Here is a 106,357-nt window from a genome sequence, read left to right as displayed (position 1 = left end):
GGCGGGCAGTTCGATTGGTTTCATCACTCCTCCTTTCGGTCTGAACTTGTACGTCGCATCCGGCATCACCGGCATCCCCTATCTGCAGATCGCCAAAGCGGTCTTGCCCTATCTATGGTCCCTCTTGTTGATCTGGGTGGTGATCGCTTTGCTCCCAGCCTTATCAGTGTACTTGACCCAATTCGCAGGTCGTTGAGGCCGGTATCCACAAGGGGCGAATCCCCCGTGAGCATCGAAGGAGTTCTGCAGTGCCCATTTCTGCTTCCGAAATCGAACAGATAATCCACAAGTTCGAAACCTCGGAGTTCGACGAGATGGTACTTCGGGTAGGGGATACGCACCTGCGGGTCGTGCGTCGGGGCGCGGGCGCGACGAGCGATTCCAGAATCCCCCCACAAGACGCAGAGTCCGGTCATGTGCCTGTGCCGGATTCCCGATCGGACAGCAAGCAGGGCCGTCCTGCGGGAACCGCGATCTCGTCTGAGCCGCAGGCAGGTCCGGGACCGTCACAACAAGGCGAGCGCGGCGACACCTCTACGGGTCACGTCGTGGTGGCCCCGATCGGGGGCATTTTTTACAAATCCCCATCGCCCACCTCCGACCCGTTCGTGGCGCGGGGAGCGCGGGTCGAACCCGGCGACACGGTCGGCCTGATCGAGGTGATGAAACTGTTCACCTCGGTGTCGGCCGGGGTGCGAGGCGAAGTTGAGGAATTCCTTGTTGAAAATGGCGAGACCGTGATCAAGGGGACACCTCTGCTTCGGATCCGTGAGGAGTGTTGAGCGATGGCCCCGCTGCATTTGATAGATACCACGTTCCGGGATGGCCAGCAGTGCAACTGGGCTACGCGGATGTCCACAGCAGCGATGTTGCCAGCCGCCGAGGATCTGGATCGCGCCGGGTTCGGGGCTATCGAAGTGATCGGTGCCGTCCAGTTCGATGCGGCCGTCCGTTATCTATCCGAGAACCCGTGGGACCGATTGCGCCAGTTGCGCACCAGGATAACACGGACCCCGATGCAGGCCGTTATCCGGTCAAGTTGCATTCTGGGGTTCGAGCCTCAGCACGAAGACATCAACCGCCTGTGGGTTGAACGTTTGATCGCGAATGGCTGCACCCGCTTCGTCGCCTTTGATGGGCTCCACGATCTGGACAATGTCGTACCGGCGTTGCTGCACGCGAAATCACTCGGAGCCATGACCACGGGCTGGCTAACCTTTTCCGATAGCCCGATTCACACGGATGAGCTTTACGCACAAAAGGCCAGAGAGTTTATCGACAGAGCTGATGTGGATGCCCTGTTGATAGAGGATGCAAGCGGCGTCCTTACGCCTGAGCGCCTGCGGACGCTCGTGCCTGCGATCCGTGCCGAGATCGGTGAGATGTCACTGGGCCTGCACAGCCACGGCGTTGTCGGCTTGCCTCAGCGAAGCTATCTTGCCGCCGCGGAATTGGGTGTGGACAATCTTTATACATGCGTGCCGCCCGTTGCCGACAGCAACGCGCCGCCATCGGTTCTGACCACTCTGCGCAACTTGAGGGCGACCGGCCATGCTGTCGATATGGACATAGCGTCGCTGGAGCGCGTGAGCCACCATCTGGATCAGGTCTCGATAGCCGAAGGACGCCCGCGGGGCAGGGTGATGGATTTCGATGCTGCTGCGGTCGGACATCAGGTGCCCGGTGGGGTGATGAGCAACCTGGAGGCACAGCTTGATCAGGTCGGCCTGCACCACAAGCTGCCCGAGGTTCTGGAAGAGTGCGCCAGGGTCCGGGCCGATCTGGGCTGGCCCATCCAGGTCACGCCCTTCGCCCAATTCATCGGTGTCCAGGCGACGCTGAACGTTATCAACGGTGACCGCTATGCCGTAGTTCCCGACGAGGTCAAGAAATACGCCATGGGACATTACGGAAAGCCTCTGGCTCCAGTTGTTCCGAATGTATTGGACCGAATTCTTGAAAACGGCTCGGCTTATATCCAGGAGCCGTCAAAAAATCTGGAGCCGGTTTTGCCCGGCCTTCGCACGAAATACCTCGATCTGAATGACGAGACGCGTATGCTGCGTTATTTTTTCGACGGTGCGATGGTTGATAGGATGGAGCGGGGTGTGGAAAGGTCGACCATACTTAGGACGCCAATCGTGGCTGCCATGGAACTGGCCTGTAGCGGCCGGAATGTATCGAGGGTCGTTCTCGATAAAGGCGATTTCCACCTTGAACTCCGGAAGCGGCCCGGCACCTGAACTTGCTCCGAACACCAGGAAAGAACCACAATGTACAACTCTGCCCATAATGACTTTACCGCCAGCGTCGACAGGGAGAAATTAATTTCTCCGCGCGGTATTGCGGTGATCGGCGCCTCTCGCGATTCGTCGCGGATCGGAGGGCAACCTATAAAGGCCTTGCAGGCGGCAGGCTATACCGGCGGGATCTACCCCGTAAATCCCAAGTATGAAGAGGTTGCCGGCCTGAGATGCTACCCCGACGCAGCTCATATCGACGAACCCTGCGATCTAGCGATAATCGCGGTCTCAAGTGCGCATGTGCTCAAGTCGATCCGTGATTGCAGCTCGGCGGGTATTGGATTCGCGGTAATCCTGAGCGGTGGCTTTCGTGAATCGGGCGAGTCCGGGGCCACTCTCGAGCACGAACTGATCGAAGCGGCCCGGGCCGGCGGTGTGCGCCTGATCGGGCCAAATTGCCAGGGTCTTGTGAGTTTTCCGAACCGTGTGTTTGCTGCCTTCGGAAGCATCACCGGTGAGTTGGACCTGCCCCAGGGCCCGGTTTCGATGGCCTTCCAGAGCGGGGGGTTCGGATTTGCCATTGCCACTCAGGCGGCGGCAGAGGGGGTTGGTTTCCGTACCTGCATCTCGACTGGGAACGAAGCTGACCTCACGACACCCGATCTGTTGGATGTGTTCATCGACGACCCCGGCACGAGCATTTGCGCGGCCTATATCGAGGGGCTTTCCAACGGGCGCCGCCTTATCGATGTGGGACGCAAGGCGTTGGAAGCCAGCAAGCCGTTGCTGGTATGGAAGGGAGGCAACACCGAAAGCGGTGCCCGTGCCGCCGCTTCGCACACGGCCAACATGACCGGAAGCTACGAGGTTTTTCAGTCGGCTTTCCGTCAAGCCGGGATAATCGAAGTCTTCGACGTTCAGGAAATGGTCGACCTTTTCAAGGTTTTCAGCACCAGACGGCAGGCTCAGGGCGAACGGATCGGAGCACTCAGCATCTCGGGCGGCTCCGGGATCGTCTTTGCCGACCGGGCCATTCGTGATGGGCTGTCTCTGCCCGAGTTTGGTGCCGAAACGGCCCGCAAGCTGGCCGAGATTGTGCCGACATTCGGATCCGCAGCAAACCCGATTGATATCACGGCCGGTGTTTTCAACGATATGGGACTTTTCGAGCGGGCGCTCGAGGCGACGATCGAGGATGACGGAATCGACCAGCTGGCCATTTTGCTCGCGTCGTTGCCGGGGGCTGCTGCCGTTTCTGCCGCTCGGGTCATTGTCGCGGTCGCCGAGCGGACTGAAAAGCCTGTCCTTGTCGGCTGGTCGGTCCGTCGTGATCGTGCAGAAGAAGCCTACGAACTGCTGGAGGCGGCGGGCATCCCGATCATCCCGACCCCGGTCAGGCTTGCCCACGCTGCGGCGGTGTCCGCCCGCTGGGCCACGCAGCGACGTACGATCCTGGCGCGCCCGCAGTGGGCAGACACCGAAGACGCGTTTCCAGTCCTGCCCGAAACGACCAGGCCTCTGGATGAGTTCAGCTCCAAGCAGGTCTTGGCTGACGCCGGGATCGGCAGATCTGTGGATGTGCTGATGCCCTGTGATGGCGACCCCGCTGTCGCCGCAGAATGCCTGACCTATCCATTGGTCGCCAAGATCGTCTCGAAGGACATTGCGCACAAGACAGAGGTCGGAGGGGTCAAGCTGGGGATCGCGACGCCTCAGGAGCTTGACCGCGCTGTCCAGGATATCCTGGAGTCGGTGGCGCGGCATGCCCCCGGGGTGCGCCTTGAAGGCATCCTGCTCGCCGAGATGGTTACCGATGCCACCGAGGCCCTCATGGGGGTGGTTCAGGACCCGTGCTTCGGCCCCGTGGTCGCGGTCGGTCTAGGCGGTATCTATGCTGAAATCTTTGGGGATGTGTCATTCCGCGTGGCACCGTTTGACGAGGATGTCGCACGCGAAATGATTTTCGAGCTGAAATCCCTGCCGATCTTTCAAGGCGCCAGGGGCCGTGAGCCGGCGGATATCGACGCCTTCTCCGAAACACTGGCCCAGCTATCGCAATTTGCGTGGTACCATCGCCACAGGTTGAGAGAACTGGACATAAACCCCGCGCTTGTACGCCCCGCGACCCTTTCCGCGACCGGAATGCCCGGAGGCATCGTTATCGCCGACGCGTTGATGATTCTTGCGGACGTCGCGACCGGAGGGCATGTCCGGGACTCGGATCATGCCTAAGGTCGCATTCATCGGCCTTGGAGTGATGGGCGGACCAATGGCTGCCCGGCTTGCACGTGCGGGCATGGCCGTCACTGGGTATGACCATGACAAGGTTCGGTGCGCGCAAGCCCGCAGCGACGGCGTGAAGGTGGCGGCATCTGCCAGAAGTGCCGCCGCTTCCGCCGAAATCGTGATCACCATGCTCCCGGAACCCGGGACCTTGATCGACGTTCTTACCGGGGCGTCAGGGGTGCTGGCGGCAATGTCTTCACAAAGCTTGCTCATCGACATGGGGACAAGCGGTCCCGATACTGTCGCGATTATCGCTCAGGAAGCCGGTGATCGAAATATCCGTATGATTGACGCTCCGGTCGGACGGCCTCCGTCGGCCGCGCGAGATGGACGTCTGATTATCATCGCCGGAGGGGATGAGGCCGACCTGAAGCAAGCTGCCCCCCTTTTCGAAATCATGGGCGAGGTCACCTACCACGCCGGTCCACTGGGCAGCGGCGCGCGCCTGAAACTTATTAACAACTACATGTCGATGGTCGGCATGGTGATGACTGCAGAGGCCCTTGCCGCCGGCCGGAAGGCGGGCTTGGACCGGGAGGTTCTGGTCGAGGTGCTGAGCCACACGGCGGCCGGGCGTGGACAGATCATCGTGAATTTTCCCGGTAAGGTCCTTGCGGGCGATATCGCACCTGATTTTCCAATCCGCCTCGGTCTCAAGGACCTCGGACTGGCGCTCGATATGGGTCAGGAATTGGAGGCGGAATTGGTTCTGGGCAAGGCAGCGCAGCGAACATTCGTGGAGGCGATTGCATCTGGCCGTGGTGAACAGGATTGTACCGCGCTGTTGCTCTTTCTGGAAGAAGCGGCGGGATTGGACCCGTCTGTCGCCTCGGCAACTCTCGCTGCATATCGCACGGGTGCCGGTGACAGCCGCAGCAACGAGCACAAGGGTGGGAAATGAGAAAAGTCCTGATTGCCAATCGCGGGGAAATTGCGCTTAAGGCAGTACGCGCAGCCAGACGCTGCGGTTTGCAGGTGGTCGCGGTGTATTCTTCCGCCGATGCCTCCAGTGCCCATATCTTTGCTGCGGACGAGGCGATTTGCATTGGGGGGGCGTCCCCCAGGGAAAGCTATTTGCGCGGCGACGTGCTGATAGAGACAGCCTTGGCAACGGGGTGCGACGCGGTCTATCCGGGGTATGGCTTTCTGGCGGAGAACGCAGAGTTCGCCGAAGCTTGTGCAAGCAAAGGTTTGACATTCGTAGGCCCCGATCCTGAAAGCATTCGCACGATGGGTGACAAGGCAATGGCGCGTGCCACAGCGGCGCGCCTGGATGTTCCGGTAGTTCCGGGTTCGCCGTGCGCGTTCACCGAGGTTTCAGAGGCGGCAGAGCATGTCGACTCGGTCGGCTTTCCCATGCTGGTCAAGGCCAGTGCCGGCGGTGGCGGGCGGGGTATGCGAGTGATACCCCAAAAAGAGAGTTTCCACAGGCTATTCGAACAGGCCAGCGGAGAAGCCGAAGCCGCATTCGGCGACGGCGCACTGTATCTGGAACGGTTCTTCGAGCGCGTGCGCCACATCGAAGTCCAGGTCTTCGGTGACCATCATGGAAATGTCCGGCATCTCTGGGATAGGGACTGTTCCGTTCAACGCCGCCATCAAAAGCTGATCGAGGAAGCCCCCGCAACACTCTTGCCCGCCAACACCCGAAAGGATATGGCGGATGCAGCGCTGCGTCTGGTGCGGGGAACGAAGTATCACAACGCTGGCACCATTGAATTCATCTACGACATGGACAGTGGCGAATTCTTCTTCATCGAGATGAACACTCGGATCCAGGTTGAACACCCGGTGACCGAACGGCTGACTGGCACCGATCTGATAGCTGAGCAGTTCTGGATCGCTGCAGGCAACAAGATGCGGTTGCCGGAGCTTGAAACAGTGCCCGACGGATGTTTCATCGAATGGCGTATATGTGCCGAGGACCCGTCACAGAATTTCACACCCGTCCCGGGGCGGATTACCCGATTGGAGCTGCCGACAGGCCCGAACGTCGCGTTCGAAAGTCATGTCTTTCCCGGTTACGAAATCTCGCCCTTTTACGATTCGATGATTGGGAAACTGATTGTTGGGGGCAGGAATCGCGACGAGGCTCTCGAAAATTCCCGGCACGCTTTGCAGGCCCTCCGGATAGAGGGTGTCGCCACCACTATCCCTTTTCATCTTGCGATGTTGGATGAGCCTGAATTCATAGAGAATGACATTCACACCCGTTGGATTGAAGCCAAGCAGTCGGAGGCCACAAGTGGATCAGCCCATGCATGACAACCTAACGGCCAAGGATTTGGAACGGTTGACCGACTCCATGTCGCGCGAGGGGCTTTCCCGATTGGAATGGTCGCTTGACGGTCTCGATCTGGAAATAGACTGGGAGGGCCCGGCGGGCGATGAAGCAAATGTCGTCAAGACAAGAGAGGAATCGTCGTTTCCGCAGGAAGATCTGATAACAGATCAGCCTGAAGTGATCACATACCATACGGTCAGGGCAAAGGCGGCGGGTGTGCTCAACTGGCAAGTGAGCCGCGCGCTCGAGCCCGGTGATTGCGTCAAAGCCGGTGAGATTGTTGCCTCCACAAGAGTCGGCACCGAAAATGCCGAAATCATCTCGCCGATAACCGGGCGGGTTTTGCACGTTCAGTCTTTCGAAAACGGTGCCTTCGTCGCATGCGGACAATGGCTATTCTCCGTCGGATCGTAAGAAGAGACGAGGAGGCTGTGCGCCGTCCAAGGCATCATCGAGCAGTCACGTGGGCGCATCAGGCGGCCGGGCTCGACACCCTTCTCGATGCGCGGCAAAATGCCGGTGACACGGACGCCCGGCTTTACAAGAAGGCGCTGGGTGCTGCGGCGGCGCTGTGCTTCATGGGGCATACGCTGATGGAGACCGCAACGGGCGGGTCGTGCAGGCGGACCTCACGCACGCCGATGGCCATGGTGAGCGCAAGGCGAGGTCTTGTCAGAGGAAATCAGCTTGAGACGGACAGGGCGGTTGCATAGCCTCGCCGGATGACAAAACACAGCCCATTTCGCTATTTCAAAACTAGTCGTGAGATCATCCGGCTGGCGCTCATGCTTTACATCCGGTTTCCGCTTCCGTTGCGGAACGTAGAGAAACTCCTGCACGAGGTTGGGTTGGACCTCAGTCCCTTTTATATGATCTGGGATTCGAATAAGAAGATGTCGTGAATAAAATCAATGCTTTGGGCCCGGGAAATCGGGTGGATGCCGCTCTCCTCTGACGGTATCGCAATGTGCCAAGCTTGGGGTGTCATCACACAAGCTGCAGGAGACGGCGTCCGTGGGAAAGGTTACGATCATCGGCGTCGATCTCGCAAATAACGTGTTCCAAGTGCATGGCGCCGCGGCGGGCCCGTGCTGTTCCGAAAGAAGCTGACCCGACCGAAGTTCATTCGTTTCGCTGCCAGTCGCGATTGAACCGCATAACCGGTAGAACCATCAGTCAACTGAATTAGAACAATGACTTAGGCGCCAGAGAACGTTCGCTGCCAGTCCCGTCCGCTCCGCCACTTGCCCCTGCGAAAGCGTTCTCCCGCTCCGGCTACGGCCGGATTTTTTCGTTGTTTTCGAGGGTTATGCGGGAGGGGCTGAGCACCGTCCCTGCCGGCGGGAGGCCCGAAAGCGGTTTCTCAGGGCCGGTATTCTCCGGACCTCATGACTGAGGCGATTTGATGAATTTTTTGCAAGCCTCTGGAATTCTGCTCTTTTTTGGAAGCTTCGGCTGAACACTTCGATCCCGGTGCCGTTCCTGAGAAGAGACAGAAATCGAACTTTTCCATGATCATGTCAGAAGCCCCCGGGCAGTGGGGAATCTCCGCCTGGCGGTAGAACGGCAGGTGGTTGCCGAACTTTGACACGATGATCCACGCAATCAGCCGCTCGGTCGGGAGCCCGCCAGGCACGACATGCTCGGGCGTATGCGCCTGCACCATGGCCTGCGACCAGCGGGCGCCGCGCCGGCTCCGGTCTTACCAGGCGCCAGTCCAACCCATCGAACAGTGCCGCCAGCTGCACCGAGGACATCTGCATCACCCCATCCAGCTCCTGCGGCCATACGAACTTTCCGCCTTCCAGCCGCTTGTGAAACAGCACCATCCCGGTCTGATCCCAGACCAGGAGCTTGATCCTGTCTGCCCGTTTCGAGCGGAACACGAAGACCGCCCCACAGAACGGATCGAGCCCGAACATCTCCTACACCGCCAGCGCAAGGCCGTCGATGCCCTTGCGGAAATCCACCGGGCGCGTCGCCACGTGGATATTCACCGGCGCTCCCTGGCCGCGCATCATGATGCCGCCGCCCGCGCCGCCCGGATCGACCGTGTCAGCAGGACCTTGTCGGCATCAACACCAACGCGGATCACGACATCGCCGACAACGATCTCCACGCCGTTCGCAGCCACCGCCTCCGCCGGCACCTCTGCCCCGGCCGCCGCTTCCTCGACGATTAGCTCGGCAAACATCGGCAGGGCCACCACGCTCTCGAGCATGACAAGCTGCCCCGTCGGCAGCTTCTTCCGCCAGTCGTAGACCTGCCGGCATATTGCTCGACACGGAGTTGCGACCAATTTGCATGAGCTGCGCAACAAAATGACTTCCGGCAACATTGAGCCGAAGTGAATTGCACAAGGCATCTATTCCGCCATCCTGCCCATAGCGGCACCGGGCGCGCGCCGATGGGCCGGAGCGCTAACTGAGCAATACTGTCACCCCGCCCAAGACGAATGCTGCTATGAAGACTGTCTCGATCACGATCAGGGCAATGGCCTGCCCGCCGACATCCAATATGCGCTGCAACGATGTTTTCATCCCCACCGCGGCAATAGACACGAGCAGCGCCCACCGCGACAGGCGCGACATGGCCTGGGCCATCGCCTCGGGTACGACTCCGGCCGAATTAAGTATTGCAAGGATCAGAAACCCGATGACAAAGAACGGAAGGAGTGGCGGGCGTTTCTCTTGTTGCGTCTGCGCGGTCGCGTGACGCCGCAAAATTAACGCGATCACCAGCACCACCGGGGCGAGCATGGCCACTCGGATCAGCTTGACCAGCGTTGCCACTTCACCGGCATTCTCTGACAGGGAGAAGCCCGCGCCTACAACCTGCGCCACGTCGTGTATTGTCGCCCCCAGAAAAAGCCCCGCGACGTGATCGCTCAAGCCAAGGCGCTGGACCAGTATGGGATAGGAGATCATGGCAAAGGTGGACAGGACAGTGACGGAAAGAACCGTAAAGATCAGGTTCCGCTCGGAATGTTCGTTGCGTGGCAGAACTGCAGAGATCGCCATGGCTGCCGATGCCCCGCATATGGCCACGGAGCCACCGGTAAGCAGGCCCAGACGCCACCCCCGCCCCAGAAGCCGCGCTGCCAGCACCCCGATTCCGATGGTCAGCGCAACCGCGGCTATGACAAGCCCAATCTGACCCGCGCTCAGCCCTGCCAGAAGCTCGGTACTGATCCTTACCCCGAGCAGTGCGACGCCGAGGCGCAAGACATTGCGGGCGGTAAATTCTATGCCGGGTTTGCACGGCCCTTGCTCCGAAAGGAAATTCAGGGCGATCCCCAAAAGAAGCGCCATCAACATGGCGGGCGCGCCATAGTGATCGGACAGGAATTGGGCCGCCACGGCCACGACAACCGCCAAGAAAATACCTTGTGTGTTCAACCGCACCCAGTCACGCAGCGCGCGGGCCGCCGTCTCGATACCCATCATTTCAGATCAGATTGCTCCATGGCTAGCGGCCCACGCGATGTTGCAGCGTTTTCTCGAAACGCGGGATCGCAAGAGGAAACGCATTTTCGTTGATGCCTCCCCAGTCCAACGAGAGGCATAGCGCAAGCGATCCGGTCATTACCCGGTCGCGCTCGTCATGGGCCGCGAAGTTGCCTCAAAATGGTTTGATAAGGGTGATTCCGACGACCACACCGCCGTTCACCCTTGCCCTCGCTCAACCGTCCCGCCCTGCCTTTTCCGCCTCCTCCAAAAGGATCGGCACCCCCATTGTCATAGAATGGATGCCCATGATCGAGGTCAGCTGGATCACCTCAAGGATTTCTTCCTTGGTGGCTCCGGCCTCGAGCGCGTTGGCCATATGCCGCCGCGCGCCCGATGGCCAAAGATGCGTGGTGGCCACGTTGATCGCGATAAAGATCAGTTCCTTGGTCTTTTGATCCAACGGTCCGTTCTGTGGGACGCTTCGGAATTGCAGGAAAGCTTCAAGGTAATCCGGGTCCAGCTCTTCCAGCATGGTCCAGAACGGGTTCCAGTCGCCGGTGGCACGCTGCGCCTCGGTCGCGGGATAGGTGTTGTCGGCCATCTCAACCCCCTCTGTGCTTGAAACTGTCACGGCGGAACGAATAGAGCGCCGCCGGGTCCACCATGACGTCGATCACTGCGGGTTTGCCGCATGTCAAAGCCGCCTCGATCGCCTCGGCGGTTTGGGCCAGCGTATCGGCGCGGTAGCCCTTGGCGCCATAAAGCTCGGCGAGTTTGTCAAACGGCGGGCTGGAGATATCCGCGCCGATATAACGGCCATTGAAGAAATCCCTCTGATAGGCTTTTTCGGCCCCCCAGCAGCCGTTGTTCATCACCACGGTGACGGTGTTGATGCCATAATCCACCGCTGTGGACAGCTCGGACGTGGTCATGCCAAAACCGCCATCGCCCATCAGGCTGATCACCGGGCGGTCCGGCATGGCCAGTTTGACCCCAAGCCCGGCGGCAAAGGAAAAGCCCACAAGCCCGAAATCGAGCGGCGTAAACAGGCTTTGGGGCTGCCAGTAATTCAGCTTGTCGGTGGCCTGAAGGCAGAGCGTACCGGCGTCCATGGTAAAGGCGCTGTCCTGGGGGCAGACATCGCGCAGGGTTTTGAACAGGCCCGAGGGCTGGATGATGGAATTGGCCACATCCGCCTCGGCATCTCGGGTGGCAAGGAACGCCTGCCGCTCGGCCTTGTAGCTTGCGGTCCAGGCCTCCGCCTCGGCCCGGCGGCTGAGTTTCCCGGCCTCTGCCGTCAACTGTTCGGCGACTGTGGGCGCATCGCCCCAGATGCCCAAAGCCACAGGGAAATAGCGGCCTATGGCCGTCGGTTCTTGTTCCACATGGATGATCGCGGCGTCACGGTTGATATTGTCATAGCTGTAAAAGGTGGCGTTGAAGCCGATCCGCGTGCCAAGGGCAAGGATCACGTCAGCCTCTTTCATCAGCCGCGAGGCCACCTCGTTGCCGCGCGGCCCCATCTGGCCCGCGTTCAGCGGATGGCCAAAAGGGATCGCGTCGCCATGGCCGGGGGAAGAGACCAGCGGGCTGTCGAAAGCTTCGGCCAGGGCGATGGCGCGGTCGGCGGCGCCGGTGTTCTTGATGCCGCCGCCCACCATGATCACCGGGCGCGCGGCCCCGGCTAGCATCTTGGCGGCCTGTGCAATGGAGGCCTCGGGCGCGGCGGTTGCACCGACGGGGCGGTAGGCCTCGGGCTTTGGCATATCGCCAAACTCCGCCTGACCCGACAGCACATCGCGCGGCAGGTTCAGTTGCACCGGCCCCTTGCGCGGGGCGTTGGCGACGCGAAATGCCTCCTGCACCAGTTCCGGCACCCGGTCGGTCGAAGGCGCGGTCCAAGTTTTCTTGGTGATGGGGGCGAAAAGCGCCTGTTGATCCACCTCCTGAAAGGCATCGCGGTAAACATGCCCCGAGGCCAGTGCACCACCGATGGATACGATGGGCGTATAGGCGGCCTTGGCCTGTGCCAGCCCTGTCACGAGGTTGGTGGTGCCGGGGCCGTTTTGCCCGGCCAGCACGACGCCGGTTTCGCCTGAAGCGCGGGCATAGCCATCGGCCATATGGGTGCCTGTACGCTCGTCATGGACACCGATAAAATTGATCTCTTTCGCGTCGTAAAGCGCGTCGAACATCTCCATCGTGGCCGATCCGATCAGGCCAAAGACAAACTTGGTGTCCTCGGCCTTGAGGGCTTCGACGGCGGCCTGTCCACCGGAAAGCTGTGTCATGTGGTACGTCCTTTTATCTGACGAGCACGCGGTTCAGAAAATCCAGAACCGGCTGTGAAAAGAGGGCGGGCTGTTCGATCAGCCCAAGGTGTTGAAGTTGCGGCACGATAAGGGTTTCCGCGCCGGGGGTCTCAGTGGCGATGGCATGGCTCATCGCCGGGGTCGATCCGCTGTCATTCTCGCAGGTCATCACCAGCATCGGATGCGTCAGGGCCGGGTCTGGCGCGATCAGCTCGCGCACCCCTTCGGCCAGCACCTGCCGGTGTGCCGCGTAATTGGCCGGATCATTGGCCAGCACGATATCGCGCACGGCGGCGACCTGATCGGGGTGGTCGTGGCGAAAGCCATCGGTAAACCAGCGCGCCAAGGTGACGTCGATGCCCGCGGCCGGGCCACCCGCCGCCGTGGCGCGGGCGCGCTCCTCGACGATCTTTTGCTGCTCCTCGCCCCGGTCATGTGGGGAGTTGAGAATGGCCAGCGCAGATACGCGGCCCGGATGATCCATGGCGCAACGCCGGTTGATCATCCCGCCCAGCGAGAAGCCTACCAAGGCAGCCCGGTCTATGGCCAATTCATCCATCAACGCGATCAGTTGGTCACTGAGCGCCTTGAGTGTGACGGGGCAATCAGGCAACGAGGTTTCGCCATGGCCCAAAAGGTCATAGGTCAGCACCCGGTAGCGCCGCGCCAGCACCGGGGCGATGTCGCCCCAAGTACTGACCCGCGTTAGGCCAAGCCCATGGATCAGCACCACAACTGGAGTCTCCTCCGGGCCGGTCAGGTCATATGCGGTTCCCTGTTTCGAGACCGCCATTCAGACCCCCGCCGGATTATCGACGTCACGCCCCATATCGCGCAGGTCTTCGTAACGGTCGCCGATACGGTGGTTGGGATGCCCACCCACCGAGGCCCCCAGCGCCACGATGATCTCGTCCTCGGCGGGGGCATCGGCGATGGAGGTCTGGATCGTCTGGTAGTGCGAACGCCTTCCGCCGTCGTCCTTGTCCATCAGGGGAATGGTGATCGGGCAATTGGCCGCGCCCCGGGTGTTAGAGAATACCAGATAACTCTTGGCATTGATCGCCTCGCGAAACTGGTTGCCGAAATGCAGCGTGTGGGTCAGGGCCTGGGCATGTTCCAACTCGCCGCCCATGCCCACGACTGATGCCTTGCCGCAGCCTTCCAAACGGTCCCCCGTGACATCAAGCAACATGCCGGTCAGCAGCTTGCCGATTTCCGGGCCGTGCTCCTGAATTTCGGGGCGCATGTTTTCCACATGGCCGCGTCCGAACCACGGATTCTTTATGATCACCAGAGCGGCAACCAGAAGCGTTGGATCATCCACCTTCTTCCAGCCTTCGAGATGGGTGGTTTGCTGCCAAAGCAGCCTGCGACGGATCTCAACCGGCATGGGCCATTTCCTTCTCTGCGAATGCGGGCAAGACTTTGTCGATGAAGAGTTTCAGTGAGCGTTTCTGCTGATCCATGTCCAACCCCATGGAGGCGTAGTAGATGAAGCCATCCAGCCCCAGCGCCTCGTAGGCTTTCAGCTTTTCGATCACCAGTTCAGGCGAGCCGAACAACAGGTTTTCTTCCAGCGTGGCGGGGTCGTAGCGGAAGTTGCCTTCAAGGTCTTCGGGGGCCACCTCCTCGGGGAAGCCGTTGATGACATCGCCTGTCTTGGTCATCAGGTTGCCAAATTGACCCAGCTGAACGCGCACAGATTGCAGGGCGTTCTTCCGGTCAGCCTCGGTTTCATATACGGCCGCATGACGCATCATTGCCCAGCGGCCATCGTATTGGCCGCCATTTTTGATAATCGCCTCGTCCAGACGCGCGCGATAGGTTTCCGCCTCGGACATGGGCATGGTCAGCGGCCAGCTCAGGATGTTGCAGTTGTTCTGCACCGCATAATCGAAAGTGATCGGCGCGCGGGCCGCCACCCAGACCGGCACCTCGCCCTGCACCGGCTTGGGGCAGGAGGTGGCGCGCGGAAACTGCCAGAACTCGCCGTCGTGTTCGTAATCGCCCTTCCACAACTCGCGTACCACGGGCAGCATCTCCTGCATGTAGCGCCAGCTGTCTTTCTGATCGAGGCCGGGTTTCATCCGGTCGAACTCACGCTGATAGGCGCCCGAGCCGATGCCGAATTCCAAACGCCCATCGCTGAGCAGATCCAGGAACGCGGCCTCACCGGCAAGGTTGATGGGATGCCAATAGGCGGCGTTGACCACTCCCACCCCCAGCCGGATGTTCTTGGCATGCTCGCCCCACCACGTCAGTATCTGGAAAGGGTTGGGCGCGATGGTCATTTCCATGGCATGGTGTTCGGCGGCCCAAGCAATCTCGAACCCCGCCGCATCGGCCATTTTCACCATTTCAAGCGTATGGTCCCGCACGTCTTTCATATCCGTATCGGGGCTCATCCGCTCAAGATTGATCGCAAGTTGAAATTTCATGGTGTCCTCCCTTGGTTCATCGAGACACGAACTGGCTTGCCAGCGGTTCCGATGATGTGTTCATCCAGACGGTTTTCGGGCGGGTGTAGTCATAGACCGCTTGAAAACCGCTCTCACGGCCGTAGCCCGAGGTTTTCATTCCGCCAAATTCGGCAATCGGCGACACCGCCCGATAGGTGTTTACCCAGACGATCCCAGCCCGAACGGCGCGGGACATCCGCAAGGCGCGCGCGCTATCACGGGTGAAGATACCCGCGGCCAGCCCATGCACCGTGTCATTGGCCAGGGCCAGCGCCTCTTCCTCGGTCCGAAAACGCAGCACGCACAGGACCGGCCCAAAGAGTTCGGTATCGACGATGTGCAGATCGGAACTGGGGCAGTCGATAATCGTCGGCTCATAGAACAGATCCGACCCGGCATCGGCGCGCTTGCCGCCACAGATGATCTTGCCACCCTCTTGGACCGCGCGGGCCACCTCGCGTTCGATATTGTCCATCTGTCCTTGGGTACACAGTGGCCCCATGTCGGTTTCTTCGGCCATGGGATCCCCGATGGTCACGCCCCGCGCCACCTCGGACATGCGCTCAAGAAACTCATCGGCTACATCCTCATGCACGATTAGGCGCGACCCGGCGACACAGCTTTGCCCCGAGGCCGCGAATATCCCTCCGACCGAACCGTTCACGGCGCTGCCGATATCGGCATCGTCAAACACGATGAAGGGGGATTTGCCGCCAAGTTCCAGACTAATCTCGGCAAAGTTCTCGCGCGTGTTTCCAATGACATGGCGTGCTGATTCCGGCCCCCCGGTAAACGATACCCGCGCCACCAAGGGATGCGAGGTAAGTACTTTTCCGCACGGGTCGCCATGGCCGGTGACGATGTTGACCACCCCATCCGGGATACCCGCCTTGGCAATCATTTCACCGAATTCCAACATGGCCGCCGAAGCATGCTCCGATGCCTTCAGGACAACGGTATTGCCCGCCGCAAGCGCCGGGCCGATCTTGACCGCCGCCAGGAAAAGCTGACTGTTCCAAGGCACCACGGCCGCAACCACGCCAAGCGGTTCGCGGTCTGTGAAAACGAACATGTCGGGCTTGTCGATGGGAAGGGTTTCGCCATGGATCTTGTCGGCGGCCCCTGCGTAGAAGTGATAGAACTCGCTGATGTATTTCGCCTGCCAGCGGGTTTCCTTGAACATCTTGCCGGTGTCGCGGGTCTCGATCTCGCCCAGATGCTCGGACCGCTCGGCCAAAAGATCGGCCAACCGGCGCAGGCAATGGCCCCGTTGCGTGGCGCTCATCCTCGACCATGGCCCCTCGTAACAGGCTCTGTGCGCCCCGCGCACCGCGCGGTCCACGTCCTCGGCACTGGCTTCGGGAATCTCGGCCCAAGCCTCGCCCGTGGCGGGGTTCACTGTGGGGAAACTGCCCCCGTCCGAAGACGGCACCCATTCCCCGTCAATCAGCATCTTGTATGTCTTCATCTTGCGCTTTCAGTTCGCGGCCGCGAGGGCCATTTGAGTTTGCGGAAGCACCCTGTGGTAGCAGCCGTCGCTGTAAGCCAGGGGGCGGGATGCACCGGCCAACACGTCGCGCACATGACCGAGCACGATCAGGTGGCTGCCCGAGCGCACCGTTTGCTGCAAAACACAGCGAAAGGCCGTGGCCCCATCTATCTGCGGGGCCTCGCCGGGCGCACCGTAGCAGTTGATCCCCGAGAACCTGTCCTCGACCCAAGCATCATGGCGCCCGGCAAAGCGGTCGGCAATTTCGGCATCGGTCTCGGAAAGGACATTCACGCAGAACACGCCGTTTTGCGACACGGCCTTGGCGATCCGGCTTTCGGCGAAAAGGCACACCAGGACCGTGGGCGGGTCGGCGGAGACCGAGGAAAACGCGCTCACGGTGGCGCCGTGCCGGCCGGCGCCGCCATCGGTGGTAACGACCGTCACCGACGAGGCGACCTGGCGCATGGCGGCGATGAAGTCATCTCTCGCCACGAGTTTTGCGGTCTCTCGAAACATCTTGGCACTCCTGCGATCGCGGGCAGTTCTTAAACTGCCGGCACGTTGCCACAGAAAATAAATTCTTGAAAACGAAATTATTTGCTCTTTTAATTCGCGTAATTCGAATTTAGGGGTCGACATATGAACATCGTCTCACTCCAGACATTTATCGCCATTGTCGAAACCGGCAGCCTCGTGCGGGCCTCGCAGCGGTTGCATGTGACCCAGTCCACCGTCACCGCACGGCTCAAGACGCTGGAGGACGAGCTGGGTCAGAGGCTGCTCAACCGGCACAAATCCGGCACGACGCTCACCCCTGCGGGCACTAAGCTGTTACGCTATGCAAGGGTGATGACCGGCCTTTGGCGGCAGGCGAAATACGAAACTGCCCTGCCCGAAGGGCTCAGTTCTGTCTGCACCTTCGGTTGCGACCGCGAGCTCTGGCACGGACCAGGCCGGGCCTTTTTCAACGGTGTGGTCTCGGGGCATCCTGAGATGGCTGTTTCGGTAATGCAGGGCGGCGCAAGGGATCTGGAGACATGGCTTGCCGAGGGTATGGTCGACGTGATCCTCACCTACGACGCCACGCTGCGCGGCCACCAGACTGTTTATCCTCTGCCGCCAGAGGATCTGGCGCTCTTTTCCGACCGGCCCGACGCGCCTATCGATGGCGACCCGCTTTACATATTCGTCGATCACGGATCCGACTACCGCCGGAAACATGACGAGGTGTATCACGACGCGGGGGTGGCCCGACTCAGCTTCGACAGCTCCTGGTGGGCGCTGCAGACCATTCTCGACCGGGGCGGCTCAGCATATCTGCCCCGTGCGCTTGCGCAGCCATATGTTGAAGGAGGTCGGTTGCACGAACTTGTTTCCGCGCCGATATTCACCCGCAAGAAGCACGTTATCGTCAACGACGTGGCCTCCCGCAACTGGCCATGGTTTGAACCACTCGTCGGCAACCTGCGGGCACAGTCGGCCGATTGGCTCCACCGTCCAGACCAGACATTCACGATTCCCCGATAGTCTGCGGGGCGGGCTCGAGCGCAGACTTTCAGGACGCGCTGAAAGCAACGATGCCAAATATCGAAAAATCCGAACCAAATATATAAAAAGTTTCGCTTTTCAAATTATTCTGCTTCTGAAACTCTTGGGAACACATGCCACGTTGCTCGGGCCTTTGCCGCACTACCGGCATCAAACAGCCCGTCTTGGTGGCACAACCGGCACTGTCAGCGCGGGACATGGGGTGAATTCGGGCGCAAACGAGACATTCATTTCCAGTCCGGACATGCGCGCCAACTAAAGTCACGATCGCTGCCAACAGCATGCGACAGACCAACATGGAGGAATTCCCAAATGAACAAACTCACAGCCCTTCTGGGCGGAACCACTGCAATTTTGGCTGGCCCCGCGATGGCCGCCGATATTGTCATCGGCGTACCGAACTGGCCATCGGTCACGGTAACAGCCAAGATCCTGGAAACGGTGATCGAGCAGAACCTCGGCTACGATGTCGAACTGCAGAATGGCACCAATTCAATCGTGTTCGAGGCGATGGATTCGGGCTCGATGCAGATCCATCCCGAGGTTTGGATGCCGAACCAGCAGAACCTCGTCGACAAGTTCGTCAATGAAAAAGGCACGGTCGTGATGAGTGAAAAGTCTGCCGGCGCGTTCCAAGGCATGTGCGTCGACAAGGCGACCTCCGAGAAGTATGGCGTCACCTCGATCGACGATCTGACCCTTCCCGAAGTGGCAGAGCTGATAGACCGCGACGGCGACGGCAAGGGCGATCTGTGGATCGGCGTGACTGGCTGGCAGTCCACGAATGTCGAGAAGATACGCGCGAAGTCCTACGGGTATGACCAGACAATGGAGCTGATGGAGAGCGACGACACCATTGCCTATGCCGAGATGGACAACCTCGTGAAACAGGGCAAGCCGTGGATCGGCTTTTGCTACGGACCACATTACGCTTTTGCGTTGCAGGATCTCGTGCGCCTCGAAGAGCCGAAACATGACCCCGCGAAATGGAACGTCGCGCAGCCTGACGAGGACCCGAACTGGCTGGAGAATTCCGAGGCCGCGGTGGCCTGGCCGCCGCTCAGCATCCATGTCGCCTGGGCCAAGGCACTGGAGGAGGACTATCCCGGCGTCGCAAACATGCTGTCGAACGTGCAGCTGACGACCGATCAGCTGTCGGAAATGACCTATGCGCAGGTGATCGAAAAACAGGATGCGGACGAATACGCGCAGCAATGGATCAAGGATCACGAAGACGAGGTGCTGAGCTGGTTCACCCAGTGATCCAGCATTCCTTCATCTGACACCGGCGGGGGGCACCCGGATGAGTGGCGGCCCCCTGCATTCCGCCCGCGAAAGGAACTTCGATGAGCGAAACGGTCGTCAAGCTGTGCGACGTGTGGAAAATCTTCGGCAAGCGCGCTGTTGAGGCGATGCAAGCCGTTCAGAACGAGAGATTGGGCAAGTCCGAGGTCTTGGACCGCTTTGGATGTGTGATCGGTGTGCAGGGCGCAAGCTTTGAGGTGCAGCGCGGAGAGATTTTTTGCATTATGGGGCTGTCTGGCTCGGGCAAGTCAACATTGGTGCGCCATGTCAATCGCCTGATCGAACCCACAGCGGGGACAATCGAGATCCTCGGGCAGGACGTGTCATCGCTGTCCCAAGCCGAGTTGCGCCGAATCCGCGCCGAAAAGATCGGCATGGTGTTTCAGCACATGGCGCTGATGCCGCACCGATCGGTGCGCGACAATGTGGGGTATCCCTTGGAAATCCGCCACATTCCCAAATCCAAACGCTGGGCGGTATCAGATCATGCGCTGGATCTGGTCGATCTGGGGGGCTATGAGGACCGCTTGCCGCACGAGCTTTCGGGGGGCATGCAGCAGCGCGTGGGCATCGCCCGCGCGCTGGCCTCGGACCCGGAAATTCTGCTGATGGACGAGCCGTTCTCTGCGCTCGATCCTCTGATCCGGCTCCAGTTGCAGGACCAATTCAAGGCGCTAGTGGCACAGCTGCGGAAAACAACCCTGTTCATCACCCACGATCTCGACGAGGCCATCCGCATCGGCCACCGCATCGCCATCATGAAGGACGGGGTGATCGTGCAAATCGGCACGCCCGAAGACATCGTGATGAACCCTGTCGACGATTACGTGCGCGAGTTCGTTCAAGGCATATCCAAGCTCAAACTGATCAAGGCCCATTCCATCATGGCCCCAATCGACGAATTTCGCGCAACCGACGACCGGTCCCTCGACGACTCGCTTCGCGCCGATGAAGGGGCTGATCTGGATCAACTGATCGACCTCTCCGTCGAGACCTACGCGCCGATCATCATCACCGAAAACGGCCAAGACGTGGGTGTCGTGGATAAGGCCCGCCTGTTGCGCGGCATCCAAGGGGGCAAGCAGGTATGACCGACACCAGTACAGAACAGAAAATCACCGCGGCCTCGGATATCGAGGTCGACCGCGTAGCACTTAACCAATCCATCCACGTCTACGCGGGCCCAAATGGTGCCGCTTATGTGACGGCCTTTCACAAGATCCACAATGCGACCGGGTGGTTGCCCGTCACCTTTCATGTCTGGGCTGCGATCCTTGGGCCACTCTGGGCCGCCTCGCGCTCCATATGGGGCATGTTCTGGGCCTTCTTGTTGCTTGAAACGGTGGCCTGGGTGCAGATCGGGCGAGGGGCTTGGGGTGATCCCGGCGCCGATCTCGCGGAACGGGCCGCCCTGCAGGCCGACCGCGCCCAGGATATGCGCGACCGCGCGGCACAAGCCAGCGATCAGGCCGATATCGACCGGTTCTCGACATTGGCCGCGAATATCCAAAGTGCCGCCGACAGCAGCCTTGCCAAGGCACAGGCGGCACAATCCGAGGCAATGGGAATCTTGTTCACCGGGCTGGTATTCTTGCTGCTCATCAAGTTGCTGCAAGGCGTGATGGCCTACCCCGCCTGCGAAAAGCAATATGAACGTTGGCGCATCGACCCCGACAGCACCGAGCATGGCCGCTCCCTCAAGAACACGCTTGTGGGGGCAGCACTCACCGCCGCCATCGCGCCGCTCATCATTTACAAGTTCACCGCCAACGCCGCCATGGGCCTGCTGGAAGACTTTCCCGAGGATCGCACCTCGGCCCTCATTCTCGGCAGCGAGGATCGCAGCCTGTTTTCGGTGGTCGCGGGCTGGTTCGACGACCGGATCGACGCGGCGGCTTTCGCCGGGGGCGATGTGTTCGACGGGTTGGTTGGGGGAGTGCGCGCGGTGCTGGATGCGCTGACCGTGGCGCTCAACGGCTCTCCTTGGCCGGTGGTAATGCTGGTGATCTGCGTCACCGCATGGCGCGCCGCAGGACCGCGCGTGGCGATCTTTACGGCGGCCTCGCTGGCCTATATCGCGTTGCTTGGCTATTGGGCGGTAGCCATGGAAACCGTCGCGCTTGTCGGGGCCTCGGTCCTGCTCTGCGTCGCGATCGGAATCCCGCTGGGTATCTGGTTTGGCAAATCGCGCCGTGCCTATGCCGCAGCCGAGCCGGTGCTGGATCTCATGCAGACCCTGCCGGCCTTTGTTTACCTGATCCCGATCATCGCCTTTTTCGGCACGGGTAACCCGCCCGGGATCCTGGCCACGATCATCTTCGGCATGCCGCCGGTGATACGCCTGACCGCGCTGGGCATCCGCGGCGTCCCCGACAGCATCAAGGAGGCTGCCGTGGCCTTCGGCGCCTCGCGTTGGCAACTGCTCAAGGATGTCGAGGTTCCGCTGGCGTTAGCCTCGATCATGACCGGGGTCAATCAGACCATCCTGATGTGCCTGTCCATGGTCGTGATCATCTCGCTGATCGGCGGTGGAGGCTTGGGCAAGGAAATCCTCGAAGCGCTGCAATACGCGGCTAAGGGGCCGGGGCTTCTTGGGGGGTTCGCCATCCTGTTTCTGGCCATGGTGATGGACCGGATCGTGCAGGGCGCATTCCATCGAAGCGACAAGTGACCCATAGCCCCGCCTTGTCCTCAGAGCCGCAACAAGGCGGGGTAACACATGATATAGGCACCTCCATATAGGCACCTCCGATTTCAGAGGCGCTGGCAAACCTTTCTCGTTGCGGCTCGACAGGAAATTCCGAAACGATCCGGATGTCGGTCTGGGTTCAATCGACGACCGACAACAACCCCCTCCTACTTTACCAGATGTCGGTAATTTCAGCGTTGTTCGGCCCTGGGTTTGCAGCGCGTTGCGTGAGCAATCGAGTTTCCCGTTGCAAGGGGGCCACCAACATGCCGCATTTGCGGAAAATTTCTTACTGAGGGCGCGCAGCAAGTTTGTGGCACTTTCAATATGGGCGCGAAGCCGTCATTTGCCGCGCGAGGGACCAAGATCCGCTACAGCGCATCACTCACGCGGTAGTGCCCCGCCGGGTGGTGTAGGAGACCGCGCGCGGAGCCATTTGGCTTAGCGCAGCGCGCGGCCGGGTCTGGCGGCCACCGCGCTTCTTCGTAGTCTGAGGTTGTTCAAAGACCGATGACAACGAAGGAGAGCACGATGACCGAGACCATGATCGACCTTCCGAGCGTGATCGCCAAGAGCGATGATGCCGATTTTCTGCGCGAGCTGATCCAGGATGCTGCACAGCGTCTGATGGACATCGAAGTGGCTGCTGTCTGCGGTGCCGGGCACGACGAGCGCAGCCCGGACCGGGAGAACCAGCGCAACGGCTACCGACCGCGGCAATGGGATACCCGGGCAGGCACCATCGGCCTGAACATCCCCAAGCTGCGCAAGGGCAGCTATTTCCCGACCTTTCTGGAGCCGCGCCGCACAGCCGAGAAGGCGCTGATGGCTGTGATACAGGAAGCCTACATCCACGGCGTCTCCACGCGGGCTGTCGACGATCTGGTGCGCGCCATGGGACTGACGGGCACCTCGAAGAGCCAGGTCTCGCAGGTTCTGTGAGGAGATCGACGAGCGGGTGCAGGCGTTCCTGAACCGGCCTCTCGACGGCGACTGGCCGTTCCTGTGGCTCGACGCCACCTACGCAAAGCTGCGCCAGGTCGGGCGCGCCGCCATTGTCGCTCGGACCAATGGCGCGACAATGGCTTGCTCTCAATGGCGGTGATAGTGGCCGTCGCAGTCAACACGGACAGGCGGCGTGAGATCCTCGGGATCACCGTCATGCCATCCCGGGTCGAGACGTTCTGGGCCGGCTTCCTTCGGTCTCTCGCTCGGCGCGGCCTGCGGGGCGTACATTTGGTGATCATCGACGCACATGAGGGCTTGAAAGCCGCCATACGCAAGGTGCTCAGTGCCGGCTGGCAGCGCTGCCGCGTGCATCTCCGGCGCAAACCTCATGGCCCAAATGAACAAGACCAACAATCCGGTGGTCAGCGCCGTGTTGAAGACCGTCTGTGCCGAGAAGGATCACGACCAGGCCCATGCCCTCTGGCGCGAGGTTGCCGGCAGCCTGCGCGACCGTTTCCGGGATGTCGCCCGTTATGCCTCGCTGGACCCGCCCGCAATCGATCAGCAGGTCGAGGTGATCGTCGAACACTTCCGCCGCCACGGTCTTGTCAGAAGAACTTGGGTTGAGACGGTGCTGGGTGCAAGATAGCGTCTTGGGATGACGAAACGCTCCCCATTCAAGTACTTCAAAACGTCTTCAGAGATCATCCGCCTGGCTGTTATGCTCTGCGTTCGGTTCCCGGTGTCGCTCCGGAACGTGGAAGATTTGCTCCACGAGCGCGGCATTGATGTGAGCCACGAAGCCGTTCGATTTTGGTGGCACAGATTTGGGCCGATGTTTGCCAGTGAGATTTGAAAACGGCGTGTTGAGGGGATGAAGTCGAGCCGCTGGTGGTGGCATTTGGACGAGATGTTCGTGAAGATCAATGGCGAGATGCACTATTTGTGGCGGGCGGTCGACCACGAGGGGGAGGTGCTGGAAAGCTTCGTCACCAAGACGCGAGACAAGAAGGCTGCGCTGAAATTTCTAAAGAAAGCAATGCGCAAGCATGGAAAGCCCGAAGTGATCGTGACCGACAGGCTCCCGTCCTACGGGGCAGCCTTGTAGGAAATCGGTGCAGAGGAAAAGCAAGAGACTGGCCGTTGGGTGAACAACCGGGCCGAGAACTCACACTTGCCATTCCGACGACGCGAACGGGCTATGCTTCGATTTCGACGCATGCGAAGTTTGCAGAAATTCGCCTCCGCCCATGCCTCGGTCTTCAACCATTTCAATCAGGAACGCAGTCTCTCAAATAGAAACCAGTTCAAGCTGAACCGTGCCGACGCTCTCGCCGAGTGGCGCGGCCTCTGCGCCGAATAAGGGACAGTGTGGATGTCCCAACGGAGACTGGTTCGAATTAGTCTGTCAGCACCCGCCAAACTTCGCCTTCCATGCATAAAAGGTGCCTTCCGACATCCCGTGCTTGCGGCACAGATCAGCACACTTCGCGCCGGCCTCATGCTCGGTCAGAATGCCGATGATCTGTTCTTCGCTGTATCTCGTTCGCTTCATTGTCCGTCCCTTCGTTTGATCTGATCCCCGCAAACAGGACCGTTTGAAGGTGGAGTTTTCCGCTATGATTTCCCGGCTGGGAGAGGAGCGGAATCACATGAAGGCATCGAAGTTTACGGACGCGCATAATGCGGTTCGATCACCGAGGCGGCGCGGCGCCTGAACGTGACATCAGCGGTCGTGGCCCAGCGTCTTCGTGCATTGGAGGATGACCTAGGGTCAGGATTCATAACCAGTAGATGACGACTGCGGCGAGGGCGATGGCTGAAAGGAAGACCTTCGGACAGCGGTCATAACGTGTCGCCACGCGCCGCCAATCCTTGAGCCTGCCAAACATGATCTCGATGCGGTTGCGCCGTTTGTATCGGCGTTTGTCGTATTGCACGGTCGTCTTGCGCTGCTTTCGGCCCGGGATACAGGCGCGTATCCCTTTGTCTTTCAACGCGTCGCGGAACCAGTCGGCGTCATAGCCGCGATCCCCGAGCAGCCAGTCGACCTTGGGTAGGCTGCTCAGTAGCGCCCGCGCACCGATGTAGTCGCTGACCTGCCCAGCGGTGACGAACAGGCTGAGCGGCCGCCCTTGGCTGTCACAGATGACATGCAGTTTGGTATTCATGCCGCCCTTGGTTCGACCAATGAGGCGACCGCGCCCCCCTTTTTCGCGGCCATGCTGGTCGCGGTGCGGTGTGCCTTCAGGTAGGTCGCGTCGATCATCACGGTCTTTTCCTCGCCGTGTTCGGCGGCCAGACCGACCATCATCCGCGCAAAGATACCTTTCTCGCTCCAGCGCTTCCACCTGCTGTAAAGCGTCTTGTGCGGACCGTAGGCTTCCGGGGCGTCGCGACAGCGTAACCCGTTGCGGTTGATAAATATAATCCCGCTCAACACCCGCCTGTCATCGACCCGTGGCTTGCCGTGCGACTTCGGGAAGAAAGGTGAAATCTTGGCCATCTGCTCGTCGGTCAGCCAGTAGAGTTCGCTCATGTCACCGCTCCGTTTTTCGGGCCGTGAATCACGCAGCGCGTTGGAAATCAATGAATCCTGACCCTAAGGGCGGCACCGCGATCAACCTGTTCTACCTTGATCTGTCGCGCCTGTCGGTCGATATCGACCTGACCCACCTGCCGATCAAGGACCGCGATGAAAGCCTTGCGGAAATCAACGACACGATGGATCGCATTTCAGCATCCATCGAAGCGGGCATACTGTCAGATTATATGAGGGTTTTCCCGCCAGGCGCCGCTGCACACCTGGCGGACAATCGATCGCATGTTGCGGGAGGCTGGAAGCAAGTATCTAGACGGATGCCTTTGGGGTCTTTAAAAACGTTTCTAAATTTATGACCACCGCCTGTCGGTTTCTATGTCGAAGGAGCACGCGTGCCAGATCAGAAGCGAGTCACCATCAAAGACGTGGCGAGGGAGACCGGCCTCGCAATATCGACCGTGTCCAATGCTCTGGCGGGCAAGGAACTCGTCAAGCCAGAAACCCGTTCCTTCGTCGTCGAGACAGCCGAGCGCCTAGGATACCGTGCCTCCATCGTCGCGCGATCGCTGCGCGCGCAGCGCAGCTACGCGATCGGTGTTCTGATCGAGGATGTCTCGAATCCTTCCGCCTCGGCCTTCGTGCGCGGGGTCGAGGATGTGGCGATCTCCGCCGGCTGCACGCTCCTGCTAGCCGATACCGATAGCGATCTAGAGCGCCAGGTGACAGCGATGCGAACGCTTATTGACCGCCAAGTCGACGGCCTCGTCCTAATTTCTCAGCACCTCGCCGATCCTCGTGTTCGTGAGATGCTGACTTCAGGCACCCCGTCAGTGCTGATACAACGTCGAGACCCGAGACTCTCACTGGACTACGTGGGATCGGATAATGCCGGCGGCCTGATTGAAGCATTACGCTATATCTACAGGTTAGGGCATCGAAGGATCGGGTTCGTCACCGGTCCAATGCATTCCAGTTCAGCCCGTGAACGGCTTGAAGCTTTCCAGACAACGGCCACAGAACTGGGGTTCGAGGATTCCGAATCGCTGATCTATGAGGGGCGGTATAGCTTCAGATCAGGGCTGGAGGCGGCGGGTTTCTTCTCGGGTCTGCGAACGCCACCGACCTCTATCTTTGCGAGCAACGACATGAACGCAATTGGCCTGATGCAGGGGCTTGCGGAACGCGGGATGGCGACGCCGAGGGACGTCTCGGTCGTCGGTCTTGACGACATTGATTTGGCTGGCTTAAAGGCTATCGACCTGACCACCGTGCGGCTCGAGAAGCGCGCGATCGGCTCCGAGGCCGCGCGCCTTCTGCTGCGCCGGGTGACGGAACCGGATCGCCCAGCCGAGACGTCGATCCTGCCCACGCGTCTGATCGTGCGCGGAACTACCGGCCCTTTAACCTGATTAAGATTGCCGCTTGACGTGTACGGAGGTCTCTGTGTAGTGATAATAGAAACGTTTCGATATTTCGTTTTATATCGTGTCCGCGCCGACAAGGCTCGGCTAGAACGAAACTGGGGGAGGGGCACTCGCGCTCGTCCGCCTTGACGATTTGGGAGACCCAACATGGCGGCCGCCCCCGCTACCCTTTGTGAGACGCCCGCCAATGTGCTGGCCTACGGTGTCACTGACTGCGATGTGCACTTTACCAGTCGTCTCACCGAGTCCGCCGAGACGATCCGGGCGACTACCCCCTGTGCTTTGTCGATGCGGAGGGCGCGAAGGGGGTCCGCTCGATCCACCTCAGCATCGCCCAGGACGAGAAGCATACGCCTAGCTTCGATCGCGGTTCGTGCAATGACGTGCCCCTCACGCCGGTGCCCTCTAGGGAAAGATTCATCCGCGAGGTGATCGATCCCCGCAACCCAACGTTTCCGAATCCCGAAGGGGCGCCCGGCGCCCGAGAAACCGGAGCAGACAAATGAATGTACCCACGCGCAGCGGCGCGAATTCCCTCACTGGTGCCCATGTATTCGCAGCTGCGCTGAAGCGCCACGGCGTCGAGGTCATCTTTGGCCAATCGATCCCCTCGGCTCTCTTCCTTGCGGCGCCGGACTACGGCATCCGCCAGGTCGGCTACAGGACCGAGAACGCCGGCGCCGCGATGGCCGACGCCTATGCCCGTGTCAGCCACAAGGTGCCGGTCGTGACCGGCCAAAACGGGCCGGCTGCAACACTTTTGGTCGCGGGCTTGGCCGAGGCGCTGAAGGCGTCGATACCGGTTGTCGCGATCGTGCAGGATGTGCATCGGAAAATGACCGACCGCAACGCCTTTCAGGAACTTGACCACCTCGAATTGTTCAAGGGCGCGGCGAAGTGGGTCAAGCGCGTGAGCGAGGCAGGCCGCATCGAAGATTACGTTGACATGGCATTCACGGCCGCGGCCTCCGGCCGACCCGGCCCAGCAGTGCTTATCGCACCCATTGACATATTTGACGAGACCGTCGGACGGAGCGATCGCGCGCGCGACATAAGCCTTGGGACCTTCCCGCTCGACCGGGTCGGCCCCGACCCCGAAGCCGTGACACGTGCCGCCAATCTCCTCGCTGAGGCCAAGCGTCCGCTGGTGATCGCCGGCGGAGGGGTGCATGTATCCGACGGTTGTGCGGCGCTGGCTGCGATGCAGGAAGGTGCGTCTCTGCCGGTGGCAACTACCGCGATGGGCAAGGGCACGGTGAGCGAAACGCACCCGCTCAGCGTCGGGCCGGTCGGTTATTTCATGGGCACGTGTGGCCGCTCGAAGTTCATGCGTTCGATTGTCGAGGACGCCGACGTCGTGCTGCTGGTCGGCAACCGAACCAACCAGAACGGAACCGATAGCTGGACGCTCTATCCCGAGGGCGCGCGTTACATACAGATCGACATCGACCCTCAGGAGATCGGCCGAACCTACGAGGCCGAGGTCCGCATGGTGTCGGACGCGAAACTCGCGCTCGAGGCCCTGAACAAGGCGATGCTCGAGCGTGACTTGGGTGCGCGCATTTCGGCGCGTCCTGGCGTCGAGTCCCAGATTGCCGAGGGGCGCAAAGCCCATGCTGAGGAAGTCGCTCGCGTCGTCAATATGAACAATGTCCCGGTCCGGCCCGAGCGGATGATGCGCGACCTCGACAGTCTTTTGCGGCCCGATGACCTCGTCGTCGCTGATGCAAGCTATTCGTCAGTCTGGGTTGCGAATTTCCTCGAGGCTCGTGCCGTCGGACAGCGGTTCGTCACCCCACGCGGCCTAGCTGGTCTCGGGTGGGGCCTACCCTTCGCCTTGGGTGCTAAAGCCGCACGGCCGAATGCGCGGGTTGTCGGCTTGGTTGGGGACGGCGGCTTCGCTCATGTATGGGGAGAACTCGAGACCGCTCGGAGGATGGACCTTGGCGTCACACTCATCGTCCTGAACAATCAGATACTTGGCTACCAGAAACACGCTGAAAAAGTGATCTGGGGCGACCACAGTGATGTCGTCAACTTTGAGCCCGTCGATCATGCCGCCATTGCCCGCGCCTGCGGCGTGGAGGGGGTGCGCGTGGAAACTCCCGATGACTTCCTGCCCGCACTCAGGGCCGCGCTTGGGTCAGACGCAACGACGGTGATCGACGTGATCACCGACGAGCGCGCCTATCCGCCGGTCACCGCGTTCGAAGGCAACGAGCGCTTGAACTACTGAAGCCGTAAGACGTGGAGGCGAGACCTTGAAGAAACTGATCAACGACCCGACAAACTACGTCGAGGAGCTGCTCGAGGGCCTCGTTTCCGCGCATCCTGAACTGTCGCTCAGCGGGGAAAGTGGACGGTGCATTTCACGCAACGAACCGGGTGCCCATGGCAAGGTAGGAGTTGTGTCGGGCGGCGGCTCGGGTCATTTGCCCCTTTTCACCGGCTATGTCGGCCAGGGACTGCTCGACTCCTGTGCTATCGGCAACGTCTTCGAGGGGCCGAGCGTACAAGCCGCGCTCGATGCGATCCGCGCAGCCAGCGGGGGCGTGGGAGTGCTGTGCCTATACGGCAACTACGGTGGCGACTGCATGAATTTCGATATGGCCTGCGAGATGGCAGCAATGGACAACATCGCCACTCGTACCGTTTTGGGCACCGACGATGTTGCCAGCGCCGCTCCCGAAGAAGCCGATAAGAGGCGGGGCGTGGCGGGTATCGTGCTTCTTTACAAGATAGCGGGCGCGGCTGCCGCGGAGGGCCGTGACCTGGATGCAGTTTCAGCCGTAACCGAGAAGGCCGCGGCCGCTACACGCTCCATCGGGGTTGCCCTGTCACCGTGCCATGTCCCGACCGCAAAGGCGCCGAACTTCAAGATCTCGGACACTGAGATGGAGATAGGCATGGGCATCCACGGCGAGCCAGGTATCTGGCGAGCGAAACTGCAATCCGCAGACGCGGTCGCTGACGAAATGCTTGACAGGCTACTCTCGGAACTCGACCCTCCTAAGGGCAGCCGCATCGTTCCATTGGTGAACGGTCTCGGCGCAACGCCGCTCGAGGAACTGTTCATCCTGTGGCGTCGGGTCGGAAATCGGCTAAGCGACGCCGAACTGATTCCGGTGTCGCCGTTGGTCGGCAACTTTGTCACTTCGATGGAGATGTCGGGCGCGTCGCTTTCCCTGATGGTGCTCGACCACGAGCTCGAAACTCTCATGGCCGCCCCGGCACACTGCCCGTTCTGGAGGGTCGGTTCATGACCGTTACGCCCTCTGATCTGGCCGAGTTCGTCGCGGACGCACAAGCTGCGATCCATGAGGAAGAGCAGCGCCTGAATGCGGCCGACGCGAAGCTCGGCGACGGCGATACCGGCTCCATGCTTTGCCGGGTTATTGACGCGATGGTAGGGACCGACACTGTCGGCGCGGCCAGCTTGGCGGACGCCGCTATGGGCCTCGCTCAAGCGGCGATGAAGGAGACCGGGTCGAGCTTGGGTACGCTGGTAGCTACGGCGGCTATGGCACTCGCGAAGGCGGCGAAGTCTGCTGATGGTGAGATCGGCGCAAGTGATATGGGCCGTGTCGTGACTGAAATGCGCAACGCCGTCGCAGCGCGAGGCAAGGCCGCATCTGGTGACAAGACTATAGTCGACAGCCTCGACGCCATCGCGACGGCCTTGAATTCGGGCACGCCGGACCACACGACAGCCGCAAAGGCCGCAGCCGACACGCTCGAAGCGTTCCGCAACACGCCTTGTCGTATCGGCCGGGCCCGCATGTTCCCTGAGCGCAGCATCGGTTCCGACGATCCTGGCATGCTCGCTATCGCGCTCGTTCTCAAACACGCAACCATGAAGCAATAACCGAAGTGCTGCACTTACCGGAGAAACGAATGTCCACATCCACCGCAACTACCGGACCTTGGCGCGACCTGACCGATCCGCGCCGTGCCGCAACGATTGACGACCTCGAAGCCGGGCTGAAAGAGCCGATATTCGAGAATCTGGATATCCCCGAGACCTTCGGACCGGTGACGATCACCGTCGATGATCACAAGATCAAACGCTTCGCGTTCACTCAGGACGACTACAATCCCTGGACCCTGAACAAGAGCCCGTTCCAAGGGCGCCGCATCGGACATGCATGCCTTCTCGGCAATGACCTGCTTCAACTCTTCACTCTGAACTACGCGGGGTCGAAGACCGTCGGCTTCCATACGGAGGAACAGATGTGGTTCGACAGCCCGGCGTTTCTGGGGGAGACGGTCACACTTGAGGGCAAATATGTCGAAGCATTCGAGCGCCGTGGTCAAGGCTACGTCATCATGGAAGCGCAGGCCACAGGTGAAGACGGCCGGTCGATCATTCGTCATCGCGGCGTTGAAATCTTGCGCACTGTCCCCGGCTCTTTCGCGGGTCGCGGTAGCGGCAAGCCTGAGCGTCGGGTCGGCGGAGAGGTCCCAGACGGCGCACGCGAATGCACGAGCTTCGGCGCGGATACTCGCGTCGGCGACGTGCTCCGGACGTCGCCCACCGCTCTCACAAGCGAACAAGTCGCGGTGTTTTCGCGCGCTGGTGAGTTCGTGCGCAACATACACAGCGACCTCCAAGCCGCGCGCGAGGGAGGGCTGCGCCTGCCGATCGTGCAAGGGCAGCAACAGGTCGGAATGATCGGTTGCTACCTTACCGAAGCCTTCGGGCAGTCGTGGTTCACCAACGGCTGGCTGCAGGTGAAGTTCATCAACACTCTCGAGGTCTTCGAGCCGTTCGCCATGACCGCGCTCGTCACCGGGGTCGTGGAAAATCAAAATGGCCGGACGATCGATCTCGAAGTGTGGATGCGCCGTGGGCGGGACGAAAAAATGACCACCGTCGGTTGGGCCAGTTGCACCGTACCGACGTAACGGCCGTCCTCGGTCACAGCCGCGGGGACAGTCCCCGCACGTATTCCATCCAAGTATTGGCTCTGGAATGCGCATCACAAGGAGGAGAGAAAGACCATGACCCATTTCTGCAAGATTGGCTCGGCCCTCGCGGTCGGCTGCACGGCGCTCGTGTTCGGGCATTTGCCCGACGCGGCCACGGCCCAGACCTACAACATTCGCCTGTCGAACCTCTATCCCGAGAACCATCCACTGTGCGTGCAGACTAACAATTTCGCCGAATTCGTTGAAGAAGGTACGGACAACGACGTTTCGGTCGAGGTCTACTGCAACAATCAGCTCGGCAACGAGCGCGAGGCGTCCGAAGGTGTACGTCGCGGTTCGCTTGAGATGGTGATGAGCGGAGGTGGAGGAATTGGCCGTTTCATTCCCGAACTCTACACCTTCGAATTGCCATTCCTCTACTCCGAGACGCGAGAAGTAAACGAGGTGACTTGGGCTTTGATCGACGAGATCAACGCGTTGGCCAATGATCGCGGCTACGAGTTTCTGGGCTTCGGCTACGAGGGTCCGCGCAGCATAAACTCGGTCGAATCCTTCGACACGCTGGAAGCGCTCGAGGACTACAAGTTGCGCATCCCCGAAGCGCCGCTCTATGTCGGCATGGCCCGTGCGCTTGGCGCAGTGCCCACGCCGACGGCCTTCACCGAGGCGTACACGTCGTTGCAAACGGGTGTCGCGGACGGCATGGAGTCCGGTCCCGGCACGACCTATAATAACAAATTCTACGAAGTCGCGCCGTATTTCGTGCTGACCGAGCATATCGTGAATCCCCTCTATCTCGCGATCAACCTCGACTACTTTGAAAATCTGCCTGAGGAGTACCAGCAGGTGATGCGCGAGGCAGGCAAGCGGTCCACCGACATCATGCTTGAGGATGTCCTCGAGGCGAACGACGAGGCCCTCGAGATCATGAAGGGAGAGGGCCTGACCGTGGTCGAACTGGCCGAGGGCGAAGCGGAGAAGTTCCGCGAAGCGCTTGAACCGTTCTCCGAAAACTACGCTGAGAGCATTGGGCCAGAGGCGGTGGAACTTCTGGCTAAGGTGCGCGACATCCTGTCGGAACAGTAAACGCGTCTCGCTGTTGGGTGCTTCTGGGCTCTTCCAGCGAATAGGCTCTTACGCGCCGCCGGCTACCGGCGGCGCGATCATTCCACGCTAGAAAGGTCCGGTATGTCCCCGATCGTCAAAATCCTCAAACCCATCATTGTCACGCTTTTCCTGGCGATGACCTTGATCACTTTTGGTGCGACGCTGGCTAGACTGTTCCCGGCCATGCCGAGCTTCTACTGGGCTGGCGAAGTCACACGTTATCTCAATTTTTGGATTACCTGCTTGGGTATCGGGGTCGCTCTGCACGTAGGAGCCCATTTCAGCGTGACCGTGGTGCTCGATATGATGCCGTTGCCAATGAGAAGAGTGGCTAAGATCGTTAGCCACGTCGGAGTTCTGATACTCGCGGGAGTTCTGATCCATTTCGGTATCCAAATGGTCACTTGGAATCTTGATCAGTTGTCAGCCGCAATGGAGGTGCCGATGTCGTACGTCTACGTCGCCATCCCAATCTGCGGTGGACTTATTTTTTTGCAGACCGCCATCTTCCTGTTCCGTCTCTGCGTGGGCAAGGATGACACCGTCGCATCGGATGAGGGCCTGTCATGACCATTACGTTACTGTTCGCCTGCTTCTTCGGGCTTCTCGCTTTTGGCATGCCCATCGCTTTCGCGGTGGGGGTCTCGTCGTTAATCATCATCGCAATTGACCCAACGATGATCGCCTACATTGTCACATCTAAGTTTTTCTCAGGCATCGATTCGTTCACCCTTCTCGCGATCCCGTTCTTCATCTTCGCGGGCGAACTTTGCACAGCCAGCGGCCTGACCGCCCGAATCGTGCGCTTCGCCAATGTGCTCGTCGGGCGGTTCTTCAAGGTCGGCTTGGCCTACGTCAACATCCTGTCGTCCATGCTCTTCGCCGGTGTCTCCGGGTCGATAACCGCTGACAGCGCAGCGATGGGATCGTTGCTGATCCCGTCCATGAAAAAGGAGGGATACGATGCCGACTACGCTGTGGCGGTGACTGCGACGTCCGGAACCATCGGAGCGCTGATCCCGCCGAGTATCCTGATGGTGCTCTACGGTTCGCTCACCAACCTGTCGGTTGGGCAGCTCTTCCTTGGAGGCATCGTTCCCGGATTCCTCTTCGCCGTGACGCTGATGCTGGTTGCCTATCTATTGGGCCGGGCCCGGGGCTACGATTTCCGTGTGTCTGACGTTGAGGCAATTTCTGATGATCCTTACTGGAAAGAGCTTCTCATATCCTTTCGGGACGCGTCTGTCGCACTAATCATACCGGTAATTATCGTCGGAGGGATCGTAGGTGGGTTCGCGACCCCGACAGAGGCCGGTGTGCTGGCTGTTGCATGCGCCGCCATTGCTGGCGTATTTTTCTACCGCACCCTCGACTGGAACGCGATCTATGAAGCATCGTTCCGCACTGCCATTCTGACCTCCGTTGTGATGGCAATCATTGCCTTCTCGACCTTGTTCTCTGACATCCTGACACGCAACGATTTCCAAAACTGGCTGCTCGGCAACATCGAACTGGTCAGCGACAATCGCTTCGTCCACCTGACGCTCATCTTACTGCTGCTTTTCGTGCTGGGCTTCGTCCTCGACGTGACGGCGATGCTCATCATGTTCGCGGCACCGTTGTCAGCCATTGGGCTCGCGCTGGGATTCGACCCCATTCATTACGGAGTGATTATCGTCATGGTGTCGCTTCTAGGCGCCTGCACGCCACCTGTTGGGACGCTGCTTCTAATAGGATGCAGCATCGCCGGTATTCCGCTTACCCGTGTAGTCGGAACGGTCACATGGTTTGTAGGCGCGCAGCTTTTGGTCTGTATCTTCCTCATGTTGGTCCCCGAAGCGATTACCTTCCTGCCGAACCTCGTATTTGGGCGCTGACGTGCCATAGCCTGCAATAACCCGACAGCAAAACCATCCGAAAGAGCCCGAAATGCAAGCATTGAACAACCTCAAGGTCCTCGATCTCTCGCGGTACATCGCGGGCCCAAATTGCGGGATGATCCTTGGCGACATGGGCGCAGACGTTATCAAGGTCGAGAGCCCGGGCCGCGGCGAAGAAACGCGCCTGCTTTCACCGAAGATCGGCGATCATGGTATCTACACGCTGGTCTACAATCGGAACAAGCGTGCCATGACGCTCAACTTCCGCTCAGCCGAGGGGCAGGCGCTCCTACGTGAACTGGTCGCGAAAGCAGATGTCGTGATCGAAAACTTCCGCCCCGGGACGCTCGAGAAGATGGGCTGCGGCTGGGACACAATCCGCGAGATCAATGAGCGAGCGACACTCGTGCGCATATCGGGCTACGGTCAAACCGGGCCGTGGAGCAACAAGCCCTGTTTCGACGCCATCGCCCAAGCCGGCGGCGGCCTTATGGAACTGACCGGGGAAAAGGGTGGAGAACCGCTTCCGGCGGGAACATTCATCATCGACTACGTTACCTCGCTCTATGCCTGCATTGGCGTGATGTCGGCCATCGAGGCGCGGCACACCACCGGCAAGGGTCAGCTCGTGGACCTGGCTATGCTTGATTGCTCCATCTCATTGTTGATGACAGCGATCCCTGAATTCGCACTCACCGGGCGCGAACTTACGCGGTGCGGCAGCCGCGACCGCTATTCAACCCCGGCATGCAACTTCAAATGTGCAGACGATCGTTGGGTTCATATCAATGCTGGCAGCGATGCGTTGTTTCCGCGCTTCGCCCGCGCGACCGGCATGGATTATCTGCTAGAGGACAGCCGCTATGCTACGAACGCCGCGCGGCTTGAGCGTATACCTGAGGTTGAGGGTTTCGTGTCCGAGTGGACGAGCGTCACCCCGTCGGACAAGGTCATCGACGTGATGACCGAGGCGGGGGTGCCGTGTGCTCGGATCGACACCATCGGAGAGATCTTCCAGAACGATCAGCTACGCGAGCGGGGCCAGTTCATGAAGGTAGAGAACCAGGCCTACGGCGAATTAACTCTTGCGGGGATTCCAATCCGTCTCAGCGAGACGCCGGGAACGCTGCGCCACGCGCCGCCGGTCGTGGGCCAGCATACCGACGAGGTGCTTCGCGACTGGCTCGGTTGCGACGAGACAGGGATCCGGAAGTATCGGGAAACTCAGGCCGTCTAGCCGATGATGGCGTCCACTCGGGGCTGGCAACTTCTCGAGGGACAATCGATCAGCACGGCGCTCTGGTCTGCTTTTCCCTCGGATCAACACGTAGTTCCTCCGCCACCCTCACACGGCTGTCGCGTTGCATGAAGGTCGAACCAGAAACCTCGTGGTGGTTCGCCCGGCCCGTCCGTGCTCCTTGGTGAAGCCCAGACCCAGCGTCGGTATTTGTGATGACTGTACGGGGTCAAAAAATGCACGCCTGTTCACAGTCACGTGACGCCAAATCATCCCAGTGGGAATTTAGGTATTGCCTCGACCAATCGACATTTGGCTTTGAGAGACACGTCGCCATAATCGTCTCCCGCTGTTCGTCCGGCGTGCCCACATATGGCGTCTGCGACCCGATCCGAAGCACCAATCTCACGTGCGACTGTCTTAAAGCGGTGCCTCCAAGCATGATTGGGCCACACGCCCGATGGTGTGAGATTTGACCTTCGAAGCCACTTCGCAACCTCGTCCGACACGCTGCTGGCAGCAGTCGTGTATTTTGCCAGGGACTTGCCGGCGTGAAACAGTGGACCGGATGATGCGGCCATCACGAACTCGATAAAGCCGAGTTCGATGACTTGGGGATGTAGCGGGACGTCACGATAGTTACCTGCTTTCACTGAACCGGCGTCCGGGGTGATACGGATTATCCACCAGTCCTTCTCGGACCGCACATCCTCTTTCCGGAGCTGCGTTATTTCCGAAATCTGCGCGCCCGTGAAGGCGCAGATGATCGGACACCATTTCTTTGCGGCCGCTTGGTGCGGTGTCTCGCTCCGGCCGATCTCGTTGACTTTTCGCTGATATGTCCGCGCAGCATCGAGCACGGCGAGCGCTTCCGCATCGGTGTATCCGCGTTCGCGGCCTTGCTGTCGGCGCGGCTTAGGTTGCCTCACCGTCTTCGCCACGTTCGTTGGTAAGCGCTCGTTTTCTTCGGCCCATCCTAGCAGCGATCTGACCGTCGACAGGTAGATATCGCTGACGGTCTTGGCACTCTTTTCGATCATGAGCTTGTCTCGCCAGGCCAAAAGGTCTTTCTTCGTGATACGCGAGGCGTCGCCGTGGCCAAGATAATAGATTAGATTGTCGATGACCGGGTTTTGGCGGCGCCCTCCATCCTTCATGAAGCCCGCTTGAATACGGCTTTTCTTGTAGTCGTTCCATAACTCCATGAGGCTGACCGGGGCAGGGCCGTCCTGAGGGGGGGGCGCGTTTGCTATTATTGGATCCGTGGCTTGCCCGGCGAAGTCGCCCTCATCGCGCTCTGCGACTCGTGCCAATGCCTCCAGCTCAGCACTGCAAAGCGCTCGGGCGATCATGCGCCACTCATCAGAGCCTTGCTCGGCAGAAACGTTGCCTGCTGCCCGGAAGCGTTCGATTTGTACGCCGACCAGCTCGTGCAGCTCGTTGTCACTCGCTCGCCCGGCGATCGCCTCACGGAGCCGTAACACCAGAAGGTCATCTATGCCCACCGAAGCACAACGCGGGTCGTTGCGCAGCTGGTTGTCGAATTCTAGGCGTTGCATGTAGTGGCTGTAGGCAATCTGGTCAGTTGCCAACGGATATCGAGGCCCTCCGGGGCCGCGCCCGGGGCCGACCTTGCGCTCGGCGAGGGCAATTTGGTGTTGAAGTTCGGCGACCGCGCCGGGCAGCCGTTTGAGCGCCTGACGGTAGTCACCGCCCAACGGCGCGCGCAATTCCGTCTTGCCGACGATCCGGCGCAGGTTTTTCGGCACCACGAGACGCGCATGGTAGCGTCCCTTCCGGTTGACCAGATGCCTAACTTTGCCTGCCATGATGCCCACCGATTTGTAACCAAAGTTGTAACCATCAAACGGACACGGCCCCTTTTATGCAAGGGTATTGTTTAATTACAATGAGGTAAAATGGTAGGCCCGGAGGGTATCGGAGCCTTAACCTCCACCATTGATATCATTGGGTTTTTTCCTCTTTTTGTCCCCACGGAATCGCATGGGGACAAATCACCACTCCATCCCCGCCAATCTCGACACCGCCATCTGCCCGAGCCGCATCCGCTCGACGCTCTCGGTATAGACCTGCGACGTGGCCGCGTTGGCGTGGCCGTGCACGACCATGATCTCGTACTGCGTGGCCCCGTGGATCGCCAGCAGGTGCCCCGCTGCCTTGCGGATGCCGTGCGATGAGCGGCCCTCAATCCCGGCCTCTCGGCACCACTTGGCGAAGCGGTTGCGCAGCGCCTCGGGCGAGGCGAAGGGCTTGCCGTGGGCGGTCAGCAGGTAGGTGGGGCCGATCACCGCCTGCGCCCGGATCGCGCGATGCAGGGGCGGCAGGACGGGGATACGGACGTGCCGCGATCCCTTCTTGCCCGGCTGCCATGCCAGCCACAGATCGCCGCCGTGGCGTTCCTCGTGGCCGCGCCCGAGGATTGCGGCGTCCCCGATCCGGCAGGCGGTGAACATGAACAGCGTGAGCGCCAGGTGCGCCATCGTGCCAGGCGGGTGCCGGTCGCGGTATTTCTCCAGATCGTCCAGTGTCCAGGGTGTTGCGCCGCCGCCGCTGCGATAGGCCGGGCGGGCCACGGCGCGCGCCGGGTTCTGGCCGATCATGTTGCGCTCGACGGCGTGATCGTAGGCGGCGCGCAGGGTCTTCCATACGTTGCGGGCCTTGCCGGGCGTGTCGGCCATGCGGTCGCGGAACGCGATCAGCTCGCCAGCGGGGATCGTCATGGGCAGCGCCTCGTATCGCTGGCCACGCGTGCGGGCCTGCGTGCTGCGCTGGTCGAGGATATAGGCGATCTGCCCCCGGCGCTGTTTCAGGGTGAGCGGAGACGCCTGCCCGGCCTTGACCATGCGGCTCAGGTGATCGAGGTAGGTTGTCAGTATCCACCCCATCGTGCCCGGCGTAACGGTCCCGGCGCGACGCCCCTCGGGCATCTTGCCTGCGCGGGCTTCGGAATAGAGGCGGTGAAACTCGGGATCGTCGGGGCCGCAGGGCAGGGTAATCCGGCGTGACGGGTTGTCGGCCACGCGCACGCGGTAGCGGGTGCCCTTGCCGTGCCTCTCGTGCACCAGCCCCGGATACCGCAGCCGCATGTCACCACCCCCCATTGGCCACCTCGTGGTTCTCATAGGGGAGTGAGTCGGCCCACTGGTCAAGGTCGCGGCGGTCATAGAGCCGCTTCGCGCCGATCACGCGCCGGGGAAGCCCGAGCGCCCGCAGGGTGGATTCCGACACCCCGAGGTAATGCGCCGCCGCAGGGGCGGGCATCAGCAGGGGCGGGAACTCGCGGGCGGCGGGCATTGGTCAGTTCACCCTTCCGGCTCGGTCACGTTCTGCCGCCAGACACTGCGCGAAAGTCTCGATTGCGGCGCTCTCAATAACCTTTGCCCCGACACTGATTGCGCGATGCAGGTCATCGGTGCTGCCTCGCGTTGCGCAAAGTGTGGCCATCATTGACCCGGACGTGTGGCACATCATGTAGAGAGCATCGTTTTCCGCCTCGGCATCTCCTACGACCTCGCGCGCGAGTTCGAGTAACGCACGCCGGGCACGGTTGTAGGCTCGTTTCTGCTTCGGGTTCATCACGTCTCTCCTGTCTCGCGGGCTGCGGGCATGGGTCAGTCCTTCGGGGTCATTGCGCGTTTTGCACAATCAGCATCATCGCCGTTCCAAAGATAAGGATCAGTTCGCAGGCAACGCCGACGATAGTGCCCGGCATCCACGATTTGCCTTCGCCATACCTTCGGCCACCCTGTTGCAGTAGCTTGCCGCCGATAAAGAGCATCAGGAGGCCGATGGCCCACATTTGCAGTGGCATGGTAAGCGTTAACAACATGGCGTCTCTCCAAGCCGAATACCTGCCTTTTGCTCGTGCAGCTCAAGGCGGCACACGACATGCGGAAAACGCCCGCGCAACTGCGCCCACTCGTTTTCCGCTTCACCGCTATCGTTGATCTCATCCATCAGCGGCGGCACTCCATCCCAATAGTCAGGCAGGTATCTCCCGGCTCGGTAGAAATCCCCCGCCTTATGACAGTCTTCGTGGAAATAGAGGGTGTAAGCGCGGCCATCCATCTTGCCGGTGAAAAAGGCGGCTTGGGTGCCTGCCGGAATGATGGTGTAGCAGTCATAGCACTGGTGCGGCTTGCGTGTCTTACGCTTGCCCCTGTCAATTTCTTCAACTTCCATCACGTCTCTCCTGTCTCGCGGGCGGCGGGCATGGTCAGTCCTTCGGGGGCAATTTGTCCACAAGCATATCGGTCGTGTGGGCAATGTTTCGGAGGATTTCACGCACGCGCATCGGTCCGTGCCCTCCGACAACTATTTCTGTGTCGTGGCCTCGGTCATGCGCCCGCACAGTGGCATGGGCCGCGCTGTTTAGAGCGCGGATGGAATCGGCAAAATCAGGCATCACGTCTCTCCTTCTGTCTCTGGCGCGTTCGCGATCTCCAGCAGCACATCGGCGTGGCACTCCTGATCCAGCGGGCACCAGCAGGCCAGATCGCGCCCGGCCAGTTCCTCGCGGATCAGCCGCCTGCTTTCGTCGTTCAGGTGGTGGTCACGGAAATTCCGCACTGCGATCTCGGGCGTCATCTTGGGGCAGTCCGAGTGCGGGTCTGGATCGCCAATTCGATACGGGTTTGCCCAGCGGTGAGGCCGCGCGACGATCACCGCGTCGGGGTGGTCCTTTCGCCACGGTCTCTGCCGGGTCATCTGGACGCGCTTAGGCATCGGTCGGCACCTCCTGTCCTGCCAGAGCGCGGAGACCATGCACTTGATCGCCTTCGATCCAGAGCCGGTAGAGCATGGCGATCAGTTGGGTCATTTCGGCCCTGACCTCAGCCGGGCTTTCCCGCCCCTCAGCGCAGTGGATCGCAGCCTTAACCACCTCCCCTGCTTCCTCGGCCACCTTGCTGATGACATAGTTCGGCTGGGGAAATGCCTTCATGGCGCGGTCGGCTTCGGCAACTCCCTCGGCACACAGGGAGAAGAACGCATCTTCCCGCGCCGCCTCCTCCACCGACATTTCGGTCTCAACCTGCTCCATCGGCTTACCGCCCTTGGCGTGAAACTCGGCCAGTGCCGCGCGGGCATCCTCTGCGTCGGTTTCATCCGACACAGGGGCGGGGGTGAGGGCGCTCGGTAGTGGCGGCAAGGGCATCCAATGGGTCGGCTGCTCAAACTCAGACAATGGCTGGCGATCAAAAATATTGATCCAAACTGCCGGGTGCTTTGGGGAGCCGTCGCCTTTATAGGCGGTGGTCATATTCCGTGCTATGCCGTCTTGGCAGATAAGCACGTTTTCTAAGACGGGTGCGGTTTCTATAGGTTTCCAACCCACCCCTGCACACGCCTCCCGCTCCGCTGCTACTAGTGCGCGGGCGTGGTCGAGTGTCACCAATTCCTCGACGCAGCCACCGGGATATTCTTCCAGCACTTTCGCTGCGGTTATTCCGTCATTCCAAAGGCCAATATGCACACCGGTTGCAGAGTAGACCGCAAATCTGTGGCCGTGCTCATCCGTCATTGTCTGTGCCCTCCTTCTGGATTTGGGCGAGGGCTTTTTCAGTATCCATGTAAACAACGGTTTCTTCGCGCGGCGTCATTCCCATGTTGTGCTGTGTCAGGTCTGCAATTCTGGTTAGGGAGGCCACCGCCACCGCCAGCTTGGCTTCTGCGGCCTCGGCGCGCTTACGGTCCTTCGCCAACATCTCTAATAGGGAGCATATCTCCCGATGGTTTTGAGCAAGCCGGTCCGCTGGGTTTTGGTGATCTTTCAGATACACCTTACAAGCGTCTATCTTCGCCTCTGCCGCTTCCTTGGCGGCGAGAAGGGAGCGGAGGGCTTGGCACATGTTTCCGACTGTTGCCCGATCTACGTCATCGGCAATGTTCGAATAGTGCAGGTGATGATAAAGGCCGTCAGCGGACTTCAACAGCCGCGCCACTCTCTCTCTGTCTATCGGGGTGTCAGTCATTGGGGTGGTCCTTTTGGCACCTAGAATTTATCCACTCTCCCCCACCTTGCAGGCAGGCGACGTGCAATTCATGCAAAGACTCCCGGTTCATCCGTTTTTCGCCCTGAATTGGTATGCCGATGATAACCCAGAGAAATAAACCGATGAGCACGGCTGCAATAGTGCAGGCTATCATCTGCGGTGCGATTTCACTCTCAGTCATCCGTGTGGTCCTCCTGTGCGATGAGGGCGATCAGCGCGCGAAGGATCGCGATCAGCCATGCGCGGGCGGTGGCATCGTTGTGCGCCTCCTCGTAATCCAGCAGCCCCGGCCCATACGAAACAATGCAGTGGCCGTCAGAACTGTAATATGACCAAGTTGACCCTTTCGGCAGCACCGCCTCGTGAAGCGCCTTGGCAGCGTCGAGAGAGCCGTGGTAAGCATCCATTGCTTTATAGGCAGACCACATGCCTTTGATTGGAAACAAAGCATATTCGTAGTCCGGCGTGTAATTTGGCGCGTGCCCCGCCTCCACCTTTTCCAGCAGCGCCTCTAGGGCCTCTTTGCGGGTATGTGTCATGGGGCGTGATCCTTTTCCATCTGGTCGATATTGCAGCGGTGAACGTCGAAGGTCAGCGCCGCCACCCACGGGTTAGCGTCCCATGCGTCGGGGCCGTGCAGGCTGTTCCAGAGGAGCGCAAAAGCCCCCATCCTGGTCGGTGAGGCTTGCCCTTCAGTGCCGCTCCACCAGCCTCCCGGAGCCGGAGATACGCCCTCCGCTTCTGCATCCGCCTCGCTGATCTCCCACAACCGCTGCACCCGCACATCGGTCACGGTCAGGGTCAGGCGGGACGCCCAGCGGGGCATGTGGATGGACGGGCGCTTGCGGCCTGATAGCTGCCGCCCGTTGCGTTTGGGATCGGTCGCCTCATACTGGATTGGTTCGGAGTGGTGAATGTGGCGCGGGCTGTCGTCGTCCCATACATCACGCGCACGCCAAGTCTCCCGCACCCAAAGCCGGTCGTCGGGGGCGAAAGGGGCCGGACGCGCAGCCTTATCCCCGGCCAATTGACGGATAGCCCAAATAGGACCGACAGGCCGACAGCCTTGTTCGTTGCTGAACCACTGATAATCAATGCCAGCAAGGTTCCGAACCGCCTCGACTGACGGCGGCTGCGGCTTCAACACCCGCCTCGTCTGCGTCTTGCGCCCGTCGAGTAGCGCCTGGATCATCGGCGCGCTGAATATGATCGGCTTGTCGCTCATGTCTCATCCCTCCTGACTGTCGGGCGTGTCTGCGCGATGTAATCGGTGTCCGGCCCGTTGCGTGCGGCCCATGTCTTTGAGCCGTTGTGGATCGCGAGCGGCCCGGTGCGGTGACAGGCGGCGCAGAGCGGGATAACGTCGAAATCGCTGGCCTTGCGCGATCCGCCCCGCCCGTTGATGCAGTGATGCGCCTCGCTGGGCGGTGGAGCGCCGCACACAACGCACGGCAGCATCTTCACGGCTCGCATATAGGCAAGTGCCTCCTGCCCCTCTGCGCTCGCCCTGTAGGCCCTGCGCTTGCGGCTGACGGCGTTGACGCGCTTGCGCTTTAGCTTGGCGCTGCCTCGGGCGAGGGGTGTCTTGCGGGTGAGGGTCATGCGAACTCAGCCTCATATTTAAGGGCCTCGGGATCAGTCAGCCGCACGCCCTGCCCGGAATAGTGGCGCTGCACACCGTCCAGGTATTCCGTCATTTGCTTCACGGTCATGATGCTGGTCATCGGCAATTCCGTCTGCTCGACAAAGCGCAGGATTTCCTCGTGCGTGAACCGCTGGCGCAGGCTTTCCCAAGATGCCCGGAACGATTCATTGTCCCGGCACAGGATGGGCGCTCCGAAAACCACCTTGCACTCTGCCCGCGTCTCGGCGGGCGTCTGGTCGCCAAGCTGTCGAGCGGCGTCCTGATACCAGCGAAACGAAAGGCGGCGCTGTGCGTCCGATAGGGGCGCTCCCTGTGCCCACGATACGGTGAGGGGCAGCTTGCGCTCCCGTAGCAGGGCGGCAAGGGCCTCGACGTGGATAGGCTCCCTTATGACCTTCGTGGGCATCAGTAGGCTTCCTTGTCCTGCCAGACGCGCAGCCCGTCCGAATTGGCGACAACCTTGTGTTCCTTGCGGGCGTATTCATCGAGGAAGGCCGTGATCGCGTCCCGGTCGTTCTCCGCGACCCAATGCAGGAAAGCGCGATAGTCGGTGATCTCGTATTTCGTGACCGTGCGCAGGCCCTTGACCTGATCTTTCTTCGTGGCTTGCGCGGCCTTCTCGGCCTGCATGGCGGCTTCCTTGGCGGCGGCGGCTTCGCGCTGCGCTTCAAGGTCGGATTCGGCGGCGGCGCGGGCCTTTTCCTCAGCCTCCCGGCGGGCCTTCTCTGCGGCTTCCCATGCGGCCCGTTCCTCGGCGCGCTTCTTCTCGGCCAGCTTGCGCTTGAACGCATCGACCGTGGCCACGAGCGCCTTCTCGATCCGCTTGGCGTCCTCGATTGTCGGCTTCCAGCGGTCGCGCTCGGACACATAGGCGTCATAGAGCGGTGCGGTCGCGGATTTCTGCCCGCGCTCCAGGTCGAGCCGCCATTGGCGCATGGCTTTGCGCAGGGCGTCCACCTCTTTCATCTGCGCCTCATTCTCGACCGGCGTTCCGTCCGTCCAGTTGGTGGATTCCTCGCGCTCGGCCTCATAGGCGGCGGTGATCTCATCTATTGGATCGGGCGGGTTGTTGTGGTCGCGGGGTGCGGGTGCTTGATCTTCCATGTCTCTGGTCTCCTAGTAAGGTATGCGGTCGCCGCCGAGATCGTCGGCAGGCGCGGGCTTTTCATCAGCGTCCTTGGCGTCCAGTTCGGCTTTGCGCTCATCCTTGGCGCGGATCACTGCCGGGGCCGATTGCACGGCCTTCGGCAAATCGCTCCAAATCGCGCGAAGCTGATCGAGGCTTTCCGCGTTCGCGAGGCTCGCCCTTGCCGTGTCGATAGCCTCACGGCTTGGGTCTTGCTGGCGCGGCTCTTGGCGCGGCGGTGCCTTCGCAGCGGCGTTGCCGTCATCATCCTCGGGCGCGATGCCAGCCATGCCCATGAGGCCATAGCGGCGCGCGTAGGTGACTGCCGAGCCGTAGCCCTGCATGTCGTTCTTGGACACGATGAGCGGCACGCGGCATTCGGCAGTCTCTCCGGTCTCGCCATGCACGAATATGGTTTTGACGAACCGCTCGCCGTCCTCATCAAAGGCGGGTTGCAACACGGCAATCCCATGCCGGGTAAGCGCGGGCATACAGGCGTCCATGACGCTGGACAGGTCCGCATATTTGCTCTTGAAATGCGGGTTGTTGCTGTCTTTCAGGGCGCGGCCCATTTCGGACTGCGCCGCCGCGAGGGCTGCATACAGGCTCTTGTGGGCGACGGTCGCGCCTTCCGTGGATTTCTGGTCAACAGACTTGTTCATCTAGCATCCCTCCGTTGTGCAGATTTCGTATCCCGGTCCGGTCTTGATCGGCGTCGGCTCTGGGAAAATAACCGTGCCGACAAACAGCGCGGTCACGAAGATCACGACGCCGCCAAACCATATCCATCGCATGGTGGACGTGGGCGGCAGGGCGCGATACGGCGGCTCGATATACTCGGCATCGACAACCGGCATGGTGGGCGCGCGTTGCGCCTCCTGAACAGCGCCCACCACAAGATCGGCAAGGCGGCTTGCGTCGTTGCCGTGGCGGCGGTGCAGGGCGTAGCCAATCGCGCGGGCCGTGGCTTCGGGGCTGGCGCGGAGGCCGTCAGTGGCATCGTGCAGCATGAGATCGGCGGGGTGTTTCATGTTCAATATTTCCTCACGTCAACGCCGCGCGCGACGGCTTGCTCAACCATGTTCGCGGTGCCGCGACCGCCGGGAAAGGCAAGCACCAAGTCCGGCTTGCCCTCGTCAAGCATCCGCCTGTTGCGGATAGGGCCAGCGGCCCGCCCGTGCTGTTTCCAGTCCGCGGCAAATTGCAGGTGCGGCGTGCCGGTTTTGTCGGCCCACTCAGCGGCGTAGCAGTCAGCGCCTATCGCCCCGCCTTCGATGATGAGTGAAACGCCATCCAAGGCATCCAGAGCGGCGTAAATTTTCTTTGGGTCGCGATAGTCACGCCCGCCGCAGACAAGCACTCGCAGTTGCTTTGCATCGGTCATGCGTAATACTCCTTACCTTGAACCGCGCGCACCGCCTCATCGGCGCTGTCACGCAGGCGGGTGGCTGCATCGACCGCGTTCTCTGCGGCGCTCAGGGCGTCCTCTGGATCGTTGGCGTTGAGCCAGTCACAGAGGCAGTCGAGCAGATCGGCCAGCCTCTCATCGTCGGACTTGCTTCCGGTGACACCACGCTTGGCGGCGCGGATCAGAGCGGCGATCTGCGCGTCTGTGGCGATCAGGGCGGGGCGGGGGAATGGGGCGTTCATGACGACGCCTCCGCGGGTGCGGCCAGCAGGTTTTCTGTCATGGCCTGAGAGCCTTCGCGAAGCGGTGCCATCACATCGTCTGGCAGGTTGAGAGCGTGCCCCTCGTCAATGACCTCGCCCAGCTTGCCCTGCCATGCACGTTTGGCGGCAACGTCAGGGTCGGGCATGGCGTTCAGCACGGCGAAGATCAAGGTGAACGCTTCTTCGGGGGTGTCGCCCATTTTACCGGCGATGTACTGCTTCATCGTGTCGTCAGCGTAGGCACCGCCGACACTCCAGCGGCCATTGTCGCGCAGCGTCAAATCGAGCCTGTAACGGGGCTGTTTCCCCAGCTTCTCGACCAGTAGCCCGTTGGCGCGGTCCAGTTCTGATTTCATCTGTTCGGGGGTCATGGGGTCAGTCTCCCTTGGTGGGGTGGGGGCGCATGGCCCCCGATTAGGCGGCTTCGCTCTGCTCGACGCGCTCATAGCGATCATCGAGCGGCGACTTGCTGACGTGCGCATTGATCCATGCGCCCATCTCAATCAGCTTGCCGTCGCGCACCCACTCGTGGCGCTGCTCCCAGATGCCCGCCGCGTGGTTCCAGCGCATCCAAATGCGGTAGCGGTCGCCAGCCTCGTTGATCGGGCGGCTCCACTCTTTGAGGCGGTAGGTCTCGAACTGCATCTCATCTCTCCATCTGTGTCCCGCGTCTGGCGGGGGTGATGGGAGAGTTTTACATCATGTGAAAATGTGGTGCAAGGGAAAATATTTACACTTTGTGAAAGTCGGTGCTACACTGCCCCCGCCAGCGACGGGCTGGCGGCATGAAAAAGCCCCGCGCGAGGGCGGGGCGGAGGGGTCACATGGAAGGCAAGGTCGTTCAGCTACCACCCGAAGAATGGGAAATTGAAATCAAAAAAAATGGCGTTTTGTGTTTTACCACCGAAGTAATTGTGAATCCGGGCCACCCGTGGTCGCCGCTCGCGGTGGTTCGCGGCTGCAAGCTGGAAGCGTTACCTCACTCGCCGGATGATTTCGCCCGTATCTCCGATCTTGAAGGTATCGGGTTCAAGCCCTACCGCAAAAATGGCACGCCCATTGGACAGGATTAGATCAACGCTTCCGCCATACTCTGATAGCTTGCCGTCTGTCGTTTTTGTTTGGTAAAATTTCTGCGCCATAACAACTGTGTATCGCGTCCCGTCTTCGCCTATGCAGGCGAAACGCTCAACTTCTCGCGTCCCAATATATTTCCCCTTGCCTACCTTCATAGCTTCTTCGCCAGCTCGGCAGGCCAGTGGAGGCGGACGCGGGCGGCCCATTTCAGGGGCACGTTCCACATGGTCTGTGCGCCGGGGTTGAGGCTGACCAGGTGGAACAGGCCGGGCTCGTCGCCGCGTCGGACTTGCTTGACCCAGCCCATGCCCTGCTTGTCCTCGACCACGCAGCGGTGGCCCACCACGTCATCGGGCACGCCATCATGCGTGACGCGGGTGTAAAACAGCAGATCGCCGTCCGAATAGAGGGGCTCCATGCTGTCGCCCTCAACCTCGACTGCGACCACGTTTGATGCGGGCAGGCCGGGTGGGGCCTCGACCTGCGGCCCGTCGCCTTTCTCGTAAGCGTCGAACACGGGCACCTGTGCCCCCGCGCCGACGCGGCCCGCGATGGCGATGGTGGGGCGATCTTCTATGATGAGATCAGAAACGGCAACGCCAAGAATCTTAGAGACTCCCTCAAGGTATGTCTCGTTCATCCTGCGGTTCCCCAGCTCCAAGCCATTGTAGAGCCCAACAGAGATGTCGAGCATCTCGGCCATGCGCTCTTGGGTAAGGCCCGCAGCCTTTCGTTTTTCACGAATGCTGAATTTCATGCCCTGTCTATGCGCGCAGAGCGTTGGTGAATCCATAAACACTATGTAAATTCCCTCTTGCTGGAAAAATTCACATAGTGTAAAAGCGCCTTATGAACATCACCGAACATATCGAGGCTCGCGGCCTCTCTCGCGGCGAAATTTGTGAGACAGCCGGTATTTCCCGAGCATATCTCAGCTTGATCGAGCGCGGCGCGCGCAAGGTTGGACCGGAGAAGGTTCAGGCCCTTGCAAACGCTATCGGCGTTTCGATTGCGGACCTTCGCCCTGATCTCGCCAAGCTTTTTGACGGTGAAGGAGACGCCGCCTGATGCTGTGTCCTGTCCCATTCTCACACGCTGCCATGCCAAGGCGGGCCACGCCATGAGCAACGGCCCCATCATCCCCCACGATCTTGCGGCACGCCGGATAGAGGACGCCCTGCGTCTCCGCGTCGGTCGCGGTCGCCGCTATAGCTTCGCGGCGCTCTCGGACGCAACCGGAATTCCGCACCGCACGCTGGAAAGCTACGTGCAGGGGGCAACGCCGGGGCTATCGGGGCTGCTTTCGCTTTGCTCTGTTCTCGGCCCGTCCTTCACGTCCGACATTCTCGCCGCCTGCGGTCAGGAGGCCAGCGCCGCCGACTGTGACGCGCCGGAGCACATGCGCCTCGTAGGCATGATGGGCGGCATGGTCTCTGCGGTGTCCGACGCTCTGGCCGATGGCCATGTAGATCACCGCGAGGCGGCGCAGATGCGCCCGATGGCAGCGGAGTTGATCGAGGCCCTGCAACCGCTGGCGCAGGGGGTGAAGGGATGAACGTGCACTTCGAGCATACGCCGCCCGAGGGTGTCGTTTTCCATGAATACGCCAATCTGTTCCCGATGCTTCAGGGTGAAGCGTTGGACAGGCTGCGCGAGGACATTCGAGAGCACGGGGTGCGCGAGCCTGTCGTCTTTCTTGGCAACGCCATTCTCGACGGACGCAATCGCTATATGTGTGCGCGCGACCTCGGCATCGAATATCCGCGCGTTGATTTTGAGGGCGACGACCCGCTCGGCTTTGTCATCAGCCACAACCTTCACCGCCGCCACCTGACGGAAAGCCAGCGCGCCAGCATCGCGGCGCGGGTGGCAAATATGCCGAGGGGCCGAAACTGGGGTAATTCGGCAAATTTGCCGAATAAGAGCGAGCCGGGGCTGCCACTTTCCGAACAGGCCGCACCCCGCCCGCCGCTCACTTCCAACGCAGATGCGGCGGAAATGCTGAACGTGTCCGAACGTAGCGTGCGGTCTGCCCGCAAGGTTCACGACACCGCCCCGCCGGAAGTATCGCGCGCAGTAGATGAGGGGCACATGAGCGTGTCGCTGGCCTCTCAGGTGGCAGAGTTGCCGCCAGAGGATCAGGAGTCCGTCACCAGCGCCGCACCTGACCAGATGAAGGATGTGGCGCGTGAGGCTGTAAAGCGGGCGCACGTCGCGAACAATTCGGGGAACAATGAATGGTATACGCCAGCCGCCATTATTGACGCTGCCCGCGCGGTAATGGGTGGCTTTGATCTGGACCCGGCTACCTCAGAGATTGCCAACCGCACCGTTGGCGCGACCCGGATATTCACGCAAGACGATGACGGTCTACGGCAGGAATGGCCCGTTGGCCGGATTTGGATGAACCCGCCCTATGCGCAGCCGCTCATGGGGCAATTCGCCTCAAGGTTTGCGAAGGAAATACGGCGCGGCTCAGAGGGTATAGTCCTCGTCAACAACGCCACAGAAACCGGATGGTTTCAGGAAATGGCAGCAGAGTGCAGCGCGATATGTTTTCCGCGTGCCCGCATCAAGTTTCTGGACCCGGATGGCAACCCCGGTGCGCCGCTGCAAGGGCAGGCGATCATTTATTGCGGCCCGGATGCTGATGCATTTGAGGAAGCCTTTCACGGCTTCGGATTGGTGGTGCGGCATGGGTAGGTTTGAGCAAAACCTTGCCAGCGGGCAAATGGGCGAAAGCCTTATCTCGCGTTGGCTGCAAGGCCGGGGCCATGCTGTTTTCCCAGCCTACCAGATTGAGCACCACACGGGCAAAGGGCCGCAGATGTTCGCCGCATCCGGTGATCTGGTGCTTCCCGATCTTCTGGCCTTCCGTTCCGGCGAAATAAGGTGGTTCGAGGCAAAGCACAAAACCTGCTTCACTTGGCACCGGATTTCCGCGCGCTGGACGACCGGAATAGACCTGCGTCACTACCACGAATATCAGGAAGTTGCGCATCGCACATCGCTGCCGGTCTGGCTTCTATTCTTTCACCCGAAATCGGATCCATCAAAAAGCGATCTCGCATATGGGTGCCCGCCGATTTGCCCCACCGGCCTTTTCGGAAACGACATTTCGGTCCTCATCGAATGCGAAAGCCACCGCTCCGACCGGCATGGCCGCACGGGGATGGTTTACTGGGCGCATGAGAGCCTGCGCCTTATCGCTCCCGCAGAGGATTTGGCATCATGACACCCCCCGGCCCCACATCCCTGTCGCCGGGGCTAGACCGGGCGGCGTCCCTCCCTGCGCCGTCCGGTCGCCTGTTTCTCCCCCAGCGGTTTTGTCTCGGTTTTCCGCTGGCAACTACCCCGGCGGCTTCGGTCGCCGGGCTTTCTCAGCCGCATTCCGGTCAGCGCATTGGCGTTGTCCCGAGCGCGGCGGGCGTCAATTCGGCGCGCTCGGTTTCGCCAGCAACAGAAGGATACCTGAAATGAGCGAAGGGAACAGCCATTTTCTGATGGCAGTGGGGCGGATTGACGGCGGATTGCCCGTCGAGACCGCAGACAACCAACTGCGCGACGTGATCGCAGCGGTTCAACGCACCGGGAAAAAGGGCACCGTGACCCTTACCCTCGAAATTTCCCCCAACGGCGAAATGGGCTTTGCCGCGTCCGCGAAGGTCAGCGCAAAGGCCCCGCAGATCGACTTTGGCCAGTCGTTCTTCTTCATGGGCCGCAACGGCGATCTTACCCGCGAAAGCCCGACGATGGAGCAAATGGGCCTGATGAAGGGGGATCGTGTCGATGGCTGATCTTACCGAACACGAAGCGCAACAGCGCAGCGGTGCGGCGGCGGCAGTCGATTTCGACCCCGCCAAGACCGGGCAGTTCGCGGTGGTGCCCGACGGCTACGCGATCACGGACTTGCAAGACTTTCAGGATCGCCCGAACCGGCACCAGTCAGATCACAAGTTCGTGGACGTTTCGTCTCTGGCGGAATACCTCAATCGGTTCGCTACCGACGACACCATGATCTGCGCGAATTATGGCGCGGCGACGATCAACACCACCATTGACGGAAACGCGCCCGACGCGCCGTCACACGGTGAGCATCTGGCGCGGTTTTGCGCCATGCAGTCCGATCAGGTCAAGGCATGGCTGGATATCTGCGGCAAGGGTATGAGCCAAGTAGCCTTTGGTTTGTTCCTCGAAGATCGCGCCGTTGACGTGGTGGAGCCGGATGCTGCCAGCGTCATGGACATGGTGATGACTTTCGACGCCACGAAGAAAGTGGCGTTCAAGTCGTCTCAGCGCCTGCACGATGGTCAGCGCCAATTCCAATACGTCGAGGAAAACGAGACGCGCGGCGCGGTGACGCTGCCGGATCACTTCATCGTTCTGGCTCCGATCTATCGCGGGATGGAGCCGCAGCGGATCAAGTTCATGGTGCGGTATCGCATCGAGGACGGATCGCTGCGCTTTCAAGTTGATATGCACGACAAGGATGCGGTTCTGCGCGAGGCGTTTGAACGCTGCGTCGATGCCCTCAAATCCGAGATCAACAAGGGCCTGCCGATCTATGTCACGGGTTGATCTTACCGCATATCCCCTCGCCCCTCGGGGCGGGGGCTTTTCTCAGCCGCTTTCCGCGCGGTGCTGTCAAGCCCGAAAGCGTCCATCCTACATGGATGGCGCGTGCTACCCGGAAGGATGCACGCCTGACAGCATCGCGCCGAAAGCGGGGAGGGCGTAACATGCCTATAAAAACAAAGCCGCTTCCAGATATGACAACCCTCCGCGCTGAATTTGATTGCTTTGCGGATGGCTCGATATTTTGGCGCAATCGTGGGGGTCTTCCGGCAGGCACATCGAGTGAGAGAGGTTACAGGTATCTATATTTCAAGGGCGAAAAATATTTTGTCCATAGAATTATCTGGAAATGGCACACTGGCAAAGAGCCGGAAATTATAGATCATGTAAACCACGATACAGCCGACAATAGAATTTCAAATCTGCGAAACGTTAGCCTGCAACAGAATAACAGGTATTCGCGCCGCGCACACGGGAAGAGCGCATTCCGTGGGGTCTACGCGGCAAAATGTGGCAAGTGGGGCGCGCGCATAAAAGTCGATGGCAAAACGCGCCACCTCGGGACATTTGAAAACGAACCTGATGCCGCTCGCGCATACGACGCGGCGGCACATTCTTTGCATGGGAAATTCGCCGTCAGCAACGCGCGACTAGGGATTTTTGAGCGTTTCAGAAAGGAGGCTTTGTGATGCCTCCTTTCTCGAGCGCGGCACAGCCTGACGGCTCCGGTTGCAGGACGCTTTGCGCAAATGCCCCGGATGGCTGGCACCGGCGGGAAGCCTGCGAACCGCCCCGGATGGCTGGCACCGGCGGGAAGCCTGCGAACCGCCCGCCGCGCTCGACCTGCACAGGAGGGTAGCCGCATGACCTGCATCAGCACCGCCGCAATGGCGCTCTTTCTCAACATCATCACCGTCCCCGTAACACCAACGCCGACCGGCCTCATCGTCCACGCGACGGAAGGCCCGGTGGAATACGTCCGGGCGGGGGATGTGTGGTGCTGGGGGGTGTCGGGATGACCCCGGAAGGCAAATCCTACGCCCTCATGAGGCTAAGAAACGCCGCCGATCTGACGGGCCTGCGCCGCGTCTGGGAGAGCCTCAGCAAGGAATACCAGAACGTGCCGGAGATAGAGGCGCACAAGGAAGCGATGAAGAAAGCATTGGAGAAATAGAATGGCTAAGAAAATCAGGGACGCGGTGGTGAAGGTTGGTGAATACCAAGATCGCAACACTGGCGAGACCAAGGCGCGCTGGCAGAATGTCGGCTCCGTCATGCAGAACGAGGATGACAAAAGCATTTTCGTCATTTTGGACCGCACTTTCAACCCCGCAGGCGTTCCCAATCCCGAAAACCGAAGCAATGTGATCCTGTCATGCTTCGTGCCGCAGGATCGCCGCGAAGGGAATGGTGGCAGTCAGGCAGGCGGCAATGAATCCCCACCGGCGGATAATGGCGGTGGCTCTCAGCAGATGGACGACGAGATTCCGTTCTGATGCTCGGCTGGCTTTTCAGATCACCCCGCCTGTCCCAGCTCAGAGAGGCCCGCCAGCGCGCCCTACAGCGCCTTGCGGACGCCAAGGCCAGGAGAGACACGCGAGACATACACCGCGCCTCTCAGGCCGTCCGAGAGGCCACACACGCGCTCATGTGGCAGGAGGTGCGGTAGTGGCCTGCAATCTCTGGCGCGTCAAGGCTGTAAAGCTACTCCGCGAGGGCTTCGGCGTCGAGGATATCGCGCTCAAGCTGTCCGTTCCACCCACTGACGTTCGCCAGCTTATCCACGCGCTCAGGGCATCCGGCAGGCTCACAGACGTTCTATTCGGGCGCAGATACAGGGGCGAGACATGAGCCGCGAATACCTCATCCGCCTCCCCTGGCCTCCTGCGGTGCTATCTCCGAACGCCCGCGCCCATTGGGCACGCCGGGCAAGCGCCGCGAAGAAATACCGGGCCGATGCCTGCTTGCTTTCTCAGGCAATGGGATGCCGCGCGCTCGACTGCGAAACCCTCACTGCGGAAATCACCTTCTACCCACCCGACAGACGCCGCCGGGACACGGACAACCTCCTAGCCCAGATCAAGAGCGGCCTTGACGGCATAGCAGACGCCACAGGCGTAGACGACAGCAACTGGCACTACGGCATAGCCCGCGATGAGCCTGTCAAGGGCGGCGCGGTGCTCGTGCACGTCATGCCAGGAAAGGGGGCGGAATGAGAAACGGCCTGCCCTATTATAAGGCTTACCCCCGCGATTTTGTCGAGGGCACCATCGGGATGCCGTTCGAGATCAAATGCGCATACCGCGTTGTTCTCGATCTCATCTACATGCAGGGCGGCGATCTGCCAGACGATGCGCGCTACATTTCGGGGCACCTCGGATGCAGCTTGCGGAAGTGGAAAAGCATCCGCGCAGAGTTGATAGAGAGGGGGAAACTAGACGTTTCGGGTGAGTTTCTGACCGCGCTGGTAATGGATATTTGGCGGAAAGAGGCTGCCAAGACAGAAAGCCGCCCAGCAATCCCCACTGACACCATTTTGCGCGTTGTCGAGCATTACGGCCAGGTCTGTTTTTACTGTGGAGATGAACACGGTCCGTTTGAAATTGACCATGTGCATCCGTGGTCGCGGGGCGGCGAACACACCTTAGAAAATCTCGTCATAGCCTGCCGATCCTGCAACCGAAGCAAGGGCGCGAAGACATTGGAAGAATGGGGTGGTCAAAAAAATGAGTGCTGATCCGTACATCCCATTTTACACCTCGGACTTTCTCGGTGGCACCAGCGGCATGACCGCATCATGCAAGGGTGTGTATATCACGCTCCTTTGTCTGATCTATGAAGCTGAGGGTCCGTTGACGCAGAAATGGGATATTCTCGCGCGGCGTTGTGGCTGCACGTTGCCCGCCTTCAGGCGCGCCGTTTCTGACCTTGAAGATGACGGAAAGCTAGAGGTCAGAGAGGCCGGAATTTGGTCACCGAAATGCGAAAAACACCTCACGCAACGTCGCGAGCGGCAGAGTAGCGCGAGGTCCGCTGCAAAAACACGATGGAAAAAAAATAAACAAAAACAAGGCAAGGCGGATGCGACCGCATTTAGCGCGCAATGCCAACCAGAACCAGAACCAGAACCAGAAAGAGAGACTAACGTCTCTCTAGCGCGCGATGCGCGCGATGATGAGTTTTCCCAATTCTGGGCGTGTGTTCCCAAGAAGGTTGGAAAGGGCGCAGCGGAAAAGGCTTTTGCCAAGGCCCGCAAGATCGCGTCCCTCTCGGAACTCATCGACGGGATGAGGCAATACGCCCATCAGCGCGACGGGCAGGACGCGAAATACACCTGCCACCCCTCAACATGGCTGAACGAAAAACGCTGGCTCGATGAGCACCAGCACACTCAAGCCGACTTCCACCGCGAGATTGACAGGATGCTAGGAGATTCCGATGGACTACAGCGAACGGATCAAGTTGATCATCACGAACCTCAACGCCTTTCTGCGCCAGTATCAGCGCCCGCCCCATCTGGACACGGACGGGAGCCTGATCGAGGTGAAGGCGATAGCCGAGGAAATCAACAACCTCATCTCAGCCTCGTCAAGCCACGACGCTTTGGTGGATCGTGTTGAGACGTGCTTTCGCTCTCTGCGCCGGAACTACACGCAACGGACATGGCCCACGGTCGCGCATTTCGTGAAGGCGATGAGCGAGGTTCAATCGAAGGCGGCTCAGATCGAGAGCGCGGACGTTGAAACCAAGTCTCCCGAACAGATCGCGGCGGATCGCATGAATGCCGGTGAGTCGGTTGGTGATACCTGGATTTACGGGCGCGGCGCGCTGACGCTCCTGAAGTCCGGCCTCGTCACGCAGGACGTGATGCGCCGCTACAGGTCAGCGCTCTATTTCTCAGCAAAGGAGGTGGGCGGAAAGGATTACGCGGAATCTTTCGAGGCGCGGATGCTGCGCCGCCACGAGGAAGCCGAGGCGATGATGGCAGGTGCGGCATGACTGGCAAGATCGACCGCCGCCGCGTTCTAGGCCCCCGCTGCAAGCCTGTGAAGATTTACGGGATGCTGTTCCCGAGCATTTCATGCGCCGCCCGATCTGTGGGGGCTGACGTGAAATACCTCTCGCACCGCCTCAGACAGGGCAAGCCGCTCGGGACCAATCTGCGCCGCCGTTTCGAGGATTTGCGCGCCGAACGCGAAAGGAAAGCCGCATGAAACACACAAACCCCCTCGCCGCCATGAAGGCCGACGCCGCAGCCTGCAACGCCGCCATGCGGCGCAACCTCGGCTCCCCAAGCGGCGGCTGGAAGGACGAAACGGCAAAAGACACCGTGAAGGACCGCGTTAGCCGGGTAGTCGGCCCCGAGCCGCAGACCGTCATGCAGATCGCCAATGCGGCAGGAGCGAATGAGCAGGGCGCGCGCCATGCGCTTAGGAGGCTGGAATTCGAGGGCTACGTTGCACCGGGGCCGAAGGTCAAGATCGTGACGGGCGGAATGGCCAAGACGTATCGGAGGGCGCGCGCATGACTTTCTTTGAACCAATCCCGCCAATCGAAGAACGCGCCCTTTCCATGCACGCGATGGAGGCGATGCTAAATGCCCTCGCCGGGAAGCACGAGGCGCTACACAAGACCGTCAACGGCGACAACATCTGGCGCGCGGTCAACATGACGGTTCACAACAAGGATGCCCACCTCGCCGCTGCTAGAGAGGCCGGGTTTCTCCGCGAGACGATAGCCGGGGGCAACATTCACCAGCAATACAGCCTGACCCCCAAGGGCTACGCGGCGATCAACCGGTCGCAGCCGTTCTGGCAGGTGGCGGCATGAGGTTTTCCGACATCAAGCCGGGCGATCAGGTGGAAATGCCCGCGCGCAAGGTGCCGTGGTTCGACTGCGATAGGGACAACAGAAACCCCGAGCGGGTGGCAAGGGTAGCTGTTGTCACGCACCGCTGGCACGATCCTGTGGAGTGCAAGGATTTCGTCGCGCTGGCGATGATCCTCAAGGGCGGTGAAATTACAGAGCCGAAGGAAAAACGCACAATCCGGGGTCTGGCGCAGGCCGGTTGGAGGCCAGCAAGTCAGGACTGGATTGCATATGCGCAGGCGATTGAAGCGCCGGAAGTGGTTCAGCTTGTAAGGAAAAAGAAATGACCGGCCCCCTCTCCCGCGCCGAGTGCGCCGCCTGCGGCTGGACCGGCAAGCGCAAGCCCGGAAACCCCGTCACCTGCCCCCGCTGCGGGGCGTTCGCAAGCTATCAGGAGTAGGCCAATGACTGACGCCCAAGCCGCCCGCCGATTGCTGGACCGCTTCCAGGACGCCAAGAACGCCGCCCTAGCAGCCGGGGACCACGAGACAGCCAAGGGCCTCATGGTGGTGCCGGTGCGCGTGTGGCTGGAAACGGTGGCGCGGGAGGCGGTGAGAGACACATGACCGAGGCCCAGCAGATCGAGCAGCAGGCCCGAAGCCTCAAAGCCGCGTGGCACTTGATCTGCAAGCTGCGCCGCCGCGTGGATGTTCAGCAATACATCATAGACGACCTACGGAGGCAGCTAGACGAGGCCACGAACCCGCACAGACGGGCAGAGGCCATTTTTCAGCAGGCAATGAGAGGGCAGTGACAATGGCGGCATACACCAAGGGCGCAAAACGCCGCGCCAAGAAAGCAGCCCTGCCGGGGCTGGCAGAGGTGCCGAAGAAAAAGCCCCGAGGCCGGAAGCGCATGGCCCAGATCAAGCGCGACCCCGAGGCAGAGCGCACGGTATTGCAGGCTCGCGCCCGACAATCCGGCAAGAAGCCGGATGATCTTACCGAAATGCGGGCTACGGCTTACGCAGAGGACGCAGGGCGCGCGATCTACGCCATTCACGAGGGTGACGCCGCCAAGCGCCTCTGGGACGCCTACAGCGCTCTCTCTGCGGCTTACAGGCGGTATCTCTCGATATGCATCGGCGCGAGCGTGGACGCCAAGACAGCCAAGATCGAAATGATGCCGGAGAGATTTGAAACCAGCGCCAGCGACACGCCCGACATGCGATCCGAGGACGAGCGGCACAGGGCGGCGGCGAACGCCTGGCACGGGTGGCGCGTTACACTCGACAAGCTATCGCTGGGGCACTCATCCGCGATCTACTCGGCGCTTCACGGCTGGGGCGATCTCATGGACGGCGGGCAGATCACCAGCCAAGGCGAGCGATTTGTCGAGGCGATGCACTCGCTTGACCGAATAGGCGGAACACGTTAGTATCTTGCGAAAGCAACTGGTGTTTAACTGCACCATGACAGCGCCCAGCCTCACCGGCTCGGGCGCTTTTCTTTCCCCCACCCTGAACATCAGGAGCCGCCCCGAGCGGAATGGAAGCTATGTCCGAAAAACAAACGGGCGAAAACCTCATCGGCAAAGGCAAGCCGGGGCCGGGCAGGCCGAAGGGTAAGCCGAACAGAACGACCACGCTGTTGAAGGATGCGATCCTCAAAGCAGCCGAGCAGGCAGGCAACAAGGTCGGTGATGAAGGTCTTGTCAGTTACCTTGAGAAACAGGCGGTGGACAACCCCGCGCCGTTCATGTCGCTTCTCGGGAAAGTCCTGCCGATGCAGGTTACGGGGGTGGATGGGGGGCCCGTTGAAACAATCACAAAGATTGAATTAGTCGCAGTGAAGCCAAGTGGCGACAGCTAAGCTTTGCATTCCCGAAAAGCTGGTTGATGTCTTTGAGGGCGAGGCCGATGTAAGGGGCGCTCACGGCGGGCGCGGTTCAGCTAAAACAAGAACGTTTGCAAAGATGGCGCTGGTCAAGGCGCACATGTTTGACATGGCGGGCCGTTCCGGGATCATCCTGTGTGGCCGACAGTTCATGAATTCGCTCGATGATTCATCGCTGTTTGAGCTGAAGCTGGCGCTAGAAGACGATGACATGCGGTGGCTGGCCCCGCATTTCGACGTGGGCGAAAAATATATCAAGACAAGAAGCGGTCGGGTTGAATTTAAGTTCACCGGTCTTGATAGAAACCTAGGGTCATTAAAAGGTAAATCACGCATCCTCCTTTGCTGGGTTGATGAGGCCGAATATGTCGTTGAGGCGGCTTGGGTCATCCTCATCCCGACCATCCGTGAAGACGGCTCGGAATTGTGGGTTACGTGGAACCCAGCCAGCAAGCGCAGCGCGACAAATCGTAGGTTTCGGGAACAGGTTGAGCCCGACCGCATGAAAATTGTGGAAATGAACTTTCGGGATAACCCATGGTTTCCTGCAAAGTTGGAGCGTGAGCGACAATCTGACATGCTCCATCGGCCTGATAAGTATTCCCACATCTGGGAAGGTGATTTCGTCACGGTCAACGAGGGCGCATACTACGCTGCCAGCTTGCAGAAGGCCCGAGAGGAAGGCCGGATCGGAAATGTCGCGGCAGACCCGCTGATGACGTGCCGGGCGATCTGGGACATTGGCGGCACCGGGGCCAAGGCCGATGCGTGCGCTATCTGGATCGCGCAGTTCATCGGGCGGGAAGTCCGGTGGCTGGATTACTACGAGGCAGTTGGCCAGCCGCTTTCGACGCACGTCAATTGGCTCCGAGACAATGGATACGGCAAGGCGTTGTGCATCCTGCCGCATGACGGCGCGACGAACGATAAAGTCCACGATGTGAGCTACGAAAGCTACCTGCGCGATGCTGGTTTCGCGGTCGAGGTCATTCCGAACCAAGGCAAGGGCGCGGCGATGCAGCGGGTTGAAGCCGCGCGCAGGCTGTTCCCGAGCATGTGGTTCAACGAACCCAAGTGCGGGCCGGGCATCGACGCAATCGGATGGTATCACCCCAAGCTGGACGAAGAACGCGGCGTTGACCTTGGCCCTAATCACGATTGGTCGAGCCATGGCGCGGATGCGTTCGGGCTTGGCGCAGTGATTTACGAGCCGCCGCGAGACAGAAAAACCCCGGACTTCGTGCCGAGAAAGGTTGTCGCCTGATGGATTACGATACCGACAACCCAATCATGATCGTCAACCGGATGGTTGAGCGGGCCGAGGAGTATCTTGACGAGCAGCAGCGCACCCGCACGCAGGCGCTGGAATACTACGAGGGCAAGCCGTCCGCCATCGACTACAACGAGGGGCGCAGCTTCAGCGTTTCTAAGGACGTGCGCGCGGCCATCAAGAAGCTGATGCCGTCGATCATGCGGACGATATTCGGCAGTGAGAAGGCCGTTCAATACGAGCCGATGCAGATGGAGGACGAGGAAGCCGCGCAGCAGGCCACGGATTACGTCAATCATGTCGTGATGCGCGAAACGGCCAGCAAAGCGGCTATCGAGTCTGCGATCTGGGATGCGCTGGTGCTGAAAACCGGCATCTTGGAATGGTGCGCGACCGAGAAAACCCGCGTTGTCGTGACGGAGCACAAGAACCTGTCAGATGAGGCGGTTCTCGGCCTGTTCGATGACCCGGAAAACGAGATTCTGGATTACACGAAGGAACCGGAGACAGACCCGGAGATTTTGGCGTTTGACCCGAACGCAATGCGGCACTCGTTTAAGCTGCGCCGCAAGGAAACGGAAGTCACGTCAGAGCTTAAAGCGGTGCCTCGCGGCTCATTCCTGATTTCCCCGAACGCGGACAGCATCGAGAACGCGCCGCTCGTCGGGAAAAAGATGGAAGCGAGCCGGTCGGACCTTGTGGCGCAGGGCTACGATAAAGAACAGGTTTACCAGCTTTCGGTCGCGGATCGCTACGACGACAACGACGATTTCGAGCGTTACGGCGATGACTGGACGCACCTTGACCAGGGCGCGGCAAAAGCGGCTGAGGAAGTCGAGTATTTCGAGGTCTACGCGCGCCTTGATTACGATGATGACGGCATCGCGGAGCTTTACAAGGTCGTTTATGGCCGTGGCGACATGGGCGACAAGGCTGATGCATCTTCGCAGCGCTACATCGTCTTGGAAAGCGAGCCGTGCGACGAGGCACCCTTTACCGAGGTGGTGGCCGAGCGCAGCGCGCACCAGTTTGAAGGCCATAGCGTTTTCGAGGATTTGGAGGATGTGCAGCGCATCAAGACCGTTTTGCTGCGCGCCACACTCGACAACCTGAACTGGCAGAACAACTACCAGCGCGCCGTGCAGCTTGATGCGGTGGAAAACCCGGAGAGCGTGACAAACCCGCAATTCGGGCAAGATATACACATCAAGCGCGGCGTGAGCGCCCGAGACGCGGTGCAGCCGGTTCAAGTGCCGTTCTTCGCGGCCAATTCGTTCGAGATGATGCGTTACATGGACGAGGTGGCCGAGGACCGCACGGGCATCACGGATGCAAGCGGCGGCATCGACCCCGAGGGCTTCCAGAACATGAGCGCCACGGCGGCGCATATCGCCTCGGAGAGCGGCGTTGCACAGGCCGACATGATCGTGCGCAATCTGGCGAACGGCATTGGCAAGGCGTTCAAGGGGCTGTTGAAGCTCATCGTGGCGCACCAGGACAAACCACGCACGGTTCGGCTGCGCGGTCAGTGGACGGAGTTCCAGCCCGATAGCTGGAATGCCGACATGGACTGCATCGTGAATACCGGCCTTGGCGGCGGCACCCGTGAGCGTGACATGGCGATGCTGCAAGTCGTCATGGGGCTGCAACGCGAGATTCTGACGAGCATCGGGGCGGATAACCCGCTTGTGAAGCCTGAACAGCTTTACAACACGCTTGAAAAGATCACCGAGGCGGCGGGCTTTGCGTCTGCCGATCCGTTCTTTACGCGCCCCGATCCGCAAGAGGTTCAGCGCCTCATGCAGCAGGGCCAGCAGGGCGATCAGGCCGAGTTGCAAAAGGCGCAGATGGAAGCGCAGGCCGACGCGCAGAAGATGCAAGCCGAAATGGAATTGCAGCGCCAGAAGGCCGAGGCTGAGCAGCAGTTGGCGCGCGACAAGATGCAGGCCGAGGTTCAGCTTTCGCGGGAGAAAATGCAGGCTGAAATGCAGATGGCCCGCGAGAAAATGCAGATGGAATACGCCACCGGGCAGAGAATGCAGGGCGGATCGTCTAGCCCGGTCCGGTTTGGCGGGGCGGTCGGCTGATGGATTACGAGATCGAGCCGAGCGGCGAAGCGCAAACGCTTCTGGATAGCCCGCTATTGAACGATATTTTCGATGACCTTGAGGCAAGCGCCTTTGAGGGCATCGTTTCGGCCAAGTCAGCCGATGACGAAACACGCCGCCTTCTGAGCATGGAAGTGCAGGCAATCAGATCGGTGCGTAAGCAGCTTGCCAGCAGAGCAGCAGGCAAAGCCAAGCCAAAGCGCACGGATTCCGCCGCATAAGCGACGGATAACCCTACCAGCGACATAGCTGAGACGAAAGGAACGCAAGCCCCATGGCAGGCGAACTCGAAGATATTGGCGGAGATATCGACTACTACGAACCGGAAGAGGACCAGGAAACTGACAACCTCGAAGGCGAGCAGGAAGCGCCCTCCGACGATGATGAAAACCAACCGGATCAAGAATCCGAGGCCGCGACCGGCGATCAGGACAACGAGGAAGACCCCGAAGGCGAGGAAGCCGAGGGCGAAGCCGAAGACCCTGTGATCGACATTGATGGCGAGCAAGTCCCTCTTTCGCAGTTGAAAGAGGAACGGATGCGCCAGCAGGACTATTCGCGGAAAACGGCTGAACTGGCTCGTGAGCGTGAGACCGTGCAGGAAGCGCGGAAGCACTACTCGCAGCAGTATCAGACCGTTAATTCATTGCTGCAAGAGACGGTGGAATTCCTCCAGGGAGTAATCCCGGACGAGCCACCTCTCAGCCTCGCGCAATCCGACCCCGCACAATATCAATACCAGAAGGAACTCCGCGCGCGAGCGCAACAGGAGGTCCAGCAGTTGGTGCAAAGGAGCCAGAAGGCTCAGCAAACCAACCAGCAGACGCAGCAGTATGACCAGAAACAGGTTTTGCAGCGTCATGTTGAGGGTATTGAACGGCGTTTTCCGCACCTGAGGGGCGATCAGCAAAAGCTGGTCAGCTTCGTGCAGGATACCCGGCAGAAGGCGAAGCAATTCGGCTTCACGGATCAGGAGGTTTCGAGCCTGACCGACGACCGCATTCTTGAAGCGCTGCACTACGCAGAACTCGGGAAGAAGGCCGAGCACAATCGGAACAACGCCAAGCGCCGCTTGCAACAGCCCAAGAAGGGCAATGCACGACCGGCGACCGGCACGGGGAATACGGGAAACCGCAAGGCCATGCAGCGTCTAGAGCAAACCGGCTCACTCAGAGACGCACTGAACATCGACTTTGACTGAGCCATCGCCAATGAGGTGATGACATGGCTAAGGTGACAAACACCTTCCAAACCACCAGTTCAAACACCAATCGCGAGGAACTGGCGGACGTTGTGTCTCGGATTACCCCCGAGGACACGCCGATCTATTCGATGGTCGAAAAGGTCAGCTTCAAGACGAGCCACCCCGAGTGGGCCGTCGATGATCTGGCCAGCCCGGCAGCAAACATCCAGCTTGAGGGTGACGACTACACCTTCGACGCGACGGATGCGCCGAACCGGTATGGCACCTATACGCAGATCATGCGCAAGACCGGCATCCTGTCTGAATCGCAGGAATACACCGATGAGGCCGGGAAGGTTCTCAAGATCAAGGAGCAGAAGCTCAAGAAGGGCGTGGAACTCCGCAAGGACGCGGAATTCGCCATCGTTGACACGAACGCTTCGGTCGGCGGTGCCACGCGCGAAATGGGTTCGCTGAATACCTGGATCGAGACGAACGTCAGTCGCGGCAGCAACGGTGCCAACGGCGGTTTCAGCACGGGCACCGGGCTGACCACCGCGCCGACCAACGGCACGCAGCGCGCGTTCACCAAGGCGATCCTTGATGACGTGATGCAGCAGGGCTACGTGGCGGGCGCGAATTTCCGTCATTGCTTCGTGTCGCCTTACGTCAAGTCGGTGTTCGTCACCTTCATGTCGGACAGCAACGTGGCGTCTTTCCGTTACGCGGCATCGAGCGGCAAGGACAACAGCATCGTTGCGAATGCTGACGTCTACGAAGGTCCGTTCGGCAAGGTGATGATCCACCCCAACCGCGTGATGGCAGGCTCCGCCTCGCTGGCGCGCAATGCCTTCCTTGTTGACCCGGAACACCTCTGCTTCGGCTGGTTCCGCAAGATCAAGGAAGACAAGAAGGTGGCCAAGACCGGTGACGCGAAGAAATTCGTGCTCCTCGGTGAGGGCGCGCTCAAGCCGAAGAACGAAAAGGGCCTCGGCGTTGCCGCTGACCTCTATGGCCTGACGGCCTCGACCTAAGGAGGGTCTGAAAATGGGAACGATCTACACCACCGATCAGGCGCTTGATATCAACGCTGCCGCAGTTGGGACGCTTGCGACCCCGGCTTCCGGCACGTTGACGGGCGTTCTGAAATATGTGGGCGGCTTCGCTCACATCACTCTGACGCTCGATGCGGTCCGCATTGCCGTTACGGATGCGGCGTTGTCAGGCTCCTACGGCTCCACCAAGCTGATGGACCTTGCTTCCGGGTCGTGGCACTTCCTGTCGAGCCGTGTTGACTACACCGCTTACGCGGCTGACGGCACGGGCGTTCCGAATGACACGGTCTTCGACATCGGCGTAGGCACCGGGGCAATCTCGGCGGCGGCAGACGGTGTTCTGACCGGCGACGCGACCTATGACAACGTCGCGGCCAAGGTCGATCAGACGCTCTCGGGCGGCACCACGACCGGCACGGCGCTGGACGCAGCCAATGCGGTCGTTGACGGCACCGGCACGGCGCTGGACCTGAACCTGAACTGGTCGGGCACGGCGGCAACGGTCGATGGCGACGGCACAATCGACGTGACCGGCACCATTACCATCGTCGCGGCCTATCTGGGCGACGACTGATAGCGGGCGGGGCTGTAATGGCCCCGCCTTACCCATTTTTTGGAGATTCCCGACATGACCGAAGAAAAGCGCGGCCCTGGCCGTCCGAAAAAGGATTCACTCGTGCAGTGCGTCGTCAACCGCGATTACTGGCCCACCGAGGGCGAGCGCGTGCGCAAGGGCACCATCATTGAAATCACGCCCGAGGAAGCCCTCGACGGCATCGAGACGGGCGCAATCAGCCGGTTGAAGAACGCATAAACCGCTTTTCTAAAAGGGGCGGTGGGGGTATAATCCCGCTATGCGCCTTGAGAGAAATCTAAGCCATGCGGCAAAGCAAGTTGCGTTTCGCGCGAAGCGCCTTCGTAAGCTGGCGGATCGAGCAAAAAAAGAAATAGAAAACCGCGAAGATCGGGACCGCGCCAAGGTCGAAGCCCTAGAGCTTGCGCTTTGGGATGAGCGGGAAAGCGACCCCGAATATATGGGCGCAATACACCGCAAAAATTGGGCTTCCTCACAGGCATTCGACGCCGAAGATGCGCTCGAAAGCATTGTCGTTAAAACAACCCTGCAAAACATGAATCACGGCGGCTTCGGGCGGTTTAGGTGCCTTCGTGATTTTTGGGGCCTGGACGGGAAGCGCAACAGGAAAAACAGCATCGTCGTTTTGGGAAAAGACGACGCCGAACTGGCAATCCAACTTGTAAAAAGCGGGGCGCTCGAAGTCGCTCCGTAAGGGGCGTTTCATGGCAGCAATTCGCGACGGCGACTGGATACTGTTCGACAGCGACATCAAGCTCGGTCGGCATGTCTGGGTCCGCTACAACGATGACGGATCGACCACCTACCGCACCGATTACGAAGTCCAGCCGACAATCGACGCAAATACGGCCATGCGCAACATGGCATCGCCGGGCTGGGCGGGCGACTGGCACAAGGTGGCCAGCGTTCCGGTCGGCATGATGCACGAGGGCTACTTTGCCGAGGCTGTCAAGGCTGACGACCAGAGGGCAATTTCCCGGTGGCTGAACGATAGCGACAACCGGGCATTCCGCACAAAGGATGGCAGCGTATGAGCATCGCAGACGTGTCAGAACTGGTGCTGGAAGCCTCGCGCGTTTCCGGGCGGGGCGATCTGCCGTCTTATGCGCCGATGCTCCTGGGCTTTCTGGAAAACACCCTGAACACCGAACTGCGCGTGCGTGACATGATGGCCACCAGCACGCTGACCACGAACAGCAGCGGCGTTGCGGCCCTGCCGTCCGACTATCTCGAAGCCATTTCCGTGACGTTCGGCAGTGACAAGAAGCACCTTGACCGGCTCACCCGCGAATTGGCGGATTTCGGGGTTGAGGGCTACATGATCGACGGCAGCAATCTGGAATCGTCCGAGGCGGGCGAGGATCACGAGCTGACCTACTACCAGACCATTCCGGGCCTGTGGGCCAACGGAACGAACTGGCTCCTGACCGCCAAGCCCGAGGTTTACCTTCGTGGGCTGGTGCTGGAAGCGCAGAAGGACGCGGGCGATCTGGACTCCGCGGCGGCGTCCAAAACGATGCTGAACATGGCGCTGGACGATGTGCGGCGCAATGACCGCACCGCGCGCCGGATCGACACCGTTGTCATGCCGAGGACGCAGATATGACCGCTGAAACCGTCCTCAAATCGGTCCTGTATGAAATCGGGGTCGAGAAAACCAGCCCGAACATCGCGTCGAGCGACTTCGACATGTCGCAAATCCGCGAATACATGAACCAAGCGGGAAAGGACATTGCGCGCCGTGCGGAGTGGGCGGGACTGTATAAAACGGACACCGTGGCGGGCAGCGTTTCGACGCATACCCTGCCGAGCGATTTTCAGGAAATGGGCGAGAGCGGAACGGTTTACCTCGCCAAGTCGTCAGGAACCTATACGCCGGTCAGGATCGTCACCAGCCCGGTGATGTTCGACTTCGTGTCACAGCATCCTTCCACGCAGCTCTACTGCCATCTGCGCGACGGCGAGTTGAAATTCAGCGACACGCTCGATGCGGACGGCGCGACCTTCACATATGTCTCGGAAAACTGGGTTGTGGGCGACAAGACGGCGGTCACGCAGAACGCGGACACGTTCCACATTCCCGAGCGGCTGTTGCGCGGCCTGACTGTGGTGCTTTGGCTGCGCGAAAAGGGCCAGCCGTATGACGATCAGCTTGCCGAATACGAGGCGAATTTGCTGGTCGATATCAAGGCCAACCGGGGTCAGAAATGATTACCGTCCATCCGCCCCGCACGCGCTCGGGGGATCGTCGCCAGTCGCAGACCGACAAGCGCCCGGCTGGGCAGGTTGTGACCTTCCCAGCCCCCACGGCGGGGCTTGTGACCAACCAGAATTTCTCGCAGCAGGAAATCAACACGGCGTCTGTGCTGGACAACTTCTGGCCGTCCTCGACGGGGATCGAGCCGCGCGGCGGATATGAGCCCCGCGTTGATATCGCCAATGATGTAACCGCGCTATTCGAGTATGCCGCCGGGTCCGAGTTTATCGCGACCGATGCGAGCAACATCTACACCTTCACGGCGGCAACGGCGGATGGCACCACGCTTTCGGCGGACGTGTCGAGTCTGACAAGCGGTGACTGGCAGGGCGTCGAGACACAAAACGATGCCGGGTCATTCTTCACGCTGGTGAACGGCACCGACAACCTGCGCCTCTATGACGGCACCACGTTCAACGAAGTCACGCTGGTATCCTCGCCCTACGCCATCACGGGCAGCGGATTCACGGCCACGTCTGACCTGTCCTACGTTGCCAACTACCGCGAACGCCAATGGTTCGTTGAAGGCGGCACGATGAATGCATGGTATCTCGGGGTCAATTCGATCTCGGGCACCATTACGAAATTCCCGGTCGCTGGTATCTTCAACAAGGGCGGCGCGCTTCACAGCATCACGACCTTTTCCAGCGATTCCGGCGACGGGCTTGACGACCGGATCGTGTTTCTAACCACCAACGGCGAGTTTGCGCTGTATTCCGGCGATCCATCCGGCACCATGAGCCTGATCGGTGTTTACGAGATTGGCGAGCCGCTTGCGCGCCAGCCGTTCATCCGTATCGCAGGTGATGTGCTGGTGGCCACAAAGGCCGGTCTGGTGCCGCTTTCGGCGGCGGTGCAGAAAGACCCGTCGCAACTCAAGGCCGCGTCTGTATCGCGGCCTATTGAGAGGGATTGGGAATACTGGCAGAACGTCCAGCCAAGTGGGTGGAAGTTCACCAAGTGGGCCAGCCGCAACATGGCGCTTGTGTCCGTCCCTGTCGTGGGCGAGCCGTTCGTATTCGTGCTGAACCTCGAAACAGGGGCATGGGCGCGCTTCACGGGCTGGACCGTGGACGCAATGGCGGTTCTCGGGGACAGTCTGCACTTTGCGACCGGCGTGAACATCTACGAGGGCGACACGGGCGGGCAGGACAACGGATCAAACTTCGTCTGCCAGATGTGCGGTGCGTTCCAGTCCTTCGGATCGCCGGGCTTCAAGGCTGCAAAGCGGGTGCGGGGGAATTTCCGGTCAAGCGTGAGCTTCACCCCGAAATTCTCGATTGCAACGGATTACACGTCAGACTTTCCGACCGCGCCGAACGCGGCTTCCGTTACTTCGCTGGACGCGGGCGTGTGGGATGCGGCGGAATGGGACGTGGCGTCATGGGGCAGCTACGGCAACGACAAGACCGGCGTGTCCAAGTGGCACGTTGTCGAGGGGCACGGCTTTGCCTTGGCGGTGCAATTGCAGATCACCAGCGCGGACAGCGTGAAGCTCGATTGTGAGCTGGTGAATTACGATCTGGCGTTCATGCCCGGCGATACATGATCCGGTCAACATGGACGCATCCCGATGAGGTTGCGGCGTTCGTTTCTCTGGGCCTCTGGGGTGGCCGAAGGGAGATATCCAACTGTCAGGCGGTCGGCTTCTACAGCGAGATCGAGGGCCTGATCGCGGGCATCCTGTTTCACAACTACGACCCCGACACATCGGTGATCGAGATCACCGCCTACAGCGCGCACCGCAGGTGGCTGAACAAGGCCCGCGTGCGTGAAATCTTCCAATACCCGTTCGATCAAATCGGCCTGCGCCTGTGCGTGGCCCGGTTCTCTGAGAACAACACCCGGTCGGCGCGCATCTGGCGCACGTTCGGAGCAAGCCTGCATCGCATACCTGACTTGAGGGGCGATGGCGAGGCCGAGATCATCGCGGTTTTGCGCCGTGACGACTGGAAAAATTCAAAATTCGTGAGGTAGGACATGGGTAAGCCCGATCCCCCGCAGCCGCCCGATCCCAAAGAGACGGCGGCGGCTCAGACTGGCACGAATGTCAGCACAGCGATTGCCAACGCGATCCTGCAAAACCCGAACCAGTCAACGCCCTACGGCGATTTGTCTTACAGCTTCGGCGGCGCGCCTGACTATTCGGGTATTCCCGAGGTCGAGACGTTCACCACGCCGGGCACGCAGGGGGCAACCGCCGCGCCGAGTTACGGCTACAACCGCGAGGGCGGTGGCGGCGCACCTGCGCCGAGTGGCGGCAGCGGGCCAACCACGCAATACCGCGTGGGCGATAACACCTTCGGGTCGCTGGACGAGGCGAACGCCTACCGCACGCAGCAGGCATCGGGCAACGACAATTACACGTGGACCGACCCCTCTACTGGGGAGACCTACACCATCCCGCGCGTTTCGGTCGAGCAGTCGCTCTCCCCGGAACAGCAGGCGATTTTCGAAAGCGAAATGTCGGCCAAGGGCAACCTTGCGGACATCGCTGACACGCAGTCTGCGCGGCTTTTTGACCTCCTGAACCAGCCGTTCACGCTGGACGATCTGCCGGATCGCGCATCTTTCGATCCGTCGCAAACCCCGGAAATGGGGCGCGTCGGCAGTGGGCCGAGCCTGCAAACCGGCGTTGATCCGCAAATCGGTGTGACGGGCAGCTTTGACGCAGGCGGGCCGATCCAAACCAGCGTAAACACGCCGCAAGGCTACACGAACAATGTGGCACGCGGGGACATTACGCGCAGCGTGAACCTCCCCGGCGTTTCCAGCGGCAGCATCGGCAGCGGCTTTCAAATGCCGGATATCCAGAGCGAGATTGACCTGTCGCAAGCCGGGGAAATCCGCCGCGATGCTGGATTACAGGGTATTCGCGACGTGCCGAGCGGGTCCGATATTCCGGGCATCAACTACAACCGCTCCGATCTTGGCGATATTCAGAACAGCTTTGATCAAGGGCGGGATATCCAGTTCGAGACCGGGGACGCGGGCGATATCACCCGCACCTACGGCACCGATTTCAGCGAGGACCGCCAGCGCGTCGAGGATGCGTTGATGGAGCGCATGAACCCGCAGCTTGATCGCCGCCGGGAGCAGCTTGAAGCGCGACTTGCCTCACAGGGTATTCGCATCGGGTCCGAGCAGTATCAGGATGCGATGTATGACCTGAACCGGGGCAGCAATGATGCGCGTCTCGGGGCTATTCTCAGCGCCGGGCAAGAGCAATCGCGGCTGGCCGATCTGGAAGCGCGCAGGGCCGGGTTCGAGAACGCGGCGCAGCAGCAGGCGTTCAACCAGCTTCGCAGCCGTCAGGACGCCTTCAACAGCGCACAGGGGCAGGAGTTCGGCCAGAACCTCACCGGGGCGCAGTTCGCCAACGCCGCACAGGCGCAGGGCGCGGGCCAGACGCTGCAACAGGATCAACTCGACTTGCAGGCGCAAACGTCAAACGCCGATGTGCAGCGCCTTTTTGCCCAGCTTGGCATCAGCCGCGACGTGGCGGCGGGCAACCAGCAGCTACAGGGCGCGCAATTCGAGAACCAGGCGCAGCAGCAGGCGGCAGACCAAATCCTGTCCGAGGGGCAGTTTGGCCAGAACGCGGCGCAGATCGAGGGGCAGCTCGGGCTTGGCGCGGATCGCAACAGTATCCAGGCGCAGACCGCGACGGCGGATAACCAGCTTCGCGCCGACCTTGCAAACCAGCAGGCGGCGCTGCAAGAGGCGCAGTTCGGCAATCAGGCGCAGGCGCAGGACTTCACGCAGGGCCTTGCGAACGCGAACCTGAACAACCAGACCCTGAGCGAGATTTTCGGCAACAACCTTGCGGCGGGCCAGTTTGCCAACGCGGCACAAGGCCAGCAGTTCGGGCAGAACGCGGCGCAGGCGGGCTTCCAGAACGACGCATCCGGGCAGGAGCTGCAACAGCTTCTCGCGCAGATGACGGCGGGGAACGACGCCGAACAGCAGATGTTCCAGAACGAGCAGGCGGGCGTGTCGCAAAACAACGCGGCGGCGCAGCAGGACTTCTCGAATTACATGGCTGGCCTCGGGCAGACGAACGCCGACCGCGCCTCTGCACTTGAGGAAATGTTTGCCGAGCGCAACCAGCCGATCAACGAGATCGCCGCGCTTCTCGGCGGGTCCGGTGTGCAGCAGCCGCAGTTCACGAACCCGAATATTGGCGGCATTCCGACCACGGATTACGCCGGGATCGTGAACGAGAATTTCCGGCAGCAGCAGGCGAATTACCAGTCTGAAAACCAACGCTTCAATGATCTGTGGGGCGGCATCTTCGGGCTTGGGGCTGGCGGTCTCAGCGGGGGGTATTTCTGATGAGCTTTATCTTCGGCGGCAATACCGGCCTGACGTATGAGCAGGCAAAGCGGCAACGCGAGATTGCCCAGCAACTCGCGGCCCGTCCCAAGCGGCCCGAGACCTTCGGGCAGGGCCTTTCGGCCATTGGCGAGGCGCTGGCAGCGCGCGGAATGCGCAAGCGGGCGGACGAGGTAATCGGCAAGAAAAAGAGCGAAGCAGACGATCTTTGGGGGTCTGTGTTCGGTCAGCGGTATGGCGGCGCTCCGACCGGCCAGCCGCGCGGCACGGACTTCAACACAGCCCCCACACGCAACGACGCTCTTGCCGCTAATGGCGGGCCAACGATTGCGGCGGCAGAGGCGGCGAACACGGGCAGCCTTGTCGGCGGCGAAGCGGGCACCCGGATCAGAGGCAAGCTCATTGAGCGGGGCCTTCCCGAGCATGTCGCGGACGCTTTCGTTGTGAACATGCGCGATGAAAGCGGCCTTGATCCAAGCATAAACGAGCGCAACCCGGTTGTGCCGGGGTCGCGCGGCGGCTTCGGACTTTACCAACTCACCGGCCCGCGCCGCAACCAATACGAGGAATTTGCAGCCGCGCGCGGCGCCGATCCGTCCAGCGAGGACGCGCAACTCGATTTCCTCATGTGGGAGTTGCAGAACACTGAGAAGGGCGCGGCAGAGGGCATTCTTTCTGCGCCTGACACAGCGACGGCGGCAACGGCTATTGTCAACGATTTTCTGCGCCCCGCAGAGGAACACCGCACCCGCCGGGCGCAGCGGTATAGCAGCCTAGGCGGTGGCCAGCCTCGCACGTCAGCACAAGGCCAGCCCCCGCAGGGCCAGCCGGTCGGCACCGCCGATGCAGGGCAAGCGCGCCTGCAACAGCTTTACGGGCTTCTGTCCAACCCGGTTATTGCGAACGATCCGACCAAGAGCCGCATCGTGGCGATGGAGATCGAGCGCCTGCAAAAGCAGAACGCGCCGCAAAAGCCAAACATGAAATTCATTCCCGGCTACGGGCTTGTGGATATGAACAACCCGCCGCGTGAGTTGATGGCGGGGAATTTTGAGCCGCAACCCGAGATGACGTCGGGGATGCGCGAATACGAGTTTGCGCGCCAGCAGGGCTATAAGGGCACATTCCAAGATTACAAGCGCGACATGGCTCAGGCGGGCGCGCCTTCGGTCAGCACGACCGTCAACACCGGCGATCAACCCGACACGCGCCCGATGGCCGACAAGCCCGCCAAGGGCTTCCAGCGCCGCTGGGACCCGGAGCGCGGAACGTGGGTTGATGAGCCTATCCCCGGTTCGGGGGTTGACGCGGAGCGGGGCGAAGCGGCGGATAAGAAGGCAGAGCGGGAACGGCAGCGCAAAATCAAAATGGGTCCGACGCTTACCAATCTGCAAATGAACATCAATGAAATTGAGGATGGCGGGTTCCCGGTGACTGGGCCTGTTGGCGCGGTGGCGGGGGCTATACCAGGCACGCCCGCGTCCGATTGGCGCGTTCGCAACGCTCAAATCACCACAGAAGGCGCTTTGGCTGAAGTTCAGAGGATGCGCGACAACAGCCCAACGGGGGGCGCAGTCGGGCAGCTTACCGACAGCGAACGCGAGGCCATCGCCCTTGCTGCAACGGGCATGTCCAACGCGCAGAGTTCCGAGGAATATGTGCGCGCGGCCAAAGCCTACCGCAAGACGCTCTTGGATATTGCCCTTAAAGACCCGAGCGGCGGCGTTCTCCCGTATGAGGTGGATGAGCAGGGCAATGTGTTGCTCGACGGGCAGGTGTGGTTTGAGTTCGGGCCGGGTGAGGGCCAGGCCGAACAGCCCGCACAGGGCGGCGAAATGACGTTCGAGCAGTTCTCGCAAGACCCCTCGGCGCAGGCGGCGGCGGATCGCTATGGCGTGACGCTTGAGGAAATGTGGGATATCAAGCGAGGGATGCAGTGATGGACGAAATGGAAGCCCTCGCCCTTGCCGCCGCTGCGAAGAAAAAGCGGGGCGGGCAGGAGACCGGCTTGCGAGATCAAACCATGAGCGGCGTCAATGAGGGCTTGGCGTCGGCACTAGGGTTCCCTGTGGACGCCGTGACGGGGGCAATAAATGGCCTTACCGGCGGCGTGAACAGTGTTGCGGGGACGAGTATCCCGCCGATTGAAAAGCCGGTCCTTGGCTCCGCAATGATGCAGCAGATGCTTGACCCGGTAATTTCGGACGCGCAGCCGCAAAACACCGCGCAGAGGTTCGGGCGGCGCATGGGGCAAGAGGTTGGCCAGACTGTCCCGATGGCCCTCGGCGCTTTGGGCGCTCCTGGCCGTATTGGGAATATGGCGCGCTCGAACATCCCGCAGTTTGCCGCTGCGGAAACGGCGGGTGCATTGGGGTCTGGTGCAGCAGCAGCAACCGCCCAAGAGGTGGCCCCCGGAAACCCGCTTGCGGAGATTGCGGCGCAGCTTGCGGGCGGCATGACGGGCGCGGGGGCAGTATCGGCTATGACGCCAAGGCCTCGCGCGCCCTCACTGGATGACCTGCGCGCGCGCCAAAGCGAAGCCTATGGGCGTGTAGATCGCTCGCCTTCTCGCCTCACACCGGAGGCGACCGAAGGTTTGCGCTCATCGGTCACGGCGCGGTCGGCTCGCGATAACATGGACCCGATCTTGGCCCCCAAAGCGTCCCGCACGGCGCAGAAAATCTCTGAGCTTGAAACGCCCACGATTTCCGAGGTGGAGAAAATGCGCCGCCTGTCTGGGCGTGTGGCTGGCAACGTAGACCCGACCGAAAGCGAACTCGGGATGGGGATGAAAGAGGAAATCACAAAGTATCTCGACAGCCTTGCGCCGGATCAGGTCACGGGCGGCGATCCAGAAGATGCGATTTCCGCCTTGCGCACTGGCCGGAACACGACCCGCAGGATCAAGGCAAGTGAATCTCTGTCTGACGCCGTCAAGAAAGGTGAGCGCCGCGCGGCAACCAGCGGGACGGGCGGCAATGAAGTTAACGCAATCCGGCAAAATATCCGGTCAATCCTCGACAACCCCAAGAAGCGGCGCGGCTTCACGGCAGAGGAAATCGCGGGCATGGAGGATATTGTTCGCGGCTCTCCCACGCAGAATGCGTTACGCATGATCGGCAGATTTTCGCCAACATCGGGATTTCTGCCAGCGTCCCTCGGCGTCGGTTCTTCTGCGGCGCTCGGCCCGTTGGGCGCTATTCCCTCTGCGATTGGCGCGGGCGCAAAGGGCTTGGCGGAAATGAGCACAAACCGCAGTGTCTCTGCGCTTGATGAGCTTATCCGAAATGGCGGGCCGGTAGCCCCGAAGGTTATGTCGGACGCTCAAAAGTCAGCAATCGCTACTCTTTTGGCCGCGCAGCTTTCCGGCGCTTCCACCAACCGATAACGCCCCCCGTCGCGATCACGGCCGCGACGACCAAGCCGCTCGCGGCCCAACCTGATGGAAACAGCACACCGGCTGCAATGCAGACCGTGAGCACAACGGCCAAGGTCAGGTCGGTGTTCCAGTGCCTAAACATCCCCCCAAAATAACCACGAGAAGGTGAAACGCAATGCCTTTCAACGGAAGCGGCGTTTTCGAGCGCCTATACAGTTGGGTTACGGACCTCAACAACGGCACGAAAATCATTGCACTCCGGCATGATCAAGAGGATGACGGCTTTGCCGCAGCCCTCAACGACGTGGTGGACGGCACACAGGGCTTCATCGGCCCCGTGAAGGGCACCAACGGCACTGCGGCGTCACCGGCTTTCAGCTTTACCGATGACACTGACACGGGCGCATATCGCGTCTCTGCGGATGTTCTCGGCTTTGCCGTGAGTGGCACGCTGGAAATGAAGGTGGAGGCCGGATACGTCGATGCGGTGAACGGTCTGAAAATCGGTGGTGTGGCGGTTACGTCCACGGCGGCTGAGTTGAATTACGTCGATGGCGTAACCTCAAACGTCCAGACGCAACTTGACGCAAAACTGGTTGCCGCAAGTAACCTCTCAGACGTCGCGAACGCCGGGACGGCGCGGACCAATCTCGGCCTTGGCTCGATCTCCACGCAGGCGGCAAGTAACGTCAGCATTACCGGCGGCTCGATCAGTGGCATCACCGATCTGGCCATTGCGGACGGCGGCACCGGGTCCAGCACTGCCAGCGCGGCGCGGACGGCGCTTGGCGTTGCCATCGGCACAGACGTGCAGGCGTATGACGCGGATACTCTCAAGGCCGACACGCATGACACGCTGACTGCGGGCTTTGACAGCGATATCGAGGCACTCGGCACGATCACGATCGGGACAGTGACGCCCGAGGTGGACGCGGACACCAAGGAGAATTTCAAGACGCTCACCGCCAACGGCGCTTTCACCTTGGCCCCGCCGTTCACGTCGAGCAACTGCACCATCATAATCCAGGTAACGAACGGGGCCAGCGCGGGCACGATTACAACGTCCGGCTTTACCATCGTCAACGGCGACGATTACGACACCACGAACGGCAACGACTTCCTGTTTCACATCAAGAAAGTCGGCAGCTTTTCCTCCCTGACGATTGAGGCCCTGCAATGATTATGCCGATGCCTTTCTATATTGCGGGCGGTTTTGTAGTCACTGTGGGTGATGTGGACATTACCGTGGGGTCAGGCGGCGCGGGGTTCGGCTACACCTCGACCCTTGGCAGTAAGGCAAACGATAATCTGATTTCAGTGAATGGGACGATTTACCCCGTTGATCAGTTAAGAACAGCAGCCGGAACGAATACCTTTGAGATGTCGTTTGACAGCAACGAAATGGCACAGGCTGTTAAGGACCATCTGACCGCGAATTATACATCGCTGCAAGACTCTCCGGTCACATGGTCTATTGCCGTGAGCGACATATCCGTTTCGTTAACTGACCTACTGGCGTCTTTTGTCTCGTCTTCAAATGTCTGGGACGCGGGCGACGTTGGTAACACCTACACAATGGGATGGGTATAATGCGCTACGATCCAGAAACACAGACACTCTATCGCAGCCAATCCGAGGCGAAAATCCTTGGCCTGCCCAAAGTGCGCCGCTTGCCCCGCCCCGATGTAAAGCCGGGCGAGACCGCCACGCCTAACGATCTGCCGCACGAAGATGGTGGGGAGTGGGTGATTGGGTGGACCGTGGCGCGAAAGGCCGACGCGGAAATCATCGCGGGGATCAAACGCGAGGCCAATCGCCGGATTATCGCCTTCGTGCCGGAATGGAAACAGCGCAATCTCTTGGCACAAGCCACACTCCTGACCGAGAAGGGCCGCGCCAACTGGACGGCGGCAGAGACTGCGGCATGGGAGGCGGGCGAGGCCGTGTGGTCTCAGGTGGAATCCATCCGCGCCGCGTCCGATGCTATCGAGGCGATGAACCCGCTGCCCGTCGATTTCGACGTGGACGGCTACTGGCCATAACCCATGCCCGCCACCTTCGCCTTCTACCGCGCGCCGGGCGACTGGCGCGACCGGGTGATCCGTGCCGCAACGGGGCATCCCTATTCCCACGCGGAGCTTTTAAGCGGGCCGCCGATCAATGGCGAAGCGATCTGCATCTCGGCCAGCAAGCGCGACGGCAGCCGGGTCAGGATCAAGCGCATCCGGTTCAAGACGGGCCATTGGGATTTCATCACCGTGCCCTCGCTCGACGCGGACGAGTGCTGGGATCGCGTGCTGCCCCATCTCGGGGAGCCGTATGACACATGGGGCGCGGTCCTGACTGTCACGCCTTGGGCACGGGCAAGGCCGGGGCGATGGTTCTGTTCCGAAACGCTCGGCCTCGCCGCCGGGTTGCACGAGCCTTACCGGCACCACCCCGGATCACTCGCCGTCACGTTCCTGACCGAACTCGGCGGCACACGAGTGCGCCAGCCCTCGCTGGGCGGCGCGGCCCATTTAGCGGGAGAGACGATTTGAGCGACCAGGACATGAGCAAGCGGCTGGAGCGGATCGAGGACAAGCTCGATGAATTGGCGACGGCTGTCGTCAGCCTCGCCCGGGTAGAGGAGCGGATGGTGACGCTGTTTCGACGGATGGACGGCTACGACGCAGAGCAGAAAGACATCTTCTCGCGCGTGACGTCGCTTGAGCGGTCGGTCGGCACCAACGGGCAGCTCCTGCGCTTCGCTGAGCGGATCTTCTGGATCGCGTTGTCAGCGGGAGTGGCAGCCTACATGACAGGAGGATTCGCATGATACGCGCTTTCGATCACTACCGAGACTGGCCCATGGACGAGTGGCCCTGGCTGGATTTCAGCCCGCGCGAAATGGCGTCCAAGCGCGAAGGCGCGCTCAAGTTGGACACCAACGCGATGGACAAGCTGCAAGCCCTGCGCACGCGCCTCGGCAAGCCCATCATCATCACCAGCGCCTATCGCAGCCCCGAGCACAACCGCGCGGTCGGGGGCGCGCCGGACAGCTATCACATGCGCGGGATGGCGTTTGACGTGCGGATGGAGAACCACGATCCGCGCGAGTTTGAAGAGGCGGCGCGCGCTGTCGGATTCACTGGCTTCGGGCACTATCCCAAGAGCGGATTCATGCACATCGACACGCGGGCCGCGCCGTTAACGTTCAGGGGCTCGGTGGCCGACTGGCGCGGCAGCGCCACGGGGTGGCCGGTCGAACCTCGGCGCCAGCCCGAGAAGCTGTCCGAGAACCGCCGCGCGCAGGCCGCGGGCGGGATCGCGGTTGCCTCGGCGGGCGTGGGCCTAGCCGACCAGGTGACGCGCGAGGGCGGGATCGTGGATCGCCTGCAGGACCCGAGCGTGCTGCTGATCGTCGTGATCGGCGTGGCGGCATGGCTGTTCTGGCAGAACTGGAAGGGTTGAGATGAGCGCGATTGGCAATAAGCTACGTCGCGCCGAGGGCGGCCGTATCCTGTTCTGGTGCCCGGGCTGCAACACGGCTCATCAGATCATCGTGGACGGGTCACGCGGGTGGATGTGGAACGAGAATGCGGTCGTGCCCACCTTCACGCCGTCTGTCTTGGTAAGGTCCGGTCACTATGCTCCGGGCCATACGGGTGACTGCTGGTGCAATGCTCGTGACGATGACGGGCAACCTTTTGGGCCAACCTGTTTTTGCTGCCACTCGTTCGTGACCGATGGACGGATCAGGTTCCTGCAGGACTCCACTCACGATCTGGCAGGTGAAACCGTTGATCTGCCTGACTGGCCGGGAGGTGAGGCATGATCCGCCTCGTCGCCCCCTATGTCGCCGGTGCGGCGCTGTCCGCCCTCGTGGGGGCTGTCCTGTGGATCATGATCCTGCAAGGCGACAAGCGCGAGCTGGCCGCCGAGGTCGCACGGCAGGCGCACGAGATTGCGACACAGAAATGGATCGCAGAGCACAACGCGCTCGCCCGCGCCGTCGAGGCCGCGCACCGCGAGCGCGAAGCCAAGCGCGCCGCCGCCCGCCTTGCCGCCGTCGAGCGGCTTCTTACGGAGGATTTCACCAATGCCGATACGCCTGTTGATCCTCGGATCGCTGATCTTCTTGACTGCCTGCGTCAAGCCGAAGGTGGAGACGCGGATCGTTGTGCCGGCGGTCTCGGCCGACCTGCGGACGCCGGTGCCGATCAGTGACCGCCGCGCCGAGACGCTGCGCGATCTGAGCATTCTCGCCACCGAGCACTTGGTCGCGGCTCAGACCGCCAACGACAAGATCAAGAGCATCGACGCGATCCTGACCTGCGCCGAGGCGCGGGCCGAAGGCGGGGCGTGCTGACATGATGTGGACCCTCATCCTCGTGGCCTGCATGTCACCCACCGACTGCGAGACCGAGATCGTGCGGCCGATTCCAGAGCGGATCGACTGCCTGCACCTGCGCAACGCGATCCGCCGCGACTGGTGGGATCGCGGGGTGACGGACGTGAGAACCCGGTGCGAGCCGGGGCTGTTCGTCTGAAATCCGCGCCCGGCGGTTCCGGGCAATCCAGTCAGAAAAAGGACACTGACATGCACGTGAAGATTCACACCGCCGCCGTTCCCGACGGCGAAACCCACATCTCGAGCGCCGCCGCGAAATTGGTGCGCATGGGCTTCAATCCGTCTCGGCTTGAGCCGGTCGATCGCATCAAGGCTCTTGCCGCTGCGCTCGTGTCCGAGTGCGAGGCGATCCGCGATGCGAAAGGTGAGGGAGCGCGTGAAGCCGCCATCGCCATCACCGAAACGCAGAAGGCCAGCATGATGGCTGTGGCTGCTGCGACGGCCGATCTGTAATTCCGGCGCCAGCCGGTTTCCGCGCGCCCCGGCCCATGTGGTCGGGGCGTTTTGCGTTTGGGGACAGACTCACCTCAAGCCATTGAAAACCAATACGGGGCGCGCGGCCCCAAGATTTATGCAACGCATTGATATTAAAGGATTTTGGTAGGCCCGGAGGGACTCGAACCCCCAACCAAGGCGTTATGAGCGCCCTGCTCTAACCAATTGAGCTACAGGCCCGACCTGACCGCGCGTCTTGGTAGCAGGTCGCGGGCATTGGTCAAGAGGGCGTTGATGGTCTGGACAGGGCGGGCGGTGCTGCCTAGTCTTCTCACCATGAGCGATACGACGGGACGACGCTGGCACGACATGGGCGGGCAGGACGCAGGGCCTGTGCCGATGGATGGCCATGATTTCGCGCTTTGGGAAAAGCGCGTGGATGCGCTGATGGTGCTGTGCGGGCAGAAGGGGCTGTTTACAGTCGATGGCCTGCGCCGTGCGCTCGAGGACATGGGCGAGGACGCGTTCGAGAGCATGAGCTACTACGAACGCTGGATCGCCGCCGTAAACCAGAACCTCGTCGAGGCCGGGGCCTACACGCTGGAGGAACTGGGCGAGCGGATGCAGGAGATCGCGGCGCGCGGGGGCACCTATGGCGAGGCGCAGTCGGATGGTTGAGCGGGTACGCGTCAAGGCGCTCACGCCGCCGGGCCATGTGCGTGCGCCGTGGTACCTGCGCGGCAAGGAGGGGGTGATCGAGCGCCCCCTGGGCCATTTCGCCAACCCCGAGCAACTGGCCTACGGCCTCAAGGCCGATACGAAACCGCTCTACCGCGTGCGCTTTCGCATGGCCGAGATATGGGGCGAGGGGGCCGAGAACCCCGACGACACGCTCGATGCCGAGATCTACGGCCACTGGCTGGAAAAGGTGGATACCCATGCCCCATGATCACCACGACCATTTCCACCACGAGGGCATGAGCCCCTCGGGCCACCCCTACCGCGCCGACAATGACACCCCGCTCAGCTATTGGCAGCGGATGGAGATTGCGGTGCGCGAGTTGCTGGTTGAAAAGGGCCACCTGACCCCCGCCGAGATCGCGGCACAGATCGAGGCGATGGATGCCCGCAGCCCCGCCAATGGCGCGGCGGTGGTCGCGCGGGCATGGACCGATCCGGCCTTCAAGGCGCGGTTGCTGGAGAATGCCTCGGAGGCGAGCCGCGAGATGGGGTTCGACATAGGCCCGCTTAACCTGATCGCGGTGGAGAACACCGCGGACACGCACAACCTCATCGTCTGCACGCTCTGTTCGTGTTACCCTCGCAACCTGCTCGGCCTGCCGCCCGACTGGTACAAGACCCGCGCCTATCGAAGCCGCGCCGTGCGGGAGCCGCGCACGGTGCTGCGCGAATTCGGCCTCGAGTTGCCCGATCATGTCACCGTGCGGGTCCACGACAGCACCGCCGACATGCGCTACATCGTGCTGCCCGCCCGCCCCGAGGGCACCGCGGGCATGGACGAGGCGCAGCTTGCCGCGCTGGTCACGCGCGACTCGATGATCGGCACGGGGCTTCCGCACCGGCCCTGACGGGCTTGTGATCGGGGGCCGGGCCGCGTATCCCGGCGCCATAGCAGCAAGAGACCGCCTGATGAGCGACGACGACCGTCCCCCCCTTGCCGCCCGTGCCGCGGATACTGCGCTCGGGATGGCGATGTACGCGCCGATCGCGCTGTGCAAGATCCTGCCCTATCGCTGGCGTATCCCGATGATGGGGTGGCTCACCGCGCGGGTGGTGGCACCGCTGGCGGGCTACGGGCGCCGCGTGCGCGAGAACCTCGCCCACGCCGTGCCCGACCTGCCCGAGGCCGAGGTGCGCCGCCTGATGCGCGCGGTGCCTGACAATGCCGGGCGCAACATGGCCGAGCTTTACTCCACCGACGAGTTCATCGCGCGCACCCGACGCTCGTCCGTGATTGGACCGGGGCTCGAGGCGGTCCGAGCGGCGCAGCGCGAGGGGCGGCCGATCATCTTTGTCACCGGCCATTTCGGAAGCTTCAATGCCGCGCGCATCGCCATGATCGAGCAGGGCTTCTCGATGGGTGTGTTTTACCGCAAGATGCACAACCGCTGGTTCAACCGCCGTTACGTGGCGGCGATGGGCGCGCTCAGCGAGCCGATGTTCGAGCAGGGGCGGCGCGGCATGATGCAAATGGTCAAGCATCTCAAGCGCGGCGGCGTGCTGGCGATCCTGACCGATCTCAACGCCCATGACGGCGTGCCGCTGTCATTCTTCGGCAAGCCCGCGCTGTCGCCGCTGGCCACCGCCGAGCTTGCGCTCAAGTTCGACGCGCCACTGGTGCCGGTCTGGGGCATCCGCCGCGACAACGGTCTCGATTTCGAGATCGTCGTGGAAGAGCCGGTCCCGATGAGCGATCCCGTCACCATGACGCAGGAGGTCAACGACCGGCTGGAGCGGCAGGTGCGCGAGCGGATGGATCAATGGCTGTGGATCCATCGGCGCTGGAAGGACGGTATCGGGCCGTTGGCGGATCGCGGCGAGGCGTATCTCGAGGAACTGCGCCGCAAGGACTGATCTCAGCGCTTGCGGTCGCGACGGCTCGACATCGGCTGAAAGGCCACACCCACATGCGCTTCGCAATAGGGCTTGCCGGTCTGCACAGGCAGGCCGCAGAACCAGAAATCGTCGGTCGCCGGGTCGCCCACGGGCCATTTGCAGGTCCGCTCGGTCAACTCCATAAGCGAGAGCCTCTTGGCCTTCTTCTCGATCTCGCTGACCTTGGCGAGCGCCTCTGGGTCGATCTCGTTGGCAGAAGGCTGCGGCGGCAGCGGCTGGCCTGCCGGGATGATCGCCTTGACCCGGACGCTCGTGGTGACCGGCACGGCGTTCTCTTCGGTGCTCTCGGCGGGGGCGGCAGGCTTGGTGGTCGGCTTCGGCGTGGGCTTGGCCGCCGTTTTCGGTGCCTCGGCCTCTGGCGTCGCGGCAGGCGCGGCGTTCGCCCCCGGGGCCGAGCCGTTGCGATTGGACAACCCCAGCCGGTGCACCTTGCCGATCACGGCATTGCGGGTCACGCCGCCAAGCTCCTTGGCGATCTGGCTGGCAGACTGACCTTCGCCCCACAACCTCTTCAACAGCTCGACGCGCTCATCGCTCCACGACATTCGGGGCTTCCCTTGCATTGAAAGGCGGCACAGGCCCTTTCGGCCCGCCGCCTTGTCATCTTGATCGGCCTCCTATTCTAATCACTCGACGATGAGTTACAAGGCATCGAATCGCAGGCAGCATCGCAGACAGGAGACCACCCATGACCGAGCCCGCATCCTCCGCCTCAATGCCAATGGGCGCGCGGCGTTTCGGGCGGGTCAACTGGCTTGGCCTGATGACGCTGGCGGAGCGCGAGAACCGCCGGTTCCTCGCCGTCTGGACGCAGACCCTTCTCGCGCCGCTCATCACGGCGGGGCTGTTCATGATGATCTTTTCCATCGCCATCGGGCCGCGGCGGGGCGATGTCATGGGGGTGGATTTCACCACCTTCATCGCGCCGGGCATCCTGATGATGACGGTCATTCAGAACGCGTTTGCCAACACCTCGTCGTCGATCGTGATTTCCAAGGTGCAGGGCAATATCGTCGATACGCTGATGCCGCCGCTTTCGGGTGGTGAATTGGTGCTGGGCTATCTGGCCGGGGGCGTCGGGCGCGGTCTCCTGGTGGCGCTGGCGATCGGTGCCGGGCTGTTTCTCGTTCTCGGCATTGCCCCGGCCCATCCGTTGCTCGCGCTGGCCTTTGTCCTGCTGGGGGCCGCGTTCATGAGCGGCGTGGGGATCGTCGCGGGGATTTTCGCTAACAAGTTCGACCAGATGGCGGCGATCACCAATTTTATCGTCACGCCCCTCGCGTTCCTGTCGGGCACCTTCTACTCGGTAGAGGCGCTGCCGCCGGTGCTCTATTCGATCACCCATTTCAACCCGGTCTTCTACCTGATTGACGGGGTGCGCTTCGGCATGATCGGCGTCTCCGACAGCGCGCCCGCGCTTGGTCTCGCGGTGGGGGCGGCGGCGACGCTCGCCGTCTGCCTGCTGGCCTGGCTGATGCTGGCGCGGGGCTACCGGCTCAAGGTCTGATCGCCGGGATCATTTGCAGACGCGGTCGGCGCGCTCGGCATAGGCGGTGTAGGCGGTCCAGAACCGCTGATCGCCCGAGCGCTGCGACTGCCTGATGTCCTGCGCCGATTGAAGATCGCGATAAAATGCCACCGCGCGCCGCTGCTCAAAGCCGTTCAGCGTGTCATTGGCCACGGCCTGGATGCACCCGCACAGCGCGACCGAGCGTGCCTTGCGGTCCGAGGCGAGACAGGCATCGGAAATCGGACCAGACGCCATCGGCCTGCCGCCACCGGCACCGCCCGCAAAGCGGCCCGGCCCACCGCAGGCCGCAAGGCCAAGGACAAGCCAGAGAAGAAGAACCGTTTTCATTGCCCGTTGCCTCGTTTCTTGTTGCCGCGTCCATGCCGCATATGCCGGGATTTTTCAATTCACATCCGCCGCGCGGGCTGCGATGGTTTCGATGGTCGGCCTCAGCAGGAACGCAAGCGCGATGGATTTCACCTTCTCCAACCTGATCTTTCTCGCCTTTCTGGTGATCATCCTGCAACCGTTTCTGACGGGCAGGATGTTCGCGCTGCGGCGCGCACAGGCCATCAGCGTAATCCAGAGGCGCCGCAAAACCCGCATCATCACCATGATACACCGGCAGGAGCGGCGCAGCCTGTTCGGGATGAACATGTCGAACACGATCGGGCTCGAGGATGCGCAATCCATCATTTCGGCGATCAAGGCGACGCCGCGCGAGATACCGATCGACCTTGTTCTGCACACGCCGGGCGGGTTGGTTCTGGCGGCCATGCAGATCGCCCGCGCGGTCGAGGCGCACCCGGCCAAGGTAACCGTGTTCGTGCCGATCTACGCCATGTCCGGCGGCACGCTCATCGCGCTGGCCGCCGACGAGATCGTGATGGGCGAATTCTCGATGCTCGGCCCGATAGACCCGCAAATCATGGGTGTCTCTGCGGCCTCGATCCTCGCCGCCCGCGACGCCAAGCCGATCGAACACGTCTCGGACCTCGCCCTTGTCCTCGCCGATGTGAGCGAAAAGGCCACCGCACAGGTCAAGCGCGGCGCGGTCGAGATCATGACCCCCCGCCTGCCGCAGGACAAGGCCGAGGCGCTGGCCGATACGCTGACCGCGGGGACATGGACGCATGATTACGCGCTCACCCCCGCCGAGGCGACCGCGTTGGGCCTGCCGGTCAATGTCGGGCTGCCGCAGGACATACTCGACCTGATGAAGCTCTACCCCTCCCCGGTGCGGCAATCGGCGGTCGAGTTTCTGCCTTTTGAGCCGCCCGGGCGGCGGATCAGCTGACCCCCTACGTCGGTCGGCGCCTACCCCGCGCGCGCCAGAAGCGCCTCTTCCACCATCCGGTCGGCGATCGCGTTGGGGCTAACCGCCTCGCCGGCAGCCCGAGTGAGGATGTCATCCATACGTGCTCGTATCGCTTCAAGCCTCTCGCTCACCCATGCCGCGCGATCCTCGATATGCAGGATCTCGGCGGCCACGTTGATGATCCCGCCGCCATTGGCCACGTAATCGGGCAGGTAGAGGATCCCGCGTGTCAGCAGCCTGTCCGCATCCTGCGGCGTCGAGAGCTGGTTGTTGGCCGCGCCGCAGATCATGCGGGCGCGTATCTCCGGGATCGTTTCCGCGTTCAGCACCCCGCCGATGGCACAGGGCGCAAGGATATCCGCTTCAATGGCGTGGATCGTGTCCGGTGCCACCGTCTGCGCACCAAATTCCCGCGCGGTCGTGGCCACGCGCGCGGCGTCCGTATCCGCCACGCTGAGCCGTGCGCCCGCCTCGTGCAGGATGCGGCACAGGTGCCAGCCGACATGGCCCAGCCCCTGCACCGCCACGTGCCGTCCGCTCAGATCGTCACTGCCCCAGAGCCGCGCCGCCCCCGCGCGCATCGCCGCCGCCACGCCGCGCGCGGTGACCGGCGAGGGGTCGCCGCTCGCGTGCCGCCCCTGATCGCGCCCGGCGACATAGCGCGTCTCGCGCGCGATCTCGGCCATGTCGTCCGGGCTCATGCCCATGTCCTCGGCGGTCCAGTACCGCCCCCCGAGCGTGTCGATGGCCCGCCCCATCGCGCGCAGCAGCGCGGGCGTCTTGTCAGCCGCCGGCTCGCCCACGATCACCGCCTTGCCGCCCCCGAGCGGAAGCCCGGCGGCAGCATTCTTGTAGCTCATCCCCCGCGACAGGTTGAGCACATCCTCAAGCGCCGCGTCGTCGCTGTCATAGACACGCATCCTGAGCCCACCCGCCGCCGGGCCAAGCCGCGTCGAATGCAGCGCGATGAACCCGCGCAACCCGGTCTCGGCATCATCGACGCGGTAAACCTCTTCGTGCGAAGAAATGGAAAGACGTGTCAGCATGGTGGAATCCTCCTCAGCATGAAGGTAAGAGCGTTCAGACGCGAAAAAACGCCAATTGCGGCTCACAATACCGCACGTTTTAGAGATCATCGCCGGAAAGGGCCGAAATTTTGGTGAAAATGGACAGGATGGACCGCAAGATCGTCGCCGCCCTGCAACGCGAGGGGCGGCGCAAGCTCGCCGAGCTGTCGGCGGAGGTGGGGCTCTCGCCCACCCCGCTCGCGCGGCGGATCGCCCGGCTCGAGGCCGAGGGCGTCATCACCGGCTACGGCGCCCGCGTCGATCAGGACAAGCTCGGCCTGCCCCTCAATGCCTTCGTCTTCGTCGAGCTCGAACAGCAAAGCCGCGACGCGATCCGCGCCTTCGAGGCCCGGTTGCGGCAGTTCGACGAGGTGCTGGAATGCTACCTCATGACCGGCACGCGCGACGTGCTCATCCGCGTGGTGGCCGCCGATCTGTCAGCGTTCGACCGGTTCCTCGAGGACGGGCTGATGCAGACACCCGGTATCCGCGCCATGCGCACCAGCTTTGCTCTGCGCACCATGATCCGGCGCGAGGCGCTGCCCGAACACTGAGGCGGCCCGGCCTCAGAGCAGCGCGCCGATGCGCGTCATCGCCTTCTCGATGGCCTCGATGGAATTGGCATAGGAAAACCGCAGGAACCCCGCGCCCTCCGCGCCAAAGGACGTGCCGGCGATGGTGGCCACCCCCGCCTCGTCGAGAAACCGGTCCTGCGCTTCGCTCGCGCTCATCCCCGTCCCTTGGATATTGGCAAAGGCATAGAACGCCCCGCCCGGATCGGTACAGCGCACCCCCGGCAGCGCATTCAGCCGTGCCACGATCAGCCGCCGCCGCGCGTCGAAGGCGCGCATCATCTCGTCCACCGCGTCCTGTGGCCCGGTCAGCGCGGCGATCCCGGCATGTTGCGCGGCGGCATTGACGCAGGAATGATCGTTGATGCACAGCCGCGTGACATGCTCCACAAGGCTCTCGGGCCAGACCGCATAGCCCAGCCGCCAGCCGGTCATCGCATAGGTCTTGGACCAGCCGTCGAGCATGATGAGCCGGTCGCGGATCTCGGGGTATTGCAAGAGCGAGACATGATCCCGCCCGCCATAAAGCATCCGGCTGTAGATCTCGTCCGACAGCACCGCCACGTGTGGATGATCCGCCAGCTCCGCCACCAGCCTGTCCACCTGCGCGCGCGGCGTGACGCCGCCGGTAGGGTTGGCGGGGCTGTTGAGCATGATAAGCCGTGTGGCGGGCGTGATCCGCGCCAGCACCGCCTCGGCATCGAAGGCAAAACCGTTCTCTTCGGCCAGCGGATAGGGGACGGCGCGCGCACCGCTGTAGTCGATCACCGACTTGTAGATCGGAAAGCCCGGGTCGGGATACATGATCTCGGCTCCCGGCTCGCCGAACATCAGCCCGGCAAAGAACATGGTCGGCTTGCCGCCCGGCACCACCACCACGCAGCCGGGATCGACCTCCGCCCCGTGGCGCGCGTGCAGGTCGGCGGCCACCGCTTCGCACAGCGCCGGGATACCATTCGCGGGCGTATAGCCGTGATGGCCGTCCCGCAGCGCCTTGACGCCTGCCTCCACGATATGCGGCGGCGTCGGGAAATCCGGCTGCCCGATCCCGAGATTGACGATGTCGCGACCGCCCGCCGCCAGCGCCTGCGCGCGCGCCAGAACGGTAAAGGCCGATTCGGTTCCAAGCCGCGACAGGCTCTTGGCAAGTATCATCCCGGTCATTCTGATATCTCTCCTGTCATGCCTCAGCCCCGCCGCAGGATCGTCGAATAAAGCAGCAGGCCGTGATTTCCCAGTTGCCGCTCGACCGGGGCCCAGAGCGACGCGAGCGCGATCGCGTCGATCCCCGCCTGCCGCCCGATCTCGGCCAGATTGCGCCGCCCGTCGACGGCGGCGATGAGCGGAGCGGCCCCGCGCGGCAGGTCGGGCCGTGCCTCGACCCCTCCCATGCGCAGCACCGGGCGCTGCCCCTGCGCCACGGCCCGCGCTAGCTCAGCGGCGCGCACGCCCTTGAGATGCGGCACCAGTCCCGGCTTGCCGCCCTTCGCCGGGCCGCGCGCCTCTGCTCCGCGCACGGCATAGCCCACATGGGTCTTGATCGTGCCGGTGAGCTTTTCGGCCAGCGCCATTCGCTCTACAGGACCGAGGTGACCGGGCGGCTCGGTGATGCGGCCCAGGTCGTATAGCGCGGGCATGGCAAAGCCTGCCAGCGCCCAGCCCGTCTGCTCCAGCATCGCGACCAGCGCCGGCACGTCAAACGCCCTGTCCTGGCTGTGCAAAAGCAGGTCGTAGAACCCCGCATCGCTGTCTTTGTGATCGCCCAGGTTGGGATTGCAGCGGAACGGATGCCCCTCGGGCAGCCCCGCCACCAGCTTGCGCGCCGCCTTCAGCCGCGCCTCGGGCGGTTGCCCTTTGAGGAGCTGTCCAAACGCCTCCTGCAACGGGTAGACGCCCGACCGGCCATAAGGCGCATAGACCATGAACCCCATGCCGCCCCCGGGCGCCAGCGCCGCCAGGAGCGCGCGAAACCCCGCCGCCGGATCGGGCAGGTGATGCAGCACGCCGCAGCAGTCGATATAGTCGAATTCCCCGAGGTCCGCGGCCTCCATCAGGCTGCCGGTCACGAACCGGATACCCTTTAGCCCCCGCACACGCGCCCGCGCCTCGGCCACCCGGCGCGCGGCGGTCGACAGGTCCAGGTAGGTGATCTCTGCGGCGCGGCCCGCGTCGGCCATCTGTTGCGCCACCTGAATCAGCGCGTCGCCTGTGCCGCCCCCCGCCACCAGCACGCGCAAGGGCCGCGACCAGTCGCGTTCGCCGCCGTAGATGAAATGGTCGATCTCCAGCACATGCGAGGGCGAGCCGGTTACCAGCCGCTTGCGCTCGTCTTCGGGGTTGCGCTCGGGGTATGGGTAGGCCTCGTATTGCGCCCTGACCTCGCTCATGCGCGCGCCTTCGTCTTCTTCTTGGCAAAAATACCCAAATCCCGCACCCGCCTCACTCGAAGAGCTTGCGAAGCTCGCGCTTGGCGCGGTCCTCGAGCTTGTCCTTGGCCGCGTCCTCTAGGCTCTGCCCCTCTTCGGGCGTGATGTTGAGCCGCTCCTGCACCTCGCGCTCCAGCCGCTCCTCGGCCTTCTTGCGTTCCTCTTTCAGGTTCATGTCGATGGCCTTTTCCAGGTCGGGCACGATGCGCGGGTTCTCCCACGGGCCGCGGATGCGCACAGGGATCGCCAGCCCCTGCGAGGTCTCGCCCTCGAGCAGGACGGGCGTGAACAGGTAGTCGATATCGCGCGCGCCCAGCCCGATCCGTCCCTTGCCCTCCGCGCGGATGAGCGGCAGGCGCATGACGAGGTCGTCGTTGAAGAGATTGCCCTTGTCCATCGTGAAGCTCGCGTTCATCGCGTCAAAGATCGTGGTGCCGCCGGTCACGTCGCCCGCGCGCATCAGCCGGTCGAGGTCGATGCCCGAGATCACGCCGCGCCCGGTCTCGAATCGCCCGTCACCGCTGAGGCTCTTCATGATCGCGTCCACCGAATTGCCGACGCCGAGGAAATTCAGCGTGCCGCCCGCCTTGGTGGAGAACCGCGTGATCCCTGCGGCGTCGGTGAGGAAGCGCTCCATGTCGAGCCCCTCGGCCCGCAGCGTGCCCCCGACCGAAAGCCCGGCGCGGTTGTTGACCACGAAATCGCCGGTCACGAGGCCATCATAGCCCCGCACCTCGCGCAGCGCGAACACGGCGCGCGACTGATCGAGCGTCATCAGCGTGCGCGTGCGGCCCAGCTTGAGGTCACCGAGGTCGATGCTGTCGGCGGAGAATGCCATCTCGCCATTTGCCAGCGCCAGTGCGCTGGCGTCGATGGGCTCGGTCGACCAGCCCTGCGCGCCCCCGCCGCCACCGGAGCCGCCCCCCGCCTCGCCGGTCGAGTCGGCCCCGGCCAGGCGCGACAGGTCGAGCGCGCCTGCCGCGATCTGCGCGTTGACGCGGGGCACGTCCCCGGACAGAACGACATCCGCCGCGCCAGTGAGGCTGTTGCCGCCAACCTGCAGGTTCAGCCCGCGAACCGACAGGTTCATGGCGTCGGTCAGCGTCACATCGGCCCCGCCTTTCAGGCTCTGGCCCAACCCTTCGGGCAGGGTGACCCCGGCCACTCCCAGCGCGCCGAGAAAGGCCCCGGTATCGGCGAGGTCGAGATCGAGCCGGCCTTGCACCTGCGGCTGCGCGCCTGCGCGTCCGTCAAACGCCACGCGCCCGCCCGCGGCCTCCATAGTCGCGGCGACGGCGGTCACCGCCCCGTCGATGAACCGGCCCACCTGATCGAGCCGCCCCGTGACCGAGACTGGCCCGCCGCCCCGGGAAAAGGAGGCCTCGAAATCCGCCGTTCCGTCATATTCGGGCCAGCGCAGGTCGAGGTCGAGATCGCGCAGCTCCTCCACCGTGCCCGCCGCGTGATCGGTGTAGATGAGCCGCGCCCCGGTCACCAGCGCCCGGTCGAGCGTTAGTGCCAGCCGTTCGGAGGTGGCGGGCGCGGCGCTGTCCGTTGCCTGCCCGGAGGGCGCTACGCCCTGCACCCCCAACTCCCAGTTAACGCGCCCGTCGGCGGCGCGCTCCAGCCGGATGACGGGATCGACGGCTTCCAGTCCGGTGATGCGGATATCGCCACCAAAGAGTGCCGCCGGTTTCACCCCGATCTTGAGGCTGTCGGCTTGCAGCATCGGCCCGGCATCGGACCAGTCCGCATTGGCGACCTCGACCGTGCCGGTCGCCACGCCGAGCACGGGGTAGAGGCTGATCCGCGTCTCGCCCGACAGCGTCACCTTGCGCCCGGTGGCCTTGGTGATCTGGTCCGCGGCAATCGCGGCGACACGCTCGCCCGGCAGAAAGAACAGCGCGCCGACGAAGACAGCCGCGATCACGACGACCAGACCGATCAGCCGGAATATCCACCGCATGACGCACTCCCTCCGTGTCCTGGATCAACATTAGGGTTGGCGCGCGGGCCGGAGCAACCGCTTTTGCCCTTCCCGCACGCAGGCTTGATGGTTATATCGCGCCCATGTCGCAGAACCCTCCCGATCTTCGCCCCGATCTCGCGCCGCGCGCGCGAGTCACAGAGTCGCCCCGTACCGGCCAGCCCTCTATCGGAATGGTTTCTCTGGGGTGCCCCAAGGCGTTGGTGGACAGCGAGCGCATCCTCACGCGGCTGCGCGCCGAGGGCTATGGCATTTCGGCCGATTACACCGGCGCCGACGCGGTGATCGTCAACACCTGCGGCTTTCTCGACAGCGCCAAGGCCGAGAGCCTCGAAGCCATCGGCGAGGCGCTGGCCGAGAATGGCCGCGTGATCGTCACCGGCTGTCTCGGGGCCGAGCCCGATTATATCACCGGCGCGCATCCCAGGGTTCTGGCGGTGACCGGCCCGCACCAATACGAGCAGGTTCTCGATGCCGTGCACACCGCCGTGCCACCCAGCCCCGATCCATTCGTCGACCTGCTGCCCGCCTCGGGCGTCCGCCTGACACCGCGCCATTACAGCTATCTCAAGATTTCCGAGGGCTGTAACCACAAGTGCAAGTTCTGCATCATCCCGGACATGCGCGGGCGTTTGCAGTCGCGCCCCGCCCATGCGGTGATGCGCGAGGCCGAAAAGCTGGTGGAGAACGGGGTCAGGGAACTGCTGGTCATCAGCCAGGACACCTCTGCCTACGGCGTCGATATCAAGCACGCCGAGGCCAACGGCCACCGCGCCCACATCACCGACCTCGCCCGCGACCTCGGATCATTGGGGGCGGGGGTCGGAAAGGATCTGTGGGTCCGGCTGCATTACGTCTACCCCTATCCGCATGTGCGCGATCTGATCCCGCTGATGGCGGAGGGGCTGGTGCTGCCCTATCTCGACATTCCGTTCCAGCACGCCCATCCCGACACGTTGCGCCGCATGGCGCGGCCCGCAGCGGCGGCGAAGACATTGGACGAGATCGCCGCGTGGCGCGCGATCTGCCCGGACATCGCCCTGCGCTCGACCTTTATCGTGGGCTATCCCGGCGAGACGGAGGGCGAATTCCAGACGCTGCTCGACTGGCTCGACGAGGCGCAGCTCGACCGGGTCGGCTGTTTCAAATACGAGAACGTCGCCGGTGCGCGGTCGAACGCGCTGCCCGACCATGTGGCCGAGGAGGTCAAGCAGGACCGCTGGGAGCGGTTCATGGCCCGCGCGCAGGCGATTTCCGAGGCGAAGCTGGTTGCGAAGGTCGGTCAGCGCATGAGCGTGATCGTGGACGATATCGACGAGGACGGCATCGCGACGACCCGCACGATGGCGGATGCGCCCGAGATCGACGGCAATCTCTTCATCGACGAGGGCGCGACGGGGCTGTCGGTGGGCGATATCGTGACCGTCGAGGTGGACGAGGCGGGAGAGTATGATCTGTGGGGTGTCCTGTGTTGAGCGGGCGTGGCCACGCGGGTTGCCAGACCGGCGCAGCGATGGGATGGTCAGGTATGATTTCCATGACCGGTATGGTCCTCTCCGGCAGGTCCGCGCGGTCCGCCGGACAATCGGGCGGGTGTGACGAGCGGTGAAAGTCTTTCTCACGGGCGGTGCGGGCTATATTGGCACCCATGTTCTCAACGAGCTTCTGGGGCGGGGCTGGCAGGCCTGCGTCTTTGACAATTTCAGCAACAGCACGCCGTTGGCGCTCGACCGGGTCCGGGCACTGACCGGGCTCGATTTCGACGTGGTGGAGGGCGATATCACCGATCACGGCGGGCTGTGCGCGGCGCTCTCTGCCTTTCGTCCCGACGCGGTGATCCATCTCGCCGGGCTAAAGGCGGTGGGGGAATCCGTCCGCGATCCGCTGCTTTACTATCGCAACAACGTATACGGCGCGATGACGCTGTTGCAGGCGATGCAGGACACCGGGGTGGCGCGGATCGTGTTTTCCTCGTCGGCCACGGTTTACGGGATTCCGCTCTACATCCCATATGACGAGGTGCATCCGCTCGCACCGGTCAACCCCTATGGCCGCACCAAGTTCTTCATCGAGGAGATCATCCGCGACTGGATCGCCGCCGGAAACGGACAGTCGGCCGTTCTGTTGCGCTATTTCAACCCGGTCGGCGCGCATGACAGCGGGCGGATCGGTGAAGACCCGACCGGGATCCCCGACAACCTGATGCCGTTCGTCTCGCAGGTGGCGGTGGGGCGGCGGTCCGTTCTCGATGTCTTTGGCGACGATTACGAGACCCGCGACGGGACTGGAGAGCGCGACTATATCCACGTCGTCGATCTGGCGCGCGCGCATCTCGACGCGCTGAGCCACGCGGTGGGACACGAGGGATGCGACGTGTTCAACATTGGTACCGGGCGGGGGGCGACCGTGCTGGAGCTTGTGCGCATGTTCGAGCAGGTGACGGGGCGCGAGATACCCTATCGCATCGCGCCGCGCCGCGACGGCGATATCCCGATCATGCGCGCCAACCCGAGCCGCGCGCACGAGGTTCTGGGATGGCGGGCAGAGCGCCAGTTGGACGAGATGTGCCGCACCGCGTGGAAGTGGCAGTCCGACAACCCCGAGGGCTATCGCTAGCCCCGGCACCGCGGGGGCGCACCGGCCTTGTCGGTTAGGTTGCGCACATGCTAAAGCCCTCTCAACGCCGAAACATTTTCCAGGCTGTGTTCAGGAGGCCCGCCATGCGCAAGCGACTTTTCGGCACCGATGGCGTTCGCGGGCAGGCCAACACGTGGCCGATGACCGCCGACATGGCGCTACGGCTCGGGGCGGCGGCGGGGCGGTATTTCCGCACCGACAAGCAGGAACACCGCGTGGTGATCGGCAAGGACACGCGGCGCTCGGGCTATATGCTGGAATACGCGCTGACCGCCGGGTTCACCTCTACGGGGATGGACGTGTTCCTGCTCGGTCCGGTGCCGACGCCGGCCATTGGCTATCTCACGCATTCGTTGCGCGCGGATGTCGGCGTGATGATCTCGGCCAGCCACAACCCGGCCTCCGACAATGGCATCAAGCTCTTTGGCCCCGACGGGTTCAAGCTCAGCGACGAGGCCGAGGGCGAGATCGAGCGGTTGCTCGACGAGGGTGTGACCCTGTCGGCCCCCGACAATATCGGCCGGGCGCGGCGCGTGGACGATGCGCGCGGGCGCTACGTGGAATACGCCAAGACCACCTTTCCCCGCCGCCGCCGCCTTGGCGGGCTGCGCATCGTGATCGACTGCGCCAACGGCGCCGCCTACCGTGCCGCCCCCGAGGTGCTGTGGGAGCTGGGCGCCGAGGTGATCCCGCTCGGGGTGAACCCGGACGGCTACAACATCAACCTCAACTGCGGCTCGACCCGCCCCGAGGCCGCCGCGCGCAAGGTGCTGGAGACGCGCGCCGACCTGGGCATCTGCCTCGATGGCGATGCCGACCGCGTGGTGCTCATCGACGAGCAGGGGCGCGTGGCCGACGGCGATCAGTTCATGGCGCTCATCGCCACCCGCTGGGCGCGCGAGGGGCGGCTGGCGGGCGATACGCTGGTGGCCACGGTGATGTCCAATCTCGGGCTGGAGCGGCATCTGGCAGAGCAGGGCATCGCGCTCAAGCGCACGCCCGTGGGCGACCGTAACGTGGTCGAGGCGATGCGCGCGGGCGGGCACAACCTCGGCGGCGAGCAATCCGGCCATATCGTGATGACCGATTACGCCACCACCGGCGACGGGCTGATCGGCGCGTTGCAATTCCTCGCCGCGATGGTCGAGACCGGGCAGACGGCGAGCACGCTTGCGCAGGTGTTCGAGCCGGTGCCGCAGCGCCTCGTCAACGTGCGCTTTGCCGAGGGCAAGACCCCGCTCAAGACCGACCGCGTGCAGACCGCGATGGCCGAGGCCGAGCGCGAGCTGGGCGGCGACGGGCGCCTCCTGATCCGCGAGTCGGGAACAGAACCGCTCATCCGCGTGATGGCCGAGGCGGTGGACGCGCGCGTGCTCGACAGGGTGATGACCCGGCTCGTGGACGCGGTGGAAGAGGCAAGCTGAGCGGCGGGAGCGGCGGCCGGGTTCGGCCTATTCCTGCCGTTTGCCTCCTGCCCCGCGCGGCTCATCACCAGATGTTTCAACGTCCGCAACAGGCCAGACCCTACGCCCTCACAGGAGCGCCGCCCGCGCGGCACATCGCCTTGAGCGCGGTGGCGTGGTCGTGGTCGGCGGCGAGGCTGTCGGCGACCAGCCCCCGCGCGCTCTCCATCAGGTCGCCGCGCGGCACGACCCGGTCAAAGAGGCCCCAGGCCAGCGCCTCGTCAGTCCCGATCTTCGCGCCCGCCAGCAGGATCATCTTGGCCCGCGCCGGACCTACCAGGGCGGCGAGCCGTGCCGGGTCGCTGGGTTGCGGGCGAAAGCCGAGCCGCATCACCGGGTAGAACGCACCTGCGCCCTCGACCGCGATGCGCAGGTCGCAGGCCAGAACCATCCCCAACGCGCCGCCCGCAACGGTCCCGTTCAGGGCCGCGACCGTGAGGTTCGGGAGCGTGGCGAGCGCACCCGAGAGCCGTTCCCACTGAGGGCTTGTCGCGAGGCCTGCGCGCGCGGCTTCGAGGTCGGCGCCGGCGGAAAAAACCTTGCCCGACCCGGTCAGGATCAGGGCCCGGGCGTTGCCGTGGGCGGCCTCTGCAATATCGGCCAGCTCGGCCAGCATCGCCTCGGTCAGCGCGTTTGCCTTGTCGGGGCGGTTGAGGGTGACGGTCCATAGACCGTCCTCGCGCGCCAGCCCGATCATGCGAGTCCCGCCCGGTCGCGGATATCCGGGTCGCGCAGCGAAATCTCCTGCCCGGCGAGATCGCTCGCCTCCGGCCCGCACATCCACAGAAGCGTGCGCGCCGGCCAGTCGGCGGGGATATGCTCGGACCAGTCGAGCGCTGCCACCGCGTTGACGCCGCTTTCCTTGATCTCGCGCTGCATGTCGGTGGCGACCGTGCCGGGCGACAGGCCCATCACCCGCACCCCCGCGCCGCGCGCCTCGAGATCGGCGCTGCGCGTCAGCATCGCCGCCCCGGCCTTGGACGCGCAATAGGCGCTCCAGCCTTCCAGCGCGTTGTGCGCGGCGCCGGAACTGACGGTGATGATCGTGCCCTCGCACCGTGCGATCATGCCCGGAAGCGCCGCGCGCATGCCGTTGAACACGCCCTTGAGGTTGATGTCGATGGCATGGCCCCAGGCGTCTGGATCGACCTCGGCCAGCATGGAAATCGGTGCGATCACGCCGGCGTTGTTGATCAGCACGTCAAGCCGGTCAAAAGCGGTATGGCAGGCCTCGACCGCGGCCTCCATCTCCCAGTAGCGGCTGACGTCACAGGGGATGGCGATGGCGCTCGGCCCGATCTCGCCCGCAAGTTTGGCGATGGCGTCACCGTTACGCGCCACCAAGGCCACGTTCGCGCCCGCCTCGGCAAAGACACGCGCCGTCGCCGCTCCGATGCCTTTGCTCGCGCCGGTGATGAGAACGCATTTTCCGGTCATGCTCATGTCAGCCCCCTTGTGGTATTCCGTCGGTTTCTATCCGGCGTGGCCACCGAATTCCAGACGGATCGTCACTTGACCCGGGGTGTGGCAGGGCCGACATTGTTTCAGACCGTTCCGATGAAAAGGATTTGACGATGCCTCCTTGTCTCCGCGCCGCCCCGTTGCTTGTTCTCGGCCTTTCCGCCGGTCCCGCCTTCGCCGACCTGACGGCCGCGGATGTCTGGCAGAGCTGGCAGGGGCAGCTATCGCAGCTCGGCTACGAGATCACGGGCACGCCGCAGCAGGGCAGCGACGGGATTGTGATCCCCGACCTCGGCCTGACGCAGGAGCTGCCGGATGACGGCGGGCGCGTCGAGATGCGGATGGGCCGGATCGAGATGACCGAAGCCGGCGACGGCACGGTCGAGCTGATCTATCCGCCCACCATGCCGATGGCCGTTGCCGTCACGCCCGCCGATGACGAGCCACTGACAGCCGTACTGACGCTCAGCCATGATGGCCTGTGGATCACCGCCTCCGGCACACCGGAGGAAATCGACTATGCCTATGCCGCGCAGATGATGCGCATCGAGATCGGCGACGTGACGGTGGGCGGCAAAGCTATCGAGACCCTCGCTGGCGGGTTGACGTTCGAGGATCTGGAGGGGAACAGCACAACCCGGTTCAACAAGGATGTGCGCCGCGTCGAGCAGCGCCTTGCCTCCGGCACCATCGGCTATCGGTTCAAGATTGTCGATGAGAAGACGGGCTCGGCCCTCGATCTCGCGGGCGAAGCCGACAGCATGACCCACGAGTCGCGCATGCACATGCCCGGGACCGGCGATCCGTCGGACATGGTGGCGGCGCTCGAAAACGGATTTCGCCTGGAAACCGACCTCGCCTTCGGCGCAGGCTCGACGCAGTTCGAGGTCTCCGAGGACGACGAGACCATGACCGGCTCCTCGCGCAGCGACACGGTCCGGATCAGCGGGGCGTTCTCGGCGGATGGGCTGGTTTACGAGAGCGACGCAAGGGGGCTGGAGGTCACCACAGAGCTCGACATGTTCCCGACGCCGCTGACCTATGCCATCGACCGCGCCTTCGCGCGGTTCCGGCTACCTGTGGCACAGGGCGAGGAATTACAGGATTTCGGCCTGTCGATAGATTTCGCCGGTCTCCGGCTGCCCGATGAGTTGTGGTCTATGATCGACCCGGAGACCACCCTGCCGCGCGATCCGGCGAATCTCGCGGTGGACCTGACGGGCAAGGCGCGGCTGACGACGAATATCTTTGATGAGGCGGAGATTGCCGCCCTCGAAGAGCGCGGCGAGACCCCCGGCGATCTCGACAGCCTGTCGCTTGAAAAGCTGGCGTTCTCGGTGGCGGGCGCGCGCCTCACCGGTGAGGGCGCGATCACGCTGGACAATGCCGAGGGGCTCGACATGCCGCCGGCGGAGGGCACCGTCGATCTGCGGCTCGAAGGCGGCGAAGGATTGCTGCAGAAGCTGGTGGATATCGGCCTGATCCCCGAGGATCAGGCCGTGACCGCGCGGATGATGGCGTCGATGTTCGCCAATGCGGTCGAGGGCGAGGATACGCTGACCTCGCGCATCGAGATCGAGAAGGATGGCACCGTGACGGTAAACGGCCAGCGGATGCGCTGAGCTCTTGCACCGGGGGGCGCGGCGATCTACCTCCCGCGGGGACCGTGAGGAGGGACGATGCCGGATACGCTCGATGATCTGACCCATGCGCTCGTCGATGCGGCGCGCAAGGCCGGGGCCGGGGCCGCCGACGCCATCGCCATGCGTGGCCAATCGGTGATCGTGGACATGCGCGGCGGCACGCTGGAACAGGCCGAGCGCGCCGAGGGCGTCGATATCGGTCTGCGCGTGCTGGTGGGCAGGCAACAGGCCAATGTCTCTGCGTCGGATACCCGGCCCGAGACCATTGCCGCGCTGGCCGAACGGGCCGTGGCGATGGCGCGAGAGGCCCCCGAGGATCCGTTTGCCGGGCTCGCCGATGCAACACAGCTATCCGAGCGGCGCGATGCAGCCGGGCTCGATCTGTGCGATCCCGGCCCCGCCCCCGCCCCCGATGCGCTCATGCGGATGGCCGGGGAGGCCGAGGCGGCGGCGCTGGGCGTGGCTGGGGTCGCCCAAGTGCAATCGGCCTCGGCCGCGTGGTCGCGCCGCGAGATGCACATCGCGGCGAGCAACGGCTTCTCCGGCGGCTATGCGCGCAGCGATACGAGCCTGTCCTGCGTGGCCATTGCCGGGACCGGCACGGGGATGGAGCGCGACCACGATGCCGACTCTCGCGTGTTTGCCGCCGACCTGCGCGATCCATCCGAGATCGGGCGGCGCGCCGGGGAGCGCGCGGCCGAGCGAACCGGCGCGCGCAGGCCGCGGACGGGCGCCTATCCGGTGATCTTCGACGAGCGGGTGGCGGGCACGCTGATCGGTCACTTGCTGTCGGCGGCCAACGGCGCGGCGGTGGCGCGCGGGTCGTCCTGGCTGCGCGACCGGATCGGCACGCCGGTGCTGCCCGATACGCTCGACCTGCGCGAGGACCCGCACCGCGTCCGCGTGTCCGGCTCGCGGTTCTTCGATGCAGAGGGGCTGCCGACGGTACCGCGTGCGATCGTCGAGGGGGGCAGCTTGTGCGGCTACACGCTCGATCTGGCCTCGGCGCGCAAGCTGGGGATGACGCCCACGGGCAACGCGGCGCGCGGGGTGTCCGGTGTACCGTCGCCCGCGACGTGGAACGTCGCACTCACCCAAGGGGAGCAGAGCCGCGCCGACCTGTTGCGCGAGATGGGCGCCGGGCTTCTGGTCACCTCGCTTATCGGCGCGACGATCAACCCCAATACCGGCGACTATTCGCGCGGGGCCGCCGGGTTCTGGGTCGAGGGGGGCGAGATTTCGCACCCGGTCAACGAATGCACCATCGCCGGGAGCCTTCCCGACATGCTGCGCCGGATCACGCCCGCCAACGATGCGCGCACGCATCTGAGCCGCGTGGTGCCGTCGCTTCTGGTCGAGGGGCTGACGCTTGCCGGCGCATGACCTCGCGCTGCTGATCGAGGCGGCGCGCGAGGCGGGGGCACTGGCGAGCGATCTCGTGACACGCCCGCTCGACACGATCAACAAGCCCGGCGGTGCCGGTCCGGTGACGGCGGTGGACCTCGCTGTGGATGCTTGCCTCGCCGAGCGCCTGCGCACCGCGCGTCCCGATTACGGCTGGCTGTCGGAAGAGACAGAGGACGATCCCGCGCGGCTCGGGGCTGACCGGGTGTTCATCGTCGATCCGATCGACGGCACGCGCAGCATGATCGAGGGCAGTGGCCTGTGGGCGCACGCGCTGGCGGTGGTCGAGCGCGGCGTGGTTACCGCCGCCGTGATCTATCTGCCGATGCGCGACAAGCTCTACGCCGCCGCCGCGGGGCAGGGGGCCACGCTCAACGGGATGCCGATCCGCGCGGGCGCGCGCCGCGCCCTGCCGGGGGCCACGTTGCTCGCGGCAAAGCCCGCGCTCGACCCTGCGCATTGGCGGGACGGGCGGGTGCCGCTCTTGCGCCGGGGCTTTCGGCCCTCGCTTGCCTACCGGCTCGCGCTGGTAGCGGAGGGGCGCTATGACGCGATGCTGACACTGCGCCCGACCTGGGAATGGGACGCGGCGGCGGGTGACCTGATCCTGCGCGAAGCCGGGGCAGCGACCTCGGACCGGCGCGGCGGCCCGCTCGTGTTCAACAACCCGGTGCCGCAGGTCAAAGGGCTGGCCGCCGCCAACCATACGCTTCACTCCGGGCTCATCGCTGCGCTCGCGGATTGAACGCGCTTGTCATTTCACCTTGGGCCAAATACTCCGGGGGTGCGGGGGCTGGCCCCCGCGTTTCAGCCACCTTTCGGTCCCGCAATGCCCCGTTCCGACAATCTTACCGGCGCGCTCCTGATGATGGGGTCGATGGCGGCGTTCACCTTCAACGACGCGATGATAAAGTCGCTGTCGGGGCAGATATCGCTGTTTCAGGTGATGTTCCTGCGCGGGGTGCTGACCACGGCGATGGTGGCGGTGATCGCCTGGCGCATGGGGGCGTTGCGCCAGCGCCTGCCGCGCGCCGACCGGTGGCCGGTGTTCTGGCGGATGGTGGGCGAGGTGGGCTCGGCCTATTTCTTTGTCACCGCGCTCTTTCACATGCCGATCGCCAATATCAGCGCGATCATGCAGGCGCTGCCGCTGACCATCACGCTCGCCGCCGCGCTGTTCTTTGGCGAGCCGGTGGGCTGGAAACGAATGTCGGCCATCATCGCGGGGTTCATCGGCGTGATGCTGATCGTGCGTCCGGGTACCGAGGGGTTCACCATCTATTCGGTCTACGGCCTCGCGGCGGTGGCGATGGTCACGCTGCGCGATCTCGCCACGCGCAGGTTGTCGCGCGAAGTGCCCTCGATGCAGGTGACGCTCATCACCTCGGCCTGCATCATGGTGTTCTTCGGCCTGGCGACCGTGCCGCAAGGCTGGGCCCCGGTGGACGGTCGCGCCGCCCTGCTGATCGGTGGGGCGGCGGTGATGATCATCGGCGGATACCTGTTTTCCATCATGGTGATGCGGGTAGGCGAGATATCGTTCGTCGCGCCGTTCCGCTATACGAGCCTCATCTGGGCGCTGATCCTTGGATGGGTGGTGTTCGGCGACTGGCCGCAAACGATCACGCTCGTTGGTGCTGGGATCGTGGTGGCCTCGGGTGTATTCACCCTCTACCGCGAGACGCGGATCAGCCGGCGTGCGCGGGCCTTGCGGAAAAAAGAGCTTTCACTCGGTCCTCGTCCACGTTGAACCGCTCGCGAAAGAGCGCGCGCCGCGCGTCGTCGAGCGGGCTGAGCGCGGGCGGGTGCTGTGCCTCGCCGGTGTCGTTGTCGTCGTGCAGGGCGCGCAGGTACATCTCTGGTCCCGGGTTGATGAGCGTCGGCATCTCGTAGTGCAGCTTGTGATGGCCGTAATTCATCACCGTTTTCGCATCACCGGGGCGGAACAGCACGGCGAGGCCACAGGCCCAGAAATGCGTCTGCACCGCCTCGGCCTCGATACCCTGCTCCGACAGGCGCACCGCATAGCCGCGATTGTATTCGAACGCCACGTTGCGCCATGCCCGCCGCATCCGCCGCGTGTTGCGTTCGAACCAGCGCAGGCTCTGCACGAATCCCACCGACACCGCGTCGTCATCGTCGAGCCGGAACTGGATCGACTCGGTCTCGTCCTCGCCGAGCGCCTGCTTGATGGCGCGGCGCATCGCGTCGCGGTGGCGCATCGGCTCCATCTCCACGATCCGCATCTGCGGCACATCTGCGGCAAGATCGTGCAGGCGCGACCGCCACGGCTCGGGCAGGCTCTCTCCGGTGACCACGAGAAATGTGAAATCGCCGTTGGATTGCGCCGCGATAGAGGGCAGGGTCAGGCTCTCGAAATGCGCGAAACGCAGTGCCATCCGGTCGGGCGCGTAGAGATAGGCCTCGCGTTCGGCCACCGATCCGTGCATCCGCTTGAACCCGCCGAGGGCGGGGTAGGAGAAGCGGCACAATCCGATGACGCGCATGGCGCGGGCCTCGCGGGTGGTCTCGGGTGGCCCAAGTCTTGGCATCCCGGGCCGCTGTTGACAAGCATGGCGACTCTGCCTATACGCCGCTCAATCCACAGGCGCGGGGCGGGTTGCCCTGCCGTCTGTTTCATAACTTGAGTGGTCATGATCCGGGCGAATGCGCCCCGATCCTCTGGAAGCCCGCCGCGTCGCACCGGATGAAAAGGTGCGGATGCGGTGTATGCGTGTTGCGGACGCGCAGCGCGTTTTCGATGAACCGCAGGGGCGTGCCCTTGCAGACACATGTGTTGAGAGACGGGGAAAGAACCGGAATGCCAACGATCCAGCAGCTGATCCGCAAGCCGCGGCAGCCGAAAGTCAGAGCCACGAAATCGCAGCACCTTCAGGGCTGCCCGCAGAAACGCGGCGTGTGCACGCGCGTCTATACGACGACGCCGAAGAAGCCGAACTCGGCCATGCGCAAGGTTGCCAAGGTGCGCCTGACCAACGGCTTCGAGGTCATCAGCTACATTCCCGGCGAAAAGCACAACCTGCAAGAGCACTCGGTCGTCCTGATCCGCGGCGGCCGCGTCAAGGACCTTCCCGGCGTGCGCTACCACATCCTGCGCGGTGTGCTCGACACGCAGGGCGTCAAGGACCGCAAGCAGCGCCGTTCGAAGTACGGGGCGAAGCGCCCGAAATAAGGATTTCGGGCGTCCCGGCATCGCGCCGGGGCATCGCCCGCAGAGGAACAAGAGGAAGATAAGATGTCCCGTCGTCACGCCGCCGAAAAGCGCGATATCCTGCCCGACGCCAAGTATGGCGACCGGGTCCTGACCAAGTTCATGAACAACCTGATGGTGGATGGCAAGAAATCCGCCGCGGAAAAGATCGTCTACAACGCGCTCGAGCGTGTCGAGACCAAGATCAAGCGCGCGCCGGTCGAGGTGTTTCACGAGGCGCTCGACAACATCAAGCCGTCGGTCGAGGTTCGCTCGCGCCGCGTCGGCGGGGCCACCTACCAGGTGCCCGTCGAGGTCCGCACCGAGCGCCGCGAGGCGCTGGCGATCCGCTGGCTGATCAACGCGTCGCGTGCCCGCAACGAGAAGACGATGGAAGAGCGTCTGGCGGGCGAATTGCTCGACGCCGTCCAGAGCCGCGGCTCGGCCGTCAAGAAACGCGAAGACACCCACAAGATGGCCGACGCCAACAAGGCGTTCAGCCACTACCGCTGGTAACCCGAGAGGCATTCTCCGATGGCACGCGACTATACGCTGGAATACTACCGCAACTTCGGGATCATGGCCCATATCGATGCAGGCAAGACCACCTGCACCGAGCGGATCCTGTTCTACACCGGCAAGTCCCACAAGCTCGGCGAGGTGCATGATGGCGCCGCGACGATGGACTGGATGGAGCAGGAGCAGGAGCGCGGCATCACGATCACGAGCGCCGCGACCACCACGTTCTGGGAAAAGACCTATACCGGCACCGAGCCGGCCAGCTCGAAGCACCGCCTGAACATCATCGACACCCCCGGTCACGTCGATTTCACCATCGAGGTGGAGCGCTCGCTCGCCGTGCTCGACGGCGCGATCTGCCTGCTTGACGGCAATGCCGGTGTCGAGCCGCAGACCGAGACCGTCTGGCGCCAGGCCGACCGCTACAAGGTGCCGCGGATCGTGTTCGTCAACAAGATGGACAAGATCGGCGCCGATTACATCAACTGCGTCAACATGATCAAGACGCGCACCGGTGCGACGCCGCTGCCCGTGAACCTGCCCATCGGGGCAGAGGACAAGCTCGAGGGTATCATCGACCTCATCACCATGGAGGAATGGACCTGGCGCGGCGAGGATCTCGGTGCAAGCTGGACCCGTCAGCCGGTGCGTGACGAGCTCAAGGACATGGCCGACGAGTGGCGCGCCACGATGATCGAGACCGTGGTCGAGCAGGACGACGACGTGATGGAGGCCTATCTCGAGGGCGAGGAGCCCGATATCGAGACGCTCCGCCGCCTGATCCGCAAGGGCACTCTGGCGCTCGATTTCGTGCCCGTGCTCGGTGGCTCGGCGTTCAAGAACAAGGGCGTGCAGCCGCTGCTGAACGCGGTGGTGGATTTCCTGCCCTCGCCGCTCGACGTGCCGGATTACATGGGCTTCTCGCCCGATGACGAGACCGAGACCCGCAACATCGTCCGCAAGGCCGATGATGCCGAGCCGTTCTCGGCGCTCGCCTTCAAGATCATGAACGACCCGTTCGTGGGCAGCCTGACCTTCACGCGCATCTACTCGGGCACGATGAAGAAGGGCGATGCGATCCTCAATTCGACCAAGGGCAGGAAAGAGCGCGTCGGCCGGATGATGATGATGCACTCCAACGATCGCTCCGAGATCGACGAGGCGTTCGCCGGCGATATCATCGCGCTCGCCGGGCTCAAGGAGACCACCACCGGCGACACGCTGTGCGATCCTGCCAAGCCGCTGGTGCTGGAAACCATGACCTTCCCCGACCCGGTGATCGAGATCGCGGTCGAGCCCAAGACCAAGGGCGACCAGGAGAAGATGTCCGCAGGCCTCGCGCGGCTCGCCGCAGAGGACCCGTCCTTCCGCGTCGAGACCGATCTGGAATCGGGCCAGACGATCATGAAGGGTATGGGCGAATTGCACCTCGACATCCTCGTCGACCGGCTCAAGCGCGAGTTCAAGGTCGAGGCCAATATCGGTGCGCCGCAGGTGGCCTATCGCGAGACGATCAGCCACAAGATCGAGCACACCTACACCCACAAGAAACAGTCGGGTGGCTCGGGTCAGTTCGCCGAGGTCAAGCTCGAGATCGCGCCGACCGAGCCGGGCGAGGGCTTCTCCTTCGAGAGCCGGATCGTCGGCGGCGCGGTGCCCAAGGAATATATCCCCGGTGTCGAAAAGGGTATCCGCTCGGTCATGGACAGCGGTCCGCTCGCCGGCTTCCCGGTGATCGACTTCAAGGTCGCGCTGGTGGACGGCAAGTTCCACGATGTGGACAGCTCGGTCATGGCGTTCGAAATCGCCGGTCGCATGGGGATGCGCGAGGGTCTGCGCAAGGCCGGGGCCAAGCTGCTCGAACCGATCATGAAGGTCGAGGTGGTGACGCCGGAGGAATACACCGGTTCGATCATCGGCGATCTCACGTCGCGGCGCGGGCAAGTCTCGGGTCAGGATACCCGCGGCAACGCCATCGCGATCAACGCCAACGTGCCGCTCGCCAACATGTTCGGCTACATCAACACGCTGCGCTCGATGTCCTCGGGCCGCGCCCAGTTCACGATGCAATTCTCGCATTACGATCCGGTGCCGGCGAACATCTCCGAAGAGATCCAGTCGAAATACGCATGAACCCGGGTGGCGGGGTAAACCCCGCCCTACCCAAACCGTAGGGTGGGCAAGGGCCCACCATCCGTAATGAAAAAGGAGCCAAGACGATGGCGAAGGAAAAGTTTGACCGTTCGAAACCGCACGTGAACATCGGCACGATTGGTCACGTTGACCACGGCAAGACGACGCTGACGGCGGCGATCACGAAGTATTTTGGCGATTTCCGGGCCTATGACCAGATCGATGGCGCACCGGAGGAGAAGGCGCGCGGGATCACGATCTCGACGGCGCACGTGGAATACGAGACCGACGCGCGCCACTACGCCCACGTCGACTGCCCCGGCCACGCCGACTACGTCAAGAACATGATCACCGGTGCGGCGCAGATGGACGGCGCGATCCTGGTTGTGAACGCGGCCGACGGCCCGATGCCG

Annotated in this window: 132 protein-coding genes, 1 tRNA gene and 8 pseudogenes (1 of these 141 cut by a window edge); 94 read left to right on the top strand and 47 right to left on the bottom strand. The window is 62.3% G+C overall.

The annotated features are described in order from the left end of the window. The 9 genes and pseudogenes from AC13D8_RS04875 to AC13D8_RS04835 form a co-directional block, all read left to right on the top strand. Window positions 1–196: the final stretch of a TRAP transporter large permease gene (locus AC13D8_RS04875; protein WP_482967886.1), read on the top strand. It extends 1,103 nt beyond the left edge of the window; 196 of the gene's 1,299 nt are visible here — the last part of the coding sequence; the start codon falls outside the window, past its left edge; it ends in the stop codon at window positions 194–196. A 52-nt stretch (window positions 197–248) separates the two neighbouring features. Continuing rightward, window positions 249–782 (top strand): acetyl-CoA carboxylase, encoded by a 534-nt coding sequence (locus AC13D8_RS04870; protein ID WP_482967885.1) that lies wholly within the window; start codon window positions 249–251, stop codon window positions 780–782. A 3-nt stretch (window positions 783–785) separates the two neighbouring features. After that, window positions 786–2,243: a pyruvate carboxylase subunit B gene (locus AC13D8_RS04865; RefSeq protein WP_482967884.1), complete on the top strand. Its 1,458-nt coding sequence runs from the start codon at window positions 786–788 to the stop codon at window positions 2,241–2,243. Window positions 2,244–2,273: 30 nt separating this feature from the next. Continuing rightward, window positions 2,274–4,475 carry an acetate--CoA ligase family protein gene (locus tag AC13D8_RS04860; RefSeq protein ID WP_482967883.1) on the top strand — a complete coding sequence of 734 codons (2,202 nt, stop codon included), beginning with the start codon at window positions 2,274–2,276 and terminating at the stop codon, window positions 4,473–4,475. Beyond that, complete coding sequence (locus tag AC13D8_RS04855) at window positions 4,468–5,430, top strand: NAD(P)-dependent oxidoreductase (protein WP_482967882.1); 963 nt, start codon at window positions 4,468–4,470, stop codon at window positions 5,428–5,430. The genes AC13D8_RS04860 and AC13D8_RS04855 overlap by 8 nt, the downstream gene beginning before the upstream one ends. Then, the gene (locus AC13D8_RS04850; RefSeq protein WP_482967881.1) at window positions 5,427–6,794 is read left to right on the top strand and encodes an acetyl-CoA carboxylase biotin carboxylase subunit; all 1,368 of its coding nucleotides are present in this window, start codon (window positions 5,427–5,429) and stop codon (window positions 6,792–6,794) included. Before AC13D8_RS04855 ends, AC13D8_RS04850 begins: the two co-directional genes overlap by 4 nt. After that, window positions 6,787–7,227, top strand: coding sequence for a hypothetical protein (locus tag AC13D8_RS04845; RefSeq protein ID WP_482967880.1), 441 nt, complete (start codon window positions 6,787–6,789; stop codon window positions 7,225–7,227). The genes AC13D8_RS04850 and AC13D8_RS04845 overlap by 8 nt, the downstream gene beginning before the upstream one ends. A 107-nt stretch (window positions 7,228–7,334) precedes the next feature. Beyond that, window positions 7,335–7,477 (top strand): annotated as a pseudogene (locus AC13D8_RS04840) (IS5/IS1182 family transposase); the annotation flags it as partial. A 58-nt stretch (window positions 7,478–7,535) separates the two neighbouring features. Beyond that, window positions 7,536–7,673: pseudogene (locus AC13D8_RS04835) on the top strand (IS6 family transposase); the annotation flags it as partial. A gap of 683 nt (window positions 7,674–8,356) precedes the next feature. Here AC13D8_RS04835 and AC13D8_RS04830 read toward each other — a convergent pair. The 11 genes and pseudogenes from AC13D8_RS04830 to AC13D8_RS04780 all read right to left on the bottom strand — a co-directional run. Beyond that, window positions 8,357–8,473 (bottom strand): annotated as a pseudogene (locus AC13D8_RS04830) (IS66 family transposase); the annotation flags it as partial. Window positions 8,474–8,528: 55 nt separating this feature from the next. Further along, window positions 8,529–8,735 (bottom strand): annotated as a pseudogene (gene tnpB, locus AC13D8_RS04825) (IS66 family insertion sequence element accessory protein TnpB); the annotation flags it as partial. Between the two features lie 95 nt (window positions 8,736–8,830). Continuing rightward, entirely contained in the window at window positions 8,831–9,034 is a 204-nt protein-coding gene (locus tag AC13D8_RS04820) for a hypothetical protein (protein ID WP_482967879.1), read from the bottom strand. A gap of 199 nt (window positions 9,035–9,233) precedes the next feature. Beyond that, window positions 9,234–10,259 carry a YeiH family protein gene (locus AC13D8_RS04815; RefSeq protein WP_482967878.1) on the bottom strand — a complete coding sequence of 342 codons (1,026 nt, stop codon included), beginning with the start codon at window positions 10,257–10,259 and terminating at the stop codon, window positions 9,234–9,236. A gap of 235 nt (window positions 10,260–10,494) precedes the next feature. Continuing rightward, complete coding sequence (locus AC13D8_RS04810; protein ID WP_482967877.1) at window positions 10,495–10,863, bottom strand: carboxymuconolactone decarboxylase family protein; 369 nt, start codon at window positions 10,861–10,863, stop codon at window positions 10,495–10,497. A gap of 1 nt (window position 10,864) precedes the next feature. Next, on the bottom strand, window positions 10,865–12,553 hold the full coding sequence (locus AC13D8_RS04805) for a thiamine pyrophosphate-binding protein (RefSeq protein ID WP_482967876.1): 1,689 nt from the start codon (window positions 12,551–12,553) through the stop codon (window positions 10,865–10,867). A 13-nt stretch (window positions 12,554–12,566) separates the two neighbouring features. Further along, the gene (locus tag AC13D8_RS04800; RefSeq protein WP_482967875.1) at window positions 12,567–13,367 is read right to left on the bottom strand and encodes an alpha/beta fold hydrolase; all 801 of its coding nucleotides are present in this window, start codon (window positions 13,365–13,367) and stop codon (window positions 12,567–12,569) included. Beyond that, on the bottom strand, window positions 13,368–13,964 hold the full coding sequence (locus tag AC13D8_RS04795) for an amino acid synthesis family protein (RefSeq protein ID WP_482967874.1): 597 nt from the start codon (window positions 13,962–13,964) through the stop codon (window positions 13,368–13,370). Continuing rightward, window positions 13,954–15,012: an LLM class flavin-dependent oxidoreductase gene (locus AC13D8_RS04790; RefSeq protein ID WP_482967873.1), complete on the bottom strand. Its 1,059-nt coding sequence runs from the start codon at window positions 15,010–15,012 to the stop codon at window positions 13,954–13,956. Before AC13D8_RS04790 ends, AC13D8_RS04795 begins: the two co-directional genes overlap by 11 nt. A gap of 16 nt (window positions 15,013–15,028) precedes the next feature. After that, the gene (locus tag AC13D8_RS04785; protein WP_482967872.1) at window positions 15,029–16,501 is read right to left on the bottom strand and encodes an aldehyde dehydrogenase; all 1,473 of its coding nucleotides are present in this window, start codon (window positions 16,499–16,501) and stop codon (window positions 15,029–15,031) included. 9 nt (window positions 16,502–16,510) lie between these two features. Beyond that, window positions 16,511–17,041: a flavin reductase family protein gene (locus AC13D8_RS04780; RefSeq protein WP_482967871.1), complete on the bottom strand. Its 531-nt coding sequence runs from the start codon at window positions 17,039–17,041 to the stop codon at window positions 16,511–16,513. Window positions 17,042–17,164: 123 nt separating this feature from the next. Here AC13D8_RS04780 and AC13D8_RS04775 point away from each other — a divergent pair, with 123 nt between their 5' ends. Next, window positions 17,165–18,052 carry a LysR family transcriptional regulator gene (locus tag AC13D8_RS04775; protein WP_482967870.1) on the top strand — a complete coding sequence of 296 codons (888 nt, stop codon included), beginning with the start codon at window positions 17,165–17,167 and terminating at the stop codon, window positions 18,050–18,052. Between the two features lie 28 nt (window positions 18,053–18,080). Here the strand turns inward: AC13D8_RS04775 and AC13D8_RS04770 are convergent, their stop codons facing one another. Next, window positions 18,081–18,272 (bottom strand): hypothetical protein, encoded by a 192-nt coding sequence (locus tag AC13D8_RS04770; protein ID WP_482967869.1) that lies wholly within the window; start codon window positions 18,270–18,272, stop codon window positions 18,081–18,083. A gap of 113 nt (window positions 18,273–18,385) precedes the next feature. On the opposite strand from AC13D8_RS04770, the gene AC13D8_RS04765 reads away from it, so the two are divergent. The 5 genes and pseudogenes from AC13D8_RS04765 to AC13D8_RS04745 all read left to right on the top strand — a co-directional run bounded on the left by AC13D8_RS04765 (window position 18,386) and on the right by AC13D8_RS04745 (window position 24,378). Continuing rightward, window positions 18,386–19,336, top strand: a complete 951-nt coding sequence (locus tag AC13D8_RS04765; RefSeq protein ID WP_482967868.1) for an ABC transporter substrate-binding protein — start codon at window positions 18,386–18,388, stop codon at window positions 19,334–19,336. Window positions 19,337–19,419: 83 nt separating this feature from the next. Next, window positions 19,420–20,469 (top strand): quaternary amine ABC transporter ATP-binding protein, encoded by a 1,050-nt coding sequence (locus tag AC13D8_RS04760; RefSeq protein WP_482967867.1) that lies wholly within the window; start codon window positions 19,420–19,422, stop codon window positions 20,467–20,469. Further along, window positions 20,466–22,049 carry an ABC transporter permease gene (locus tag AC13D8_RS04755; RefSeq protein ID WP_482967866.1) on the top strand — a complete coding sequence of 528 codons (1,584 nt, stop codon included), beginning with the start codon at window positions 20,466–20,468 and terminating at the stop codon, window positions 22,047–22,049. Before AC13D8_RS04760 ends, AC13D8_RS04755 begins: the two co-directional genes overlap by 4 nt. Window positions 22,050–22,598: 549 nt before the next feature. Next, window positions 22,599–23,544 (top strand): annotated as a pseudogene (locus AC13D8_RS04750) (IS256 family transposase); the annotation flags it as partial. A gap of 129 nt (window positions 23,545–23,673) precedes the next feature. Beyond that, a pseudogene (locus AC13D8_RS04745) lies at window positions 23,674–24,378 on the top strand (IS6 family transposase). A 51-nt stretch (window positions 24,379–24,429) separates the two neighbouring features. On the opposite strand, the pseudogene AC13D8_RS04740 reads toward AC13D8_RS04745, so the two are convergent. After that, window positions 24,430–24,570: pseudogene (locus AC13D8_RS04740) on the bottom strand (transposase); the annotation flags it as partial. A gap of 138 nt (window positions 24,571–24,708) precedes the next feature. On the opposite strand from AC13D8_RS04740, the gene AC13D8_RS04735 reads away from it, so the two are divergent. Then, window positions 24,709–24,813, top strand: a complete 105-nt coding sequence (locus tag AC13D8_RS04735; protein ID WP_482967942.1) for a LysR family transcriptional regulator — start codon at window positions 24,709–24,711, stop codon at window positions 24,811–24,813. On the opposite strand, the gene AC13D8_RS04730 is transcribed toward AC13D8_RS04735, so the two are convergent. Beyond that, window positions 24,797–25,554, bottom strand: a protein-coding gene (locus AC13D8_RS04730; protein WP_482967865.1) for an IS5 family transposase whose coding sequence is annotated in 2 segments (ribosomal slippage) — window positions 24,797–25,230 and window positions 25,230–25,554 — 759 coding nt in all. Because the reading frame shifts where the segments join, the coding sequence is not laid out codon by codon here. The genes AC13D8_RS04735 and AC13D8_RS04730 overlap by 17 nt on opposite strands. A 50-nt stretch (window positions 25,555–25,604) precedes the next feature. On the opposite strand from AC13D8_RS04730, the pseudogene AC13D8_RS04725 reads away from it, so the two are divergent. The 10 genes and pseudogenes from AC13D8_RS04725 to AC13D8_RS04680 form a co-directional block, all read left to right on the top strand. Further along, window positions 25,605–25,775, top strand: a pseudogene (locus AC13D8_RS04725) (nucleotidyl transferase AbiEii/AbiGii toxin family protein); the annotation flags it as partial. A 174-nt stretch (window positions 25,776–25,949) separates the two neighbouring features. Then, entirely contained in the window at window positions 25,950–26,966 is a 1,017-nt protein-coding gene (locus tag AC13D8_RS04720; protein WP_482967864.1) for a LacI family DNA-binding transcriptional regulator, read from the top strand. Window positions 26,967–27,483: 517 nt separating this feature from the next. Then, window positions 27,484–29,217, top strand: coding sequence for an acetolactate synthase catalytic subunit (locus AC13D8_RS04715; protein WP_482967863.1), 1,734 nt, complete (start codon window positions 27,484–27,486; stop codon window positions 29,215–29,217). Between the two features lie 25 nt (window positions 29,218–29,242). Then, window positions 29,243–30,244 (top strand): dihydroxyacetone kinase subunit DhaK, encoded by a 1,002-nt coding sequence (locus AC13D8_RS04710; protein WP_482967862.1) that lies wholly within the window; start codon window positions 29,243–29,245, stop codon window positions 30,242–30,244. After that, a complete protein-coding gene (locus AC13D8_RS04705; protein ID WP_482967861.1) occupies window positions 30,241–30,846 on the top strand; it encodes a DAK2 domain-containing protein in 606 nt (201 codons plus the stop codon). Before AC13D8_RS04710 ends, AC13D8_RS04705 begins: the two co-directional genes overlap by 4 nt. Before the next feature lie 29 nt (window positions 30,847–30,875). Beyond that, window positions 30,876–31,886, top strand: coding sequence for a hypothetical protein (locus AC13D8_RS04700; protein ID WP_482967860.1), 1,011 nt, complete (start codon window positions 30,876–30,878; stop codon window positions 31,884–31,886). A 96-nt stretch (window positions 31,887–31,982) separates the two neighbouring features. After that, on the top strand, window positions 31,983–32,996 hold the full coding sequence (locus tag AC13D8_RS04695; RefSeq protein ID WP_482967859.1) for a TRAP transporter substrate-binding protein: 1,014 nt from the start codon (window positions 31,983–31,985) through the stop codon (window positions 32,994–32,996). A 102-nt stretch (window positions 32,997–33,098) separates the two neighbouring features. Beyond that, complete coding sequence (locus tag AC13D8_RS04690; RefSeq protein ID WP_482967858.1) at window positions 33,099–33,587, top strand: TRAP transporter small permease; 489 nt, start codon at window positions 33,099–33,101, stop codon at window positions 33,585–33,587. Further along, on the top strand, window positions 33,584–34,894 hold the full coding sequence (locus AC13D8_RS04685; protein WP_482967857.1) for a TRAP transporter large permease: 1,311 nt from the start codon (window positions 33,584–33,586) through the stop codon (window positions 34,892–34,894). Before AC13D8_RS04690 ends, AC13D8_RS04685 begins: the two co-directional genes overlap by 4 nt. A gap of 52 nt (window positions 34,895–34,946) precedes the next feature. Continuing rightward, window positions 34,947–36,134, top strand: coding sequence for a CaiB/BaiF CoA transferase family protein (locus AC13D8_RS04680; RefSeq protein ID WP_482967856.1), 1,188 nt, complete (start codon window positions 34,947–34,949; stop codon window positions 36,132–36,134). 269 nt (window positions 36,135–36,403) lie between these two features. Here the strand turns inward: AC13D8_RS04680 and AC13D8_RS04675 are convergent, their stop codons facing one another. The 22 genes from AC13D8_RS04675 to AC13D8_RS04570 all read right to left on the bottom strand — a co-directional run bounded on the left by AC13D8_RS04675 (window position 36,404) and on the right by AC13D8_RS04570 (window position 47,235). Further along, window positions 36,404–37,963 carry a DUF6538 domain-containing protein gene (locus AC13D8_RS04675; RefSeq protein WP_482967855.1) on the bottom strand — a complete coding sequence of 520 codons (1,560 nt, stop codon included), beginning with the start codon at window positions 37,961–37,963 and terminating at the stop codon, window positions 36,404–36,406. A 186-nt stretch (window positions 37,964–38,149) separates the two neighbouring features. Next, the gene (locus AC13D8_RS04670; RefSeq protein ID WP_482967854.1) at window positions 38,150–39,241 is read right to left on the bottom strand and encodes a tyrosine-type recombinase/integrase; all 1,092 of its coding nucleotides are present in this window, start codon (window positions 39,239–39,241) and stop codon (window positions 38,150–38,152) included. Between the two features lies 1 nt (window position 39,242). Then, on the bottom strand, window positions 39,243–39,449 hold the full coding sequence (locus AC13D8_RS04665) for a helix-turn-helix domain-containing protein (protein WP_482967853.1): 207 nt from the start codon (window positions 39,447–39,449) through the stop codon (window positions 39,243–39,245). A 3-nt stretch (window positions 39,450–39,452) separates the two neighbouring features. After that, window positions 39,453–39,731: a hypothetical protein gene (locus tag AC13D8_RS04660; RefSeq protein WP_482967852.1), complete on the bottom strand. Its 279-nt coding sequence runs from the start codon at window positions 39,729–39,731 to the stop codon at window positions 39,453–39,455. 49 nt (window positions 39,732–39,780) lie between these two features. Continuing rightward, window positions 39,781–39,984 carry a hypothetical protein gene (locus tag AC13D8_RS04655; RefSeq protein WP_482967851.1) on the bottom strand — a complete coding sequence of 68 codons (204 nt, stop codon included), beginning with the start codon at window positions 39,982–39,984 and terminating at the stop codon, window positions 39,781–39,783. Then, window positions 39,975–40,337: a hypothetical protein gene (locus AC13D8_RS04650; RefSeq protein ID WP_482967850.1), complete on the bottom strand. Its 363-nt coding sequence runs from the start codon at window positions 40,335–40,337 to the stop codon at window positions 39,975–39,977. The genes AC13D8_RS04655 and AC13D8_RS04650 overlap by 10 nt, the downstream gene beginning before the upstream one ends. A gap of 34 nt (window positions 40,338–40,371) precedes the next feature. Beyond that, complete coding sequence (locus tag AC13D8_RS04645; protein WP_482967849.1) at window positions 40,372–40,560, bottom strand: hypothetical protein; 189 nt, start codon at window positions 40,558–40,560, stop codon at window positions 40,372–40,374. Continuing rightward, a complete protein-coding gene (locus AC13D8_RS04640; RefSeq protein ID WP_482967848.1) occupies window positions 40,560–40,880 on the bottom strand; it encodes a DUF4326 domain-containing protein in 321 nt (106 codons plus the stop codon). Before AC13D8_RS04640 ends, AC13D8_RS04645 begins: the two co-directional genes overlap by 1 nt. Then, window positions 40,873–41,676, bottom strand: a complete 804-nt coding sequence (locus AC13D8_RS04635) for a DUF551 domain-containing protein (protein ID WP_482967847.1) — start codon at window positions 41,674–41,676, stop codon at window positions 40,873–40,875. The genes AC13D8_RS04640 and AC13D8_RS04635 overlap by 8 nt, the downstream gene beginning before the upstream one ends. Continuing rightward, window positions 41,666–42,127, bottom strand: a complete 462-nt coding sequence (locus AC13D8_RS04630; protein WP_482967846.1) for a hypothetical protein — start codon at window positions 42,125–42,127, stop codon at window positions 41,666–41,668. The genes AC13D8_RS04635 and AC13D8_RS04630 overlap by 11 nt, the downstream gene beginning before the upstream one ends. Then, window positions 42,120–42,329 carry a hypothetical protein gene (locus tag AC13D8_RS04625; RefSeq protein ID WP_482967845.1) on the bottom strand — a complete coding sequence of 70 codons (210 nt, stop codon included), beginning with the start codon at window positions 42,327–42,329 and terminating at the stop codon, window positions 42,120–42,122. The genes AC13D8_RS04630 and AC13D8_RS04625 overlap by 8 nt, the downstream gene beginning before the upstream one ends. After that, window positions 42,322–42,687 carry a hypothetical protein gene (locus AC13D8_RS04620; RefSeq protein ID WP_482967844.1) on the bottom strand — a complete coding sequence of 122 codons (366 nt, stop codon included), beginning with the start codon at window positions 42,685–42,687 and terminating at the stop codon, window positions 42,322–42,324. Before AC13D8_RS04620 ends, AC13D8_RS04625 begins: the two co-directional genes overlap by 8 nt. After that, a complete protein-coding gene (locus tag AC13D8_RS04615; RefSeq protein ID WP_482967843.1) occupies window positions 42,684–43,373 on the bottom strand; it encodes a hypothetical protein in 690 nt (229 codons plus the stop codon). The genes AC13D8_RS04620 and AC13D8_RS04615 overlap by 4 nt, the downstream gene beginning before the upstream one ends. Beyond that, window positions 43,370–43,750 carry a DUF968 domain-containing protein gene (locus AC13D8_RS04610; protein ID WP_482967842.1) on the bottom strand — a complete coding sequence of 127 codons (381 nt, stop codon included), beginning with the start codon at window positions 43,748–43,750 and terminating at the stop codon, window positions 43,370–43,372. The genes AC13D8_RS04615 and AC13D8_RS04610 overlap by 4 nt, the downstream gene beginning before the upstream one ends. Continuing rightward, the gene (locus tag AC13D8_RS04605; protein ID WP_482967841.1) at window positions 43,747–44,199 is read right to left on the bottom strand and encodes a hypothetical protein; all 453 of its coding nucleotides are present in this window, start codon (window positions 44,197–44,199) and stop codon (window positions 43,747–43,749) included. The genes AC13D8_RS04610 and AC13D8_RS04605 overlap by 4 nt, the downstream gene beginning before the upstream one ends. After that, window positions 44,199–44,897 carry a hypothetical protein gene (locus AC13D8_RS04600; RefSeq protein ID WP_482967840.1) on the bottom strand — a complete coding sequence of 233 codons (699 nt, stop codon included), beginning with the start codon at window positions 44,895–44,897 and terminating at the stop codon, window positions 44,199–44,201. Before AC13D8_RS04600 ends, AC13D8_RS04605 begins: the two co-directional genes overlap by 1 nt. Before the next feature lie 12 nt (window positions 44,898–44,909). Beyond that, a complete protein-coding gene (locus tag AC13D8_RS04595) occupies window positions 44,910–45,581 on the bottom strand; it encodes an ERF family protein (RefSeq protein WP_482967839.1) in 672 nt (223 codons plus the stop codon). Then, window positions 45,582–45,950 carry a hypothetical protein gene (locus AC13D8_RS04590; RefSeq protein WP_482967838.1) on the bottom strand — a complete coding sequence of 123 codons (369 nt, stop codon included), beginning with the start codon at window positions 45,948–45,950 and terminating at the stop codon, window positions 45,582–45,584. Between the two features lie 2 nt (window positions 45,951–45,952). Then, window positions 45,953–46,303 carry a DUF2493 domain-containing protein gene (locus tag AC13D8_RS04585; protein ID WP_482967837.1) on the bottom strand — a complete coding sequence of 117 codons (351 nt, stop codon included), beginning with the start codon at window positions 46,301–46,303 and terminating at the stop codon, window positions 45,953–45,955. Continuing rightward, entirely contained in the window at window positions 46,300–46,569 is a 270-nt protein-coding gene (locus AC13D8_RS04580; protein ID WP_482967836.1) for a hypothetical protein, read from the bottom strand. Before AC13D8_RS04580 ends, AC13D8_RS04585 begins: the two co-directional genes overlap by 4 nt. Continuing rightward, window positions 46,566–46,961, bottom strand: a complete 396-nt coding sequence (locus AC13D8_RS04575) for a hypothetical protein (protein WP_482967835.1) — start codon at window positions 46,959–46,961, stop codon at window positions 46,566–46,568. The genes AC13D8_RS04580 and AC13D8_RS04575 overlap by 4 nt, the downstream gene beginning before the upstream one ends. Before the next feature lie 43 nt (window positions 46,962–47,004). Continuing rightward, entirely contained in the window at window positions 47,005–47,235 is a 231-nt protein-coding gene (locus AC13D8_RS04570) for a hypothetical protein (RefSeq protein WP_482967834.1), read from the bottom strand. A gap of 179 nt (window positions 47,236–47,414) precedes the next feature. Between AC13D8_RS04570 and AC13D8_RS04565 the strand changes: the two genes are divergently transcribed. After that, the gene (locus AC13D8_RS04565) at window positions 47,415–47,663 is read left to right on the top strand and encodes a hypothetical protein (protein WP_482967833.1); all 249 of its coding nucleotides are present in this window, start codon (window positions 47,415–47,417) and stop codon (window positions 47,661–47,663) included. 155 nt (window positions 47,664–47,818) lie between these two features. Here the strand turns inward: AC13D8_RS04565 and AC13D8_RS04560 are convergent, their stop codons facing one another. Beyond that, the gene (locus AC13D8_RS04560) at window positions 47,819–48,424 is read right to left on the bottom strand and encodes an XRE family transcriptional regulator (protein WP_482967832.1); all 606 of its coding nucleotides are present in this window, start codon (window positions 48,422–48,424) and stop codon (window positions 47,819–47,821) included. A gap of 92 nt (window positions 48,425–48,516) precedes the next feature. On the opposite strand from AC13D8_RS04560, the gene AC13D8_RS04555 reads away from it, so the two are divergent. From AC13D8_RS04555 to AC13D8_RS04315, 49 genes are all read left to right on the top strand, one after another. Then, on the top strand, window positions 48,517–48,735 hold the full coding sequence (locus tag AC13D8_RS04555) for a helix-turn-helix domain-containing protein (RefSeq protein WP_482967831.1): 219 nt from the start codon (window positions 48,517–48,519) through the stop codon (window positions 48,733–48,735). Between the two features lie 52 nt (window positions 48,736–48,787). Continuing rightward, the gene (locus AC13D8_RS04550; protein ID WP_482967830.1) at window positions 48,788–49,222 is read left to right on the top strand and encodes a hypothetical protein; all 435 of its coding nucleotides are present in this window, start codon (window positions 48,788–48,790) and stop codon (window positions 49,220–49,222) included. Continuing rightward, a complete protein-coding gene (locus AC13D8_RS04545; protein WP_482967829.1) occupies window positions 49,219–50,370 on the top strand; it encodes a DNA N-6-adenine-methyltransferase in 1,152 nt (383 codons plus the stop codon). Before AC13D8_RS04550 ends, AC13D8_RS04545 begins: the two co-directional genes overlap by 4 nt. Next, complete coding sequence (locus AC13D8_RS04540; RefSeq protein WP_482967943.1) at window positions 50,312–50,902, top strand: hypothetical protein; 591 nt, start codon at window positions 50,312–50,314, stop codon at window positions 50,900–50,902. The genes AC13D8_RS04545 and AC13D8_RS04540 overlap by 59 nt, the downstream gene beginning before the upstream one ends. A 241-nt stretch (window positions 50,903–51,143) precedes the next feature. After that, complete coding sequence (locus AC13D8_RS04535; RefSeq protein ID WP_482967828.1) at window positions 51,144–51,464, top strand: hypothetical protein; 321 nt, start codon at window positions 51,144–51,146, stop codon at window positions 51,462–51,464. Beyond that, window positions 51,457–52,245: a DUF2303 family protein gene (locus AC13D8_RS04530; protein ID WP_482967827.1), complete on the top strand. Its 789-nt coding sequence runs from the start codon at window positions 51,457–51,459 to the stop codon at window positions 52,243–52,245. The genes AC13D8_RS04535 and AC13D8_RS04530 overlap by 8 nt, the downstream gene beginning before the upstream one ends. Window positions 52,246–52,406: 161 nt before the next feature. Continuing rightward, window positions 52,407–52,931, top strand: coding sequence for an HNH endonuclease signature motif containing protein (locus AC13D8_RS04525; protein WP_482967826.1), 525 nt, complete (start codon window positions 52,407–52,409; stop codon window positions 52,929–52,931). A gap of 174 nt (window positions 52,932–53,105) precedes the next feature. Continuing rightward, complete coding sequence (locus tag AC13D8_RS04520) at window positions 53,106–53,261, top strand: hypothetical protein (RefSeq protein WP_482967825.1); 156 nt, start codon at window positions 53,106–53,108, stop codon at window positions 53,259–53,261. Beyond that, entirely contained in the window at window positions 53,258–53,416 is a 159-nt protein-coding gene (locus tag AC13D8_RS04515; RefSeq protein WP_482967824.1) for a hypothetical protein, read from the top strand. The genes AC13D8_RS04520 and AC13D8_RS04515 overlap by 4 nt, the downstream gene beginning before the upstream one ends. A 1-nt stretch (window position 53,417) precedes the next feature. Next, on the top strand, window positions 53,418–53,738 hold the full coding sequence (locus AC13D8_RS04510) for a hypothetical protein (RefSeq protein ID WP_482967823.1): 321 nt from the start codon (window positions 53,418–53,420) through the stop codon (window positions 53,736–53,738). Window positions 53,739–53,910: 172 nt separating this feature from the next. Then, on the top strand, window positions 53,911–54,093 hold the full coding sequence (locus AC13D8_RS04505; protein ID WP_482967822.1) for a hypothetical protein: 183 nt from the start codon (window positions 53,911–53,913) through the stop codon (window positions 54,091–54,093). After that, window positions 54,090–54,458 carry a RusA family crossover junction endodeoxyribonuclease gene (locus tag AC13D8_RS04500; protein ID WP_482967821.1) on the top strand — a complete coding sequence of 123 codons (369 nt, stop codon included), beginning with the start codon at window positions 54,090–54,092 and terminating at the stop codon, window positions 54,456–54,458. The genes AC13D8_RS04505 and AC13D8_RS04500 overlap by 4 nt, the downstream gene beginning before the upstream one ends. After that, the gene (locus AC13D8_RS04495; protein WP_482967820.1) at window positions 54,455–54,979 is read left to right on the top strand and encodes an HNH endonuclease; all 525 of its coding nucleotides are present in this window, start codon (window positions 54,455–54,457) and stop codon (window positions 54,977–54,979) included. Before AC13D8_RS04500 ends, AC13D8_RS04495 begins: the two co-directional genes overlap by 4 nt. Continuing rightward, the gene (locus tag AC13D8_RS04490; RefSeq protein ID WP_482967819.1) at window positions 54,969–55,862 is read left to right on the top strand and encodes a DUF1376 domain-containing protein; all 894 of its coding nucleotides are present in this window, start codon (window positions 54,969–54,971) and stop codon (window positions 55,860–55,862) included. Before AC13D8_RS04495 ends, AC13D8_RS04490 begins: the two co-directional genes overlap by 11 nt. 73 nt (window positions 55,863–55,935) lie before the next feature. After that, window positions 55,936–56,241, top strand: coding sequence for a hypothetical protein (locus tag AC13D8_RS04485; RefSeq protein ID WP_482967818.1), 306 nt, complete (start codon window positions 55,936–55,938; stop codon window positions 56,239–56,241). A gap of 211 nt (window positions 56,242–56,452) precedes the next feature. Next, window positions 56,453–56,770: a hypothetical protein gene (locus AC13D8_RS04480; protein ID WP_482967817.1), complete on the top strand. Its 318-nt coding sequence runs from the start codon at window positions 56,453–56,455 to the stop codon at window positions 56,768–56,770. Then, window positions 56,767–57,072, top strand: a complete 306-nt coding sequence (locus AC13D8_RS04475; protein WP_482967816.1) for a hypothetical protein — start codon at window positions 56,767–56,769, stop codon at window positions 57,070–57,072. Before AC13D8_RS04480 ends, AC13D8_RS04475 begins: the two co-directional genes overlap by 4 nt. Beyond that, window positions 57,069–57,398, top strand: a complete 330-nt coding sequence (locus AC13D8_RS04470; protein ID WP_482967815.1) for a hypothetical protein — start codon at window positions 57,069–57,071, stop codon at window positions 57,396–57,398. Before AC13D8_RS04475 ends, AC13D8_RS04470 begins: the two co-directional genes overlap by 4 nt. 117 nt (window positions 57,399–57,515) lie before the next feature. Further along, a complete protein-coding gene (locus AC13D8_RS04465) occupies window positions 57,516–57,677 on the top strand; it encodes a hypothetical protein (RefSeq protein ID WP_482967814.1) in 162 nt (53 codons plus the stop codon). Next, window positions 57,674–57,865 carry a hypothetical protein gene (locus tag AC13D8_RS04460; RefSeq protein ID WP_482967813.1) on the top strand — a complete coding sequence of 64 codons (192 nt, stop codon included), beginning with the start codon at window positions 57,674–57,676 and terminating at the stop codon, window positions 57,863–57,865. Before AC13D8_RS04465 ends, AC13D8_RS04460 begins: the two co-directional genes overlap by 4 nt. Window positions 57,866–57,867: 2 nt before the next feature. Next, on the top strand, window positions 57,868–58,488 hold the full coding sequence (locus tag AC13D8_RS04455; RefSeq protein ID WP_482967812.1) for a hypothetical protein: 621 nt from the start codon (window positions 57,868–57,870) through the stop codon (window positions 58,486–58,488). 119 nt (window positions 58,489–58,607) lie between these two features. Beyond that, entirely contained in the window at window positions 58,608–58,922 is a 315-nt protein-coding gene (locus AC13D8_RS04450; protein ID WP_482967811.1) for a hypothetical protein, read from the top strand. After that, window positions 58,909–60,210: a PBSX family phage terminase large subunit gene (locus tag AC13D8_RS04445; RefSeq protein WP_482967810.1), complete on the top strand. Its 1,302-nt coding sequence runs from the start codon at window positions 58,909–58,911 to the stop codon at window positions 60,208–60,210. Before AC13D8_RS04450 ends, AC13D8_RS04445 begins: the two co-directional genes overlap by 14 nt. After that, window positions 60,210–62,303: a portal protein gene (locus AC13D8_RS04440; protein WP_482967809.1), complete on the top strand. Its 2,094-nt coding sequence runs from the start codon at window positions 60,210–60,212 to the stop codon at window positions 62,301–62,303. Before AC13D8_RS04445 ends, AC13D8_RS04440 begins: the two co-directional genes overlap by 1 nt. After that, window positions 62,303–62,545 (top strand): hypothetical protein, encoded by a 243-nt coding sequence (locus AC13D8_RS04435; protein WP_482967808.1) that lies wholly within the window; start codon window positions 62,303–62,305, stop codon window positions 62,543–62,545. The genes AC13D8_RS04440 and AC13D8_RS04435 overlap by 1 nt, the downstream gene beginning before the upstream one ends. A 53-nt stretch (window positions 62,546–62,598) precedes the next feature. After that, window positions 62,599–63,525 (top strand): hypothetical protein, encoded by a 927-nt coding sequence (locus tag AC13D8_RS04430; protein WP_482967807.1) that lies wholly within the window; start codon window positions 62,599–62,601, stop codon window positions 63,523–63,525. A gap of 23 nt (window positions 63,526–63,548) precedes the next feature. Continuing rightward, complete coding sequence (locus AC13D8_RS04425; RefSeq protein ID WP_482967806.1) at window positions 63,549–64,541, top strand: DUF5309 domain-containing protein; 993 nt, start codon at window positions 63,549–63,551, stop codon at window positions 64,539–64,541. A gap of 13 nt (window positions 64,542–64,554) precedes the next feature. Beyond that, window positions 64,555–65,136 carry a hypothetical protein gene (locus tag AC13D8_RS04420; RefSeq protein WP_482967805.1) on the top strand — a complete coding sequence of 194 codons (582 nt, stop codon included), beginning with the start codon at window positions 64,555–64,557 and terminating at the stop codon, window positions 65,134–65,136. Window positions 65,137–65,190: 54 nt separating this feature from the next. Next, window positions 65,191–65,376: a hypothetical protein gene (locus tag AC13D8_RS04415; protein WP_482967804.1), complete on the top strand. Its 186-nt coding sequence runs from the start codon at window positions 65,191–65,193 to the stop codon at window positions 65,374–65,376. A gap of 40 nt (window positions 65,377–65,416) precedes the next feature. Further along, window positions 65,417–65,851 carry a hypothetical protein gene (locus AC13D8_RS04410; RefSeq protein WP_482967803.1) on the top strand — a complete coding sequence of 145 codons (435 nt, stop codon included), beginning with the start codon at window positions 65,417–65,419 and terminating at the stop codon, window positions 65,849–65,851. A 10-nt stretch (window positions 65,852–65,861) separates the two neighbouring features. Next, window positions 65,862–66,191: a hypothetical protein gene (locus AC13D8_RS04405; RefSeq protein WP_482967802.1), complete on the top strand. Its 330-nt coding sequence runs from the start codon at window positions 65,862–65,864 to the stop codon at window positions 66,189–66,191. Beyond that, window positions 66,188–66,763 carry a phage adaptor protein gene (locus AC13D8_RS04400; protein ID WP_482967801.1) on the top strand — a complete coding sequence of 192 codons (576 nt, stop codon included), beginning with the start codon at window positions 66,188–66,190 and terminating at the stop codon, window positions 66,761–66,763. Before AC13D8_RS04405 ends, AC13D8_RS04400 begins: the two co-directional genes overlap by 4 nt. Further along, window positions 66,760–67,368, top strand: a complete 609-nt coding sequence (locus AC13D8_RS04395) for a phage adaptor protein (RefSeq protein WP_482967800.1) — start codon at window positions 66,760–66,762, stop codon at window positions 67,366–67,368. Before AC13D8_RS04400 ends, AC13D8_RS04395 begins: the two co-directional genes overlap by 4 nt. After that, on the top strand, window positions 67,365–68,963 hold the full coding sequence (locus AC13D8_RS04390) for a hypothetical protein (protein ID WP_482967799.1): 1,599 nt from the start codon (window positions 67,365–67,367) through the stop codon (window positions 68,961–68,963). The genes AC13D8_RS04395 and AC13D8_RS04390 overlap by 4 nt, the downstream gene beginning before the upstream one ends. Beyond that, the gene (locus AC13D8_RS04385; RefSeq protein ID WP_482967798.1) at window positions 68,960–69,391 is read left to right on the top strand and encodes a hypothetical protein; all 432 of its coding nucleotides are present in this window, start codon (window positions 68,960–68,962) and stop codon (window positions 69,389–69,391) included. The genes AC13D8_RS04390 and AC13D8_RS04385 overlap by 4 nt, the downstream gene beginning before the upstream one ends. Before the next feature lie 3 nt (window positions 69,392–69,394). Beyond that, a complete protein-coding gene (locus AC13D8_RS04380) occupies window positions 69,395–71,749 on the top strand; it encodes a hypothetical protein (RefSeq protein ID WP_482967797.1) in 2,355 nt (784 codons plus the stop codon). Between the two features lie 152 nt (window positions 71,750–71,901). Beyond that, window positions 71,902–73,689 carry a phage tail tip lysozyme gene (locus AC13D8_RS04375; protein WP_482967796.1) on the top strand — a complete coding sequence of 596 codons (1,788 nt, stop codon included), beginning with the start codon at window positions 71,902–71,904 and terminating at the stop codon, window positions 73,687–73,689. Beyond that, window positions 73,689–75,137 carry a hypothetical protein gene (locus tag AC13D8_RS04370; RefSeq protein WP_482967795.1) on the top strand — a complete coding sequence of 483 codons (1,449 nt, stop codon included), beginning with the start codon at window positions 73,689–73,691 and terminating at the stop codon, window positions 75,135–75,137. The genes AC13D8_RS04375 and AC13D8_RS04370 overlap by 1 nt, the downstream gene beginning before the upstream one ends. A 166-nt stretch (window positions 75,138–75,303) precedes the next feature. Further along, window positions 75,304–76,308, top strand: coding sequence for a hypothetical protein (locus AC13D8_RS04365; protein ID WP_482967794.1), 1,005 nt, complete (start codon window positions 75,304–75,306; stop codon window positions 76,306–76,308). An 8-nt stretch (window positions 76,309–76,316) separates the two neighbouring features. Continuing rightward, window positions 76,317–76,718, top strand: a complete 402-nt coding sequence (locus AC13D8_RS04360; protein ID WP_482967793.1) for a hypothetical protein — start codon at window positions 76,317–76,319, stop codon at window positions 76,716–76,718. After that, window positions 76,718–77,170 (top strand): hypothetical protein, encoded by a 453-nt coding sequence (locus tag AC13D8_RS04355; RefSeq protein WP_482967792.1) that lies wholly within the window; start codon window positions 76,718–76,720, stop codon window positions 77,168–77,170. The genes AC13D8_RS04360 and AC13D8_RS04355 overlap by 1 nt, the downstream gene beginning before the upstream one ends. Window positions 77,171–77,173: 3 nt before the next feature. After that, entirely contained in the window at window positions 77,174–77,668 is a 495-nt protein-coding gene (locus AC13D8_RS04350) for a hypothetical protein (RefSeq protein WP_482967791.1), read from the top strand. After that, window positions 77,665–77,946 carry a hypothetical protein gene (locus AC13D8_RS04345; protein ID WP_482967790.1) on the top strand — a complete coding sequence of 94 codons (282 nt, stop codon included), beginning with the start codon at window positions 77,665–77,667 and terminating at the stop codon, window positions 77,944–77,946. The genes AC13D8_RS04350 and AC13D8_RS04345 overlap by 4 nt, the downstream gene beginning before the upstream one ends. Beyond that, entirely contained in the window at window positions 77,943–78,581 is a 639-nt protein-coding gene (locus AC13D8_RS04340; protein WP_482967789.1) for a YcbK family protein, read from the top strand. The genes AC13D8_RS04345 and AC13D8_RS04340 overlap by 4 nt, the downstream gene beginning before the upstream one ends. A gap of 1 nt (window position 78,582) precedes the next feature. Then, on the top strand, window positions 78,583–78,945 hold the full coding sequence (locus AC13D8_RS04335) for a ubiquitination-like system serine protease family protein (protein ID WP_482967788.1): 363 nt from the start codon (window positions 78,583–78,585) through the stop codon (window positions 78,943–78,945). After that, window positions 78,942–79,337: a hypothetical protein gene (locus AC13D8_RS04330; protein WP_482967787.1), complete on the top strand. Its 396-nt coding sequence runs from the start codon at window positions 78,942–78,944 to the stop codon at window positions 79,335–79,337. Before AC13D8_RS04335 ends, AC13D8_RS04330 begins: the two co-directional genes overlap by 4 nt. Then, on the top strand, window positions 79,273–79,479 hold the full coding sequence (locus AC13D8_RS04325) for a hypothetical protein (protein ID WP_482967786.1): 207 nt from the start codon (window positions 79,273–79,275) through the stop codon (window positions 79,477–79,479). The genes AC13D8_RS04330 and AC13D8_RS04325 overlap by 65 nt, the downstream gene beginning before the upstream one ends. 1 nt (window position 79,480) lies before the next feature. Then, window positions 79,481–79,660: a hypothetical protein gene (locus tag AC13D8_RS04320; protein WP_482967785.1), complete on the top strand. Its 180-nt coding sequence runs from the start codon at window positions 79,481–79,483 to the stop codon at window positions 79,658–79,660. Between the two features lie 50 nt (window positions 79,661–79,710). Then, window positions 79,711–79,974, top strand: coding sequence for an Acb2/Tad1 domain-containing protein (locus AC13D8_RS04315; protein ID WP_482967784.1), 264 nt, complete (start codon window positions 79,711–79,713; stop codon window positions 79,972–79,974). Between the two features lie 145 nt (window positions 79,975–80,119). Here AC13D8_RS04315 and AC13D8_RS04310 read toward each other — a convergent pair. Beyond that, window positions 80,120–80,196 (bottom strand) — tRNA-Ile (locus AC13D8_RS04310). A 96-nt stretch (window positions 80,197–80,292) separates the two neighbouring features. Here AC13D8_RS04310 and AC13D8_RS04305 point away from each other — a divergent pair. The 4 genes from AC13D8_RS04305 (at window position 80,293) to AC13D8_RS04290 (ending at window position 82,551) form a co-directional block, all read left to right on the top strand. Next, a complete protein-coding gene (locus tag AC13D8_RS04305) occupies window positions 80,293–80,634 on the top strand; it encodes a ScnB-like protein (protein WP_482967783.1) in 342 nt (113 codons plus the stop codon). After that, the gene (locus AC13D8_RS04300) at window positions 80,627–80,905 is read left to right on the top strand and encodes an SH3-like domain-containing protein (protein WP_104018312.1); all 279 of its coding nucleotides are present in this window, start codon (window positions 80,627–80,629) and stop codon (window positions 80,903–80,905) included. The genes AC13D8_RS04305 and AC13D8_RS04300 overlap by 8 nt, the downstream gene beginning before the upstream one ends. Continuing rightward, window positions 80,895–81,545, top strand: a complete 651-nt coding sequence (gene nthA / locus AC13D8_RS04295) for a nitrile hydratase subunit alpha (protein ID WP_482967782.1) — start codon at window positions 80,895–80,897, stop codon at window positions 81,543–81,545. Before AC13D8_RS04300 ends, nthA begins: the two co-directional genes overlap by 11 nt. A 61-nt stretch (window positions 81,546–81,606) precedes the next feature. Beyond that, on the top strand, window positions 81,607–82,551 hold the full coding sequence (locus AC13D8_RS04290; protein ID WP_482967781.1) for a lysophospholipid acyltransferase family protein: 945 nt from the start codon (window positions 81,607–81,609) through the stop codon (window positions 82,549–82,551). 2 nt (window positions 82,552–82,553) lie between these two features. On the opposite strand, the gene AC13D8_RS04285 is transcribed toward AC13D8_RS04290, so the two are convergent. After that, complete coding sequence (locus tag AC13D8_RS04285) at window positions 82,554–83,138, bottom strand: GcrA family cell cycle regulator (protein WP_129431468.1); 585 nt, start codon at window positions 83,136–83,138, stop codon at window positions 82,554–82,556. A 143-nt stretch (window positions 83,139–83,281) separates the two neighbouring features. On the opposite strand from AC13D8_RS04285, the gene AC13D8_RS04280 reads away from it, so the two are divergent. Then, window positions 83,282–84,100: an ABC transporter permease gene (locus AC13D8_RS04280; protein ID WP_482967780.1), complete on the top strand. Its 819-nt coding sequence runs from the start codon at window positions 83,282–83,284 to the stop codon at window positions 84,098–84,100. 9 nt (window positions 84,101–84,109) lie between these two features. Here the strand turns inward: AC13D8_RS04280 and AC13D8_RS04275 are convergent, their stop codons facing one another. Beyond that, on the bottom strand, window positions 84,110–84,451 hold the full coding sequence (locus AC13D8_RS04275) for a hypothetical protein (protein WP_482967779.1): 342 nt from the start codon (window positions 84,449–84,451) through the stop codon (window positions 84,110–84,112). Window positions 84,452–84,572: 121 nt separating this feature from the next. On the opposite strand from AC13D8_RS04275, the gene AC13D8_RS04270 reads away from it, so the two are divergent. Further along, the gene (locus AC13D8_RS04270; protein ID WP_482967778.1) at window positions 84,573–85,400 is read left to right on the top strand and encodes an SDH family Clp fold serine proteinase; all 828 of its coding nucleotides are present in this window, start codon (window positions 84,573–84,575) and stop codon (window positions 85,398–85,400) included. A 20-nt stretch (window positions 85,401–85,420) separates the two neighbouring features. Here AC13D8_RS04270 and AC13D8_RS04265 read toward each other — a convergent pair whose 3' ends face one another. Then, window positions 85,421–86,467, bottom strand: coding sequence for a Glu/Leu/Phe/Val family dehydrogenase (locus tag AC13D8_RS04265; RefSeq protein WP_482967777.1), 1,047 nt, complete (start codon window positions 86,465–86,467; stop codon window positions 85,421–85,423). 119 nt (window positions 86,468–86,586) lie between these two features. Here AC13D8_RS04265 and AC13D8_RS04260 point away from each other — a divergent pair, with 119 nt between their 5' ends. Then, complete coding sequence (locus AC13D8_RS04260) at window positions 86,587–87,042, top strand: Lrp/AsnC family transcriptional regulator (protein ID WP_482967776.1); 456 nt, start codon at window positions 86,587–86,589, stop codon at window positions 87,040–87,042. Window positions 87,043–87,054: 12 nt separating this feature from the next. Here the strand turns inward: AC13D8_RS04260 and AC13D8_RS04255 are convergent, their stop codons facing one another. The 3 genes from AC13D8_RS04255 to AC13D8_RS04245 are packed head-to-tail and all read right to left on the bottom strand — an operon-like array spanning window position 87,055 to window position 91,452. Beyond that, window positions 87,055–88,224, bottom strand: coding sequence for a pyridoxal phosphate-dependent aminotransferase (locus AC13D8_RS04255; protein WP_482967775.1), 1,170 nt, complete (start codon window positions 88,222–88,224; stop codon window positions 87,055–87,057). A gap of 23 nt (window positions 88,225–88,247) precedes the next feature. Continuing rightward, the gene (locus AC13D8_RS04250) at window positions 88,248–89,447 is read right to left on the bottom strand and encodes a class I SAM-dependent methyltransferase (RefSeq protein ID WP_482967774.1); all 1,200 of its coding nucleotides are present in this window, start codon (window positions 89,445–89,447) and stop codon (window positions 88,248–88,250) included. Window positions 89,448–89,499: 52 nt separating this feature from the next. Further along, window positions 89,500–91,452, bottom strand: a complete 1,953-nt coding sequence (locus tag AC13D8_RS04245; protein WP_482967773.1) for an AsmA family protein — start codon at window positions 91,450–91,452, stop codon at window positions 89,500–89,502. 104 nt (window positions 91,453–91,556) lie between these two features. Between AC13D8_RS04245 and rimO the strand changes: the two genes are divergently transcribed. The 3 genes from rimO to glmM all read left to right on the top strand — a co-directional run bounded on the left by rimO (window position 91,557) and on the right by glmM (window position 95,534). Continuing rightward, on the top strand, window positions 91,557–92,948 hold the full coding sequence (rimO, locus tag AC13D8_RS04240; protein ID WP_482967772.1) for a 30S ribosomal protein S12 methylthiotransferase RimO: 1,392 nt from the start codon (window positions 91,557–91,559) through the stop codon (window positions 92,946–92,948). Window positions 92,949–93,078: 130 nt separating this feature from the next. Beyond that, window positions 93,079–94,089, top strand: a complete 1,011-nt coding sequence (gene galE, locus AC13D8_RS04235; RefSeq protein WP_482967771.1) for a UDP-glucose 4-epimerase GalE — start codon at window positions 93,079–93,081, stop codon at window positions 94,087–94,089. Window positions 94,090–94,193: 104 nt separating this feature from the next. Next, window positions 94,194–95,534, top strand: coding sequence for a phosphoglucosamine mutase (glmM, locus tag AC13D8_RS04230; RefSeq protein WP_482967770.1), 1,341 nt, complete (start codon window positions 94,194–94,196; stop codon window positions 95,532–95,534). Window positions 95,535–95,634: 100 nt separating this feature from the next. Here the strand turns inward: glmM and AC13D8_RS04225 are convergent, their stop codons facing one another. Together AC13D8_RS04225 and AC13D8_RS04220 are read right to left on the bottom strand one after the other, a co-directional pair. Continuing rightward, window positions 95,635–96,270 (bottom strand): enoyl-CoA hydratase/isomerase family protein, encoded by a 636-nt coding sequence (locus AC13D8_RS04225; RefSeq protein WP_482967769.1) that lies wholly within the window; start codon window positions 96,268–96,270, stop codon window positions 95,635–95,637. Then, on the bottom strand, window positions 96,267–97,016 hold the full coding sequence (locus AC13D8_RS04220) for an SDR family oxidoreductase (RefSeq protein WP_482967768.1): 750 nt from the start codon (window positions 97,014–97,016) through the stop codon (window positions 96,267–96,269). The genes AC13D8_RS04225 and AC13D8_RS04220 overlap by 4 nt, the downstream gene beginning before the upstream one ends. A 131-nt stretch (window positions 97,017–97,147) precedes the next feature. On the opposite strand from AC13D8_RS04220, the gene AC13D8_RS04215 reads away from it, so the two are divergent. The 4 genes from AC13D8_RS04215 to AC13D8_RS04200 all read left to right on the top strand — a co-directional run bounded on the left by AC13D8_RS04215 (window position 97,148) and on the right by AC13D8_RS04200 (window position 101,831). After that, window positions 97,148–98,656: a DUF2125 domain-containing protein gene (locus AC13D8_RS04215; protein WP_482967767.1), complete on the top strand. Its 1,509-nt coding sequence runs from the start codon at window positions 97,148–97,150 to the stop codon at window positions 98,654–98,656. 57 nt (window positions 98,657–98,713) lie between these two features. Beyond that, window positions 98,714–100,060, top strand: a complete 1,347-nt coding sequence (locus AC13D8_RS04210) for a TldD/PmbA family protein (protein WP_482967766.1) — start codon at window positions 98,714–98,716, stop codon at window positions 100,058–100,060. Continuing rightward, window positions 100,047–100,826: a 3'(2'),5'-bisphosphate nucleotidase CysQ gene (locus tag AC13D8_RS04205; protein ID WP_482967765.1), complete on the top strand. Its 780-nt coding sequence runs from the start codon at window positions 100,047–100,049 to the stop codon at window positions 100,824–100,826. The genes AC13D8_RS04210 and AC13D8_RS04205 overlap by 14 nt, the downstream gene beginning before the upstream one ends. Before the next feature lie 84 nt (window positions 100,827–100,910). Beyond that, complete coding sequence (locus AC13D8_RS04200; RefSeq protein ID WP_129431485.1) at window positions 100,911–101,831, top strand: DMT family transporter; 921 nt, start codon at window positions 100,911–100,913, stop codon at window positions 101,829–101,831. On the opposite strand, the gene AC13D8_RS04195 is transcribed toward AC13D8_RS04200, so the two are convergent. Continuing rightward, window positions 101,770–102,633 (bottom strand): glycosyltransferase, encoded by an 864-nt coding sequence (locus AC13D8_RS04195; RefSeq protein WP_482967764.1) that lies wholly within the window; start codon window positions 102,631–102,633, stop codon window positions 101,770–101,772. The two genes, AC13D8_RS04200 and AC13D8_RS04195, sit on opposite strands and share 62 nt — an antisense overlap. A gap of 269 nt (window positions 102,634–102,902) precedes the next feature. On the opposite strand from AC13D8_RS04195, the gene rpsL reads away from it, so the two are divergent. The 4 genes from rpsL to AC13D8_RS04175 form a co-directional block, all read left to right on the top strand. After that, entirely contained in the window at window positions 102,903–103,274 is a 372-nt protein-coding gene (gene rpsL, locus AC13D8_RS04190; protein WP_104018583.1) for a 30S ribosomal protein S12, read from the top strand. Between the two features lie 63 nt (window positions 103,275–103,337). Further along, window positions 103,338–103,808: a 30S ribosomal protein S7 gene (gene rpsG / locus AC13D8_RS04185; protein ID WP_129431486.1), complete on the top strand. Its 471-nt coding sequence runs from the start codon at window positions 103,338–103,340 to the stop codon at window positions 103,806–103,808. 18 nt (window positions 103,809–103,826) lie between these two features. After that, on the top strand, window positions 103,827–105,944 hold the full coding sequence (fusA, locus tag AC13D8_RS04180) for an elongation factor G (protein WP_129431487.1): 2,118 nt from the start codon (window positions 103,827–103,829) through the stop codon (window positions 105,942–105,944). An 86-nt stretch (window positions 105,945–106,030) separates the two neighbouring features. Continuing rightward, a partial coding sequence (locus AC13D8_RS04175) for a GTP-binding protein (protein ID WP_482967763.1) occupies window positions 106,031–106,357 on the top strand: 327 nt, incomplete at its 3' end.

This window comes from Roseovarius sp. B-10 (assembly GCF_056859295.1).
This window is presented reverse-complemented; position numbering and strand designations above follow the sequence as displayed.

Bases quoted from the DNA above. Each gene is read 5' to 3' on its own strand.
- AC13D8_RS04865 (WP_482967884.1), top strand. From the start codon at position 786: ATGGCCCCGCTGCATTTGATAGATACCACGTTCCGGGATGGCCAGCAG.
- AC13D8_RS04860 (WP_482967883.1), top strand. From the start codon at position 2,274: ATGTACAACTCTGCCCATAATGACTTTACCGCCAGCGTCGACAGGGAG.
- AC13D8_RS04855 (WP_482967882.1), top strand. From the start codon at position 4,468: ATGCCTAAGGTCGCATTCATCGGCCTTGGAGTGATGGGCGGACCAATG.
- AC13D8_RS04850 (WP_482967881.1), top strand. From the start codon at position 5,427: ATGAGAAAAGTCCTGATTGCCAATCGCGGGGAAATTGCGCTTAAGGCA.
- AC13D8_RS04845 (WP_482967880.1), top strand. From the start codon at position 6,787: ATGCATGACAACCTAACGGCCAAGGATTTGGAACGGTTGACCGACTCC.
- AC13D8_RS04820 (WP_482967879.1), bottom strand. From the start codon at position 9,034: ATGCTCGAGAGCGTGGTGGCCCTGCCGATGTTTGCCGAGCTAATCGTC.
- AC13D8_RS04815 (WP_482967878.1), bottom strand. From the start codon at position 10,259: ATGATGGGTATCGAGACGGCGGCCCGCGCGCTGCGTGACTGGGTGCGG.
- AC13D8_RS04810 (WP_482967877.1), bottom strand. From the start codon at position 10,863: ATGGCCGACAACACCTATCCCGCGACCGAGGCGCAGCGTGCCACCGGC.
- AC13D8_RS04805 (WP_482967876.1), bottom strand. From the start codon at position 12,553: ATGACACAGCTTTCCGGTGGACAGGCCGCCGTCGAAGCCCTCAAGGCC.
- AC13D8_RS04800 (WP_482967875.1), bottom strand. From the start codon at position 13,367: ATGGCGGTCTCGAAACAGGGAACCGCATATGACCTGACCGGCCCGGAG.
- AC13D8_RS04795 (WP_482967874.1), bottom strand. From the start codon at position 13,964: ATGCCGGTTGAGATCCGTCGCAGGCTGCTTTGGCAGCAAACCACCCAT.
- AC13D8_RS04790 (WP_482967873.1), bottom strand. From the start codon at position 15,012: ATGAAATTTCAACTTGCGATCAATCTTGAGCGGATGAGCCCCGATACG.
- AC13D8_RS04785 (WP_482967872.1), bottom strand. From the start codon at position 16,501: ATGAAGACATACAAGATGCTGATTGACGGGGAATGGGTGCCGTCTTCG.
- AC13D8_RS04780 (WP_482967871.1), bottom strand. From the start codon at position 17,041: ATGTTTCGAGAGACCGCAAAACTCGTGGCGAGAGATGACTTCATCGCC.
- AC13D8_RS04775 (WP_482967870.1), top strand. From the start codon at position 17,165: ATGAACATCGTCTCACTCCAGACATTTATCGCCATTGTCGAAACCGGC.
- AC13D8_RS04770 (WP_482967869.1), bottom strand. From the start codon at position 18,272: ATGTCCCGCGCTGACAGTGCCGGTTGTGCCACCAAGACGGGCTGTTTG.
- AC13D8_RS04765 (WP_482967868.1), top strand. From the start codon at position 18,386: ATGAACAAACTCACAGCCCTTCTGGGCGGAACCACTGCAATTTTGGCT.
- AC13D8_RS04760 (WP_482967867.1), top strand. From the start codon at position 19,420: ATGAGCGAAACGGTCGTCAAGCTGTGCGACGTGTGGAAAATCTTCGGC.
- AC13D8_RS04755 (WP_482967866.1), top strand. From the start codon at position 20,466: ATGACCGACACCAGTACAGAACAGAAAATCACCGCGGCCTCGGATATC.
- AC13D8_RS04715 (WP_482967863.1), top strand. From the start codon at position 27,484: ATGAATGTACCCACGCGCAGCGGCGCGAATTCCCTCACTGGTGCCCAT.
- AC13D8_RS04705 (WP_482967861.1), top strand. From the start codon at position 30,241: ATGACCGTTACGCCCTCTGATCTGGCCGAGTTCGTCGCGGACGCACAA.
- AC13D8_RS04700 (WP_482967860.1), top strand. From the start codon at position 30,876: ATGTCCACATCCACCGCAACTACCGGACCTTGGCGCGACCTGACCGAT.
- AC13D8_RS04695 (WP_482967859.1), top strand. From the start codon at position 31,983: ATGACCCATTTCTGCAAGATTGGCTCGGCCCTCGCGGTCGGCTGCACG.
- AC13D8_RS04690 (WP_482967858.1), top strand. From the start codon at position 33,099: ATGTCCCCGATCGTCAAAATCCTCAAACCCATCATTGTCACGCTTTTC.
- AC13D8_RS04685 (WP_482967857.1), top strand. From the start codon at position 33,584: ATGACCATTACGTTACTGTTCGCCTGCTTCTTCGGGCTTCTCGCTTTT.
- AC13D8_RS04680 (WP_482967856.1), top strand. From the start codon at position 34,947: ATGCAAGCATTGAACAACCTCAAGGTCCTCGATCTCTCGCGGTACATC.
- AC13D8_RS04675 (WP_482967855.1), bottom strand. From the start codon at position 37,963: ATGGCAGGCAAAGTTAGGCATCTGGTCAACCGGAAGGGACGCTACCAT.
- AC13D8_RS04670 (WP_482967854.1), bottom strand. From the start codon at position 39,241: ATGCGGCTGCGGTATCCGGGGCTGGTGCACGAGAGGCACGGCAAGGGC.
- AC13D8_RS04665 (WP_482967853.1), bottom strand. From the start codon at position 39,449: ATGCCCGCCGCCCGCGAGTTCCCGCCCCTGCTGATGCCCGCCCCTGCG.
- AC13D8_RS04660 (WP_482967852.1), bottom strand. From the start codon at position 39,731: ATGAACCCGAAGCAGAAACGAGCCTACAACCGTGCCCGGCGTGCGTTA.
- AC13D8_RS04655 (WP_482967851.1), bottom strand. From the start codon at position 39,984: ATGTTGTTAACGCTTACCATGCCACTGCAAATGTGGGCCATCGGCCTC.
- AC13D8_RS04650 (WP_482967850.1), bottom strand. From the start codon at position 40,337: ATGGAAGTTGAAGAAATTGACAGGGGCAAGCGTAAGACACGCAAGCCG.
- AC13D8_RS04645 (WP_482967849.1), bottom strand. From the start codon at position 40,560: ATGCCTGATTTTGCCGATTCCATCCGCGCTCTAAACAGCGCGGCCCAT.
- AC13D8_RS04640 (WP_482967848.1), bottom strand. From the start codon at position 40,880: ATGCCTAAGCGCGTCCAGATGACCCGGCAGAGACCGTGGCGAAAGGAC.
- AC13D8_RS04635 (WP_482967847.1), bottom strand. From the start codon at position 41,676: ATGACGGATGAGCACGGCCACAGATTTGCGGTCTACTCTGCAACCGGT.
- AC13D8_RS04630 (WP_482967846.1), bottom strand. From the start codon at position 42,127: ATGACTGACACCCCGATAGACAGAGAGAGAGTGGCGCGGCTGTTGAAG.
- AC13D8_RS04625 (WP_482967845.1), bottom strand. From the start codon at position 42,329: ATGACTGAGAGTGAAATCGCACCGCAGATGATAGCCTGCACTATTGCA.
- AC13D8_RS04620 (WP_482967844.1), bottom strand. From the start codon at position 42,687: ATGACACATACCCGCAAAGAGGCCCTAGAGGCGCTGCTGGAAAAGGTG.
- AC13D8_RS04615 (WP_482967843.1), bottom strand. From the start codon at position 43,373: ATGAGCGACAAGCCGATCATATTCAGCGCGCCGATGATCCAGGCGCTA.
- AC13D8_RS04610 (WP_482967842.1), bottom strand. From the start codon at position 43,750: ATGACCCTCACCCGCAAGACACCCCTCGCCCGAGGCAGCGCCAAGCTA.
- AC13D8_RS04605 (WP_482967841.1), bottom strand. From the start codon at position 44,199: ATGCCCACGAAGGTCATAAGGGAGCCTATCCACGTCGAGGCCCTTGCC.
- AC13D8_RS04600 (WP_482967840.1), bottom strand. From the start codon at position 44,897: ATGGAAGATCAAGCACCCGCACCCCGCGACCACAACAACCCGCCCGAT.
- AC13D8_RS04595 (WP_482967839.1), bottom strand. From the start codon at position 45,581: ATGAACAAGTCTGTTGACCAGAAATCCACGGAAGGCGCGACCGTCGCC.
- AC13D8_RS04590 (WP_482967838.1), bottom strand. From the start codon at position 45,950: ATGAAACACCCCGCCGATCTCATGCTGCACGATGCCACTGACGGCCTC.
- AC13D8_RS04585 (WP_482967837.1), bottom strand. From the start codon at position 46,303: ATGACCGATGCAAAGCAACTGCGAGTGCTTGTCTGCGGCGGGCGTGAC.
- AC13D8_RS04580 (WP_482967836.1), bottom strand. From the start codon at position 46,569: ATGAACGCCCCATTCCCCCGCCCCGCCCTGATCGCCACAGACGCGCAG.
- AC13D8_RS04575 (WP_482967835.1), bottom strand. From the start codon at position 46,961: ATGACCCCCGAACAGATGAAATCAGAACTGGACCGCGCCAACGGGCTA.
- AC13D8_RS04570 (WP_482967834.1), bottom strand. From the start codon at position 47,235: ATGCAGTTCGAGACCTACCGCCTCAAAGAGTGGAGCCGCCCGATCAAC.
- AC13D8_RS04565 (WP_482967833.1), top strand. From the start codon at position 47,415: ATGGAAGGCAAGGTCGTTCAGCTACCACCCGAAGAATGGGAAATTGAA.
- AC13D8_RS04560 (WP_482967832.1), bottom strand. From the start codon at position 48,424: ATGAAATTCAGCATTCGTGAAAAACGAAAGGCTGCGGGCCTTACCCAA.
- AC13D8_RS04555 (WP_482967831.1), top strand. From the start codon at position 48,517: ATGAACATCACCGAACATATCGAGGCTCGCGGCCTCTCTCGCGGCGAA.
- AC13D8_RS04550 (WP_482967830.1), top strand. From the start codon at position 48,788: ATGAGCAACGGCCCCATCATCCCCCACGATCTTGCGGCACGCCGGATA.
- AC13D8_RS04545 (WP_482967829.1), top strand. From the start codon at position 49,219: ATGAACGTGCACTTCGAGCATACGCCGCCCGAGGGTGTCGTTTTCCAT.
- AC13D8_RS04540 (WP_482967943.1), top strand. From the start codon at position 50,312: ATGCTGATGCATTTGAGGAAGCCTTTCACGGCTTCGGATTGGTGGTGC.
- AC13D8_RS04535 (WP_482967828.1), top strand. From the start codon at position 51,144: ATGAGCGAAGGGAACAGCCATTTTCTGATGGCAGTGGGGCGGATTGAC.
- AC13D8_RS04530 (WP_482967827.1), top strand. From the start codon at position 51,457: ATGGCTGATCTTACCGAACACGAAGCGCAACAGCGCAGCGGTGCGGCG.
- AC13D8_RS04525 (WP_482967826.1), top strand. From the start codon at position 52,407: ATGCCTATAAAAACAAAGCCGCTTCCAGATATGACAACCCTCCGCGCT.
- AC13D8_RS04520 (WP_482967825.1), top strand. From the start codon at position 53,106: ATGACCTGCATCAGCACCGCCGCAATGGCGCTCTTTCTCAACATCATC.
- AC13D8_RS04515 (WP_482967824.1), top strand. From the start codon at position 53,258: ATGACCCCGGAAGGCAAATCCTACGCCCTCATGAGGCTAAGAAACGCC.
- AC13D8_RS04510 (WP_482967823.1), top strand. From the start codon at position 53,418: ATGGCTAAGAAAATCAGGGACGCGGTGGTGAAGGTTGGTGAATACCAA.
- AC13D8_RS04500 (WP_482967821.1), top strand. From the start codon at position 54,090: ATGAGCCGCGAATACCTCATCCGCCTCCCCTGGCCTCCTGCGGTGCTA.
- AC13D8_RS04495 (WP_482967820.1), top strand. From the start codon at position 54,455: ATGAGAAACGGCCTGCCCTATTATAAGGCTTACCCCCGCGATTTTGTC.
- AC13D8_RS04490 (WP_482967819.1), top strand. From the start codon at position 54,969: ATGAGTGCTGATCCGTACATCCCATTTTACACCTCGGACTTTCTCGGT.
- AC13D8_RS04485 (WP_482967818.1), top strand. From the start codon at position 55,936: ATGAGCGAGGTTCAATCGAAGGCGGCTCAGATCGAGAGCGCGGACGTT.
- AC13D8_RS04480 (WP_482967817.1), top strand. From the start codon at position 56,453: ATGAAACACACAAACCCCCTCGCCGCCATGAAGGCCGACGCCGCAGCC.
- AC13D8_RS04475 (WP_482967816.1), top strand. From the start codon at position 56,767: ATGACTTTCTTTGAACCAATCCCGCCAATCGAAGAACGCGCCCTTTCC.
- AC13D8_RS04470 (WP_482967815.1), top strand. From the start codon at position 57,069: ATGAGGTTTTCCGACATCAAGCCGGGCGATCAGGTGGAAATGCCCGCG.
- AC13D8_RS04465 (WP_482967814.1), top strand. From the start codon at position 57,516: ATGACTGACGCCCAAGCCGCCCGCCGATTGCTGGACCGCTTCCAGGAC.
- AC13D8_RS04460 (WP_482967813.1), top strand. From the start codon at position 57,674: ATGACCGAGGCCCAGCAGATCGAGCAGCAGGCCCGAAGCCTCAAAGCC.
- AC13D8_RS04455 (WP_482967812.1), top strand. From the start codon at position 57,868: ATGGCGGCATACACCAAGGGCGCAAAACGCCGCGCCAAGAAAGCAGCC.
- AC13D8_RS04450 (WP_482967811.1), top strand. From the start codon at position 58,608: ATGTCCGAAAAACAAACGGGCGAAAACCTCATCGGCAAAGGCAAGCCG.
- AC13D8_RS04440 (WP_482967809.1), top strand. From the start codon at position 60,210: ATGGATTACGATACCGACAACCCAATCATGATCGTCAACCGGATGGTT.
- AC13D8_RS04435 (WP_482967808.1), top strand. From the start codon at position 62,303: ATGGATTACGAGATCGAGCCGAGCGGCGAAGCGCAAACGCTTCTGGAT.
- AC13D8_RS04430 (WP_482967807.1), top strand. From the start codon at position 62,599: ATGGCAGGCGAACTCGAAGATATTGGCGGAGATATCGACTACTACGAA.
- AC13D8_RS04425 (WP_482967806.1), top strand. From the start codon at position 63,549: ATGGCTAAGGTGACAAACACCTTCCAAACCACCAGTTCAAACACCAAT.
- AC13D8_RS04420 (WP_482967805.1), top strand. From the start codon at position 64,555: ATGGGAACGATCTACACCACCGATCAGGCGCTTGATATCAACGCTGCC.
- AC13D8_RS04415 (WP_482967804.1), top strand. From the start codon at position 65,191: ATGACCGAAGAAAAGCGCGGCCCTGGCCGTCCGAAAAAGGATTCACTC.
- AC13D8_RS04410 (WP_482967803.1), top strand. From the start codon at position 65,417: ATGCGCCTTGAGAGAAATCTAAGCCATGCGGCAAAGCAAGTTGCGTTT.
- AC13D8_RS04405 (WP_482967802.1), top strand. From the start codon at position 65,862: ATGGCAGCAATTCGCGACGGCGACTGGATACTGTTCGACAGCGACATC.
- AC13D8_RS04400 (WP_482967801.1), top strand. From the start codon at position 66,188: ATGAGCATCGCAGACGTGTCAGAACTGGTGCTGGAAGCCTCGCGCGTT.
- AC13D8_RS04395 (WP_482967800.1), top strand. From the start codon at position 66,760: ATGACCGCTGAAACCGTCCTCAAATCGGTCCTGTATGAAATCGGGGTC.
- AC13D8_RS04390 (WP_482967799.1), top strand. From the start codon at position 67,365: ATGATTACCGTCCATCCGCCCCGCACGCGCTCGGGGGATCGTCGCCAG.
- AC13D8_RS04385 (WP_482967798.1), top strand. From the start codon at position 68,960: ATGATCCGGTCAACATGGACGCATCCCGATGAGGTTGCGGCGTTCGTT.
- AC13D8_RS04380 (WP_482967797.1), top strand. From the start codon at position 69,395: ATGGGTAAGCCCGATCCCCCGCAGCCGCCCGATCCCAAAGAGACGGCG.
- AC13D8_RS04375 (WP_482967796.1), top strand. From the start codon at position 71,902: ATGCGCAAGCGGGCGGACGAGGTAATCGGCAAGAAAAAGAGCGAAGCA.
- AC13D8_RS04370 (WP_482967795.1), top strand. From the start codon at position 73,689: ATGGACGAAATGGAAGCCCTCGCCCTTGCCGCCGCTGCGAAGAAAAAG.
- AC13D8_RS04365 (WP_482967794.1), top strand. From the start codon at position 75,304: ATGCCTTTCAACGGAAGCGGCGTTTTCGAGCGCCTATACAGTTGGGTT.
- AC13D8_RS04360 (WP_482967793.1), top strand. From the start codon at position 76,317: ATGCCTTTCTATATTGCGGGCGGTTTTGTAGTCACTGTGGGTGATGTG.
- AC13D8_RS04355 (WP_482967792.1), top strand. From the start codon at position 76,718: ATGCGCTACGATCCAGAAACACAGACACTCTATCGCAGCCAATCCGAG.
- AC13D8_RS04350 (WP_482967791.1), top strand. From the start codon at position 77,174: ATGCCCGCCACCTTCGCCTTCTACCGCGCGCCGGGCGACTGGCGCGAC.
- AC13D8_RS04340 (WP_482967789.1), top strand. From the start codon at position 77,943: ATGATACGCGCTTTCGATCACTACCGAGACTGGCCCATGGACGAGTGG.
- AC13D8_RS04335 (WP_482967788.1), top strand. From the start codon at position 78,583: ATGAGCGCGATTGGCAATAAGCTACGTCGCGCCGAGGGCGGCCGTATC.
- AC13D8_RS04330 (WP_482967787.1), top strand. From the start codon at position 78,942: ATGATCCGCCTCGTCGCCCCCTATGTCGCCGGTGCGGCGCTGTCCGCC.
- AC13D8_RS04320 (WP_482967785.1), top strand. From the start codon at position 79,481: ATGATGTGGACCCTCATCCTCGTGGCCTGCATGTCACCCACCGACTGC.
- AC13D8_RS04315 (WP_482967784.1), top strand. From the start codon at position 79,711: ATGCACGTGAAGATTCACACCGCCGCCGTTCCCGACGGCGAAACCCAC.
- AC13D8_RS04305 (WP_482967783.1), top strand. From the start codon at position 80,293: ATGAGCGATACGACGGGACGACGCTGGCACGACATGGGCGGGCAGGAC.
- AC13D8_RS04300 (WP_104018312.1), top strand. From the start codon at position 80,627: ATGGTTGAGCGGGTACGCGTCAAGGCGCTCACGCCGCCGGGCCATGTG.
- nthA (WP_482967782.1), top strand. From the start codon at position 80,895: ATGCCCCATGATCACCACGACCATTTCCACCACGAGGGCATGAGCCCC.
- AC13D8_RS04290 (WP_482967781.1), top strand. From the start codon at position 81,607: ATGAGCGACGACGACCGTCCCCCCCTTGCCGCCCGTGCCGCGGATACT.
- AC13D8_RS04285 (WP_129431468.1), bottom strand. From the start codon at position 83,138: ATGTCGTGGAGCGATGAGCGCGTCGAGCTGTTGAAGAGGTTGTGGGGC.
- AC13D8_RS04280 (WP_482967780.1), top strand. From the start codon at position 83,282: ATGACCGAGCCCGCATCCTCCGCCTCAATGCCAATGGGCGCGCGGCGT.
- AC13D8_RS04275 (WP_482967779.1), bottom strand. From the start codon at position 84,451: ATGAAAACGGTTCTTCTTCTCTGGCTTGTCCTTGGCCTTGCGGCCTGC.
- AC13D8_RS04270 (WP_482967778.1), top strand. From the start codon at position 84,573: ATGGATTTCACCTTCTCCAACCTGATCTTTCTCGCCTTTCTGGTGATC.
- AC13D8_RS04265 (WP_482967777.1), bottom strand. From the start codon at position 86,467: ATGCTGACACGTCTTTCCATTTCTTCGCACGAAGAGGTTTACCGCGTC.
- AC13D8_RS04260 (WP_482967776.1), top strand. From the start codon at position 86,587: ATGGACAGGATGGACCGCAAGATCGTCGCCGCCCTGCAACGCGAGGGG.
- AC13D8_RS04255 (WP_482967775.1), bottom strand. From the start codon at position 88,224: ATGACCGGGATGATACTTGCCAAGAGCCTGTCGCGGCTTGGAACCGAA.
- AC13D8_RS04250 (WP_482967774.1), bottom strand. From the start codon at position 89,447: ATGAGCGAGGTCAGGGCGCAATACGAGGCCTACCCATACCCCGAGCGC.
- AC13D8_RS04245 (WP_482967773.1), bottom strand. From the start codon at position 91,452: ATGCGGTGGATATTCCGGCTGATCGGTCTGGTCGTCGTGATCGCGGCT.
- rimO (WP_482967772.1), top strand. From the start codon at position 91,557: ATGTCGCAGAACCCTCCCGATCTTCGCCCCGATCTCGCGCCGCGCGCG.
- glmM (WP_482967770.1), top strand. From the start codon at position 94,194: ATGCGCAAGCGACTTTTCGGCACCGATGGCGTTCGCGGGCAGGCCAAC.
- AC13D8_RS04225 (WP_482967769.1), bottom strand. From the start codon at position 96,270: ATGATCGGGCTGGCGCGCGAGGACGGTCTATGGACCGTCACCCTCAAC.
- AC13D8_RS04220 (WP_482967768.1), bottom strand. From the start codon at position 97,016: ATGAGCATGACCGGAAAATGCGTTCTCATCACCGGCGCGAGCAAAGGC.
- AC13D8_RS04215 (WP_482967767.1), top strand. From the start codon at position 97,148: ATGCCTCCTTGTCTCCGCGCCGCCCCGTTGCTTGTTCTCGGCCTTTCC.
- AC13D8_RS04210 (WP_482967766.1), top strand. From the start codon at position 98,714: ATGCCGGATACGCTCGATGATCTGACCCATGCGCTCGTCGATGCGGCG.
- AC13D8_RS04200 (WP_129431485.1), top strand. From the start codon at position 100,911: ATGCCCCGTTCCGACAATCTTACCGGCGCGCTCCTGATGATGGGGTCG.
- AC13D8_RS04195 (WP_482967764.1), bottom strand. From the start codon at position 102,633: ATGCCAAGACTTGGGCCACCCGAGACCACCCGCGAGGCCCGCGCCATG.
- rpsL (WP_104018583.1), top strand. From the start codon at position 102,903: ATGCCAACGATCCAGCAGCTGATCCGCAAGCCGCGGCAGCCGAAAGTC.
- rpsG (WP_129431486.1), top strand. From the start codon at position 103,338: ATGTCCCGTCGTCACGCCGCCGAAAAGCGCGATATCCTGCCCGACGCC.
- fusA (WP_129431487.1), top strand. From the start codon at position 103,827: ATGGCACGCGACTATACGCTGGAATACTACCGCAACTTCGGGATCATG.